The organism is Mucilaginibacter sp., from assembly GCF_965277465.1.
Lineage (GTDB): Bacteria > Bacteroidota > Bacteroidia > Sphingobacteriales > Sphingobacteriaceae > Mucilaginibacter.
In genome coordinates, this window is record NZ_CBDICW010000002.1 from 1,960,832 (window position 1) to 2,076,174 (window position 115,343).

Below are 115,343 nucleotides of genomic sequence, written 5' to 3' on the forward strand. Positions count from 1 at the left end.
AGAATTGTATAACCACTATGAAAGAATTTGAGCACTTGATGTCGGTTTGGCAGGGACAGCCAAAACCCGACAAGCTTTCGGTGGATGAAGCACTAAAGCAGGTAAAGAAAGGGATCCGTGGCATAACCAGTAAGTTATATTACGGTATTGTGGCTATGATTGCGTTAATAGCTTTCTCGTTCATTATCACGTTCTTTTTCTCGTTTCGCTCGCCTGCCACTACCATTGGTATATTGATCATATTAGTTACTATGCTGCTGTACCTTTCACTTATAGTAAGGCATTATCATATTTTAAACAAGCACGATTTAACCCAAAATCCTACAGAATATTTAAATACACTTAAAGAATACCAAAAAAACCGATCAAAAACCATCGGCTGGTTTTACTATGTGTTTATGTTGCTGATAAGCGTTGGCCTGGCACTTTACTTTGTTGAGGTATTGGAAGATGCACCCGTTTATTTTAAGGTTATTACTTATGGCTCCATCATTATCTGGTTTTTATTCATCACGTTTTATTTAAAACCCCGCATGTTTAAAAACGAAGAAGAAAAACTAAACCTGATGATTGACAGGCTGATTCGTTTACAGGAACAATTTGATTAATTTGCGGGCATTATGTCTGCTACTACCATTACCTTACAAAAAGTTAAACCTACCGAGGCTGATGCATTACTCGCCATCAGCAAAAGAACCTTTTTTGATTTTTTTGGCCCGCTAAATAAGCCTGAAAACATGGAGGCCTATGCCGTTACAGCCTTCACACCGCAAAAAATACAATCAGAATTGGATAACCCCGACTCTGAATTTTATTTTGCTTTGATAAATGATCAAATCACAGGTTATTTAAAGTTGAACTTCAAAAACGCCCAAACAGAATTTCAGGATCCTAAAGCGATGGAAGTTGAGCGTATTTATGTTTCTGTAGATCATCATAAAAAAAATATTGGCAAACAGCTTTTACACTTTGCCCTCAATATGGCTCTGCAGAAGCAAATGGATTACATATGGTTGGGCGTATGGGAGCATAACCATAATGCAATAGGCTTTTATCAGCACAATGGCTTTGAAGTATTCAGCAATCATGAGTTTTGGATGGGTGATGACAGGCAGAATGATCTGCTGATGAAGAAGATATTATAGCGATGAGAAACTTCAATAACCCGCGTTCTTATGAGCAATAGCGAAGCAATCCCCATTTAAATAGCGGCTAAGCATAATCGATCTGCATTGTAGGTAATTGCTTCTTCATTCCTCATTAAAATGACTTTAAACAGTGCATCCTTTAAGATACACTCCCCAGATTTACTGCAACGTAAGCAACCTTACCCCCGCATAAACGGGTTAAAATTTCTGGTGCCTATTTCCATACCTGCTGCACGGCAAACGGTTTTCTCCCCGAATTTAAAATTGATCCTATCTAAAGCCTGATAGAGTTTAATCTTTTCTTCATTATCCTCAAATAGATTGATCTGATAGCTGCCGCTGCAAAGGTTACTCAGTCGCACACCTATCAGCCTGATTGGACGGTGCTGGTTCCAGGCACTTTTAAGCAGGTTCTTTATACCAGGTATCAGGATATGTTCAGCCGCGGTAAGCTCAATTTTTTCCTGCTGGGTATGGGTTTCAAAATTAGCATAGCGCACCTTTATAGCCAGGCAAGATGCTACTTTGTTTTCCTTGCGCAGCTTGGCGGCTAATTCCTCCGTCATTGATACCAGGATGGTTTCAATGGTTTGCCTATCTGCAATATTCGTATTAAAAGTATGCTCGGTTGATATGGATTTACGTTCGCTGTGGGGTACTATTTCGCCTTCATCAATACCGTTGGCTTTATCCAAGAAGTACTTACCGGCTTTGCCTAAAATGGTTTCTAAAAACCGCAGATCGGCTTTTTGCAGATCGGCAATTTTCTCAATCCCATATTTATATAACTTCAAACAGCTGCTTTCGCCCAGTCCGGGTATTTTACTGATGGATAAGGGTGCTAAAAAATCTTTTTCCTTACCATGCGGAATATATAATTGCCCGTTTGGCTTTGCCTGGTTGGTAGCCATTTTAGAAACCGTTTTACCGGATGACATGCCAAAGGAAATTGGCAGACCAGTATCGCGGATTATTTTTTGACGCAATTCAGTAGCATGTTTGTAGCTGTTATGAAAACGATCCATCCCTGTATAATCAATATAGAACTCGTCTATTGATGTTTTTTGGTAAAGCGGCACTGCGTTATGGATGATCTCGGTAACCTCGCGTGAGGCATCTCCATACCTGCCATGCGAGCCACGGATAAGGATCGCATGAGGACAGAGTTTTAACGCCTGCCGCGTAGGCATAGCCGAATGTACCCCAAACTTACGTGCCTCATAACTGCAACTCGCCACCACGCCCCTATCAGCAGAGCCGCCGATGATCACTGCTTTGCCAATAAGCGAGGGGTCAAACTTGCGCTCAACCGAAACAAAGAATGAATCGAGATCGATATGCATTATCTGGCGTTTGGTTGTCATCCTACAAAAGTAAAAAAAGATTCGTATTTGCTAAAAATATTAGTAATTTAGATTTAATAAATTTATATAGATATGACTGGTTATCATGATTATTTAATTGTGCTGTCGCCATCACTTAGCGTGGCCAAAAGCGTAGAGAGCGCTAAAAATCTTTGCTTTAAAAAGATTGGCGAGTATAACAGCCATTATGCGAAGGCCCACATTACCATACAACGCTGGCCGCGTAAAAGACAGGAATGGATTGAGCCCATGATCCCCAAGCTGGAACGCGAGCTAAAAAGCCTGCCCCCTGTTTTGCTCGATATTGATGGCTTCGATTTTTTTGATCATCAAACCAATCCAACTATTTATGCAAAGCTTAATTCAACACCACTAACGCAGGTTTGGTTTAAGCATTTACGTAGATTTTTTAGCAAGCCTGATTTTGAACCGCACATTACCATTGCCCGTAGCATACCTAATGAGGATTTTTTTAAGATATGGCCCTACTTCAAGCATTCCGTGTGGAACGAGCCTTTTAAGGTTGATAAGCTTACCATTTTACGGCGTGAAATGATAGGACACGATAAAAGCTATAAATTATTCAAGGAAATTGCCTTTAACAGCCGTTTAAATTTTTATGATTTTGCTAATTCGAGGCTCAAAGCGCCTATATTATCACTTAACAAGGTTAACAGTCAGCAGATTAACCTTTTTTAACAATTTATTAACCAAAAACAAACCTTTTTCTATCTTTGCCCCGGGGTAAGTCTTTTACGGCCAGCTCCTCTTGAACTCCCCCAGGGTGGGAACGCAGCAAGGGTAGAGAGTTGAGCGGCGCGATAAAAGTAGCTTACCCTTTTTTATGCCCTGTTGGCAAGGTTTTGCTTCCAAACAGTGCTTAAAAAACAAATCCCTTGGTCATTCTTATAGCCAACCGGCTTACAGGCTAAATTCAAAATCGCTATCTTCGCAAAAACATCTGCTAAACATAATGCTCGATATTTTAATAATTGGTGGCGGCCCTATAGGTTTAGCCTGCGCACTTGAAGCACAAACCGAAGGATTAAGCTTTTTAATTGTTGAAAAAGGCTGCCTGGTAAACTCGTTATACAACTACCCTTCAACCATGACTTTTTTTTCAACTTCAGAAAAACTGGAGATTGGCGGTATTCCTTTTGTAACCATTAGTAATAAACCAACCCGGTCTGAAGCGTTGGAATATTATCGCCGTGTGGCAACATCCAACAACCTGCCCATTAATTTATTTGAAGAGGTAAAAAGCGTAAAAAAGGAAAATGATATTTTCACCATAATCACCAGCAAGGCCACCTACCAAGCAAAAAAAGTGATTGTATCCACCGGGTTTTATGATATTGCGGTAACGCTCGGTATTCGTGGCGAAGATCTGCCAAAAGTAAAGCATTACTATAAAGATCCGCATTACTATGCTATGCAAAAGATAGTAGTAGTTGGATCAAGCAACTCGGCTATTGATGTAGCATTGGAAACCTACAGAAAGGGTGCTGAGGTAACATTGGTGATCCGCGGGGACGAAGTTAGCGATCGTGTTAAATACTGGGTTAGGCCCGATATTATTAACCGGATAAAAGAAGGCAGCATTAAAGCCTATTTCAATTCGCATTTGAAAACAGTACGGGAGCATGAGGTTGATATTGAAACACCAGCTGGCTTAGTAACTATTCCTAACGATTTTGTAATGGCCATGACAGGCTATAAACCTAATTTTGATTTTTTAAAAAAACTGGGTATCACTTTAACGGAGGACAAATTTATCCCCCAATATAACCCTGAAACTATGGAAACCAATTTACCGGGGCTGTATCTCGCCGGTGTGGTTTGCGGCGGTATGGATACGCATTTATGGTTTATTGAAAACTCAAGGGTACATGCAGAAATGATTATTGAGGATATAATTAAAAAATGAGATGGTTTATAGTAATGATTAATTACTCATATCAATAACATAAATCATTTTTTTCTTGCATAAGTAAAATTTAATGCAATAATTTGCACAAAATTTAAAAACACTGCTAAATGAGCCAGCAAAACTTAAATAAGCCATTGATCAGAGCATTATTTGCTCCGGTTGCTGCTGCTTGGGTTTTTACTGTTGTTTTATTTTCTCCTTCACGACGAAGGCCCTACATGCCCCGGGTTTGATTTAGTTTTTCCTGTACTAAACCCATAGAAGTTTTATGTTAAACTTCTTCCGCAAAAGATCATCTAATTATTAACGCTGCAAGGCAAATAATTTAACGGTAATTTTTCTATTTAATAATGATTAAAGATTTTGATATACAGGTAGCAACCGCCCAGCATGTGGATTACGCACAGGAAATATGCAACGAGATGGCGGAGTCTGCAAAAGCACGCGGTACTGGTATTGCCCAGCGTTCGCCGGAGTATGTTGCTAATAAGATGCTTGAAGGTAAAGCTGTAATTGCTTTTCATAAAGATGGTACATGGGCAGGTTTCTGCTACATTGAAACCTGGAGCCACGGCGATTTTGTGGCTAATTCGGGTTTGATCGTTAGTCCGCAGTTCAGAAAAGAAGGTTTGGCAAAGGCGATCAAGGAAAATATATTTAAGCTTTCCCGTAAAAAATACCCAGATTCAAAAATTTTCGGCCTAACAACCGGCCTGGCTGTAATGAAAATAAATTCAGACTTAGGATACGAACCAGTAACCTATTCAGAACTTACACAGGATGAAGATTTTTGGGCTGGCTGCAAAAGTTGCGTAAACTTTGATATTTTAACCAGTAAGGGCCGTAAAAACTGCATGTGCACCGCCATGTTATTTGACCCTGCCGAAAAACAAAAGGAATACGAAGAAAAGATGAAAAAAATCACGCACAAAGCTACCCTGCTGGAGCGTATCGAAAATGCCATCAAAAAAAGAATCGGCGCAGATCACGATTAAGTTATAGGGTAATAGGCAAAACTTTGTGCTTTATCCTCAAAGAAAATAAATCATATCGACGCAAAGTATTGCGTTGCTACACAAACATAAATAAATGAAAAAGAAAGTTGTATTAGCTTATAGCGGAGGTTTGGATACCTCGTTCTGTTGCATCTACTTAACACAAGACTTAGGTTACGAAGTTCATTCAGTTATTGTAAACACTGGTGGTTTTAGCGAAGAAGAACTTAAGGGCGTTGAAGAACGTGCTTATAAAATGGGAGTTACCTCGCACCACGTGGTTGACGAAACCGAAAACTTCTACAATACCTGCGTGCGCTTTTTGATTTATGGCAATGTTTTAAAAAACAACACCTACCCCCTTTCGGTAAGTGCCGAGCGTGTTAGCCAGGCAACAGCTATAGCTAATTATGCTAAAGAGATTGGTGCCGAGTTTGTAGCACATGGAAGCACAGGTGCCGGTAATGATCAGGTACGTTTTGATATGATATTTAATATCCTTGTACCTGATGTGCAGATCATCACTCCTATCCGTGATTTAAAATTAAGTCGCGAAGCGGAGATTCAGTACCTAAAAGATCATGGTGTTGAAATGAATTTTGAAAAAGCCAAATACTCTATTAATAAAGGTATCTGGGGTACATCAGTTGGTGGTAAAGAAACACTTACTTCAAACTTAGGCTTACCTGAGGAGGCATGGCCTACGCAGGTAACATCGTCTGAAACTAAAAACATTGAGCTTGTTTTTGAAAAAGGTGAGTTAGTAGGTATTGATAACGAAAAGTTTGATCATCCAACAAAAGCTATCCAGGCATTACAAGCCATAGCACAGCCTTACGGCATTGGCCGAGATATTCACGTTGGTGATACAATTATAGGTATTAAGGGCCGTGTAGGCTTCGAGGCTGCTGCTCCTATGGTTATTATAAAGGCACATCATACTTTAGAGAAACATGTATTAACCAAATGGCAGCTATCATGGAAAGATCAGTTATCAGCTTTCTATGGTAACTGGCTACATGAAGGGCAGTTCCATGATCCTATCATGCGTAATATTGAAGCCTTTTTAAGTGATACACAGCAAAATGTTAGCGGTAAAGTATTTGTACAGTTAAACCCTTACCGTTTCCAGGTTGTAGGTATTGAGTCTGATCACGACCTGATGTCGAGCAAATTTGGTACTTACGGCGAAATGAACAACTCATGGAGTGGCGAAGATGTTAAAGGGTTCTCAAAAATATTTGGCAACCAGGTAATGATCTATCATAAGGTTAATTCAACCAACTAATGGAAACACAACACAATGAAAAAGCTGTTAAAATCAGGGCAGGGATAGTTGGCGGTGCAGGTTATACAGGGGGCGAAATGCTGCGCATCCTGATCAATCACCCTAATGTTGACATTGCTTTTATACACAGTACCAGCAATGCAGGTAACCATGTTTATGATGTGCATACCGATTTGTTTGGTGATACCGATCTTAAATTTGCTGCCGAATTAGCTTATAATATTGACGTATTGTTTCTTTGTGTTGGCCACGGCGATGCTAAAAAGTTTTTAGAGGCAAACCCTATCCCCGATAATATAAAGATCATAGACCTTAGCCAGGATTTCAGGTTAACGCAAAACGCGAAATTTAAAAGTAAAAACTTTGTTTATGGCTTGCCCGAATTAAACCGTGATGCTATTAAACAAGCCCACAATATTGCTAACCCCGGTTGTTTTGCAACCTGTTTACAATTAGGCTTACTTCCCATGGCTTCAAAAAACCTACTAAACAGTGAGGTGCATATTACCGCTACTACAGGTTCAACCGGTGCAGGGCAAAGTTTATCGGGTACTACGCATTTTACCTGGCGCAATGATAACCTGTCTGTTTACAAGGCATTTGAGCACCAACATTTAAACGAGATAGGGCAATCATTAAAGCAGTTACAGCCCGGTTTAAACCAGGCGATCAACTTTATTCCGTATCGTGGTGATTATACCCGTGGAATAATTGCTTCCATGTATACAGAAACAGATTTGTCTGATGCTGAAGCATTAAAGCTTTATCACCAATACTATGACGGGCACCCTTTTACCCATGTTACCACTAAAGATATTGACCTGAAACAGATAGTTAATACCAACAAGTGCTTTATACAGGTTAAAAAACATGGTAATAAACTATTAATTATCAGCATAATGGATAATCTACTTAAAGGTGCGTCTGGCCAGGCAGTACAAAACATGAATCTGATGTTCGGCTTAGATGAAAAAGCTGGTTTAAGACTAAAAGCAACAGGATTTTAAGAAAAAGATGATTTATAGGAGAAATTATCCTTGTAATCAGTTATTTATAGTTATATAATTAATACGGTAAAGAGCTAAATATCAAACTTTCGCTCTTTACTTTTTACCTCAAACGAAATGAAGTTATTTGACGTTTATCCTATCAATCCTATAAATATAGTTAAAGGACAAGGTAGTTTAGTATTTGATGACAAAGGTACCGAGTACTTGGATCTTTACGGTGGTCATGCGGTTATATCAATCGGACATACTAATCCTCATTACGTTAAACGACTGGAAGACCAGTTAAACCAGATAGGTTTTTATTCAAACTCAATCGAGATTCCCTTACAAAAGGAACTGGCCGAAAAATTAGGTCATCTTTCGGGTAAGGAAGATTACCAGCTGTTTTTATGTAATTCAGGCGCCGAGGCCAATGAGAATGCTTTAAAGTTAGCATCGTTTTATAACGGTAAAAAAAAGGTTATCGCTTTTACTGGTGCATTTCACGGTCGTACTTCACTGGCGGTAGCGGTAACAGATAATCCTAAAATCGTAGCCCCGGTTAATGAAACCGAAAATGTGGTATTCGTTCCGTGGAAAGATGAAGTTGCATTAGAACAGGCTTTCGCCGATAACGAGATCTCTTCGGTAATTATTGAAGGTATACAGGGCGTGGGTGGTATACAGGTAGCACCGGATAGCTTTTTACAAAAGATAAGATCCTTATGCGATGCCAACAACGCCGTTTTTATTGCTGATTCGGTTCAGTGTGGTTATGGCCGTACCGGTAAATTCTTTTCGCACGATTTTGCAGGCGTAAATGCCGATATTTATACAATGGCCAAAGGCATGGGTAACGGTTTCCCGGTGGGTGGTATCATTATATCGCCAAAAATACAACCTGCTTATGGCATGTTAGGTACTACTTTTGGTGGTAACCATTTAGCCTGTGCTGCAGCATTAGCCGTATTGGAAGTAATGGAGCAGGATAATCTTATGCAAAACGCAGCCGAAGTTGGCGGATACTTAATTGCCGAACTTAAAAAACTTGAACAAGTGAAAGAAGTACGCGGCCGTGGTTTAATGATTGGGATTGAACTCCCTGCCGAACTTGCCCATGTACGTAAGGAATTGCTGTTTAACCACCATATATTTACAGGTGAGGCAAAACCAAATGTAGTAAGGCTTTTACCTGCCCTAAACCTGACCAAAGCACATGCCGACAGGTTTTTAGAAACATTTGTAACTGTATTGAATCAATAAAAAAAAGCACGCCTCCGCAGGAGAAAACTATTGTTAGGCCTTATGAAACTATTTTCGTCCGTAAACGATGTAACTGATATTAAAGCACTTGTTAAAGATGCTTTACATTTAAAGCAAAACCCTTATGCTTATAAGGATTTGGGCGAAAATAAAACAATGGCCCTTGTGTTTTTAAATCCAAGCCTGCGTACCCGTATGAGCACCCAAAGAGCAGCCCTTAATATGGGTATGAATGTTATGGTGCTTAATTTGGATAAAGAAGGCTGGGCATTAGAACTGCGTGATAATGTGATAATGAATGGCACAACCGTTGAGCACATTCGTGAGGCTGCCGCTGTAATGGGTCAATATGCCGATATTATTGGCGTACGTTCTTTCCCCGGGCTAAAAAACCGGGACGAGGATTACAGCGAAATGATATTTAATAAATTTGTACAATTTTGTGGTGTACCGGTTGTTAGCCTTGAATCTGCAACACGCCATCCATTGCAAAGCCTTGCCGATTTGGTAACTATTGAAGAATTAAAAACCCGCAGCAGGCCAAAAGTTGTTTTAACCTGGGCACCGCATATAAAGCCATTACCGCAAGCCGTTCCAAACTCATTTGCTGAGTGGATGTGTAAGGCTGATGTTGACTTTACCATTGCCCACCCCAAAGGATACGAACTTTGTACCGATTTTACACAAGGCGCAACTATCACTAATGATCAGGATGAAGCTTTGGCCGATGCTGACTTTATCTACGTAAAAAACTGGTCGGCTTATGAGCCCTATGGTAAGTTACTACCTGGTAACGAGGATTGGATGCTAACCAATGAAAGACTTAAAATTACCCATGACGCCAAAGTAATGCACTGCCTCCCGGTTAGGCGTAACCTCGAATTATCAGACGAGATATTAGATGGAAAAAACTCAATTGTAGTGCACGAAGCTGCAAACCGAGTTTGGGCAGCACAAGCTGTTTTGAAGAAAATGCTTGAAAGTTTGTAGCAACAACCCTTCAACACAACTAACCCTGGCAAAATGTACATACCCGCTTTAAATAAGTTTACCGATCAGCAGGAAGTGGTCAGCTTTATGCAGCGCTACAGCTTTGCCACCATAATAACGGTTAAGGATAATGTACCAACAGCTACGCATCTCCCCTTTTTAGTACGGGAACGGGATGGACAGCTTATTATTTCTTCGCATTTCGCAAAGGCTAACCCACAGGCTAACGATATAGCAGATAACCGGGCCCTGATCATATTTACAGAGCCGCATGCATACATCTCACCCAAACATTACGAAAAAGAAACCGAGGTACCTACCTGGAACTATTTGGCCGTACATGCTTACGGTAATTGTTTTTTGTTAGATGGGGAAGAAAATAAAGCAGCCCTGTTAAAAGAAACCATTCAATATTACGAAGCCGATTACCTAAAACAATGGGACAGCCTGCCCGATTCCTTCAAACAGGGTATGATGAAAGGCATAGTAGCTTTTGAAATTGTGGTGGATGACCTGCAGGCTAAAAAGAAATTGAGCCAAAACAAAACACCAAAGGAGCGCGAAAATATCATCAATGAATTAAGCGCCTCGAAAAACACCAACGAGAGCGACACTGCTGCATATATGAATACTTCGGGTAAGTAAGCTATCCAGCCCCCTCATTTTTAATTGACGAATTAATTAGTTTATTAAGCGTTAAGCCCTGTATCACAATTGAAAATATTACGATAAAATAACTCCCGCATAAAATAACGTGGCGATATGGGCTGTAAGGCAGGGAGAGTGCCAGTGCAATAGAAACACCTCCCCTAACACCTGCCCAGGTAAGTATATTTATACTTTTGTAATTCACATTCAAGGTGCGGCGCAAAAAGGTTAAAGGGATTAGGATGCTCATCCAGCGGGCTACTAATATAAGCACGATTGCGATACCCCCAGTTAGCCAGTAATTGGTTATATATGGCAGATTTACCATTTGCAAACCTATCATTACAAATAATATAGTATTCAGCATTTCGTCTATCAACTGCCAAAACTTCTCCAGCGACTCATGCGACTTTTCTTTTTCATCAATGTTAATAGTGCGGTTCCCCATAAATAAGCCAGCCGAAACAACAGCCAGGGGAATTGACAAATCAAGGTAAGATGCAATTACGGAAACACTCATTACCAGCGATAAAGAAACCAATACAATAGTTTGAAAATCGGTAATGGATTTCATCAATCTGAAAGCAATAAAACCGGCGATTAAACCTAAAGCTACCCCACCAAAAACTTCCCTTAAAAACAATAGCGCGGTTTTAGCAAAGTTAATATTATCAACACCCGAATTTATGGCCTCAAGAATTGTGATGAACAGCACAAGGCCTACTCCATCGTTAAACAAAGATTCACCGGATATAATTGTAGCTAAGTTTTGAGGTAGCTTTGATGTTTTGATGATTGCACCTACTGCCACAGGATCTGTAGGCGAAATAAGGGCACCAAAAAGCAGGCAATAAATAAATGACATGTGTACGTTAAACAACAACGTTCCATAATAAAACAGCGCACCAAAAATACCCGTGGATAATATTACGCTTAAGGTGCTTAATATAAATACGGGTCTCAGTTCTTTTTTAAGCTTTTTGGTATTTGAATTAAATGATCCGGCAAACAGCAAAAAGCCAAGCATAATATTTAATACCGTACCCGAAAAATTGATGTTTTTAGCTAAAACCGTTAGATGGTTAGCCACTTCAGGATCAAGCTTATCAATAATAATGGTAATAAGCGATACAAAAATGGCTATGGTAATAATGCCAATAGTACCCGGTAACTTTATATAGCGGGCATTTATGTATGAATATACGGTGCTGATTACGACCAGCAATGCAATGATCAGAAATAGCTCCATTAACTTTATTTATTACCTTTTCTAAGTAAATAAAACGAAGTATGTTTTAATTTTTTAAAAATAACGTTATTTGGAGTCGGAGTCTGACATTCGGGTTTGGATATTAAAATACCTGATTACTAACCTATTATCACTATTTTTTGAGAAATAATTTATTGCCCAGCTAATAAAAACAATCCCCTTATTGGCAAAACCGGCTAATGACATAATGTGAACTACACCCCATAACAGCCATGCAAAAAATCCCTGGAAATGAAGTTTCCCCAAATCGGCCACGGCCTGGTTACGTCCAATAGTAGCTAACGATCCCTTATCTTTATATTTAAAAGGCCTGGTAGGCTGACCTTTGATGATGTTCAACAGGTTTTGACCCAATTGCTCACCCTGCTGAATTGCTGTAGGTGCTACACCTGGATGTCCGTTGGGATAATCCGGAGTTATCATGGCTGCAACATCGCCAATAGCATAGATATTCTGATAGCCCTTAACCCTGTTTATCTCATCAACATCGATACGGTTACCTCTTAAAATTTTTTCGGCAGGGATACCTTCGGGCATTTCGCCCTTTACACCAGCGGCCCAAAATACGTTGCGGGTTTTAATTGTTTTACCATCATCAATCTTTAGCTCAAGCCCATCATAACTTTGTACGTGCACACTGTTATAGATCCTTACCCCTGCTTCTTTTAAAAATTGTTTTGCTTTGCCTGATGCACCTGCCGACATAGATGCAAGCAGTTCGGCCTTACCTTCAATCAGGTAAACTTTCATATCGTATTTACTTACGCCATGATAATCCTTGCCTAAAATCAATCGTCTCATTTCGGCTAATGCTCCCGAAAGCTCCACACCCGTAGGGCCGCCTCCCACAACCACAAAAGTCATCAGGGCAAATTTTTCGTCCATATCTTTAGTAACAATTGCTGTTTCCAGGTTTTGAAGAATAAGGCTGCGCAGGTTAAGCGCCTCCGGAATATTCTTCATTGGCATTGCAAAATGCTCTATTTGCTTATTATTAAAAAAGTTGGTGTTTGATCCGGTAGCAATAATCAGGTAATCGAAATAAACCGTACCAATATTGGTGGTAAGGGTGTTATCTTCCGGATTTATCTTTTGAACTTCGGCCATGTTAAAGGTGAAGTTGTTATAATCAGTAAAAATCCTGCGGATTGGAAAACCAATAGAATCAGCTGCTATTGAGCCTATGGCTACCTGGTAAAGTAAAGGTTGAAAAGTATGATAGTTATGCTTATCCAGTAAAATAACATCAACTGGTGCATTTTTTAATTTTTTAGCTAACGCCAGCCCCCCAAATCCTCCGCCTATTATTACTACTCTTGGCCTGGTACTCTTGCTATTTTGATCCTGGGATGTTACAGTAAACATATTTTATATAAATTTCAATATTACACAATCTTTAATAACCGTATTGTAAACTTATTAGCGGTTTCATTTAATCAATTGTAAACTTATTATTATCAAGTTTATAATACAGACAGATTAGTATAAGGTTTTTTAACAATGGCGATTAGTAGCAACCAATCCATTACTTTAAGTGATTTTACTAATGCCTTAATTTTCAAATAGAATTAAACTACAACTAAATATTATTATTAAAAATCAGTCATTTTTCAGCATTAATAATAAAAAACAGGCCATTTATTACTATTTTTAACCGCATCGGGTATACAATAGAAGATATTATACTTCTATTTGTTTAATAATTGGTTAAATATGGATATAATTGGTACAGATTTAAGTCAGGAAGGCAATGTAATGACTGATAGAAACCTGTATATTATAAAAATTGGTGGAAATGTTATTGACAATTCCGAAAACCTGTATAAATTTTTAAAGGATTTTACGGCTCTGCCAGGTTACAAAATATTAGTTCATGGCGGTGGTAAAGTTGCCACGCAACTATCAGAAACTTTAGGCATTGAGCCCAATATGGTTGATGGCCGCAGGATAACTGATATTGAAACATTGCGGGTGGTGACTATGGTTTATGCGGGTTTGATCAATAAAAATATAGTTGCACAATTACAGCGCTTTGGTAACAATGCCATAGGGTTAACCGGAGCCGACGGTAATTTTATAAAAGCAAAAAAAAGACCGGTAAAAACTATTGATTATGGTTTTGTGGGCGATATTGACGAAAATTCAATTAATCCTGAAAACCTGAATAATTTAATAAGCGCAGGCTTTACCCCTGTTTTTTGCGCAATAACGCACGATGGTGATGGCCAGTTGTTAAATACCAATGCCGATACTATTGCATCGGCGCTGGCAGTGGCAATGGCTAAGGTATATATCACTACACTTATTTATTGTTTTGAAAAAAAGGGTGTATTGAAAGATATTAATGATGAGGGGTCACTCATAAGCGATATTAACCCTGAATACTACGAAGAATTAAAAATACAAAAAATTATACACAGCGGAATGTTGCCTAAACTTGATAATGCTTTTACAGCTATATCAAGCGGTGTAAAGGCTGTTATTATTGGTCATTCAGATGATCTGGGGAAATTGAAACATAACAAACCGTTCGGGACACTTTTAAGTAAAAACGCATGAATTCACAACAGCATATAGCAATTTTGGGTAGCGGAAACATTGGGCTATCACTTGCTAAGGGATTGGTTAAGGCCGGCATATGCAAACCACAGCAAATATCGCTTACGCGTAGAAATGCTGGTGCTTTATCGGCTTTATCCGAATTGGGTTATCATACAACTGATAATAACCTTAAGGCTGTTAGAAAAGCCGATTTTGTAGTTTTAGCGGTTTTGCCACACCAGCTAAACAAGCTATTGGACGAAATAAGACCATCTATAAAGCCCGAGAAGCAGTTATTGATCTCTGTAGTATCAGGTGTAAGTTGCGGTGATATTCGCACCCAGCTTGATCTTAATGTACAGATAGTGCGTGCTATGCCCAACACGGCTATTGCAATTGGCCAGTCAATGACCTGTATTGCTACCGATAACGGAACGCCAAAAAACATCAATTTTGTACGGTCATTATTTGAAACTGTTGGAGTTACCATTCAGATCAATGAGGAATTAATGACCTCTGCAACAGCGCTTTGTGCTTGTGGTATTGCTTTCTTTTTAAGGTCGATACGCGCGGCATCACAAGGTGGAACAGAAATTGGTTTCCATGCGCACGATGCCTTAAAAATGGCAGCACAAACAGCTAAAGGGGCAGCCGATCTGCTGCTACAGCTCTCATCGCATCCGGAACAGGAAATTGATAAGGTAACCTCACCAAGCGGTTGTACCATTGCAGGGCTAAATGAAATGGAGCATAATGGCTTCAGTTCGGCCATGATAAAGGGCATTAAGCTTTCTGCTGCTAAAGCAGGCGATCTTTACCACAAAAGCGAACAATCATAAACCCAAGTTTAATCATCGTTTCAATAAAAGCATATCAAAATGATAGCTTTTATTGAGCGGTAATCTATAATAGAATTGAGAATTAGCCCATACTTAACTGAAAACCAATTACAATTGCCACCATCAGCCCATGATGGTATAAATTTGGCATGTAAGCGTTAAGTGATTATTTAAAGACATGTTAACAGTAGAAAAAATTGGCGGTACATCTATGACCGCATTAAGCGATGTTATCAAAAACATCATCCTTTTTGAACGCAGCGGCAAGCAATTATATAACCGCATATTTGTAGTTTCAGCATTTTCAGGGGTTACTAACCTCCTGCTCGAAAATAAAAAAACTGGCGAACCAGGTGTTTACCATCGCCTGGCAACATTTAAGGATTTTCATAAACCTTTAAAAAATCTAACTATCCGCCTAAAGGAGATTAACAAAAGCTATGAAAGCTTAGGCTTAAATATAGCGGAGGCTGATCTTTTCATTGAAACCCGTATAAAAGAGGCACAAACTTACCTGGAGAACCTTTCGAACATCCTGGCATCCGGTTATGTAAGTAATGAGGGGATATTACAGGCAGCCCGCGAAATCCTGGCATCTATTGGTGAAAGCCATTCGGCTTTTAACTTTACCAATATCCTGCAAAATATGGGTATCAACGCTACCCTGATTGATTTGAGTGGATTCCATGATTACCGCTCCTACACAATTGATCAGCGTATAAAACACGATCTGCAAAATATTAAGTTTGAAGATACCATTTGTATAGTAACCGGTTACGCTAAAGGAACCGAAGGTATTATGCGTGAATTTGACCGCGGCTACTCAGAAGTTACCTTCAGTAAAATTGCGGTTGCGGTTAAGCCAGAAGAAGCGATCATCCATAAAGAATATCACTTATGTACGGCCGACCCTGTTTTGGTTGGTGTTGATAATTGTTTCCCGGTTGGAAATACCAACTACGACGTTGCCGATCAACTGGCTGATGTTGGTATGGAAGCTATTCATCCAAAGGCATCAAAGCCACTGGAGATAAATGATATAAACCTGCGTATTAAAAACACTTTTCAGCCCGAGCACCCGGGCACCCTAATTACTAAGGAATACATTTGCGAGCATAAACGCGTTGAAGTGATTACCGGTACCGAAAAGGTAATGATGATTGATATTTATGACCCATCAATGGTTGGCGCACCCGGCAGCGATTTGCAAATAATGCAGATGTTCTATAAATTCAACGTTAGCTATAGCTTTAAGGCAACCAGTGCAAACAGCATATCTATTGTTATTTGGGAAAAAGACTTCAACAAAAAACTCATCAGCGAGTTAGAAGATGACTTTGAAAAGGTAACTGTCGAAAAAATGGCAATGGTTTGCCTGATAGGTTCAAACATGGATCAGCCTGGCTTACTGGCAAAATCAGCAGCAGCATTGGCCGATAATGGTATCAATATTAAAAGCTGCGGCTTTGCATTGCGGAAAGTAAATATCCAGTTTTTAATAGCCCGCGAGGATTTTGATAATGCCATTATTGCATTGAATAAGGCCATGGGATAATAGCTACATTATTCTAAATAATAATGCCTTATCCTGTTTAAACCTTCGTCGAGCTCATAAATTAATGGTGTTCCGGTTGGGATATCAAGTTTTATTACTTCTTCATCGGTAAGATGATCAATATATTGTATAAGTGCGCGCAGGCTGTTGCCATGTGCGCACACAATAACTTTTTGATCTTTACGGATAGCAGGCACAATAATTTCGTTCCAGTAGGGCAATACCCTGTCCATCGTTTCACTTAAGTTTTCTGTAAGCGGCAGCTCCCGCTCGGTAAGATCCTTATACCTAAGGTCTTTACCCGGATAACGTTCATCATCTTTCGTTATGGCAGGCGGCAGCTCGTGCGGGTCGCGGCGCCATTTATGTACCTGCTCATCGCCATATTTTGCAATGGTTTCTTCCTTATTTAGCCCTTGTAGAGCCCCATAAAAACGTTCGTTTAAGCGCCACGACTTTTGCACGGGAATCCACAGGTGGTCAAGTTCGTCCAATACCACATGCAGGGTTTTTATTGATCGCTTTAAAACAGAGGCAAAGCCGGCATCAAAGTTATAACCATTTTTTTTTAACAGCTCGCCTGCTTTTTTTGCCTGATCAAAACCTTCAGGAGCTAAATCAACATCGGTCCAGCCGGTAAAACGGTTTTCCTTATTATAGATACTCTCTCCGTGGCGAAGCAACACTAATTTATACATAACTAAAAGCTTAACGGTAAAGTTAGGCTTCGGTTTGCAAATAAAATTGCCAAATGCATTTTATAAAATTAAATTGCATTGAAAACCAATTTAAAACCTTTTATAAATCATGATCCCAACTATTCCTGTTCAGGCAAAGGATGGCATTGCCAACCCTGCCCCACTCGGCCTGTGCGCCTTTGGTATGACAACCGTTTTATTAAACCTGCACAACGCCGGTTTCTTTGAGCTCAATTCAATGATACTGGCTATGGGTATTTTTTATGGCGGCCTGGCACAAGTTATAGCAGGTATAATTGAAGCTAAAAAGAATAACACATTTGGTTTAACCGCTTTTACATCCTACGGTTTTTTCTGGCTCTCATTGGTGGGCTTAATTGTAATGCCTAAGTTAGGTTGGGCGGTGGCGCCATCTGAAGCTGGAATGTGCGCCTATTTAATCATGTGGGGCGTATTTACCCTCTGCATGTTTTTTGGGACATTAAAACTAAACCGGGCATTACAGTTTGTTTTTGCATCCTTAACCATATTATTCTTTTTATTAGCTGCCGAACATGGTACAGGTAACAGTAGTTTTGGTAAATTTGCAGGCTATGAAGGCATTATCTGCGGCGCATCAGCCATTTACGCAGGTATTGCTAATGTACTTAACGAGGTTTACGGAAAAACTGTATGGCCTTTAGGCTAATGAATAAATGAAAGATCTAAAAAAATATTATCACCTGGCGGCAACGCCCGAAGAAATTTATACCGCATTAACTAACCCGCTTACCATTGAGCTTTGGACAGGAGAAACTGCTATTATGTCGACCGTTGCTGGTTCTGAATTTTCAATGTGGGAAGGTAGCATAGTAGGCAAAAACCTGGAGTTTGAAGAGAACAAAAAAATAGTACAGCAATGGTATTTTGATGGTTTGCCCGAGCCGTCAATAGTAACTATAAAGCTGCATGCTGATAAAGATGCAACCTCTGTAGAGTTGAAGCACACCAATATACCCGATGAAGAATTTGTAGATATGGCTGAGGGCTGGAATAATAGCTATTTTGGCGCTTTGCAGGAGTTTTTTGAAGGCGAATAACCAAAGCTTTTAAAAAGCACTTAAATAACAAAAGCCGCTCAATTGAGCGGCTTTTGTTATTATATATTATCAGTTATAGTTTAGAATAATGTAAACTCTACCCTACGGTTGATTTGACGGCCTGCAGCAGTTTTGTTTGTTGCAATTGGTTGTGTTTTACCATAACCTGTAGCCTCAATACGTGATGCATTTGCACCCTGGCTTACTAAGTAAGTTTTGATTGCTTCTGCACGGTCTTTTGATAATTTTAAGTTTGCATCAGCAGAACCTACGTTATCAGTATGACCCGCTAATTTTAAGCTAAAGTTTTTATCAACCAATAGTTGAGCAACTTTATCTAAACTTGGTTTTGAATGATCGCGGATAGTTGCTTTACCAAAGTCAAATTCAAGATTCTTGATTGCTTCTTTTACAACTTTTCTGTCTTCTTCAGTTACATAAACTTTTACGTTTTTAGTAACCGGAAGCGGACAACCTGAACCATCAACCTGAGTTCCGGCTGGGGTATTAGGACATTTATCGAAAAAGTCAGGAACACCATCACCATCGCTATCAACAGTAAATTTAGCCAGATTAGCATTTGTAGTGTTAAGGTCATTCCTTAACTGATCATTTTTAGCTTTTTCTGCATCTATCTGAGATTGCAATTGGTTTTTAGTATTCTGATTTTGCCATAAATATTCGGTCCTCATTGATGAAACTGGGTTATGCGTAGCTAATTGTGGTTTTGAGCGTTTACCCAAAGCAAACTCTAAACCAATGTGTGCGTATGAAAACTTATCGTTAGTTGATCCGTATGAGTATCCGTCAACGTCATCAGCATAAGTAAAGTTAACCTGGTAACCTAAATCAAGGTTTACACCTGGTGCTACGTCAAATTTCAAACCTAAACCTACCGGTACATAAACAGTATGTGTTTTGTTTGTACCACCGTTTAAGTTTTCTTTGTTACCGGCTGCAGTAGTTAATACTGGTGAATAGTTTAATAAACCAGCACCTGCAGTTATGTACGGCTGAATTGCACCTTTATTATGGCGCCAGTTAATGTTAGCTAAAGTAAAGTTACCGCTTAAAGCAACACCGTAATTTAGTTTGGTATCGTATGAGCTGTAAGGAGAAACACCGGCAGCATCAGGCTGTGAATTATGGCCTGCTACAGTACCACCCAGGAAATCGGCCTGGATACCAAATGATGGCAATATTTGTTTTTTAATGTAACCACTATAGCCAATTTTAGTATTAGGGCCAGTAAAATCTTGTTTGCTGTTTGATCCAAATACAGTAAATGGATTAATTACACCACCACCAATACCTATTGACCACGTGCGGAATGCATCACCGCTTGAAAACGGTTTAACATAATCTTTTGACACCTGGGTAGAATCGCCTGTTTGAGCGAATAGTTTACCGCCTACCAAAATTCCTGTTAACAGAAGGGAGGCTTTTTTTAAATTTGATTTCATATTGTTGTAATTTAAATATGTCCATTTTTGATAACTGAACATACCCGCTTAAGGCAACATTAGTGCCATGCCAAATTCTTAATTCTTAAAAAGAGGTTAAAAGATCATTAAGAAATAATCAAAAAGAAGCGCTTACAACTTGTAAATACTTGATAACTAACAGCTATTTGACTAAATTGGTTTACAAGTCAGTAATAGGTGTTTGCACCGATAAAATCATCAAAATTAGTTTGGTATGCATGCCTACAATTGAGCTAAAAACTATACATTTTTGTAGCTTTTACCTATAAAATGGCTAATATCTTATGGGCAAAAACTGGAAAGAATAATGATAAGACCCCCTATTGATCTCATAGGTGATTCTAAACTTCTGTACTACTGGCTTCCCGTCTACCGTAGCAGGATTTAAACGGGGAAGCATACTTATTTGACGGATTAAACCCGAAGAAATATCATCCCTGATATAACCATGTGTAGTTAAATTTATAATAGTTCCTTCTACCGAAATATCGCCAGAGATAGTAAAAGTATTACCAATACCCTCTAAATCCTTACTTTGCAAAAATCTTGTCGTTATATCACGCAGATCGTCATTAAAGGTATTTAATCCTCTTTTATATTGTGCACTTATAATGTGTTTGCGTGGTACTGCATTACAGGGTAAACCCATATATAACTTTTCGGCATTGATAAAAGGTAAATAAGAACTGCTGATTAGGCTGATACGCGATGCATTGGTATAGTCGCCCATCTGGTTTGATCCTTCGGTAAATACTCCTTTTTTAAAACGTTCCGTTGCTATAGATGTATTGCTGGCATCATCGGTTCTATACATTTTCCAGCTACCGTCTGGTTTGCCGTTAACCAATTTACCTTTCCAGTAATAACCATCCAGATCGGCCTTATAGATCCCGGCACCATTGTCAACTACTTTAGCACCATCTTTAGTCCAGGCGTTAATTATAGTGAAAGATGCATCCGCTGCATCAAAAGTAAGTTCGGGCTTTCCATCGTCGTAAAACATTTCCCAACGGCCATCAAACACGTCATTTTTAAAACTGCCTTTTGCTTGTATATTCCCGTTTAGGTAATGCAAAACAAACAAACCGTTCTTTAAACCATCAGTGGTGTAAGTACCTTCTGAAACTATCACCTCCGGATTAGCTTTACTCACATCCTGAAATTTCCCATAAAACTTCCGTGTTTGAAAATTGAGCCTGGTGTGACGTATAATTTGCGCGCAGCTATCCTCAATTAAATAAAACTTATCGTTTAAGGGAAGGTTTACACTGTCCCTGTCAATATTATGAAAGTCCAAACGTCTGACAACATTTTGGCCATCGGCAATAAAAATACTGATTAAAAAAAATGCGATAAGTAAAACTTGCTTCATGATATTGGTTTGGTATTCAATTTTAATAAATTTATACCAAACAGCCATAAAAATCATAAACTTTCTGGCTATAGCATTATCAAAATTTATGATACAAAAAATGCTCATTAAACATTAGTAAATGTTCAACAAGCATTAGTTAAAATAATAAAAATCAGTTAATTAAGCAGGATGTATTATTACACTCCAATTAATTTTGGCACCGGCTTTTTCTAAAGTAGCAGCTACCGAACAGTATTTACCTAATGATAACTCTGCTGCTTTCACAGCCTTATCCTGGTCTATAATGCCATATAAGTGAAATTCGATAGTAATATTTTGCCATAGTGACGGCTCTTTACCTGTTTCCCTATCGCCGTTAACCACCATTTTATAGTCCTTAATTTCTTGGCGTTGTTTTTTAAGGATAGCTATTACATCAATTGCAGAGCAACCGGCTAATCCCATCAATAACATTTGCATCGGGCGCACACCAAAGTTTTCGCCGCCGCTTTCGGGGCTGCTATCCATTTTTACGGTATGACCATATTCGTCTGTGGCTTCAAAGCCAAAATCGCCCTGTACGCGCGATAGTTCTATTTTAGGCATATTTAAATAACAATAAAGCTAAGTTAGGCTTTTTTATAGAATGATAGTTTAACTTAGATGTAATATTAACAGCCTGAAAAATATGAAAAACCTGTTCTTTGTTATGCTGATGCTTTTCTTATCGGCAAATTGCTTTGCTCAAAAAGGCCTGATCTCGTACGATGATATTAAATACCTGCTGCACAATAACCTGAACCATGCTGATACTTTTTTGGTGGCTAAAGGCTATTTAATTACCCAAAGCAGGAATGATAAAAAGAACAGAAAATACACCCAGACCTTACAGGGAGGCACACATAATAACATTGGTATACGGCTTGATGGTAAAAGGTTATTTATTGAAATTGAAACCAATGAATTATCACAGTACACCATTATCCGCGAATCAATTGCGCAATATCTTATAAAGGATGGAATGGTAGCTGATATTCAATCGTATGCGGTAAAAGATCTTGGCAATATTTATATCACCGTTAATGATACCGCGCCTTACGATCCGATGCGTAAAGATTACGACATACAGGTTGTTGGCGATAAACATATCATTATTTATAATTAGCCATTGTAGTTATCTGTCCTTAACCGGGATTTTTTAGCCAGCGGCGTACCAGAATATCCTTACGGTTGTAAAGAAAACTTACCTGGTGCATCCATTATTCAACTGTAAAGTTGCTTTAAGTGATGTTTTAAATGCGCTACATAATCCTTTGCCAGCCACTCAACGGTATGCAGATGGCGCTCTATTTTACTGTTATCACATTTAATTAAAAGGCGGTCTTTCGGGTAATTATCCAGCACCCTGATAATCTGCATATTTAATAAACGCCACAAGGTTAAAAGCTCAGTAACAGCTGCCTGATTGTAATGCTGGGCAATAACCCATTCCTCCTGTGCATATATCAATTTAAAATTCTCTTCGTAAGTGCAGCGAACAAAGCGCTGCAGGTTTACCTGTGCGCTATCAATCAGATGGCCGATGATCTCTTTCTTCGACCATTTATTAGCCCCGGGCCTGTAATCCCAATCAATAAATGCCTGATCCATATTTAACAGATCATCAATTGCGGTTTTTAATTGGCTGGTAGTTGAGGTCATAAATAAAGTTTTATAAGTAAACAAGGATACATCCTTGTACTAAAATTACTTTTAAAGATGGTTATTCGTAATAAATTATCAAAAAACTTTATCTTCAAAGCCTGAACATTTACTATGGCGCTAAATTATATCTGGATAGCTTTTTTTATAATAGCATTTATCATAGCACTGATAAGGCTGATATTTTTTGGCGATACAGAAATTTTTATGCACCTGGTATCGGGCATGTTCGATTCATCAAAATCGTCTGTAATGGATATCGCCCTGCCGCTTGCAGGTAATATGGCCCTGTGGCTGGGAATTATGAATATAGGCGAAAAGGCCGGTGCTATTAATTTCCTGTCGCGCATAGTTGGTCCATTTTTTAACCGTTTATTTCCTGAGGTTCCTAAAGATCACCCGGCCACCGGGCAAATACTGATGAGCTTTTCGGCCAATCTTTTGGGGCTTGATAATGCTGCTACCCCACTCGGCTTAAAAGCGATAGGGAGTTTACAGGAGCTTAACCCGGATAAGGAAACAGCTTCAAATGCACAGATCATGTACCTGGTTCTGCTAACATCTGGCTTACAGATACTTCCAGTTACTATTATTGCCCAGCGGGCGATTTTACACGCTACTGATCCTACCGATATATTTATTCCATGTATCATCGCTACCTATGTATCAGCAGTGTGCGGAATGTTGTTTGTTGCTGTAAAACAAAAAATAAACCTGTTCGATCGAGTTATTATCAGCTGGTTAGGTGGTATAACCGCATTTATAACCCTGCTGGTTTGGTACTTTACGGTTTGCTTAACAAAAGAGCAGATAGGCCTTGTATCAAAAGTGGCAAGTAACCTGATGCTATTTTCAATCCCTGTAATATTTATTGTGGGTGCTATTTACAAAAAGGTAAATGTGTTTGAAACCTTTATTGAGGGGGCTAAAAAAGGCTTTGAAACCTCAGTAAAAATAATTCCATATTTGGTTGCTATGCTGGTTGGTATCAGTGTTTTTAGGGCCTGTGGCGCTTTGGGTTATATTAATGATGGATTAAGATGGGTGGTTATGCAATTTCACTTAGATACGCGCTTTGTGGATGCCATGCCGGTAGCCTATATGAAGCCTTTAAGTGGCTCCGGATCAAAAGCAATGATGATCAATATCATGACCACCTATAAACCCGATAGCTTTGCCGGGCGCTTAGGTTGTATTTTTAACGGATCTGCCGATACTACTTTTTATATAGTTGCTTTATATTTTGGATCAGTAGGTATAAAAAAATCCCGGTATGCTATTCCGGCTGGTTTATTTGCTGATTTTGCAGGCATTATTGCAGCTATTTTTGTTGCCTATTTATTTTTTGGATAATTACCATAAATTAAGCCATTAATTTAATTAGCAATAAACTATCATTAAAATTAATAAACATAACTATCTAATAAACTGATACTTAAATTAGTTTAAAAAATTATATTCTCTTGTTTTTTTTATCAAAAAAAAGTAAAATTCATAAAACCAGTGGTTTTAAAATACACGTAAGTATTTAAAATTATGGATTATGAAAAGAGATTACTTAACCGAAAAAGAGCTTAATAAAAAATCTACAAAGGAAGGTATCTGGATACTTTTTGTATTTATCCTGCTATTTATTTTCGTAATATTCAGGATAGCTATCAGATCTGGTACTAACGATAGATTGTTTGGTTCGCTGCCTACAAAAAATGATGCTTTTCAAATAGCTAAAGACTACCTAAGGCCAAATTTTAAGACACAGGATATAGAATTTAACGACGATGACTTTCAATGCAGTAAAAACGCCGATTCGATTTATGTTGTAAAATCATACTTTAAAACTCTATTGGCGGGAAGCGCTAATCCACAAACCAAATTTATTATAACTTTAAAATACAATGGGGGTGAAAATAACCGCGACAGGAACTGGACGGTTATGAAGCTGATAGAAAACTAAAAAAGCAGGCAGAAAATAATCCCTGCCCGCTTCAATCACTCTAAAACAATCACCTCTGATTAGAAGTATTTTTAATAATTACTTCTGGCAACAAACTGACTAAAATAATTATTTAGTCAAAGATATTGATAATGTTTGTTTGCAAAGAAAATAGGGAGTCTTTTTACCAATAGGTGACAGTAGTAAAACTGTGCCTAATACATTAAACCTTTGATAAATATATCTGCTAAGAGCAGCCTTTTCGAGCGAATCTCTTCCAAGTGTTCTTTATGAGGAAACATTGGTTTTTTGTGCGACATTGCTTTTACCCTTACACCATGTAAGGCATCCAGCAAAAGAGCAACAACTTCGGTTGGATTTGGAACGGGCTTAATTGCGCCTTTGGTAACCTCTAAATCAATGGCACTAACTAACAGATCAATTTCTGTTTGATGTACTTCTTCAACAATTTCCCAGATCATATCAGGTAAATTCTGTTCATTTAGCCTGAAAAAATCAAAGAAGTTGTAATTGCTTACTATAAAATGGTGCTGGGTATCAATCTGAAAAATAAAGGCTTCTTTCAGATCAGCAAACGTGTTTATTTTATCCTGTAAAATTTTTAAATAATCGGCAGCAACCTTACGCATAACAGCAACATAAAGCTGGCTCTTATCCGGAAAATAATAATAAAGCAAAGCTTTTGACATTGACAGATCACCGGCTATCTCATTCATCGTGGTTTTTGAATAACCAAAATGAAGAAACCGATGATGAGCAGCCTCTAAAATCTTCTCCTTTTTTATATCCTGCTGATCGGTAGCTGAAATCATTTAATAAATAGATTATTTAAAGTATACCTGTTAAATATATAATTAGTTGCTCAACGCTCCTGACTATTTTAACAAATTTATCAATTTTTATAAATATTGTATTGTACTATGGTCATAACCATGTATAATTAAGTGTTTATTATACAGTTTCTACCAAGCCAATCCCTGCCCCTATAACCAGTGCATCCTCAATGGCACCAATTATTGGGTCGAAAATATGGGTGCTGCTTACAATCTCCTTTCGTAAAAAATAGCTGCCATAAGTTGCACCCAAAGCTGCAACCGAGCCTAACAACGCACCTGTAATTGCATTGTTACCACTTACCTTATAAATACTTGCACCTGCAAGCGAACCCGTTAAACATCTGAACGCTACACCTGCCGTTTTTATCCTGTTGGGCGTATTTGGCAGTTTATCACCAATAAATTCGCCAACGGCAAAAACTTTAAGCAACAAGGCCATTTTATCAGATTGCATAAAACTTAATGCTGATCTGGAAAACCGCCCCGAATGATGATGACTTAAAATATGACTGGCTATTGCCGGGGCTGATGCTGAACGCATACCCGCTATTACACCCAAGCCTACAAGCTGCCAAAACGGATTTGATATTTTTAGTTTTCTCATTATACAATCAATTGTGTTTTTTATTGATTACAACAATCATTCCTAATGTTGTGTGTAATTAAAATTTCTGTTAATTAAATTTTGTAAATCAATAATTAAAAACCGTTGTTCATCAAATAAATAAAACATCTGTACCATGAAACTACGTGAAAATAATCCGCTTGGGGAGTTAGGCAGCGCTATTGGAATTGGTTTGCTTGCCGGTTTGGCCGGAACTGCCGCCATCACCCTATCGCAAATGATAGAAATGAAAATAACCAAACGCGAACCAAGCGAAGCCCCTATTAAAGTTGCCACCGAAACTACTGGGATTAAACCGGCTAATGCCGCTGAAAAAGAAAAAGTATCGCAGGAGATCCACTGGGCTTATGGTACTGTTTGGGGTATAGCACGCGGACTAATTGGTTTAACCGGATTAAAAGGCATACCAGCTAATATAGCTCATTTTGGGGCCATCTGGGGCACCTCAATGATTATGCTGCCTGCTTTTAAAGCTGCACCTCCTGTAACAGAAGAAGACCCGAAAAGCATTGCTATTGATGGCTTTCACCATGCTGTTTATGCACTTGCCGCGGGCATTGTTTTTGATACCATAGCTTCAGGATCAAAAAACCAAAAACGTTTAGATAAACTGATTGGTAAACTACAGTTAAAAGGGCTTATTAAATAAATATGAATAGAGAGGGTCATTTAAATAATGGCCTTCTTTATTACGGATTTAAGCTAATACCTAAATCACGCAGATAATCCTCATCAATATCTCTTGAGCTTTGGGCCGCCATAAACTTATCGGCATCGGTTCCAAAAATTTCTTTGATCGCCTTTTTCTTAATTGAGAATGATTGAGGCTGTCCGTTTGGAAGTTTTACATAATAATATTTTACAGCATCGGTATATTCATCATATTTATTGCCCGATGTTATTATTCCATCGGTATGAAAATCAGCCCGCACTAATTTTGTTTCTATCTTTTTGTAAATCTTTATTTTGGGTGTGCTCACTAAAACTTCTATAAAAGGCTCTTTATTGATGGTTGGGGCACTTTCAAACATATGCGAATGGGCTTTATCATCAAACAGCATAAAATACTTTACCTGCTGTTTATCTACAGCCATTGGTGTACCATTATTTTGCTTATAAATTACATTGCCATTAATTTTATCATAATTATATAAGTTACCCGCACTTTGTGCAAGGGCATCAATATTGGTAACGGCAAAGCCATGTACCCAATTGTTAAAAAGATAGGGACTTCCCTTAGTTTCCTCCTGATTAAAACCAGCTTTAATTACTTGCTGCCCGCCAGTTTCAGCAACAATACCCTGCGAAAAAATATTTACCGAGCCATTTGAACCACTGCCTGCTGCCGAAGTACCTGAACCACTACCCGATGTTCCTCCCGTCATTACAATACTCAGCGAGGTTTTATTATCAATTTTGGTTTCAATATCGCTAAAGTTTGGGGCTGTTATAATTAATGATGAAGCAGGATCGGCCCTGAGCTGAAATACACCGCTTGAATCAGAATAGGTTGCATAATTGTGATGGGCGTCCCTTATAAAAGCAAACGGAACCCCCTGCCCCTGCTGGTTGTGAACGGTGCCGCTAATTGAAATAGTTTGGCTAAAGCCCAATGTGCTTAAAAGCATTAATAAAAAAAGGAGGTTAATTATTTTCATGGGACTAAATGATGATTAATGTTTACACTGCATAATATAGCGTATATCTTTCAAATAACATTATTAAAACACAATGCAACAGCTTATTACAACAAAAACGAAGATGTTGCGACAATTATTGCTGCAAACGTAGGTTATAAAAAGCCGATTTATAAAAAAAGCCGTTTCAGCTTAAAACTGAAACGGCTTGTATAGTGGATGTTTTGCTTTATTAAACAGCAGCTACTTCTAACTTCTCTTTAACTTCTTTAGTTTTCTTTTCGCCAAAAAGCTTGTTTTTGATGTTTACCCTGATAATGTACATACATGGTACTAAAATTAAGGTAATGATAGTTGCAAAGCTTAATCCAAATATCATTGTCCAGGCTAACGGGCCCCAGAAAGCTACGTTATCACCTCCAAAATGAATATGTGGTTCAAAATGCGTAAACAAGCCAACAAAGTCGATATTAAAACCAACGGCTAATGGTATTAAACCTAATATGGCTGCAGTTGCTGTCAATAATACAGGTGTCATACGGGTATGCCCGGCTTCTACAACGGCATCATGAAGGCTTCCGCCCTGCTCTATCAGCATATCGGTGAACTCAACCAATAAGATACCGTTTCGCACTACTACCCCCGCTAAAGCGATGATACCTACTCCTGTCATTACTATAGACATCGTCATCCCAAAAATACTTACCCCGAGCAGTACACCAATGATACTAAAGAAGATCTCGGAGATAATGATAAAGGTTTTACCGATTGAATTAAACTGGATCATCAGGATAATCAAGATCAAACCAAATGATGTGGCCAATGCCCCTAACAAAAAGTTCATGGCTTCCATCTGGTCTTCCTGACCACCACCCTGCCTTATCAATATATTATCCGGTTTTTTAAAGTTATTAATAGCCTGTAAAATATTGGCATTAACCTCATTGGCATTAAATGGTTTAATAACGTTTGATCCAAGGGTTAATACGCGGCGTTGTTGTTTACGCTTTATATTACTGTAAGTACTGGTATACCGCACATCGGTAAATGCCGAAATAGGTACCTGGCGTATTGCACCACCAGTTGCAAGATCACGATAGGTGATCTTCATGTTCTTTAATGCATCCAGGTTATTACGCTGGCTTTCTTCGGCACGAACCATGATCTTATAATCATCTTCTTTCGTGTTCCTGAAATCGGCTGCTTTAAAACCAAAAATAGCAGTACCCAATGCCTGGCTTATTTGCCCGGTGCTGATACCCTCACGGTTAGCACGTTCCCTGTCAATATCAAATACAATTTCGGGTTTATCATTTTGCACATCGGCGGTTAAGCCTTCAATACCGGGAATGTTTTGTTTAGCTAAATAGCTTTTTAAACGATCGCCTGTTTTTACCAGCGAATCAAGGTTATCACCAATTAATTCGATGCTTATATCCCTTTGCACCGGCGGACCGCTGCTTTCCTGCGCTACTGCAATTTTCGCTCCGGGGATACCTTGTACAGCACTCCTTATTTTTGCCAAAACCTTTTTGGTATCCTTACCATTACGTTTTCCAAACTCAACAAAAGCAACGGTTACTTTACCTTTGTTTTCATAATCGCCCTGGTCTTCATCCTGCGGGTCGGTTACACCTTTGGTAACGTTTGATATAATTGAAGTAACAATATCCTTATCAGGCTCAACAACCTGTGCAACACGCTGCTCAATCTTTTTGGTAATTTCATTAGTGTAACCCTGATCGGTACCGATTGGCATAGTGATATACACGTAAGCAAAGTTTGGATCGCCCGAAGGGAAAAACTCAACCTTTGGTGAACGGGCCACCATGAACACAATTGTTAAAATAAAAAGCACTATAGTACCCAATAGCATAGTTACCGGCCTGCGGACTGCTTTTTCCAAAAGCCTTGCATACCATTGCTGGAAACGTGGCCATGAATTTTTCTGGAACCTATCGATGATCTTTAACAGCACAAAGTGGTTTAACAGATAAAGCACTATAGCCAGCACCATAAAGTTACCTACACCTACATTAATCCAGTAACCAAGTGCGGTTGCAACTGCCATGTAGATTAAAACACGTTGTACTTTTTTATCAAATTTGGGATGATCGTGCTCGCCTTCATAATGCGGTTTCATAAAATCAACCGCAAATACCGGGTTAATGATATAGGCCACAACTAATGATGCCAGCAAGGTAATGATCAGTGTTATAGGCAGGAAGAACATGAAGTGCCCGATTAAACTATTCCAGAAAGCCAAAGGTACAAAGGGTGCCAAAGTTGTCATGGTACCTGAAAATACAGGTAAAAACACTTCGCCGGCAGCCATTTTAGCCGCCTGTTTAATAGGTACTTTTCCGTTTGCAAATATGCGGTGCGTGTTTTCAATTACCACAATGGCATCATCAACCACAATACCCAGTGCGAGCAGGAACGAGAATAATACGATCATATTCAGCGTGAACCCAATTGCCGGCATTATTAAAAATGCAATAAAACAGGATAACGGAACTGATAAGGCCACAAAAACAGCATTGGTACTACCCATAAAAAACATCAGGATGATAGTTACCAGTAAAAAGCCAATTACTATGGTATTGATCAGATCGTTTAACGTAGTACGCGTTTTGTCTGATTGATCGCCCGTAACTGTAACGTTTAATCCTTTAGGGAAAACCGTTTTTTGCTTTTGCTTGATCAGGTCATTTATTTTATCTGATGCTTCGATAAGGTTTTCGCCAGCCCTTTTACTTACGTTAAGCGTAATTACATTTTTAAAATTGGGGTTGTCGTTAGTTTTTAAACGTGCATAACTCTCCTGTTCTAAAAATGAATCCTTCACCTCGGCAATATCACGCAGGTAAACTGCCTGGCCTTTTGGGTTACGGATAGCCATTGCAGCTACTTCATCAGCACTTTTAAAATCCTGCTTAATATCAACACTGCGGCGCACACCATCAGATTTTATGGGGCCTGCTGTTGTTAAAATATTTTCATACCCAATAGCATCTGTAATATCCTTAAAACTTATTTGTGCTGCAGCCATTTTATTAAGGTCAACATTAACCTGTATTTCAGGTGTTAAGGCACCTACTTCGTCTACCTTTGATATTTCTTTATAGCTTTCAATCTCATCCTTTAATACATCGGCATATTCCTTTAATTTTTTAAGGTCATAATCGCCCGATATATTGATATACAGGATAGGAAGATCGGCTACGTTAATATCTGATATAACCGATTCTTTTAGGTTATTATCATTTTGCGGTAAATCCTGTTTGGCTTTATCCACAGCATCCTTAACATCAATTTTAGCATCCTTAATTAAAATATTAGCATTGAACTCAGCCGTTATTATCGATACGTTTTGAACCGAGTTTGAGGTTACTTTTTTTAACCCTTTAAGCGATTTTAACTGCTTTTCAATTTGCCTTGTTACCAGGTTCTCAATATTTTGAGGTGATTGCCCTGCATACGCAGTGGTAACAAACACTTTTGATTGCGCTATATCCGGAAAGTTTTCTTTAGGCAGCTTGTTATAGCTTATTAGCCCCAGTACGGTAACTAAAAATATAAGCACATAAATGGCCGTTTTATTTTCTATGGCCCAGCTTGAGGGCGAAAATTCTTTGTTCAGATCTTTCATATTAAACAGATCAAATGTTTGATTAATTAATTACCTGATTGTGAAACTTTTATTTTGTCGCCATCTTCAATATCAGATGCACCTTCGGTAACCAGCTGATCACCGCTATTTAAGCCTGATAATATTTCCGACTGGCCACCATAGGTAGTTCCAACCTTTACATTAATTCTTTTTGCTATACCGTCTTTATTGATAAATACGTAATCGCCATCTTCTGATTTTTGGATCGCTTTTACCGGGACAACTATTGCATTTGGTTTTGAATAGTTAGCTATCTGTATAATGGCTGTCATGTTAGGGCGTAACGTTTTACGTACAGGTAGTTTTACCTCTACACCAAAACTGCGCGAAGTTGGGTCAATAACCTTGGCCGCAAAAGTTACTTTGGTAACCAATGAATCATTTGCATCGGGTACTAATATTTTAACTTCATTGCCTTTGTTTACGCTACCTGCGTATGACTCAGGTACATCAGCCTTAACCTTCAGTACATCTGCATTTACAATACGGATACCGGTTGTTCCTGGTTGGGCTACCTGGCCAAGCTTTAGGTCCATCTGATCAATTGAGCCATTGATTGGTGAGGTAATCCGGTACATATCAGCCTGCTGGCGTAATGACGATACTTGCTTTTGTGAGCTTTGCAATGCGGTTTGTGCCTGTAAAAACTGCACTTCGGTACCAATTTTTTGATCCCAAAGATTCTTCTGCCTGTCAAACAAGGTTTTATTTAAACTTACCTGGGTTTCGGCCTGTAAAATATTTTGGTTCAAAACACTGTTATCCAGTTGCACCAATACCTGCCCTTTTTTTACATGATCGCCGGCTTTTACATATATAGCTGTGATTGCACCCGGAGATTGAGGATAAGCCATTACGTTATCCTGGGCATCAATTTTACCCTGTATCTGTACAAAGTTGGTAAAGTTGACCGGCTTTAAGCTAATAACAATAACATCGGTTGATTTTGAAGAATCAGTAGTGCCTACTTCGCTTTGTAATTGCGTTATTTTGGTACTTAATTCAGCCTGTTGCTTTTTCAGGTCGGCAAGCTCTGCTTTTTTATCCTTTGGTTTGTTTGAGCAAGCCGCAAGAATAAGGATAACTGGTATGTATAATATTTTTTTCATGTCTTTTATATATAATATAGTTTTAATTTCTTCTTATTTAATTCTTCCGTATGCTTTATCCAAATCAACCTTGCTTACTAAAGCATCATATAAACCTTGTATGTAGCTGTTATCAGCTTCCTGCACGGCGGTTTGTGCCTGGGTTACTTCAATGCTTGAACCCACCCCCTGCTCATATTTAATTTTTGACACCCGCAATACTTCTTCAGCCAGGGCCATGTTTTTCCGCTGATCGTTAAGGGTTTGTAAACCGTTTATGTAAGCTATGCGCGATTGGCTTACCTGTAGGTTAACCGTGTTCTTCATATCTTCCAGATCATTCTGCGATTTTAATACAGTTATCTTGGATTGCTTAACCTGGTTAAGGTGCTGAAAACCTGTAAATATGGGAAGGCTTAGTGAAAGCCCTACATAACTTGAAGGGAAGTTAACGGTATACAAGTTACTGAAGGCATTATTTTGATAGGATGCAGCATAACTTGCATTTGCAGTAAGTTTTGGTAAAAACTGTCCTTTTTTGCTTTTAAGATCATATTCATTGATCTTTTTTTGCGTTTCTAACAAGTTATACTCAATACGGTTATGGTAAACAGCGGTATCAGAGGTTGCTAAAGCAGCGCTTCCATCAAGTTGAATATCTTCCAGTTTATCTTTTAAGGTTAATACCTTATCAATTGGCATTCCCATTTGGAATTTTAAAAGCTGGTAATTTAATCCTAACAAGCGAACAGTATTTTCCCGGTTAGTTACCAATGAATTGTACTGAACCGTTATACGGTCAACATCAATTTTTTCAACAAAGCCTTGCTTGTTACGGGCTACTGTTTCATCCAACTGTTGTTTTATCTCTTTTATATTAGCTTCCAATAGTTTCAGTTGCTCCACGCTTACCAAAACCTGGTAATAAGCCTTAGTAACATTTACATTGGCATCAATTTCTGAGCGGGTAAAGCTTCGGGCGTATAATTCCCTGTATGTTTTACGCGCCTGTAAACCAACAATGTAGTTAGGATCAAACAAAATTTGATTAGCAGCTATAGTAAAGCTCGACTGGTATTTAACCCCAAATTGTAATTGCTTAAATGTACCTGCCGGTAAGCCTAAAAATTCACCCGGTATTAACGTGGTAGGAATTTTCATGTAATCCTGGAAACTTGCCGAACCATTAATTTGAGGATAACCTTGTCCTACAATTTCCTTTATATGATACTCGGCACTGGTAACATCCAACTGTGCGTTTATTACTGCATGCTGATGGTTATAAGCATAGCTTATACAATCGGCTACCGTAAATTTATAAGTCAGCGTATCGGGTGGTGCCTGCTGCGAAAAGCCCTTTAAGGCAAATGCACATAATAAGGACACCATAAAAAATACTTGTTTCATTATATATTGTTATTTGTTTATGTTTTAATTTATTGTTACTGCAAAGAACATGGATGTTTTGACAACCCTATGTCAGCAGCTTAATTACTCGTCTTTAATATTTTTAAACTGGTTCAATAACTTATAGCCTTTAAGGGTACATATCCCAAAATTAAAATGCTCCTGAAACTGCTGTTGTACCGTCCACGTATTGAACTCGGCCACCGGAAAAATGGAAGTATTAAACCCCATTTCAACCTGGCATACGCGCATACGTGCCATTATTTTCACATCAATATCAGGCCTTATATAGCCCTGTTTTATGCCCTTGGTTAAAAGCTCTTCTAAAGTATGTACCAGTACATCCGATTTAAAATCCTGAAATTGCTTCCAGGCTTCGGGATGATACTTTTGAAGATCGTGGATCACTATCGGATTGATCCTCGAAAAGATCTCTTCCGAACATTTCAGCATGTTGATCATCTCTTCGATCACGTTGTTTGATCTGCTGATAATATCACTCATCTGATCCTCGTCTTCCTTTAGTTTTTTATTAACCAAAGCAATTACCAACTCGTTCTTATCCTTAAAAAACTGGTAGATGGTTTTTTTTGACATACCCAAGTGTTTGGCTATATCATCCATCGTTACGCTCTTTATTCCGGCTGTTAAAAACAGCTCCTCACCACCCTGTATTATTCTCTCTATTTGAACCATTGACTTAATTAGTCAAAACTATGGAAACATTTTTAGATTTCAAAGTTTCCATTTAAAAATAGTTTTCCCGGTAAGTACCAACAGCAGAACACTAAACTGCTCCTGAATTATTACCTTTGCAAAAATTTATTCAAAATGACCCTTACTCCTCTTTCAGCAATTTCTCCTATTGATGGCCGCTATCGAAATACAACTTCAGATTTAGCATTGTATTTTTCAGAATATGCCCTGATTAAGTATAGAGTATTTGTTGAGATCGAATATTTTATTGCCCTGTGCGAGCACCCGTTGCCGCAATTAAATGATTTTGATAAAAATGTAGCAGAAAAGTTACGCAACATTTATAAAAATTTCAGTGAAGCAGATGCCGAAAGCATAAAGCTGATTGAAAAAACCACCAACCATGATGTTAAGGCGGTTGAATATTTTATTAAAAAAGAGTTTGACAAGTTAGGCCTTGAAGCGCAGAAAGAATTTATTCACTTTGGTCTTACCTCGCAGGATATTAATAATACAGCTATCCCTTATTCATTTAAAGAAGCTTTAGCCAACGTATATTACCCGGCGATTAATGAACTGCTTGCTGTATTGAAAAAATATGCAGCAGACTGGGAGCTTGTTCCAATGTTGGCACATACACATGGGCAGCCAGCCTCACCAAGCCGTTTGGGTAAGGAGATCCAGGTATTTGTTGAACGTTTGGAAACCCAGCTTGAGCTTTTGAAGCCAATCCCATACTCTGCAAAGTTTGGCGGCGCTACAGGTAATTTCAATGCACACCATATTGGGTACCCGCAAATTGACTGGAAAGCATTCGGTAATCATTTTGTAAACGATATATTGGGGCTTAAAAGATCGCAATTTACCACCCAGATTGAACACTACGATAATTTTGCTGCGCAATGCGATGCTTTAAAAAGGATCAATAATATTTTAATTGACCTTGACAGGGATATGTGGGCCTATATCTCCATGAACTATTTTAAACAACAAATAAAGGCTGGAGAAATAGGATCATCGGCCATGCCGCATAAAGTAAACCCAATTGATTTTGAAAATTCGGAAGGTAATTTGGGTATTGCCAATGCATTATTTGAGCACATGGCTGCTAAGTTGCCAATTTCAAGGTTACAACGCGATTTAACAGATTCAACCGTATTGAGAAATATTGGGGTACCGGTAGCACATACATTGATCGCCATTAAATCAACCGTTAAAGGGCTGAACAAGCTATTATTAAATACCGATGCCATTAATGCTCACCTTGAAGCTAACTGGGCGGTAGTTGCTGAAGCCATCCAAACTATTTTACGCAGGGAAGCTTATCCAAACCCTTACGAAGCCTTAAAAGAACTAACGCGTACCAACCAACAGGTTAACGCCCATACTATTGCTGAATTTGTTGATGGCCTTAACGTGAGCGATACGATTAAAGAAGAAATAAAACAGATAACACCATCAAATTATACAGGTATTTAAACCTTGTTGGTCAGTAGATTTATAATTGTCCAATGCTTCTAATATAGTTTAAAATAGAAGTTTGCGTGCCACGTATATCAGTCATTAATGGGTCATAACTATATAAGGGTATCATTTAAATCAAAAAGCTGTTTAAATTTGTTAATTCAAGTATTAATTAAAGAATAAAATGAACATCAACGTATATACAGAATCTACTCCAAACCCGGCAACTATGAAGTTCATTGTGAACAAGTTGCTGATTAACGGAAGTGCCGACTTTGCTACCAAGGAAAGTGCTGAAAAATCACCCTTTGCAAAAGAATTATTTAAATTTTCGTTTGTTAACGGTGTTTTCTTTGCCAGTAATTTTGTTACCGTAACAAAGTTTGAGAATGATAACTGGGATGATCTTTTACCGATATTAAAAGAGTTTGTAAAAGGTGCTGTTGAGGCTGAATTAAAGATACAGGAAGAAGAACAGGCTGAAGCAGGTGATTTTGAAGGTACCGATATTGAAGTTAAAATTCAGCAGATATTGCATGATTACGTACGTCCGGCTGTTGAACAGGATGGTGGTGCTATCACCTACAGATCATTTGATACAGGAGTTGTAACTGTTGAACTTCGCGGTTCATGCAGCGGATGCCCGTCATCAACAGTAACTTTAAAATCAGGTATTGAAAACCTTTTGAAAAGAATGGTTCCCGAAGTTACCGAAGTAGTCTCTGAAGCTTTATAAGCATTTCACGAACATACATAACAGTACGAATTTCACAGTTAATGATTGAATCAGCACATGTGGAATTCGTGTTTTTTTATGCCTGAAAATTAGTATTGTATAAAGTATTTCTGAATCTGTGCCAGCATTTCTGCTGTAATTTTACCGTTGGTGGCTAAAAGTTCGCGGGTATTAAGGCATTCATCGCCACCTTTAAAATTCACCACATCGCCACCGGCTTGTCGCACAATAACAATTCCGGCAGCTACATCCCAAGGGTTTAAGTTGTATTCATAAAACCCCTCAAACCTGCCACATGCGGTATAAGCTAAATCAACCGCTGCCGATCCTAAACGCCTTAAGCCGTGGCAGCTTTTCATCAATTCGGTAAATAAGGCTATATAAGCCGGCTGCTTTGCAAAATCATAATATGGAAAACCGGTAGCTAATAAACTCTTATCAATAGTTGGGCTATTGCTTACCCTGATTTCTTTCCCGTTCAGGTAAGCTGGTGCACCTTTCCAGGCGTAAAAGCATTCGTCCTGGTTAATCTCATAAACTACCCCTAATACTAACTCATCATTTTCCTGCAAGGCTATGCTAACCGAATAAACCGGCAAACCATGAATAAAATTGGTAGTACCATCAAGCGGATCAATTATCCAGTTATATTTTTCACCAACCTTGTTTATAGTTTTTTCTTCGGTAATAAAACCAGCACCGGGCACTACATTGGTTAATGCAGCAACAATCATTTCCTCAGCCGTTTTATCAACGTAGGATACAAGGTCATTCAAACCTTTGATCTCGATCTGATCGGGGCTAAAGGTTTTGCGCTGCTCACGGATGAACGCTCCGGCTTCTTTGGCTACCTCAATTACTTGCTTTACTACTTGATCCAGTTGCATGATGTCTTAATGATAGGCTGAATGAAAAAAACTTATGTACAAAGTAACTTGCAAAAAACAAGCTTAAAGCTGCTAAAGGCCTTGCTACGGGAGGGTACATGTGCATATCCTGTATAAAAAACTTAAGCACGGCTAGGTTAGCAAAAAAACCTACAATAGCAACGACCATAAACCTAAAGAATTGCTTATACGCTGATGATTTTGACTCTGAAAATACAAAGTACCGGGTAATTATAAAATTAACCATCACCCCTAAAAAAAAGGATAAGGCTAAAGATAGGGTTGAATTACGAACCACAAAGCCATTAAAGCTATAAGTTTTTTGAACCAGTAAATTATGGTAAAACAAATAATAAGCGCATATATCAACTATAAATCCCATTCCGGCCGAAAGCACAAACCTTACTACCTGGTTATCTAAAAACTTACTTTTCCAGGATTTTTTAGTCATGTGCTGTTAAAGGCGCTTTTTTATTAGTCGAGATATAAATTAAATATAATCCCCCTATTATCATTAACAGCGAAATCATTTCTGCTTGTGTAAAGCTTATGCCTGCAACATGGTATTTGGTATTTACACGTATATGCTCAATAAAAAAGCGCTCAACACCGTTTAATATCATGTAGATACCGAACATCATACCCGGTAGTTTTATCCTGTCGCGAATGCTCCATAAAAAAAAGAACAATAAAATACAGATCACTGATTCGTAAAAGGATGTAGGGAACACGCCTATTGGCAACTCGTGATTAAACTTACCGATATAGCCGGGAATAACCACGCCTTCGTTATTAACATTATGCGGAAACTGGAAAGACCATGTCCAGTTGGGTGCCCAGCTTAACCAGCCTGGCTTTTGAGCTATGTTTTCGATTCCCCAATCACCATCGCCAGACATTTGGCAGCCAATACGGCCAACACCATAAGCAAGCATCATACCGGGGCCACCAATATCAAGCATGTCCAAATACCTGATCCCATTTTTATGGGCAATGTATAGTACAGCGGCACCGCCGCATATTAAACCACCATAAAAGGTAAGTCCGCTAAAACCTATCAGCATGCCAACAGGGTCTTTCATAAATTCGCCCCAGTTTTCAAGGGCATTGAATAATTTAGCTCCAGCAAAACCACACAGAGCCGCCCAAAATAGCATGGTGCCCATCAAATCAGCCGGATGAACAATTACCCTTTGTTTTTTAGGTTCAGGTAAGCGTTGTTTTTTATTTTCGGCATAAGCCCAGTAGGTAAAAGCCGCGGCACCTATAATTCCGCCTATCCAGTTTCCCCTTAACGATAATATAAATTCCTGCGGATCATCTAAAAGTGCATGGTAATTAAGGATAGAATCAAGCACCTTAAAACCCAATATAAAACCGAAAATGCCATTACCAACTAATTCGGCAGTGGTGGCAGGTGCGCCGATGGTGATTGTTTTTTCGAACGAATGTACATAGCCTAATTTTTCCTTCCGGTTAAATTCCTGAACAAAAGCCCAGTAACCAGCCATAAAAGCAATAGCCACAAAAAAGCCAAATGTTTGTATTGGAAGCGGTATATAAAGCCCTGTAAGGTATTGTATAAGGAAGGATATAGTTGGGAACATTCTTAGTAATTTGGGCGCAAGATAATGTTAATGAACAAATATTTCTTCGCTTTCAGTAATTTCAACATCACCATCGGTTGAAACTTGTGTTAAATGAACCGTACGTAATTCATTCACCAGAACAGGATCATATTTGGTTTTAACCTTAACATAGTTACGGGTAAAACCGTGCATATAGCCGTCTTTAATATCGCGTTCAAATAATACCTCGTAAGTTTTATTTAGCTGGCTATCATAAAAGGCACGGCGTTTTTTGTCTGATAAAATATGCAGCATTTTATTCCGCTCAAAACGTGTTGAACCAGGTACAACGCCCGTCATTTCATTTGCAGGTGTATTTTCCCGTTCAGAATAAGTGAACACATGCAGATACGAAACGTTCAGTTCATTTAAAAAATTATAGGTATCAATAAAATCTTCGCGTGTTTCGCCGGGGAAGCCAACAATCACATCAACACCAATACAGCAATCAGGCATCACCTGCTTTATTTTAGCAACTCTATCAGCATATAACTGCCTTTTGTAGCGGCGGCGCATTAAACCCAGTATCTTATCCGATCCTGATTGTAGCGGGATATGAAAATGCGGTACAAAACGTTTGGATTGGGCTACAAATTCAATAATCTCGTCGCTTAATAAATTAGGCTCAATGGATGAGATCCGGATTCGGTTAATTCCTTCCACATTATCCAGTGCTTTAACCAGGTCAAAGAATTTATCTTCGCGTTCACCGTTCCTGATACCGAAATCACCCAAGTTAACCCCGGTCAATACAATTTCCTTAACGCCCGATGCTGCTACCTCTTTAGCCTGCTCAATTACATTGGCAATGGTATCGCTGCGGCTTTTGCCGCGCGCCAAAGGTATGGTACAAAACGTACATGAATAATCACAACCATCCTGAACCTTTAAAAAAGTACGGGTACGATCACCACCTATAGAAAATCCTGAAACAAAATCTTTAGCTTCTGATACCGGCTGATTATAAACCAGGGCTTTAGGATTTTTAGTAAGATCGGTAATGTAATCAACGATCAAAAACTTTTCGGCAGCGCCTAAAACCATATCAACACCAGGTATTTCTGATATTTCTTTTGGCTTTAGCTGTGCGTAACAACCAACTATAGTAACGTATGCGTTTGGCGATATTTTAAGGGCTTCTTTAACTACCTTTCTGCATTTTTTATCGGCATGGTCGGTAACTGAGCAAGTGTTAATCACATATACATCAGGGGTATCGGTAAAATCAACCGTACTAAAGCCTGCCTGTTTAAACAAACGGCCAATAGATGACGTTTCCGAATAGTTAAGCTTACAGCCTAATGTATAAAATGCTACTTTCTTGTTCATTTTTAAAGCGTGCAAAGATATTGAATTTTTGCGGCTATCTCAACCCCAATAATTTATACCTGAAACTTAAACAACTTTTAAGAATGCCTTTAAGCTGAACATTTTTTTAAAGATGGTGTTAAAATAAAATGTTTTAGCAGGGCACTATTAACTTAATAACAAATTAATTAACAATCAATTATTTCATGATTGCCACTTCCAAAAAAATCCCTGTACTAAGATATTGCCTTATTATACTTCTTTTCAGTATCCTTTTTATGGGGGTATTATATTTATTGCTGCATTATAAAAAAGCACAAAAACTACAAAGCAATATTGAAAACCTGATTACCGCACGCGAAAACAGTGCATTGATTGATAGTTGCATAATTGATTTATACAGCGCCGATAACAACAGCAGGCTTTACACCACTACCGGGAACAAGGCTTATCTAAAAAAATTCTCGAAAGATATTGTCAGGATCACCGGTATAGTTGACCAGATAAATTTTAACAGTAAAAACATTGCAGATAAGGATACTTTAAAGTTTAAAAAACTAATTGACCAGAAAACTCAAAAAACAAGCAGCTATATTAAACTCCGTATACTTACCGACAGCCTGATCAAATACTCCATAAAAATAAACAGGTCGTTAAAAAGTTTTAATCAGCAAACATCTAAACCTGTAGTAAAGGTTGAACATGTTGTTACTATTGACACTTTAAAAAACAATATCGCCAAACCCAGAAAAAAACTATTAGGCCGTATCGTTGAAGCTTTTTCGAAAAAAGGTGTCGAAGCCAACTCACAACCCGTAGTAATTAAAAAAGATACGGTAATTACCTCTGTTTTAACCTCGAAGGATACTGTTTATAATAACAAGCACGAATATAAAACCTATTATAAAAAGCTTAATGTAGTAAACAACAAGCTGATAAGTAATGAACGGCAGATTTTATTTATAAACGATAACCTGCTAAAAGAAATTATTATAAGCTTAAAGCATTACAAAACAGTTGAACAATTATACATAGATGATAGCCGGAATGGCCTAAAGGAAAGCATGACGGATGTTTTTGTGGAGTTTAAACAACTATCGGCCATTAGTGCTTTGTTTTTGTTGACTTTATTGGTGTTAGTTTTTTATAATATCTGGAAGATTTTTAGAAATGACCAGGAGATTATTGAGCATAGCGAAAAAACAGAGCAATATGCCAATTCAAAAAGTATGTTTTTAGCTGGCATGAGTCATGAGATCCGCACACCGCTAAACTCAGTGATCGGCTTTTCTGAACAATTGAGCCATTCAAATCTTTCTGAACAGCAAAAAGAACAGGTAGATGCGATCAGGAGTTCGTCTGAAATGCTTTTGGAGCTGGTTAATGAGATCCTTGATTTTTCGAAATACGAAACAGGCAAAATGAACTTTGAAAGCTCATCATTTATGCTTAACCAGGCAATTGAAGAGATCTTTAACGGGATGAATATACAGGCCATCAAAAAACATATTCTGTTAGAGAATCAGATAGCTATTGATAGAAACATTTGCTGCCAGGGCGATAAGATGCGCCTTAAACAGGTGATCATGAACCTGATTGGTAATGCCATTAAATTTACAGTTAAAGGTAAGGTTACATTAATAGCCTATGTTGATGAAAGAGATGACCAAAGCGTATTAAAAGTGACCGTAAAGGACACAGGCCTGGGCATCCATAAAAATGACCTGCCTCATATTTTTGAAGAGTTTTCGCAGGTTGCAAATGCACAAAAATCTACTCGGCATAAAGGTACCGGCTTAGGGTTAGCTATTTGCAAAAAGATAATTGAATTACAGGGTGGCCGCATCAGTGTGAAAAGCGAACCGGGGCAAGGTTCAGAGTTTAGCTTTGAGCTGCCATTTAATACATGTGCTAATAAGGATGTTGCCATTACCCAAACCATGAGTGATGAGCTAATGGCTGAGATGGTTGATGAAAAATATATTTTGTTTACCGAGGATAATCAGCTTAATGTTTTGCTTGGCACAACAATTTTAAAAAAGTGGAAGATAAAGTACGATGTAGCCTATAACGGTAAGGAAGCTTTTGAACTATTCAAAAAAAACAATTACGATATTATTTTGACAGACATACAGATGCCTGAAATGAACGGACTCGAGCTAACGCAACAGATCAGAAATTATCCCGATCAAACGAAAGCGACTGTTACCATTATGGCTTTAACAGCAAATGTTATGAAAGAAGACCGGGATGTTTATTTCAAATCAGGTATAAATGATGTTATTCTGAAACCATTTTTAGAGAAAAACCTGGTCGAAAAAATAGCTTTAGCAGTTCAGGATATGGATAATGCTACTCGTTTTGTATAATTCAGCTTAATGAGCACCCCAGCGATAGCTTTCATTCTCTAACCCTATCAGGTCAATAATCCTGTTTACAACGGTCATAGCCACCTCCTCAACAGTCTTAGGCCTGCTGTAATATGATGGAACTGCCGGGCATATAATTCCGCCTGCTTCTGTCACTGTTTGCATATTGCGGATATGGATAAGGTTAAATGGGGTATCCCGGGCTACTAAAATAAGTCTGCGGCGTTCTTTGAGCATTACGTCAGCAGCACGGCTGATAAGATCGTCAGAGATCCCGGAAGCTATACGGCCTAATGTACCCATTGAGCATGGTACGATTACCATGGTATCAAACCTTGCCGAGCCGGAAGCAAAGGGGGCCATAAAATCTGTTTTAGAATAAATTTTATAGGGGAAGTTATTGTAATCTTCGTTATCAAGCTCAAAGCGCCAAACATCCTTGGCATTGTCTGACATTACAACGGCTACTTCATCAATCTGCGTGCTCAGCTTTTGTAATTGCTCAATAAGTAATTTGGCATATATGGAACCACTGGCACCGGTAATAGCTACAACAATCTTCTTCTTCATAATCATATTAACAAACCAGGTAAATTTGAGGAACAAAAAAGGGTCGAATATAAATACTCGACCCTACATCTACCTATGAAAAACATGCCCTTGAGGGGGCACTACAAATGTAATAACAGTTTTTCAATTTTTAAACAATTTCTTTAAATAAATTTAACTCGATTTTGGGTGATTTTTTTCGATAAGCGTTTGAATTATACCATCAACCAAACCAACAGTAGGCACATAAATACTTTTAATATTTGCCCATTTCATTACCGTCATATAAATCTCGCAGGCAGGTATAATCACGTCTGCCCTATCCTGATTTAAGCCTAAAACATTGATCCTGTCCTTAAGCGAAAATGAGCTTAAGTAAGTATAAAGTGCCTTAAGTTTACCAAAGGTTAAGGGTGCTTTATCTTTTTCTTCGGACAGTTTATAAAGTTTATTGATATTGCCACCAGTACCAATGCCCAAAATAACTTTAAATTGCTTGGTGTTTTCGCGGATAAAATCGCGCATTTCGTTCCAGGTTTCTTCTGTATCCTGGTTATCCAGCATCCGGATGGTACCAATATTAAATGATCGGGATGCCCACATCTCCCCTGCCGAAAACAAGGAAAGCTCGGTACTGCCGCCACCTACATCAATATACAGGTAGTTTTTACTTTTATCAATATTGAGCTCTGCATGGCTTGCATAAATTATCCCGGCTTCCTTTTGCCCGTGTATAATTTCAAGATCAATATTAGCTTCTGTTTTAACCAATTTCACCACCTCATCGCCATTCTTGGCTTCGCGCATGGCCGATGTGGCATAAGCCTTATAATCCGTAACCTTGTAAACTTCCATTAGCTTACTAAAAGCCTGCATGGTTTTTACCAGGTCTGCTGATTTTTTTCCTGAAAGATGATGATCTAAAAAAGCATCATCACCCAAACGGAGCGGAACCCTTATTAACGTATTTTTTTTGAATGAAACTGAACCATTGTTTTCAATAATATCAGCTATAAGCAGCCTTACGGCATTTGAACCTATATCTATTGCTCCGTATCTCAACTTTGTTTGGATTTATCTTTAAGGTAATTGTATATATCAACCTGCGCCCTGTGCGGCACAGCTGAATTAGTTTTGTGGTATTTATTGGTATTGTGGCTGTTAATCTCGCGGGATTTGGTATTATCGGTCAATTGCAGGTTAATTATATCCCTTACCTCTTTCTTTAAATTTTCATCATAAATGGGGAAGCCAACCTCCACCCTTGTATCAATATTACGGGTCATAAAATCGGCAGAGGTGAGGTAGATCAGTTCATCGCCGCCGTTACAGTAAATATGTACTCGGGCATGTTCAAGGTATTTATCTACAATGCTCAATACCTCAATATTTTCGCTGTAGCCTTTTACCCCTGCAATAAGGCAGCACATCCCCCTTATTATCATTTTTATTTTAACCCCTGCATTACTTGCCTGGTATAATTTATTGATCAGCTGTTCATCGGCCAGGCTGTTCATCTTCAATATCATATAAGCCTTTTTACCGGCCTTGGCATTCTTTATCTCGTTATCAATCAGCTTATAAATTGCAGGCCGGGCATCAATGGGCGATACTATTAAACTTTTTAAACCCTTAGGTAATGTACTTTTACTCAGAGCCTTAAAAACATTCACTAAATCGGCGGTTATCTTTTTATTTGCAGTTAGCAGGGTATGATCCGCATACATCCTTGCCGTTTTCTCGTTAAAGTTTCCGGTTGATAAGCAGGCATAATAAGCTGGTTTATCTTTCTCCAACCGGGTTACAAGGCATATCTTTGAGTGTACTTTATACCCCTCAATACCATACAGAACGGTAACACCTTCTTCCTCAAGCCTGCGGCTCCATGCTATGTTATTTTGCTCATCAAAACGTGCGCGCAACTCTACCAAACAGGTAACTTTTTTACCATTTTTGGCCGCACTCATCAAGGCGTGCATAATTCTTGAATTTTCGGCAAGCCTGTAAACTGCGATACTGATCTCTTTTGTTTTTGGATCTATGGCGGCTTCTCTTAAAAAATGGATCACATAATCGTACGATTGGTATGGTGTACTGATCAGGTAATCTTTTTTAGCGATCATCCCCATTAAACTTTTGCCAAAAGACAAACCATCAACAGGTAGCGGGATGGTTTTTTCATACTCTAACCCGGCCCTGCCAACGTTTGGAAAAGCTATAAAAGTTTTAAAGTTGTGGTAACGGTTACCCGGGATAAGGCTTTCGCCATGTAAGCCCATTTTGGTAACCAAATATTTTAACATATCTAGGGGCATTTCAGAATCATAGAGCAAACGCATAGGCTTGCCCTTTTTGCGTTTCTGTAAGCTTTTTGAAAGCGAATCAATAAACTTTTCGCTTACCTCTTTATCCAGGTCAAGCTCAGCGTCCCGGGTAAGCTGCAGGGAATATGCTTCGATAGAATCGTGCTCAAAAATGAAGAAGATATCCTCAAGGCTGTAGCGGATAATATCATCCAGTAAAATAATAAACTTAAGGTTATTGGTTTCGGGCAGTACCACAAACCTTGATAAAGTATCTGGAAACTCAATTAATGCAAGGCGTGATTTTTTATTTTTAGTAAGCTTTACAAAAAAGTAAATAGCACGGTCCCTTAATTCAGGTAATGGCAGGCTGTCATCCAGCATTATGGGAACTAACGTGGCAAGTAGCTTTTCTCTGAAATAGTGCTTTACAAACTCGCCCCTGCTTACGTTAAGCTGTTTATCATTAAGGATAAAAATCTTTTCCTCAGCAAGTTGCTTTACAATAATGTTTTCATAAAGATTATTGAACTTGCGCTCCTGCCTTACAACGATGTTCTTGATCTGGTTCAGTACTTTTTTAGGATTGTATCCCAAAATTTCCTTTGCTTTTTCGTTGAGGTTTGCCAAACGGCTCAGGGTAGCTACCCTTACACGGTAAAACTCATCTAAATTCGATGAAAAAATAGCTAAAAACTTAATCCGGTCAATTAATGGAACTGTTGGGTCAGCGGCTTCCTGTAAAACCCTGTCATTAAAATAAAGCCAGCTAATTTCACGATTAATTAAGGGTACGTGTTTAATATCCATATAAAAAGGCTTACCATTTGGCCTCGTTTACAAATCTGCTTATTTAATTGTTAACTTAATATTAAGTCATCGGTATTTAAATAGCATTTTATTGTTAATTCATACGCCAAAGCAATAGAACAAGAGGCATTCAATGGTAAGTACAGCAATAAATGCTTAATGTTTTTAATCGTTAAAAAATTAAGCAAATAGTTAAGAATGATATTTTTACGCTACTCTTTTTATTGAATTTTTACAAATTTAGCATCACCTACAAAATCGCCACTGGTATTTTTAATTTTTATTACATAAGCGCCTGGCTTAAGCTTGCTTACATCCTGGGTCCAGCTGTTACTTTTTTGAGTTTGATTAACGACAAGCACACCCAACATATCATAAATAAAGGTATTGTATGAAGTTGCAACAACCGATGAAGAACTATTCATGTTAACAGTAATTGATTTAACACATGGATTTGGGAAAACGGTTAACTGCCCAGCTATTGCCGCCGGATTATAAAATATACTTACAGGGCTTGAATAACTTATAACGTCGCTTATATTATTCTGCGTAAGCCGGTAGGTATTAGCCCCGCTAACCGGATTATGATCAAGATAAGTGTAGTTGCCGCTACCATTACTTTGCACTTGGTACTGTATATCGTATTGCTTACCATTGATAGCCTGTTTTTCTATACCGAAACCTGTGTAATTACTTTCATTGTTGGTTTTCCAGCTAAGCAAAATGCCGCTGCTTACCTTTGTTGCAATAAAAGACATGAGCTGATAAGGTATTACCGCTTTTCTTTCAACCGCTAATTCAAAACGGTTTGCCCCATAAGTAGTGGTATCACTGGTGATGATGGTAAAAACATAACTTTTATACCTTCCTACATCTAAGGAATCCTTATACAGGTGATCAAGAATAAATATATTAAATAAGGAGGTATCAATATTGGCTACATCCTCAAGTGTTAATAAGTAATTGCCTGTTTTATTAGCCTTTACAAAAAGCTTTACATTTTTGCCGCCTGTATATTGCGCCATTGAGTTAATTGATGTACGTACATTGTCAGAAGTATAGCTTGAAAGGAAAACTGAAGGAGATACCCCGTCCAGGTCGCGCCCGTCGGCAACATCAAATTTATCCGACCAATCGCTCCTGAAATAAATTCCACACTCATCAAATGTTACACTATCCTGCTGTAGCCTTAAATGCAGGCCGGTAAGTGGCCCCGAAGCAGTATTTATTAGTGATACGTAGTTTTTAGCCGGTAAGCCCACTACTGCGGTATTTAAAGCCAATACGTGGCCCGAAGGAGAAACTAATAACAACTGCCCTGGAAATACACCGGCTGCTGCTTTTTCCGTTTCCTGAAAGGTTAAGGTAGAGTTTGTTGCGCTTGTGGCCGTAACTAAAAAGCCTTGCCCGCTGGCAATGTATTGAGAAACAGCTGTAGCAGGGCTACCTGATGTTGCTCCTGATGCGCCGTTATAACTTACATAGTTATTATTGGGTTTAAGATTATCAAGCTCATAAAAAACCTGGCCAATATTGTTACTGCTGTTATCTGCCCACACCTTTTTCAGATCAATTGTACTGGCATAAGGATTACCAACCATGTTAAATCCCGGAAAATCGGTTGCAGATAGAGAGCTGGTATAAGACAAATGCGATTGCCCACCCGAGCCTGGATACCACAGATTAACGGTAACAGCCTGCTGGTTGAGATAGCCAACGTTAGTAATAGTTGCATCAGTTATAGCAATACTTGTTGAACCGCTGGTTCGGTTGTTATTACTACCTATAAAAAACAACAAAAATCCATTGCCGGCCGGTATACTGGCTGTTGAAGGAACAATACTGCTTGATGCCGAAGTACTTGCTGTGCCTATGGTATAATCAGTACTTACGGTTCCTATTGATTTAATACCCACATTTTTACCCGAAGTAAACCCCGAATTACTATTAGGCAACTGCTCATCAAGCAAATACATTGATGGATTAACAAAAACAATAGTGAACCCTGCACCCGGCCCCGCAGTAAATGGTGCTGTTGAGTTTGTACTTTTATTAAAATAATATAAGTTAAGATAGTTATTAGGACCGGAAGTTGGACTTGTACTATTAACCGGAGAGGTTAACAACCTGTAACCACGATAATTTGAATTTGTGCCTGTTAAAAATCGTTCAACATTTACAATACCTGTAATTGAGGGGCCCGGTAATATGGCTGCTATGGTTGCCGATTGCGAAGCGCCTGAACGTAATGTTAAAAAGCCGCCTGTTGCTAAAGTGGTATTGGTATTACTGCCAACCATCGTTAATATACCCGAATTGGCCACGTAAAAATTCCCGCTGACCATAGTTTTTGTACCTGCCCCGCTAAAGTTAACGTTGTAAAGTACAGTACCGTTCCCCGCCCCACCTGCCAAACTTTGTGTAGTTCCGTTAAAATTTACCGCAGGGCCTGATAAGTTAACGTAATCAGCAGCGTCGTTAGCCAGGGTTGTGGTGTAATCGCCTGCATTATTTAAGTTTCCAGTTGATGCTGTTTTTATACCGATACCTGAAAACTTTATATTTTGATAACTTACACCACTGCTTAAACCCATAATACCCGCGTCGGTATAAACAATTTGAGATGCGCCGGAATATTCAACTGTTGAGCCCGTGTTGTTAAAAGTAACTATGTTTGCCCCCAGGTTTGATAAACCGGATAAGGCTGCCGTATCAATAAGCTGTAATGTTGCTGATGTTGATGGTATAATTATAAAACTGGATGTACTGCTGGATGTATTGGTTGTTTGGATCAACCCGGTAAGCGCAGCTATCCCCCCGGTTAAATTAAATTTAACATTATACAATGTAGTGCCATTGTTTGACGATGTTAAGGCAATATTTGTAGTTATATTTAAATTATTAACCGATGATGCAAATACATCAGTATTTGACGTTGCCAAACTATTACCTGCTATAACATTTAAACTGTTTGCATTTAATATACCCATCCCTGAAAGCGTACTGACATAGCCAAGGTTGGAGTTTGAATCGCCCTGATAGGTTATTGCACCAATTACGGTTAAAGTGCTGCCGCTGTTAACAACCACACCTGCTGCCTGCCCACCCATATTTCCAAAGGCTATTGAACCAACATTGGTAGTACCGGATGAGGCCAAAACATTTGGAAAATAAGTAAAAGCTCTGCTGACACCTATCAACGCATTATCAATACTTGTGGGTACTATGCCATTAAGCCAGTTTGAAGCGGTATTCCAGTCTGTACTTGTAACACCAACCCACGAGAAGCCACTTACAGGTATATAAATATTATCACCATAAGTAGAAACAGCACCTGTAGTTGAAAGCATCCTCCCTTCAAGCGAACCGCCATCACCCATAGAAATGGCTCCATTATTTGATATCAAAGTCCCTTTCATGGTAGTTGCAGCAGCCATTGCAACAGCACCCTCAGCCACCCAAAAAATATTACTTGCCAAAGCGCCATTTGTTAAAACAACTGTAGTTGCAGCGCCTGTAGTAAATGCTCCACCAACCTTAAAAATAAATACAGCGTTTGCATTTCCCTGCGCATCCAGTGTTAAAGTTCCCGCAGCCGAACCGGCGCCTGCTATTGAATATACACCCGCATAAATGGTTTCTCCATTGCCTAAAACTGCGCCATGTGCAGCAGTTACTGTTGCAGCGGTTAATTGATTATAAGCATTGGTAAGATCCTGAGTAGCCTGGGTTGTCTGGCTATCATTAATATAAGTGGGACCTGATGATGATGGTGCACCATATCCACTTACTGCACCGGTACCGGTACCAATACTACCTGTAATATTTGATACTCCTGTATTACCCACGGCACCCACTGTAGTAAAAAGAGCAAAACCAGCAATAGATCCTAAATTAGGAGCAGTAGCGCCATACCATGCAACTTTTGGCTTGATCTTTTTAGCAAAAGAAGCAAAAGCACTTAAATTAAAGCTAACAAACAGGCATATATTAAATATTACAGCTGTTTTGAATTTATTATTTTTAAAAAAGGATGGGCCGTATGTGTTTATAGCGTTTATTGTATAATTACGAAATAAGAGTTTACTTCGAAGGATATTACAAGTCCCGGAGAGTGCGGGCTCAAACATTTTTTTTCATATAAAATCAATTTCACTTATTCTTTCCTCTGCAATGTAACCCTAATTTTACAAAACAAATATCATTATTGATTGTACACGCTTAAATAAACATAAATAAATACTTGATAAATAGTGATTTAAATCACTATTTAATAGCTTTCATGTTTAGAGCTTTCAGCTATATTCATTCATTTACAAACGATATTTTTAAATAATTATTAAATGCCTTAGTAGCTTTTATTAGTTTTGTTAACCGACCAATTATTAAAAAAAATCACCTAATCAGTTATTTACACAACCATTAGCACTATGTATTTAATACATTTGCTATTAAAGTTCTATCAACTAATAAATATTAACATGCCAACTTTCGATATAGTAAGTAAAATAGATGGCCAAACGCTTGATAACGCCATTAACATTGCAAAAAAAGAAATACTGAACCGTTATGATTTTAACGATTCAAAAAGCACCATCGACCTGGATAAAAAAACCAATACCTTAACGGTTGTAACTGAAAACGATATGCGCTTAAAAGCCATTCAGGATTCAATCATCGGCCGTATGGTAAAGCAGCAGCTTGATCCTAAAGCGCTTGATTTTGGAAAAGAACAATACGCATCAGGTAATATGATCCGTAAAGAAATAAAGATCAAAGAGGGTATTGATAAAGAAGCTGCAAAAAAAATAGTTAAAAAGATAAAAGACAGCGGATTAAAAGTACAAGCCTCTGTTATGGACGATCAGGTTCGCGTTCAGGGTAAAAAGATTGACGATCTGCAAGCAGTGATCAGCCTTTGCCGTAAAGATGATTTTGGCCAGCCCCTGCAGTTTATCAACATGAGGGATTAGTTTGGCTTAAAGATAATAGAAAAGCCGCTTCTTAACGAAGCGGCCTTTCAAACTAAACCAACTATTATGAAAACACTCTTTTTATTGCTGGGGTAATGATATTTGATTTCAGATTAGGAAAACCCTTAATCACATCAGGCTTATTTTACAGCTATCTCTCTCGACTGAAATTTAGCTTCTTCCCTTTTAGCAACCTTTAACTTCAAAATACCATCGGTATATTCAGCTTCAATTTTTGTATGATCAGCAGTTTCAGGTAAGGTAAATGACCTGGTGAATGAGTTGTAACTATATTCACGTTTGCTGAATTTTTTACCTTCTTCAATATTCTCAACTTTTTTATCAGCCGATACTGTTAAAATATTTTTATCAAGGCTAATTTTAAAATCTTCTTTTTTCAAACCTGGTACAGCCAATTCAATATGAAATTCGCTTTCACTTTCTGCAATATTAACTGCAGGTACGCGGGTTGCTAACTTATCGCTCAAAAACGATTCATTTAATATTGAATCAAATACATCACTGAAAAATGGATTAACTGCATGATTTTTTTGTCCGTTTGCAAATTTTACTAAAGTCATTTTTATATCCTCCTAAGATTTTCTTTTATTTATCTTCGCTGAGTGTTTATCAAGTGTTATACCAACCCCTTAAAAGCATAATATGGCTGGCATTTTGTCCGTTATATTTATTTCAAACAGACAAATTGACACTCAATGGCTGAAAAATTATCCGATTATAGGTTTAAAACCCCAATAGCTATCCGGTTTTCGGATATTGATGCAGTAGGACACGTTAATAACGCGATCTACTTAACCTACTTTGAGTTTGCAAGATTTACCTACTGGAAAGAAATAATTAACTGGAACCTGCCCGAAAATGGCATAATTGTAGGCCGGTCAGAAGTTAATTACCTAAAACCGATAACGCTTAATGACGAGATTGCCTGCTATGTTCGCACCACGCGCATTGGTAACAGCAGTTTTGATATGATGTATGTTTTGGTGCGGATAACTCCCGATGGCGAAGAGATTTGTACTACTGGCAAAACTGTTTGTATCAGCTATGATTATTCAGCCAATAAATCAGTGCCCATACCTGTTAGTGAACGCCACAGGATGATAGAATTTGATGAACCAGGTATGATAACCAATACCCACTAAAATTAAAAAGCTTTTATCTGCGGCATTTGCAATAGCTGCTCGTCCAATACGCTGATATTATCCCGGTGGCCGGTTACTAATAAAGCAATTTGTAAACAGCCATCCTTTTTAGTTAACTGAACAAGCCTTGATTTAAGCTGGTTAGCCACAATCAATTGCTCAACCATATCCTTGTTTTCGTATACTGCGTTGGTAAATACAATAACAAATAGTTTATCGTGATGAACTTTATCAATATACCGCTCAATCATACTGAACAAAAGCAGCACAAGTATGGTAAGGATGGTTGAAAATATACCTAACATATAATTTCCTGATCCTACCGCCATACCTATAGCAGCCGACATCCATATTACGGCAGCCGTTGTAAGCCCGCTAACGGTAATATTATCTTTAAAAATAACGCCTGCACCAATAAAACCAATACCAGTTACTATATTGATATTAACCCCGGCCCCGGCACGCTGTGCCACCATTGTATAGATAGTGGCACCAAGGCATATCAGTATAACTGTACGAAAACCTGCTGTTTTGTTTTTATACTGGCGCTCTAATCCTAAAATGCCACCGCATAAAACTGCGAGCAAAATTTTTATAATGTCGCTACCTGCAATACCAAACTCCAGCGATTGTATTTGATTAACCATTCATTAATAATTAAAATATTTTTCCGGGATTTAAGATACCATTTTTATCAAACACCTGCTTTATGCCCCGCCACAAAGCAAAATGAACCTCTGAATATTTTATGGGCATAAAATCTTTTTGTACCAGGCCAATTCCATGCTCGCCAGATAAAGTACCACCTAATGAAACCGTCAGCTCAAATATTTCGCGGATGCCATCTTTTAAACGGTTGTTCCAGTCAACATCGCTCATGGTTCCTTTTATGATATTTACGTGCAGGTTACCATCACCGGCATGGCCATAACACACTGATTCAAAGCCATATTTAAGCCCTGTTTGTTTTATTCCTTTAATTAGTTCGGGCAGGCTGGCGCGAGGTACTACTGTATCCTCTTCCTTATAAACCGAATTTGATTTTACCGATACAGCCATTGTTCTGCGTAAACGCCAAAGCTCTTCTTTCTGGGCAGCGCTATCGGCAAACAGCACATCCTTACAATCAAACTCTTCTAAAACCTGGTTTATTTTTTCGCAGTCGGTAAATATCACATCCTGGTTGGTGCCATCAACCTCTATCAATAAAAATGCCTCGATGTCATCTTTAAGGTCAAATGCTATTCCGTCGTTCTCCTTTACCCACTCCACCCCTCTGCGCTCCATAAACTCTACTGCCGAAGGGATAATCCCAGCCCTGAAAATAGCAGAAACCGTAGCACAAGCTGCTTCATTTGAGCTGAATGAGGCCAGCATTAATGCATCCAAAGTTGGCCGCGGAATAAGCTTAACCACAATTTTTGTAACAATGGCCAAAGTACCCTCCGACCCTATGATCAACTGCGTAAGGTTATAACCAGATGCATATTTCAGGGTATTTGCCCCTGTCCAGATAATCTCGCCCGATGGTAACACCACTTCCAGGTTTAAAATATATTCGCGGATAGTGCCATACTTAACCACCCTTGGCCCGCCTGAACCATGTGAAACATTACCCCCTATAAAACAGCTCCCCTTACTTGCAGGGTCAACCGGGTATAGTAAACCTTTAGCAGCTACCTGGTTCATAAATTCCTCGGTAATAACACCGGGTTCAACAGTAGCCTGCAGATTTTGCTCATCAATAGCCAAAACCTTATTAAAACGCTCCATTGCTATTACCAGGCCACCCATTACAGCCAGGGCACCACCGCTTAATCCTGTACCTGCGCCCCGTGGCGTTACAGGTATTAAATGCGCATTACAAAGCTGCATCAGCGCAGCAACCTCCTGGGGCGATTTTGGCCTGGCAACTACTTCCGGATAAAACCGAAGATCTTCAGTTTCATCATGGCTGTATTTTTCTAATTCATCATGGCCCGTTATAACAGCTTCACTGCCAACTATTGCCTTAATAGCGGCAAGCACATCCCCTGTTATTTTATTGTAGTTCATATTATCAGCTGCTAATTACAATGCCCGAATATTCAACCTTACCCTTAAGTGGCGGGTTTAGCTTTTTTATACTTACGGTAATACCCTTCACAAACGGAAACTGTTCCTTAATATCAGTTAAAATAGCCTGCGCCACAGTTTCAATCAACTTACGGGTTTGTTTCATCTGGGAATCTATTATACTGTAAAGCTGTTCGTAATCAACCGTATTAGCTATCTTATCAATTTTAAGATCATCTAAGGGCACAAAATCAACCTCAACATCAACAATAAATTTTGTACCTAATTTTTGCTCTTCGGGATAAAAACCGTGAAAGGCAAAAAACTCGGCACCATGAAGGGATATATTGATCATGTTTCAAAAGTAGTTCTTGATTTTGGATTTCGGATATTTGATTTCGGATTTGTTTGGATTTGGATTTTGCTTTGTTGAAATAATGCAAAAATATAAGGCTGTAATTCCACCACCTCACATTCGGAATCCGGGAAGCAAACCACTATCTTTGGCAACCAATTGTATATTATATGTCTAAAAAAGATGTTTTTGAATCACCTGATTATTACCAGATAGATGAATTACTTACTGACGAGCATAAATTAATACGTGCAACAGTAAGGGACTGGGTTAAAAAAGAAGTAAGCCCTATAATTGAAGATTTTGCACAGCGTGCCGAGTTTCCAAAACAACTAATAAAGGGCATGGGCGAAATAGGTGCCTTTGGCCCTACCATCCCGGTTGAGTATGGTGGCGCGGGGCTTGATTACATGTCGTACGGGATCATTATGCAGGAAATTGAGCGTGGAGATTCAGGCATACGGTCAGCCGCTTCGGTACAGGGATCATTAGTAATGTATCCTATTTATGCCTACGGATCAGAAGAACAAAAGAAAAAATATTTACCCAAGCTGGCTACCGGCGAAATGATGGGTTGTTTTGGCCTTACCGAACCTGATCATGGTTCGGATCCGGGTGGTATGACCACTAATTTTAAGGATGCCGGCGATCATTATATATTAAACGGTGCAAAAATGTGGATCTCAAACGCCCCTTTTGCTGATATAGCCGTTGTTTGGGCAAAAGACGAAAGTGGTAAAATAAGAGGATTAATAGTTGAGCGCGGCATGGAGGGTTTCACTACTCCCGAAACCCATAATAAATGGTCGTTGAGAGCATCTGCCACCGGCGAGCTTGTTTTTGATAATGTAAAAATCCCTAAGGAAAATTTACTCCCTAATGTAGCAGGTTTAAAAGGCCCTTTAGGATGCCTTAACCAGGCTCGTTACGGTATTGCCTGGGGAGCAATGGGCGCTGCTATGGATTGCTATGATACTGCTTTAAGGTATGCAAAAGAGCGCAAGCAGTTTGGTAAACCAATAGCTGCATTTCAGCTTCAGCAAAAAAAACTGGCCGAAATGATAACCGAAATAACCAAAGGCCAGTTATTGGTTTGGCGCCTTGGTACCTTAAAAAATGAAAACAGGGCTACCCCTGCCCAAATATCCATGAGTAAGCGCAACAGCGTTGAAACAGCGATAAATATAGCCAGAGAAGCACGCCAGATACTTGGCGGTATGGGAATTACAGGAGAATACCCAATAATGCGCCATATGATGAACCTTGAATCGGTAATTACGTATGAAGGAACACACGACATACACTTACTGATAACCGGGTTAGATATAACAGGTGAAGAAGCCTTTAAATAAGGTTTGTAAATTGTAGTCGGGTTTTGTTGAGTTGGATACGGGTGATCACTGATAGTATTATTTGTATCTAACTTAATGGTTAAATATCTTTTAAACAGAATTTAAAAATTCATTTATCAGATATTAAATTTATTATTAAGCAAATTTGTAAACCCTGATTAACAAATGCTTTACCTAAAAAAAATCGGCACAATCAAATATTTTACCGTGGCTAAAACGGTATCTGTATGTTTGGTATTGCTTATATTTTCAGGTATCCTATTTATATCCTGCAATCAGTTTTCAAGTAATAATTCCACAAGCAAAAGTTATCAGAAAGTAATTGACTCGGCCGAGCATATTTATGACAGCGGTAAATTATTAACAGCAGTTAATTATCTGTCGTCTGAAACTGCAAAATACACCAACCTTGACCTTTTGCAAAAGTTTGAATATTTCAATTTCAACTGCAACTACTATTTCCATGCGGTAAAAGACAATAATGAGTCTATGGCTTATGCCGATAGCATGTTGAACCTGTTTAACACTCCTGAAAAAAAACTAAAATATATGTCCAAGTATAGTTCAGCTTTTTTTTATAAGGGGGATATACTTTTTGAAGAGAAAAAATACAACGAAGCCTATCATTACTATTACCAGGGAATGCTGATGGCCAGCAAAAGCCTTAATGATTGCACCATAAGTGATTACAGCTACAGAATGGGTATGATAACCTATAAACAGGAACATTACCGCCTTGCTGCTTCAAATTTTCAAAATAGTTCAAAAGAAACAGAATCATGTGATTTTACCTTTCGTTCATTTTACCGCAGGCAGGAGCTTTTAAATAATACAGGTTTAAGCTATAGCAAAATAAATGAAGCAGATAGCGCTATGATGTTTTATGATAAAGCGCTTGCATATATTAATACCAACGCTTTTAGATTTAAGGTGCGGCAGGATCTGATTGATGTAGCCCGGGGTGTGGTTTATGGCAATAAAGCAGACCTGTATATAAAGCAAAACAATTTTTCAATAGCCAAGCGGCTGCTTAAAAAAAGCAGTGAAATAAACCTGAGAAAAGGGAATGATAACCTGGATGCGCAACTATCTGAAATGAAGCTTGCGCATATTTATTTCCAAACCTATGAACTTGACTCGCTTTATAATTTGCTCAATGTGGTAAAAAAACAGCTGGATACGGTAAAGAACCAGGCTGCCGAAGCCGATTGGAATTTCATGATGGCCAGCTACTTAATTAAAAAGAACAAACCCGAAACAGCCCTTGATTTTTATATCAAATACGATGCATTAAAAGATTCCGTCGATCTTAAAAACAAGGCCCTTAAAGATGCCGATATAACACAGCAGATAAGGCAGTTAGAAAAAGATCATGAAGTTGTTAACCTAAAAAAAGATAACCAGGTGCAGGACCTTTACCTGCGGGTTGCAGCAATTTTTGGAGTAATGCTGCTGATAATTATTTTTCTGATCTTTTTTACCTGGCAAAGGTCAAGGAAAAACATCAAGATATTGGGTGGCCTTAACCATCAAATAAATAATCAAAATGCCAGCCTTGAGAAAGCTTTAAACGAATTAAAATTAAGCAGCCATGAAAAAGACCGCATCCTCAGAACGGTTGCCCATGATTTAAGGAACCCCATTGGCGGGATTGCTTCATTAACACTGGCCATGGCCGATGATGATTATAATGATGAGCAAAAGGAGATGATAAACCTGATCAGGGAAACATCCAATAACTCACTGGAGCTGATTAACGAGATATTAGAGATTACCAATACGGGCATCAGCCAATCTAACAAAGAACTCATCGAAATTAACTCATTGTTGGCTAAGAGCGTTGAGTTATTACGTTTTAAGGCGGCAGAAAAACGACAGGAAATTAAATTGGAGTTACTTAGCGCGCCTAAAGAGCTTTTGATAAGCCGCGAAAAAATATGGCGCGTTATCAGTAACCTCATCAGCAATGCTATCAAATTCAGCCCGGCAGGTGCCGTTATTTTTGTGGCTATTACTGATTTTGAAAAAGATGTTCAGATATCTGTTAAAGATAATGGGATAGGTATCCCCGAGAATATCAGGAACAAAGTTTTCAATACATTTACTGAAGCCAAACGCCCCGGCACTGCGGGCGAAAAATCATTTGGCTTAGGCCTCTCCATAAGCAAACAGATCATTGAAAACCATAACGGTAAAATATGGTTTGAGAATAACGAGAACGCCAACGGTACAACTTTTTATGTAAGGCTGCCTAAGTTACTGATGGACAGATAGCTATTTCAAAAAATCGGCATACCAATACCCCGACGATTTGATGGTACGCTTTTGTGTTTCAAAATCAACGTGTATCAGCCCAAAACGCGGATGATAACCTTCTGCCCACTCAAAATTATCGGTTAACGTCCAAACAAAATAACCATTAACATTATAGCCCTCGTTTTTAGCTTTTAGTACCTGTTGCAGGTAAGTTTGCAGGTAGGCCACCCTTTTGTGATCATTAACCTGCCCATCGGCTACATTATCCGGAAACGCAGCGCCGTTTTCGGTGATATATAAATTTTTTATTTGAGGATAGCTGCTGAACTTCTTGATCATCTGATAAATAGATTCGGGATAAACCTCCCATTTCATATCAGTTAATGGCACACCCCTGTTTTCGGCTTTTACAAGGCTTGCGCTTATATAAGGAGTAAAAAACGAGTACTTCACAATTTCGCGGGTATAATTCTGAATCCCGATAAAATCAAAATCAAATTTCAGGTTTTCATCATCGCCGGGCTGATAATATTTTTCAAGCCCTTTCAATACCGGCACGTCCTCAACCGGGTAGCCAAGTCCTAAAATAGGTTCAATAAATAGCCGGTTCACCAACGCATCAACCCGTACAGCAGCTTTAATATCTTTTGGCTTATCGCTGTAGGGCTCAATATAGGAACATGAAAACGTGGTACCTATCTGTGCATCAGGCAAAATTTCCCTTAATAATTTTGCACCCGCAACAATGCTGAGCACTGCGTGGTGTATGGCGGGTAAAAAATTCTTTAGCCCGGTTCTGCCCGGTGCATGGATCCCCAAAAAATAGCCTGCGCCGGTAAATACAGCGGGCTCGTTCATCACCATCCAGTTCTTAACCCTATCACCAAAAGCTTCGGCACAAACCCGGGTAAAGCCTTTAAACCATTCTACTACCTCCCTGTTTACCCATCCGCCCCTTAGCTCAAGCGCTTGGGGCAAATCCCAATGATAAATAGTTACCCAAGGCTCCACACCCTTAACAAGGCAATAGTCAATTACCCGGTTATAATACGCAATACCGGCCTGGTTAACCGTACCGGTACCGTCGGGAAAAATCCGTGTCCATGATATAGAGAACCTGAAGTTGGGAATATTAAGCTGACTGATCAGGTCAATATCAGCCTCGTATTGATTGTAAAAATCGCAGGCTATGGTAGGCTTATCACCATTAAGGATCTTTCCTTTTTTAGCCGAAAACACATCCCATACGGATTCACCCTTGCCGTCATCGGCACAGGCACCTTCTATCTGTAGGGCAGCCACAGAAACGCCCCAGATAAAATCCTTGCCGAAAAGTTGTTTGTTAATATGAGTGTCCAGAACAGTAGAATCCATCAAAATGAGCTATTGTAAAGCCCAAATGTACATTACAATTATATAATAAAAATGATCTTAATGAATAAACGACGATCTCATACTTTTAAGGATCATCCACTCACGAAAACTTGCTATTAGCTTTGGAAGATTTAAAATGAATTTCATAACTAAGCGTTTTTATTTATATCTAAGGTATAGTTCTATTATAACCTCATCCTACGTATAATATTATATAATTGTTAACAAGCACTTTATGAGCTATGCTGATTATTTTATTGTTTTTAATTTTGCTTTATGAAAGCCCACTTTACTAAACTGATAAATTTTGACCATTACGCCAATAAAAGAATAATTGACACCATAATAAAAGCCGGTGAACCCATTAAAGCTTTACGATTAATGGGGCATTTATTAGCAGCACAACAAATTTGGCTCAGCAGGTGTAAAAGCCAACCGCCAACCGGTACTGTTTTATGGCCTGACTTGCCCGTTAGCGTATTAACAGACCTCGCAGATCAAAATCATCAAAACTGGAGCACTTATTTAGATGGCCTTCAACCTGCTGATTTTTATAAGGTAATCAGCTATAAAAACATGAAGGGTGATAATTTTGAAAACAAGCTGAGCGATATATTAACGCATGTTATTAATCATGGTACTCACCACCGTGCGCAGGCCGGGCAACAGTTAAAACTTAACGGCTTTGAAGATTTACCAAATACTGATTATATTTTTTATTTAAGATAAGCCGTTACCAGCCATTATTGCAATATTTGCTATCTATTTATATATAAATGAAAAGACTATTATTAATAGCAATAACCGGCTTTGTATTATCCGGTTGTACAGATAAAAAAGCACAGCAAAAAGCAATTTTAGATGAAGTTATAAAAGTGCACGATAAAGTTATGGGTGCCGATGAAGACCTAATGAAAAATAAAATGCTGTTGGATAGCATGGTAAAACACAATTCTACAGCTGATATTAAGGATTCTGTTTATGCTTATTTAACTAAAGTGAACCTTGCCGACAGCGCCATGAGCAACTGGATGCACAAGTTTGATCCGGATCATTCATCAAAATCTGATGATGAAACGATCGCCTATTTTTATGATCAAAAAAAACAAATAATGGCTATTGACTCGCAGATCACAACTGTTGTTGAGCGCTCAAATAAATACCTCATCAAAATGAAAATGAAATGAAGAAACTGATTGGTGCAATTGCAATTATTTTTTTATACAGTGCCTGCAAGTTTAACAGTAGCGAAACTAAAACATTACCCATTTACGGCACACGCCAGGCAGTTACAAAAACTGTTAACGGGCAAACGGTAACCGATACCGTTTATCAAACTATTCCCGCTTTTAAATACATTAACCAGTATGGCGATAGCATAAGCAGTAAAAATACTGATGGTAAAATATATGTAGCTGATTTCTTTTTTACCAGCTGCCCTTCTATTTGCCCGGTTATGCAGCGCAATATGCTAACCGTATATAATACATTTAAAGCTAATAACGATGTTAAGATCCTGTCGTTCAGTATCGATCCTAAATACGATAGTGTTAAGGTATTGAAAAAATATGCGGATAAGCTTGGTATTGAAGGCAATATGTGGTGGCTATTACAAGGTAAAAAGGATGACACTTACAAACTTGCTGAAAAAAGCTATTTAGTAGCCGTTAACCAGGACAGTACCGTACCGGGTGGATATGTTCACCAGGGATATTTTGTATTGATCGATAAGCAAAAGCGAATCCGCGGATCGTATGATGGTACAAGCCCGCAACAGGTTGCCCAATTGGTTGAGGATATTAAAACCTTGCAAACAGAGGCCGTTAAATGAAATTAAAGATTATTGGCATTATTGGGGTTATTATAATATTCATCGTTTCCTGTCAAAGTGAAGATCAGGTGGAGTTTGCCCGTTATTACAGTAACGGCAGCACTATTTATCAAAGCCATTGTCAAAATTGCCACGGGGTAAAAGGCGAAGGATTGCAGGGGCTTATTCCACCATTAACTGATACTGCCTATCTAAAAAACAATAAAACTACATTAGCTTGTTCTGTTAACTATGGCCTTAAGGGCAAGATAACGATCCTTAACAGGGCCTTTGAAGGCGAAATGCCTGCTAATGACCTTGCTCCTATTGATATTGCCAAGGTATTAACCTACGTAACCAATTCATTCGGCAATAAAATGGGCATCATTACCTTAACACAGGTTAATGAAAACCTGGCTAAATGCAAGTAATAAAGTACCTGCGAAAGCCTGGTTATGTTAAGGATTGAACTCAATTACGCAGTTTCCCGACTAAAAGGCTATCTTTACCACGCAAAGCGTTCTATCGCTTCCGGCTTGTTCGGGAGAGGAAAGTCCGGGCAACACAGAGCATCCTGCTTCCTAACGGGAAGGCGCCGGCAGCCGGCGACAGCAAGTGCCACAGAAAATATACCGCCGCAATTTATTGGGGTAAGGGTGAAAATGTGAGGTAAGAGCTCACGGCTTTTCCGGGTAACCGGGATTGCGGTAAACCTCAGGAGTTGAAAAACCAAATAGGTCCTGAAAGCGAAGCTGCTCGTTTCCGTATTACGTTTATTCGTGATCGTCAGGATGGGTAGGTTGATTGAACTTGCCAGCGATGGCAAGGCCAGATTAATGATAGAAACCATGCTGATAAAACAGCATGGAACAGAACCCGGCTTACAGATTTGCTGCTGATATACCCCTTTCGGTTAAACGGAAGGGGTTATTTTTTGATTGTTTAATAATCTGGCATCTTTTTCAATAAAAAACCTATTTGCTTAAAACATTTATAACACTTTTACTATTTACAAGTCGTCGGTAAGTAGATAAAAAATGTGTTTGTTTTTCTATACAATTCTATATATTAGCAACATCATAACTACCGTGTGAAATAAAATAAAAATAATGGCTAAAATTTTAATAATTGACGATGAACGCGCAATACGTAATACTTTACGCGAAATATTAGAATACGAAGACTACGTTGTTGAGGATATTGATAATGGAATTGATGGTTTAGAATTAATAAGAAAGAACGATTACGACCTGGTTCTGTGCGATATTAAAATGAACCGGATGGATGGCATGGAGGTATTAACCGAAGGCCTAAACATCAGGCCTGATCTGCCTTTCATCATGATCTCTGGTCATGGTACAGTTGAAACAGCTGTGGAAGCAAGTAAAAAGGGTGCATTTGACTTTATATCAAAACCACCGGATCTTAACCGTTTACTAATCACTGTACGTAACGCACTAGACAGGGGAAGCCTGGTTACAGAAGCTAAGGTATTAAAACGCCGTGTTTCAAAAGTGCGCCCTATATTAGGCGAATCGCAGGCTATCTTAAAGATCAAAGAAACTATTGACCGTGTTGCTCCTACAGATGCAAGGGTATTGGTTACCGGTGCCAACGGTAGTGGTAAAGAGTTAGTTGCACGCTGGTTGCACGAAAAATCAAACCGCTCAAATGCGCCTTTAATTGAGGTTAACTGCGCGGCAATACCATCAGAGCTTATTGAAAGCGAATTGTTCGGGCACGAAAAAGGTTCATTTACCTCAGCCATCAAACAGCGTATAGGTAAATTTGAATCAGCCAACGGAGGTACCTTATTTTTGGATGAGATTGGCGATATGAGCCCCTCAACCCAGGCCAAGGTTCTACGCGCCCTGCAAGAAAATAAAATTACCCGCGTAGGGGGCGAAAAAGAAATTGAAGTTGACGTACGTGTAGTGGCGGCAACCAATAAGGATTTGTTGAAAGAGATTGAAGCCGGTAATTTCCGTATGGACCTTTACCACCGCTTAAGTGTTATTTTAATCCACGTACCCCCGCTTACCGACCGTAAGGATGATATAGGGCTGATAACCCAAAGCTTTTTGGATGAGATCTGTAATGATTACGGCATGCCTGTAAAAAAGATCTCGGATGCGGCACTCGAAGCCTTAAAGGCTTTACCATGGACGGGTAACATCCGTGAGTTAAGAAACATGGTTGAGCGTTTGATCATCCTGAGTGATAAAACTATAACTGATGGCGATGTACGGGCCTTTGCTAATCCATCTTCTCCAGCTGTTGTAACCGCAGGCGCACCGGCTCCACAAACAGATTTTGATCAGTTTACAAACTTCCAGGAGTATAAAGATTTTGCTGAACGCGAATACATCAAATTCAAGCTTGAAAAAAACAACTGGAATGTTTCAAAAACTGCCGATGATATTGATATTCAACGCAGCCACCTATACAGTAAGATAGAAAAATTCGGATTAAAGAGAGGAGAGTAATTATACACTCTCCTTTTTTGCAGAATCTATTTTATTAATTACCTTTCCTGTACACATAACCAATAATAAACAGGAATGGTTTTATCAGCAAAAAAGCAACAACCGGCAGATGATTTTGATTCTGCTCCTACCCGTCTGTACTCATTAGATGCCCTTCGCGGGTTTGATATGTTTTGGATAATGGGGGCAGATGAAATACTTTACAGCATGGCGCATGCCAGTAAATCGCCTTTCTGGAATACGCTTGCACAGCAATTTACCCACCCCGACTGGAACGGCTTTCATGTATATGATCTCATCTTCCCGCTATTTTTGTTTATGGCGGGAGTATCAACCCCGTTTTCGGTAGGCCGCGAACTGGAAAAAGGAAAAAGCCGCGAGCAATTACTTTTAAGGGTTATTAAACGAACCATTATCCTTATTGTTTTAGGCTTAGTAGTAAACAATGGCCTTAAAATTCAGCCATTTGCAGATATACGTTTCCCCAGCGTATTGGGTCGAATTGGTATAGCCTATATGTTGGCCAATATCATTTATTTGTATGCTAAGGAATGGGCGCTGATATTTTGGTTCTGCTTTTTTATTGTGGGATACTACCTGCTTTTAAAATTCACATCGGCACCTGGCTTTGCACATGGCGATTTAACACCGCAAGGTAATTTCGCATCTTACGTTGACCGTACCATATTGCCGGGTAAACTATATGTTCCCTTCCCTAACACAAAGATCAGCATGCATGATCCGGAAGGATTGTTTTCAACTATCCCGGCTATCAGCACCGGGATATTAGGGATCTTAGCAGGCCTTACCTTAAAAAAGAAAACGCTGTCGCAAAACGCAAAAGCTGTAAGACTGGCTGTAGCAGGTATCGTCTTACTAATATTAGCACAAATATGGAACCTTGATTTCCCTATCAATAAAAACCTTTGGTCAAGTTCGTTTGTACTGCATGTAGGTGGTTTAAGCCTGTTACTAATGTCGTTGTTTTATTATGTGATAGATGTAATGGGTTATAAAAAATGGGCCTTCTTTTTTAAGGTCATTGGGATGAATTCTATCCTGATTTATATCTCAGGCCATTTTATAAAATGGAACTATACCAATAATAGCTTTTTTGGTTGGATAGGTCAATTAGCCGGTGATCCTTACAATGCTGTTATTATGGCTATAACTTTTGTATTGATAAAATGGGTATTCCTTTATTACCTGTACCAAAAGAAAACGTTTTTGCGGGTATAAAAACAAAAAGGGGATCAATTACTTGATCCCCTTTTCTATAAAATATTATCTTGATTGAATTATTTAACCAGTATGGTATTAATATCAGCAGGCGAATAATTAATTGATTTAAGTGTTTTATTATCTGCGGTGCGGTAAACTAAAAATAAACCGTCAATTTCTTTATGGTATGAATCGGTACCGGTCGTTTGCTTGTAATGCGCAATCGTTTTTTCTGCCTCTTCAACAGTTTTACAGGCTTTGCTCATATTTGAGCGGTGTACTTCGTCAAATAACTCCTTAAACTTTTCGGCCATACCAAATTCCAGTATAGCGCCTGATAGTACATATTGCAGATCGCACAGGGCATCGGCAATTTCAACAATATCATCATTATCAACAGCTTCTTGTAATTCTTTTAGTTCTTCAGCCAAAAGTGAGATCCTTAATGCACTTCTTTCTTTCGACGGTATAGCCGGGTCTTTAACTATAGGATGTTTAAATGTGGTATGAAATTCTGCTACCTGGTTTAATGAATTAGTATCTTTTATCATGTTATTTTAATGGATATAGTTTGCTTTATATCATAGCGCGCAAACACTGCTAATATATAAATTACCGTTTATTAATAAGAAAGCCTTGGCAAATTTCCTTTTGCGGCACAACATTTGTCATTAATAAGCAAGGTTAAATTAATTATTAAGGGTGCGTTAAACCGTTTATACTTTTATACGTCTATATAAGAAACAGCAGCGAAAAACTGTTTAATTACAATCAACATGAAAAAGGCATTTAAATACTTATTATTCACAAGCTTAAGCGGACTATTATGTTTGTTTTTAGCTTTTCCTGCTAACGCTCAACACAGAGGTGGTGGTGGCGGAGGAGGCGGTCGTTCTGGTGGTGGCGGTGGTGGTCATTCAAGTGGCTTTTCCGGTGGCCGTTCAGGCGGTGGTTTTTCTGGTGGTCGCCCAAGCGGTGGTTTTTCCGGCCGTTCTGCGGTATCATCATCTTCACGTTCATATGGTGGCCAGCATTTCTCATCTCCACAACGTAGCTCAACTACTATAAGAGGTGGTTATTCAGGCGGTCGTCCGGCTATAGGTGGTAACCGTGGCTACAATGGCCGTGTTGGTGTTGGAGGCGGTTACAGAGGTGGCTATGCGGCAGGCCGTGGTTATGCGGGCGGCAGAGGATATGCCCGTGGTGGTTATTATGGCCGCGGATATAACCTTGGTCACGGATACACTCATGGTTATTATGGCCCTCGTTATTGGGGTGGTCGTGGTTACTGGGGTTATCATGGCGGTTATTTTTATAGTGGTGGCTTTTATGCCAGCTTATACTACCCGCACCTTGGTTTTAGCTTAGGTATTTTACCATACGGATATTATCCATTTTATTGGGGTGGTGCACAATTCTACTATAGCGATGGTTATTATTATCAATACGATAACAATCAATACACTGTAGTTGAACCACCACTGGGTGCCGAAATAACAACACTTCCGGCTCATGCCAAGCCAATAACTATAAATGGCGAATCGTATTACGAACAGAATGGAGTTTATTACCAGTTAGTTACTAAAGACGATGGTACTACCACTTATGTAATTGCAGGTAAAGACGGGCAGTTAAATACAGGAACAGGTGCTCAGGGAGGCCAGGTTGGCAACGGTGATAATAACCAGGCCCAGGCCCCAATGGTTGGCGATATATATGATGAACTTCCACAGGGAACACGTACTATACATATTAACGGACAAACCTTATATGTATCACAGGATGATGTATATTACCAGGACACCGTTGATACCAGTGGTAAAAAAGTTTATAAGGTTGTAAGTACTCCGCAAGATCAACCTTCTAACTAAAAATTAAGAAGATAAAATATTACATGGGGTGAAAGTTAAACTTTCACCCTTTTTATTTGAAGTAATTTATTTCAACCTTAATTAGCTTTACGTATTTTTCACAATAATTTAATGTTATTTAAAACCATTTTTAATATTAATCCTTTCAATATAGCTCCACCTGAATTACATGAAGTTGCCTATTCAATTTAAGTGCCTAATTGTCACCGTTTTTTTTGCTTTGATAGTTCCATTATCAACTAAAGCTTATTCTGTTCTTACCCACGAGGCACTTATTGATGCCAGCTGGCAAAAACACATCCTGCCCCTGCTTAAACAAAAATATCCTGATGCAACAGATGATGAGCTTAAAAAAGCACATGCTTATGCTTACGGGGGCTGCCTCATAGCTGACATGGGTTACTTTCCATTCGGCAGCGTTTATTTTACTAACCTTGCGCATTATGTACGCAGTGGAGATTTTGTAGAAAACCTTCTTTCTGAAGCACAAAACCTGAACGAATATGCTTTTGCCGTAGGTGCCCTATGCCATTACATGGCTGATAAATACGGGCATTCAATAGCTACCAATGTGGTTGTACCCATTGTTTATCCTGAGATTGAAAAAAAATTCGGGCATGTTGCTACTTACGAAGATGACCATACCTCGCATAGCCGCGTTGAGATCTCCTTTGATGTATTGGAAACTGCAAGGGGCAATTATGCAACCCAGGCTTATCATGATTTTATTGGTTTTGAAGTAGCCAAACCTGTTTTGGAAAGGGCATTTTTAAAAACTTATGGCGAGGATATTAACACGGTTTTTGGCGATCTTGATCTTGCTATAGGTTCTTACAGATGGGCTGTTAAAAGCCTTTTGCCAACTATAACCCGCACCGCATGGGTACTTAGAAAAAATGACATTAAAAAACAGGATCCAAGTGTAAACAGCCACAAGTTTCATTACCACATGAAGCGAAAGGATTATAATAAAGAGTTTGGTGCATCATACAGAAAACCTGGATTGAAAGCAGAGATTTTAGCATTTTTTGTAAGGATTCTTCCAAAAATAGGTCCGCTAAAAGCATTGAAGTTTAAAGACCCCGGGCCAGAAGGTGAAAAACTTTTTATCCGGAGCTTTGATACCGTTTTAGTACATTACCATACCGTGCTTGCCAGCCTGCAGCATGAAAATATTGAATTACCGGATGTTGATTATGATACCGGGCATCCTACCGCAATTGGCGAATATAAATTAGCTGATAAAACTTATTACGACCTGATGAACAGGCTCCAGGAATCTAAATTCAATGACCTTACTTTGCCGCTAAAACAAAATATTTTAAACTTTTATAGTAAAGCTGATACTGTAACCATGGCAAAAAATGATCCTAAGGAATGGAAAAAGACATACACCGCCCTGCAGCAGGTTAAAATGGCACAGCCAATCACAATTGATAGTTTAAAAACAGCAAAAGGCATTAATTATAAGCTTAATGAACCTGCGGTGAAACCATCGGGTACTAAATAATAAAACTTACCTGCTAATAAAAATTATTTTCCTGCAGCCCAAAAGATGGCATTGTTGAATAGTGTTGTATAATCTTTACTTTGAAAAAGTATGGGCGAGTGTCCCATAAATATATAAATGTTGCGTGCCTTGTAGTGCAGGTTTGTCCATACCACCGGGTGATCTCCCATTTTAATAGAAGAATTTGGCTGATAGGTTTTTTCATCAACTGATGCCAGCACATGCACCTCATCGCGCGGGCTTTTCTGGTAAGTATAAAACTCCTCTTTTTGCACAATAAATGAGGGCAATACACCTTTCATTACCGGGTGCGAGCGGTCTTCAACATTTACTTTAGCTTTTACAAATGTCGCTATGTAATCTTTATAGCGGGCATTACCCATAAACTGGCTAAACCACTGCCACATTGGGTAGCCGTCAAACTCGCCTAATAAAGTAGCATGATGAAACCCTATCCAGCCGCCTCTCCCCTGTTCAATATAGCTTTCAAAGGCTTTTTCTGCCGTTTTTGTCCATGCGTAAGGTGCGTAATCAAGCTGAATAAATAACTGGTAATTAGACAGAAATGAAGAGTCGATCTTATCTGTATTTTGAATATAATCAATGGTAAAATTGCTATCAGCGGCAAGTTTATCCAACCATACTATTGCAGCCTTGGAGTATGCTATATGATGGCCTCCATTTTCGTAAAGGGCAATTACTTTAAACCTTGGGTGGGTTTGTGCCAATGCCGCGTAAAAACTAAAAAGGCATATAATAAGTGATGTTATTCTTTTCATATTCAGTGGATACCGTACTGGTAAAAGTATAAAGATATTGTTAATTAAAGGCTGATCTAAATAAAGTCATTTCTTTGCTGCTAATACTTTTATCAATAACAAACCATATTTTTTGCCTTTTTCACATCTAATTCATCCTGTACTCTAAAAAGTCGTACTTTTAAGACATCTTATCAGGTAATGCTACTGGCAACAGTAAACAATAAATAACTAAGTGTATGAACATCATTCATAATACAGATATTGGAACAAAACAAAAAGCGCTTGCCATAAATCTCGACCCTAAAATATATGGCTCATTTGCTGAAATTGGTGCTGGGCAGGATGTAGCAGCTAATTTTTTTAAAGCAGGAGCTTCATCAGGTACCATTGCTAAAACCATGTCGGCTTATGACATGATCTTCTCTGATGCCATATACGGTGTGCAGCAAGTTCGCAGGTATGTAAGCGAGCCCAGGCTTATATCCATGTTAGACCATGAATACGACCTGTTGATTGAACGTTTGGCGGTACAACGTGGCGATACAACAACTTTCTTTGCTTTCTCCGACTCTGTATCCGCACTAAATTACCATAAAACAAACGAAGGACATGGCTGGATGGGTGTGCGTTTTCAATTGGAGCCTAACGGCGCATTTAATGATGTGGTGCTGCATGTAAAACTATTGGATAACGATACAAATTTACAGCAACAGGCTGTAGGTATATTGGGTGTAAACCTGATGTATGCCTGTTTTTATTACCACGAGAATCCACCTGTATTTTTACTCTCATTGCTCGACAATTTATCGAAAGACCGTATTCAGATAGATATGATCCGATTTGAGGGCCCTAATTTTACTAAGGTTGATAACAGGCTGATGAGTCTGCATTTGGTAAAATATGGTTTTTCGGACGCAGCAGTATTTGGGCCTGATGGCAAGAACATGCAGCCTTCGGAAGTTTTATATAAGAAACATATTGTTGTGATCCGTGGCCGTTTCCGCCCAATTATCAACGTGCATTTGGATATGCTGAATACCGGTGTTAAGCAATTTATGCAGGAGCCCGATGTTGATGAAACCAACGTGATGGTGATCACTGAGCTTACGCTGCAATCATTAAAAGAAAGAAATGCCGACGAAACTGCTGAAATTGATGAGAAGGACTTTTTAGACCGGGTAGATATTCTTTGCTCGCTGGGGCAAACGGTTTTGATATCCAATTTTCATGAGTATTATAAATTGGTGGCCTATCTGTCAAAAATCACCAAACTAAAAATGGGTGTGGTTTTAGGTTTCCCTAACTTAGAGTATATTTTTTCGGAAGAGCATTATAAAGATCTGCCGGGTGGTATTTTAGAATCCTTTGCTACACTGTTTAGCCGTAAGGTAAAACTATTTATTTATCCAACACTGCGCGATGGCGTGATCTGGAACTGTTTACGTTTTTATCCTCCTCCACACCTTATTGACCTATACCGCTACCTGATAGCCAATAATAAAATAGAGGATATAAGGCATTATAAAGAGAGTAACCTGCACGTACAAACTGATATAGTACTACAGCTTATAAAACAAGGCGCTGATGGCTGGGAACAGTTTGTTCCGCCGGAGGTGGCTACCATGATAAAAGACCGTTGCCTGTTTGGCTATCACTGCGCAATTGAACCTGCAAAGGAAGACGTAGCCACAGCAACTAACGGCGAAGACGCAACACCAAGCACCGTTTAATCGCAAATAAAATTAAGGGTAAATTAAAGATTCTTCAAAAAAGCAAAAATTGCGTGAGGACACAAAAAAAGCGTCTATATTTGGAATCAAAATTTACAAGTACATTTTCATGGCAAAGGCATCTGAAATTAAAGTAGGAAATATTTTACGATTTAACGGCGAACTGGTAACAGTTACCGAAGTTTTACACCGCACACCAGGTAAAGGCGGCGCATTTTATTTAGACAAATTCCGCAATATTAAAACCGGAAAAATTGTTGAGGCTCGTTTAGCAACTGACGAACAGGTTGAAATTTGCCGTGTAGAAACCAATGATTACCAGTATTTATACGAAGAAGGTGATTACCTGGTGATAATGGATAACACCAGCTATGATCAGTTCAATATTCCAAAATCATTGTTTGGCCCGTCTGCAAAGTTTCTGAAAGAAGGGATGAACGTAATCGTATCATTTGAAAGCGAAGAGCCTATTATGGCGCAGGCACCCAATTTTGTTGAATTAGAAGTAACCTATGCCGAACCAGCTGTTAAAGGTGATACCTCATCAGGTGCATTAAAATATGCAACAACAGAAAATGGTGTTGAAATAAAAGTTCCCTTATTTGTAAACCAGGGAGATAAAGTAAAAGTAGATACCCGTACAGGAGAGTACGTTGAACGTGTGAAATAATTTTAGATAATTATTCAGGCGGTTCTTATTTATAAAACAAAAGCCTTCAGTAAAATTACTGAAGGCTTTTGTTTTTAGCAGCAATTTTAAAATCACCTGCATTAAATTATAATACATAAGTGCCAACTGCATTGGCATTTAAGGTAGATGAAAACTCTTTGTTATTATATTTAATATTGAATTTCTGGCTTTTAGTACCGTTATTAAAAACTATCAGTACAATTTTACCTGCCGGGGTTATATAGGCTACATTTGGCAGTTCGCTTGTTTCGTTCGATTCAATACGTTTTGAACCCGGCTTTACAAACTTTGAGGCATGGGCAACAATATAATAGGCCGGGTTACGGATAACATGATCGGCTATGATAGTTATAGCACCAAGGCAGCGATCGCAGCCACCCGGCGTATGCGGATCCTGGTTCTGATCTGCTGCTAAGTTCCATTCAATAACGTTTCGGCACCAGTTTCTTGGCGCACCAATAATAATTTCAGGGATATGAAAACGAAGTTCGTTTTTCAAATTGCCGGGTGCCCCTACCCATTCTTCAGTAAAATATAGATTTTTATCTGGGTAAGCATCATGAACCTGGCTCAGCGCCTCAATTTTACCACCATACAGGTGAAATGCCGAACCATCGGTATACTTCCTGGCTTCAGGGTTGTTCAAAACAGTAATGGGGTAATCGGGCCTGTCTGCATTATGATCGTACAGTATTATTTTGGTCTTTATTCCTGCTGATTTAAACTCCGGGCCTAAGTTTTTAGCAATAAAAGCAGCCTGTTCCGTTGCTTCCATAACCATACTTGGGTTATTTTTAGGGTTCAAAGGCTCATTCTGAATTGTGATGGCTTCAATATTAATTCCGAGCGCTTTCATACCTTTTATATATTTAATTAAGTATTGCGCATAGGTATGGTAGTATTCGGGTTTTAAATGGCCTCCTTTAGTGCTGTCGTTGGTTTTCATCCATATTGGCGGGCTCCAGGGCGATGCCATGATCTTTATGGATGGATTTAAAATCAGGATCTTTTTTAATACCGGTATCAGCGCCTTTTCATCATTAACCAAACTAAACTTTTTAAGTTCGGCATCTGTTTTTCCGGGTTCCAAATCATCATAAGTAAAAACATGATCATCTAGATCAGATGATCCAATGCTGATCCTTAAGTAAGTAACACCAATGTTGTTTTTATCAGCAACAAATAATTCCTTTAACAATTTGGCTTGTTCAGACTGGTGCATCTGGTTAATGAGCGCGGCGCTGCCACCTGTTAAGGCAAATCCAAAACCATCCATTTGCTGGTAGGTTTTGTTTTTATTAATAGTGATGGTAAAGATATTGGGATTAGTATCAGCCTTCCGTATGTTTTTATCCTGTAATTTAAACAGGATAGAATCGGTTGGGTCTGTAAGCCATAATTGCGGCTTTGTTATTTGCGCTCTGGCATTAAATACCTGGGCACAGGCAGTGATTAATAAGCAAATAAGCAGGCTTTTATTTTTAATCATGTTTTAAAAAGCTAAACTGATAAATATAAACAAACAAAAAGCTGCAATTAAAGATTGCAGCTTTTTGTTAAAGGTTAGTAACCAGCGTTTTGGGTTAAGTTACCATCGAGCTGAATTTCATTGTAGGGAACAGGTAATATTAACCTGCTTTGCGTTATTGGATAGTTAAATGCTTTGCCGTAAGGATCAACCTGGCTTTTTATCAGGGAGATGGTGTATTGCGCACCAAACCTTAATAAATCATTCCAGCGGTTACCTTCAAAGGCAAGCTCCATTCTTCTTTCTGTTAATATAGCTAAAGCAACATCAGCCTGAGCGGTTACTGTTATTGGGGCTAACTTAACACGGGCCCTAATCTGGTTAACCAAAGGCACAGCCTCTGCTGATTGACCTAACTGGTTCAAGGCCTCTGCCTTTAAAAGGATAATATCAGCTAAGCGTAATAGTACCGTGTTATCAGTACCTCCACCAAATTGAGAAATGTTGGTTTTCCATTTGTAAAGGAAAGGCACAGTAGCTGATGCTGTAGTATAAGGCGCCGGGATAGGATCGCCGCCTGCAAGCCCGTCGGATGTTACAGTTGCCTGGTAAACAGATGAATTTAAACGGATATTATCACCCTGTGCATTGTAAAGGGCAATAAGGTTACTTGTTGGCAGATCGAATTTTTTGAAAGAGTATGTTCCAAAAACAGCCGGTAAAAACAAAGAGGTATTGTAAGTAGTAAAACCACTTGCTGCCGAATGCTGAATTTCAAATATTGATTCAGTTGTATTTTTGGTACCATCAAACAAATTAGCAAAGTTGGCTACCAGCGAATACTGGCCGCTATTGATCACTTTATTGCAATAATCTAAACACTGCTGGTATTTGCCTTCCTGTGCGTAAACTTTAGCTAACAGGGCCTGTACAGAGCCTTTAGTGGCATGCCCAACGTTAGGGAATGAAACAGGTAATACAGCTTCAGCTGTTGTTAAATCATTTTCAATTTGAGCATATACTGCGGTTGCAGCTGTACGTGCCGGTTTAGGGGCTACATTTACAGTTGACAAAATCAAAGGAACATCACCAAATGTAGTTACTAACTGAAAGTAAGAGATAGCCCTGATAAATTTAGCTTCACCTAAGATCTGAGCTTGCCTGCCGGCTGCAAATCCGGCAGCAGGAATTTTGGGTACATAATCAAGTACGGTATTTGCAGCAAAAATATCTTGGTAAAGGCCTTGCCAATCGCGGGTTGAGTTACCGTTAAGCGGAGTAGCTGTAAAGTTGGCAATACCAAAGTTATCCGGATTATCTCCACCTGCGTAGCAGTTGTCGGCACGGGCATCTCCATTGCTTATGTAATCCCATACCCAATACTGGTCACTTAAAAACGCTTGTGAGTATGCACCTACCAATCCGCCTTCGGCATCACTGGCAGTTTTGTAGTAATTACCTGCCGTACCCTGCGATATAGGTTGTTTATTTAAAAAGTCCTTTTTACAGGCTGATGAAAGACCCATTGCAACAATAATCGCAAGGGTTAATATTTTATGATTATTCATTTTGTTTGAATTTAGGATAGATTAAAAGCTTACGTTAAGGCCCGCAGTATATGTTTTTGTTTGCGGATAAGTTCCGTAATCAACACCAATAGCTGTTGAGCTTGGTGAGCCCAATGAGCCACCGCTTTGTGAGTTTCCGCTAAATGAATTAACTTCCGGGTAGTAGCCTTTGTATTTGGTAATAGTGAACAGGTTTTCAGCAGTTGCAAAAACGCGTATTTTCACGCCATTTTTCTCCAGCAGGCCGCTTTTTATCTGGTAGCTTAATGATAAGTTTTTAAGTCTTACAAAAGCACCATTTTCAATAAAGCGCGATGATGGTAAAATGGTTGATACACCTGCACTGTTAGTACCACCATACACGGCAGCAGGTACATTGGTTATATCGCCTGGTTTTTTCCAGCGGTCTAAAACAGCTGTGCTTGCGTTTCCAATCAGGTACATCCCTTCCGTTTCAACCCTTGTAGCATCAAATACTTTGTTACCAGCTACTGCATCAAACAAAAAGTCTAAACTGAAATTTTTGTAGGTCACTGTATTTGCAAAGCCATACACTGCTTTTGGTAAGCCGCTACCTAAATAGCCTTCGTCGGCAGTGGTTGGTGTTGCTGTTTTTTTACCGTTGGCAGCATAGTATAAGGCATTACCTGTAGCCGGGTCAACGCCTGCATATTTGTAACCATAAAATGCGCCTAAAGGCAATCCGTTTTTAACAATAGTTAAATCGGTTGCGTTGCCGCTTCCACCAAATGCAATTCCGCCGAAAGGGAAAGTCTGGTCAACTAAATTTCCATTGGTATCCAATATCTGCGGGATACCGCTAACATTGTTTTTGTTGAAAGATGCATTAAATGTTGACGTCCAGGTAAAGTCTTTTTCAACGATGATCCTTCCGGTTAATGAAAACTCAATACCCTGGTTCAATATATGTCCTGGCAGGTTAGTATTCTTCAGGTTGGCAGCACCACCTTCGGCAGCAGAAATCACAACCGGGAAAATAAAGTTGGTGGTTTTTTTATTGTAGTAATCGGCAGTTAATGATAACCTGTCGTTCAATATTGATAGATCAAACCCAATATTTAAACCTTTAGTTGATTCCCATTTCAGATCAGGATTACCAGCCGGGTTTGTTGGATAATAGCCAGAAGCACTGTTACCGCCAAATAAATAACCTGTAGGGCTTAATGTACTGTAGCTGTTATAAATGGTTTGTGGCAAATTACCTACTTCGCCATAACCAACTCTCAATTTCAAATCGCTGATAAAGGTATTGTCCTTCAAGAAATCTTCGCTCGAAATTCTCCATGCTGCTGATAAGGCAGGAAAATAACCCCATTGGTTATTAATACCTGCTCTTGAAGAACCATCGGCCCTTATAGATGCCGTTAAAAGGTATTTGTTTTCAAAACCATAATTGATACGTCCAAAATATGAGTTGGTAGTCCAATCGGTTTTATAAGTAGAAATTTGTTTATTGGCGCTTGCAGCATTTAAAGTGGTTATACCAGCTGGGAAGCCAGTACCGTATAGGTAGCTGTCGGTATATTTTTCTTCAATGGCTGATGTTCCAACAACTGCTGTAATGCTATGCTTTTTATTGATGATAGTGTTATAGGTTAACGTGTTATCCCATGTATAGCGGAACGTTTCGTTATTTTCACTACTGCCAATACCGTTTACCTGGCTTGCACCCTGGTTGGTTAATGGGTTTGTGAACGAATCATTATCATAGTTATTTAATGATATACCTAACTGCGAACGGTATTTAATATTAAAAGGCAGTGTGATCTCTGCGTGCACGTTTCCTAATAAATTGTTTTTTATGTAATGGTTCTCATTACTGTAAATATCATCCAAAGGGTTAGTGGTATTGTCAGAGTTTGACTGGTACATCCCGTTTGCACCAAAGATCGGCACAATTGGCGGCGTTGAAATAGCGGCTAAAACGGTACCGCCGTGGTTAGCAGAGTTATTATCATTCACAGTGCGGCCATCGGTACGGTTATATGATACATTGGTACCAACGCTTAACCAGTTTTTCATTTTTTGTTCAAGGCTCAGGTTGATAGAGTAACGTTTGTAATTGGTTCCGTTGATTATACCATCCTGGCTCAGATCGCCTAAACCTAAATAGAAATTACCTTTATCTGTACCGCCTGATAAACCTACGTTTACGCCGCTTTGGTTAGCAGTGCGGTAAACCAAATCCTGCCAGTTATTATTTGCAGTAAAGTTTGAAGGAAAGGCTGGTACGCTTTGGCCGGCATTTGTATACTCGTCACTGATCAGGCTTTTGTACTGATCGGCATTTAGCAGGTCAAGTTTTTTTACGATCTGCTGTTTACCGGTATACATATTGATCTCAACCTTGGTTTGGCCTTTAACACCCTTTTTTGAGGTAATTAAAACCACACCGTTTGTAGCACCTAACGAACCGTAAATTCCGGCAGCTGATGCATCTTTTAATACACTGATAGATTCAATATTATTAGGATCAATACTTGCAGTATTGTTTACCACAACACCATCAACCACATAAAGTGGTTCAGAACCATTTGGAGATGATGCACCACGCACCCTGATGCTGAAATTACCACCACCCGGCGCGCCTGATGCATTAAACACTTGCACACCGGCTGCTTTACCATCAAGTATCTCTGATGTATTAACTATAGGCCTTGAGCTTACATCTTTAGTGCTAACCGTAGCTATTGCTGATGTAATATCCTTTTTCTTTTGTGAGCCATAACCAACAATTACAACCTCATTAAGCTGCTTGTCATTAGCCACAAAAGTTACATTGATCTCTGTTTGATTATTTACCGGGATCTCCTGCGTGGTAAACCCTATAAATGAAAACACTAATGTTGCTGTAGCCGGTGCACTGATGGAGTACTTTCCGCTTCCGTCGGTTATAGCAGCAGTAGTTGTTCCTTTAACCAACACAGTGGCTCCGGGTAAAGTTAGCCCTTGGTCATCCTTGACCACCCCCTTAACAGTGCCTGTTTGCGCAAAGGCAAAAGCACAGCTTGTTAAAAGAAGGACTACAAATAAAGTAAGTCTTTTTTTCATACGTTTTAAAATAGATAAGTAAAAATTGGTGCATGTATTAGCATGCTAATTGAATGGACAAAGTTATATGCATTGTACAGAAAAACGAAGTAAAACATCAATTATTTTTACGTAAATAATTGATATATAGGTAATTATGAAACTATTGATACGCTTTAACACCTTATTTACAAAAACATAATCAACTGATTATAAGCTATAAATATGAGCACAAAAAGAGCACAATGACATCCATTGATACGGATAAACCCCTTTTTAAAGCAGCTGACAGGCAGGTGTTTAAAAATTGACCGAACAGGTTTAAAAGATATTATTCAGGTTGATTTTCTAATACAAGCTTGCTCCAGCCTTCGTTATTACCGTTTTTTATTCCGGCTTTCCTGCTCGAAAGGAGTTTCTTTATGCGGTTACTATAGGCCCAGCAAGTACCCTGCCTGATGGAGAGTATCTCTGATAATTTGTGTGATGATATTTTACCATTGGTTGAGTAAACCAAAAATATCATGTAAAAGGCTTTTGTTATGGGGATCCTTGTATTTTGAAACAAAGTGTACGACGTAACAGACTCTTCATAGCTGCATTTATTGCAACGCCTGCTGTAAGGCAAGTGGCCGTTAAAAAAATGAGTATTATCGCATTTGTGGCATTTGTAACCATCCTGCCATTTAAGGTCGGCGAGAAATTTATAACAGCTATCAGCATCAGGATATATTCTGCTGAACTCTTCAAAATCAACCCCGGCAGACATGATGCGATCGCGGCTTACTTTATCAAAGTTGGTATGTAATTCCTGGTTATCTTTTTCCAGTAATACATTCATCCGCGAAATATCAGCAGCCTGTTGCTGCAATATTTGATTCACCCGGTTCAGATCTTCATTTTGCTTTTCAATAGTCCGGGCATTTTTAACCAGCTCATGCGTCCGCTCCTTTATCTGCTCCTCCAGTTTTACATTTATTGATTCTTTGAGCTGTTGGTTCGCCATCAGCTGCTCTATAATTTCCTGCTGCGCTTTTTCTTTATCGCTTTTTAACAAGCGCACCTTATCGCCATTTGCAAAAGCCAAAAAAACCATCTCTAATATAAAACAAAGACTAAGGCTATAATAGCTTAATGCACCAAAGTTAAGCCACCACACATCCAGCATTATTAATAACTTAAGGGTAAAGCCAACAAATAAAAAGCTATATCCAACTACAAAGAACCGGGCTGGCCTATACCCTTTTCGTAAAATATATATACCCGTAAAAAAGGCAATACACAAGGGCACAGCTTCAATAAACTTATAGTTGAACCATTGCTTGTTTAAAATAAAGGCCGCCAAAAAAAACGCAATCCTTGCCGCTATTACCAGGTTAATTAACTTATATAGTACCGGGGCCCTGGTTTTTACAAATAACAATTTGCTGGTAAACAGTAAGGCAAATACACTAACACAGCACAAGGCAACGCCGTAGGCATACTGGTTCCAGCCGGGCAGGTTGGGCCATAAATACTGATAGCCTATGCCATCGCTGCATAACTCATAAAAACCTACACTCAGGCTATATAATACATAATATAAATACTGCGTTTGCTTAATTACAGCATACATTATCAGGTTATAAAAGGCGAAGATCAATATCATGCCGTAAAAGATTCCGAACAGCAGGTATTCGTTTAGGGCATACTGAATAAACCAGTTAACAGAGCGTAAAACAATAATTACATCGGCAGTTTGGTGTGATTTTATCCGGAAATAATAGGTACAGGTTTTACCAGGAAAAGCTTCAAGGTTTAATTCAAAATTTTTATGTTTAAACTGCCTGTTATTAAATTTATTGAGCGCACCAAATTTCTCAAACTGGTAAGTATCACTTTCGGTTGGCGAATAAATAGTTATATCATCAATTGTTTGGTCAAAGAACTCCAGCATCCAGTTCTTTTTTGTTTTTAGCGGATAGCTAATGGTTATCTTGTACCAGTAAACAGATTTTAGGTTATAGTTTTGAGGGGTACTTGACCAGCTTGCATCAAACTTAGCCGACAAGGTTGGGGATTGTATATCGTTAAAAGTTAATTTGCCTGTGGCATCCTCTAAGCAATAAATTTCTTTGTAGCTAAATATATGCTGACTAAGCTGATCATTAACAGCAACCTGTTGCTGGGCCTGCAAAAACCCTGATGACAGCAGGCAGCCGATTAAAATGAAGGTTATCCTGAAAAACTTTGGCCTCGCAACTATTATCCCCGGCATCTTAAATTTATTAGTAAAAAGGCAAATTATCGTATTGTTCAATTAATAGTTAGTTTGCATACCAACTACTTTTCCAATACTAAATATTATTGCTTTATTAATTATAAATTAAAGGTAACAATTAGAATAGAGAGGTCTGATTTTACATTAAAATTATTAATGAGTTAAGAAAAATGGATTTTTATAATCATACTCTTTTACTCACCTTGTTAAAACTGATCTGTTTTTGCCTGCTGCATTTAAATCTGAAAGCAGCTTGCCCGCTCAATTTTTCATGCTTGGTAAGCCGTCCCTGTACACGCTCGCGCCATAATTTAAAACTGGATAGTTTCATTTCGCGACGCATCAGGGCAATAACCTGTTGTTCGGTAATCCCGAACTGGAATTTGATGGCATCAAAAGGAGTACGATCTTCCCAGGCCATTTCTATGATACGATCTGTATCAATAGCATTTAAAATAATTGATTCGCTCATTCAGCCGGGATATTTTCTGCTACAAAGTTTCTTAGGTCGGCTTTGCTCAAAATGGTTTTCTTTTCATAGTGCTCCAGATGAAAAATCTCCAGTTTTTGCAGAAGATATTGTAAAGTAAATTTTTCGGCAATTGTCAATTTACCTGTGATCATTTTACCTACATTATTCATATCCACAAATACCTGGTACAGCAATTCTTTACCTTCATTAGTAATAGCAACGTGCTTACTCCTTTTATCTTTTTTGTCATCCCATTGCCTTACCAGCCCAGCGGCAATCAAGCGCCTGATAACTTCGGTGCCTGATGTTTTTTCCTGTAAATTATGGCTTATCAGTTCACTTTTAGATAAATGATCATGGGTAAGCAGAATAGCAAGTGCGGTAAAATCTTCGGCAGTTTGTAAAGGAGTACCTTCTAAAGCCCGTTTAATATATGATTTTGCATACCGGCTCATAAAAACAAACAAGCGGCCGATATTATTGTCCAGCTGATAGGCAGTCACTAATGCGGTGTTATCATTGTTTCCAAACCGTACTTCGTTGTTAACTAAATTACCACTGTGGTTTCCAACTTTATTCAACAGAAAACCTGTAAAATCCTGAATAGAAACTTTCCTTCCACTGTTTTCCTCTTCCAGTTGCTCTACAAGGACTATTAACTGATGAATGAGTTGGTATGATTTCATGTTTTAATTATTAGTATAAGCTAATGTCTTCAAATTTAGTTTCTTTTATTGAGTTCAGGGTTTTGCATTTTAAAAGTGTTGTATGCAGCCCGGTAAACCAACCTGCTATCACCCGTGGGCATAAAGCCTTTCAAAAAGTTGGTTGTTTTTATAAGTGTAAGTTTATAACCGGGCAATTCAGGAGCATTTATAGCAAGCATATCTGCTATTTCCTTGCCAAGAAGGTAACGCATCAGGCCCAGTATATCATTCGCCGTGGCTTTACTTTTATTAACTGAAAGAATATGGGCTGTCAGCGATGCGGTAAGTTCTTTTCCATGTGTTGATACTTTGAACTGGCGCTGTTTAATAACACTATCTAACTGCTGGGCCATTTTAGGATTTTCAGGGATCAAGTCTTCACTTAAACCGGTAAGATAACCTATTACTGCCCAGATATGCATAAACGCTGCCTGATCCGCAGGGCTAACACTATAGCCAAGCATCCGCAACCCGCGGATTACTATTAATGAAAAAGAAAGATTGGTACCGGCCATATCTTCCTGGTTAACAGGCAGCCCCCATGAATCGTCCCATTTGCCGCTTTGTAAGGTATAATAACGCACTGCAGCATGCATCATACGTATTTTCAAAATCTCCTCGTAAGCATTCCCATCCTTAGCAAAGGCATCCGGCCCCATCACCTCCCATACAAAAATGGCTGTGTCAAAAAGCCGTTTGGTAGTTTGCTTTCTGATCAACTCAGATAAATACAAAACCATTGCGCCGTTGGCAGCATTGTAGCAGTAAGGCAAGGACAATAAACCAAGCAAACTCATGATGATCTCTGAATGCCTGGCAAAAAATTCAGATCCAGCTTTCATTTGCTTAGCATCTGCCCAAAGCGGTAAATCGCTGGCAGTATTGATAAAAGCAATATCAGGGTAAGCATCTTTTAACGCCTTTAAATGAGCATCACCAACCTTACCGCCAAGCCATTGTTGCAGGTGCAGTTTCTTTTCAGGATCTGCAAATACCAGCTTTATAAACTCATCTGCCGGTAAATCTCCTGATAATCTCTTAGCGTTTAAAAAGTCGTCGGTATAAATTTTTTGATCATTCATTACCGCATGGTATTAATTATGGCTTCTGCAGCCAATCTTCCGCTTTTCATAGCTGCATTAATAGAGCCATTCATCAAATAATCACCGCAAACAAAACATTCGGCATTCAATCTCATGGCTTTATAATCAGGTTCGTTTCTAACGTGGTCATCATCAGGTAAGGCATAATTAATATGATAGGTTTTAAGGTGTTTCCAGTTAACTGCTTCCGGGTACCAGTATTTCATTTCGGCAATAACACTTGCCTGAAGCTCGGCCTGATTCACCTTTGAATAATCATCTACGAGTGATAATGATATTAAAGAATCAGCATTATTAGAATAATCCGAAGCAATGCGATCCATAACAGCAATATTATTGACCAGTTTTCCGGCTAAGGTATTTAAAGCAATTAAAGGCTGTGTAAATGGCTCTTTTTCCGCAGTAAAGTACATATTGGTAACTGAATGGTATGCAGACGGTAACTTTTTATTTGGAATTGGTGAATTGAGCTCATCAGTTGCTATCAGGATAAAATTGGCCTGATATATTGAACCACTGCTTGTTATTACGTTGTTATTTTCAATAGCTGATACGCGTTCATTAAACAAGATCTCATCAGGCGCAAGACATTGAGCTAATTGTAATGGAATCATTCCCATTCCTTTTGCTGGAATTGCAGCATCGCCCTCACTAAACATTTTAAATACAAACTCAAACATACGGCTTGAGGTAATTAATTGATCCTCCAAAAAAATGCCTGTCATAAAGGGTTTAAAAAACTGGTTCATGATGGTTTCGCTAAACCCCTCATTTTTTAAATAAGCAACAGTTGTAATTTCTTTATCTAAAAATATAGCATCAATACTTTTACGGGCAAGCTTCAATTTTAACCTCAGCATGCGGAATTTATCAGCAATGGTGGCTGCAGGAGATAAAAGCGTACTCATTAATGACCCCGGCTGCCTTAGGGGATCTCCAATTTTTGTAATACCTTTTTTATTTAGAATAAGCGCACCAGGATCAAATGCACAAAGTTCAAGCGCCTCATAATCTAAAAATCGTTTGGTCTCCGGATAGGCAGTTAGTAAAACCTGGAAACCACGGTCGAGCAGAAAACCATCTACTTCATCTGTTCTAACTCTCCCGCCTACCGCGTCAGAAGCTTCAATGATCATAACTGATTTACCTGCTTCCTTCAATACTTTAGCCGCCGTTAAACCTGCTAAACCTGCTCCAATAATAATTACATCTGCATTTTTTTCCATAGCTTCAGGGCTTTAGCAGCTGTTCGTTTAATTGATGTGGCTCAACGCCCGGCTTTGCATACGCCAAACGCCCCACAGGCTGCGGAAGAAAATAAGCATCTAACCCAGCCACCGCCATTGTTTCGGCCTTGATATGATCAATGGTCCCATCCTCGCCGATAATTGCATCGTCAGTTAATATTTGAACAATTTCGCCAATCACAATGGTGGTACCATTAATTTCCATATCCATCATTTCCTTTAACTCTAAACCTATACTTACGCTTGATTGCCCTACAAATGGTGCTTTAAAGCCTTTAACATATTGCTTTTTAAAACCACAAACATCAAATTCAGAAACACCAGACGGATAGCTGGCACTGGTTTGATGCGCCTGCATATACCACGCGGGCAAAACGTTATTTAAAGTATACTGGCCTGTTTCTCTAATATTTTTTAGCGTGTCATTATGTTCGCGTTCCGGTCTTATCACCATTCCTAAAAGTGGTGGGTTTGAACCTAAGTGAAAAGCCGAGCTGATTATACACAAGTTGGAAATACCATCAATACTGGTGGTTCCCAGCAGATTTAAAGGCCTGTAACCCACTACGCTATTAATCAAAGCAATACGGTAGTGCTTCTCCATTTTAGCGATCTGGTCACTTTTTATATTTACCATTTAACTTGTTTTTAGTTTACCCAAACCACCATCAATGCCAATAACCTGCCCGGTAATCCAGCTACTTTCGTTTGCTAATAAAAATGCTACCGCCTGGCTTATATCCTCAGGTTGCCCATACTTTGCCAAAGGGTGTCGTTTTGCTGATGCTTCCCGTTTTTCGGGAGAGCTGAGCAGGTTTTGTGCCAATGGGGTATCAGTAAGTGATGGTGCTACTACATTTACCCTTATTTGCTGCATAGCTAACTCGGCAGCTAATGATAATGCCATACCTTCAACAGCACCCTTTGCAGCCGCAATACTGGCATGATAAGGCATCCCGGTTTTAGCCGCAACCGAACTGATTAAAACTACGGATGCACTTCCTGCATTTTTTAATTGCTTAAGCGCTTGTTGGATTATACGGGCTGCACCTAAAACGTTAATTCGATAATCGTTTAAAAAATCATCCTCTGTTAGCCTGTTAAAAGGTTTGAGGTTAATGCTGCCTACAGAATATACCAAGCCATGTAACTGATCAGGCAAAAAAGAAGCTACAGCATCAAGGTTCCCTGTAATATCGGCTTGCAGATGGGCAACGCCTTCGGGCAAGTCAGCCGGCTTTGATCTTGAAATCACGTATACAGCAGCATTGTTACTTTTCAACAATTTAACCAATGAAAGCCCTATGCCTGAGCTGCCGCCGACTACCAGGATATTTTTTCCTTGAAAATTCATGACCCGATATATTTTAAAAATTCGTTTTTTGTTTCTGCATTTAAAAACTGCCCGCAGTATTCGGCAGTTAAGGTTGTACTGCCACTATCCCTGATGCCACGGCTTGATACACAGTGATGATGGGCATCTATAATAACAGCCACGTCATCAGTTCCCAATGCTTCTTTCAGCATGTTGGCAATCTGCATGGTTAGCCGTTCCTGCACCTGCGGCCTTTGTGAGCAATATTGAACTATCCTGTTCAACTTTGATAAGCCTATCACCTGCCCGTTGCTAATATAGGCAACGTGTGCTTTACCTACAATTGGTACAAAATGATGTTCACAATTGCTGAATACGGCAATGTTTCTTTCAACCAGCATTTGGTTGTATTTAAAAGGATTGCTAAATAAAGTTGGCTCCGGTTTATTGGCCGGGTTAAGGCCGCTAAAGATCTCCTTTACATACATTTTAGCTACCCTTTTGGGGGTATCTTTTAAGCTGTCATCATCCAGATCCATTCCCAGCACCTGCATAATACCCTTAAAATGTTTAGCAATCAGTTCCATTTTGGTATCGTCGTCCATTTCAAAAGCGTCAGCCCGCAGCGGCGTATCAAACGCCGAACTGTGGTGTTCTTCCTCATGGTCTGTCACGCCCCTTTCAATCATTAAATTATTTATTCTGTTGTTATTTATCATGAATTTATATTGGATTGTGAATAAGCTGATGATGTATAATTATATACCCTATTAAGGTTTTTACGTTTTTGATCTATTTTGAGGCATAACCACGAATAGATCATGATGTTGAGTAAAATTAAATCCATGCCATAAAATATGTCTTCGACAGGGATGGTTAGTATCCGCAGATTTAAATTGTGTGCCGGGTTATACCAAACTACCGGCGCTTCGAGCCCTGTACCCGTCAGTAATCCGTTTACAATTAAAAATGGCAGCAAGAGCCACAGGTAAGCGATATAGAATTTGGGTAGCCACGATACTTTTATAATATACTGCGCTGTAAACAACAAAACGGCCAATACAGCAAAAGCAGAACTGGTATATGCATTACTCATAAAGCGCAAAGCCATAAAAGCCGATATAGCTATCAGTAATAAGCTGATGATGATTTCAATTCGTTTTGAAAAACTTTTCTTGATCATCACATTAAGACACATGTACGTAAACAGGCATGAATACGGAATGCATAAAAAGAACAGCACCTCTTCGACAGGTAAATTGCCGATATAAGCACCTATTAAATATTGCGAATTAAATCCCCATATTTTTAGCCGGGTGAAATACATATCCCAGCCAATAAAAATCAAGCCGGTTAAAATAATGGCCGGAAAAAGCGCAGACCAGTTTTTATAAAACCTGATTCGCGGATGAAAGGAAAAAATGAGCGGTATAATTACCGTGAAAAAATCGATCAGTAGATAGGTAAACTTCATGCCGGATTACCTTTTTTATTGTTACGAAAATATTTCATTGAAACCCATAACATCCCGAAGCTTTCACCATCATATTTGCCGGTATGCTTATGGTGCATTTTGTGTGCACGCCTGATGGCCTTTAAATACCAGTTTTCAGAATTGCGAAGCACTTTTATACGTTGATGTATAAACAGATCATGGACAAAAAAGTAACAGGCGCCATAAAGGGTGATGCCTATCCCGATACAAGTACAAACAGGTAAATGGTAGGCAGCCCCTGCAGCCAGGCATGCAATACCCGGCAGGGCAAATATCAGGAAGAAAAAATCGTTCCTCTCTAAAAAGCCATAATGCTCTTTGTGATGATGATCACTGTGCAGAAACCAAAATACACCGTGCATAATGTATTTATGTGTTAACCAGGCCACGCCTTCCATCCCAATAAAAGTGACTAAAACAATAGCAATGTTAATAAGCAAATTCATATTTAATTCATTTGATAATAGCCCTCTAATACCCGGTCAAAGCAGATTTTTAACCATGCAGTATATTCATCAGGCTGTTCTATTAATTCAAAAACCAGCAGATCGGTATCCATATATTTAAACCCGGCCACTTCAGCCGGATCAGGATCAGGAAGCTGATCGCTTGTTCCTATAAATACATGATCATATTCATGTTCAATTAACCCGTTCTCAAATTCGTGCCGGTAACTAAATTGAAACAGCTCTGTTAATTCAGTTTTTAAACCCATTTCTTCTTTTAAACGGCGATGGGCTGCGTCGGTTGTTATTTCACCCAAACGGGGATGGCTACAGCAGGTATTAGTCCACAACCCGCCCGAATGATATTTATCAAGGGCCCTTTGCTGCAACAGTAATTGCCCTTTGCTGTTAAATATAAATACAGAGAAAGCACGATGCAACGCCCCTTTTCTGTGAGCAGCCATTTTATCCATTGTGCCAATTCCCTGGCCGTTGGTGTTTACAAGCAATACACTTTCTTTCAATTTTTTAGTTGTTTTAACTCCTCCGGTTTAATAATAGGAAGAGAAGATAAATAGTTATAAATTATTTCTTTCAGTTCAGGGTCTTTATTGTCTTTGGTTTTATCCAGCAAAAAACGTTTATCAGTTTCTAACTCATCATGATAACCTAAAAAAGCCGGCAGATTACTTTGGATAGAGAACCGGATAAACCGCATCTCCAAATCAAGTGTATCGCGACTTATTGCCTTTTTTAACAGCGCTTTACCTTTATTAAATTTATCAAGCTTTGCAATTGGGTTCAATGCGTATTTAGCCTGTATCATTTCACTTGCTCCTTTATAGCAAATTAGTACAGGTGCAGCGGCACTGCTATCAACCCCGAGCATTAACTGGTAAAACTGCCGGGCATCCTGCTTAACTACAGGAGCGCTATGGTACAGCCCGCGTATTTTGCTTATATCAACATTTTGTGGAACTTGTATAAAGCCGGGAAGTATGCATAGCATTAATAAAAACCTCATAAAACGTTCAGTTTATATCTTACCAATGAATCAAACATTAGCCAAAACTTATGCCCGTTAGAAACACGGATCCTTTCAGACATTACCCTTTCAGCAGGTACCCGTGAAATTTTCCGGAATAGCTGCCTGTAATAAACATAAGCCAGGTAAACCCCCTTGCGGCATGACCGCGGCAGTTGCCGTATCCCGTTTAAGGCCTCATTTAGTTCCTTAAGAATATCCTGCTCAATAGCTTTTTTATTTTCATCAGAAAAAGCGGATAAGTTAACATCCGGAAAATAAGTCCGGTTTAAATCCTGGTAGTCGGCGTTTATATCCCGTAAAAAATTAACCTTTTGAAAAGCTGAGCCTAATTTCATGGCGGGCAATTTTAACCGCTCAAATTCTTCCCGGTTGCCATTGGTAAACACATGCAGGCACATAAGTCCAATTACCTGGGCCGAACCCATAATGTATTCTTCGTATTTTTCGGTTGTATAAGCCTGCTCGCCCAGATCCATTTCCATACTGTTTAAAAACTGCCGGATAAGGCTATGATCTATCCCGTATTTATTAACAACCTGCTGAAATGAATTGATAACCGGGTTGATACTGATCCCCCGTTCAATAGCTGTAAAACAATCTTCTGATAATTCGGCAAGCATCAATGATTTAGGATATTCGTGGAAACTATCCACAATTTCATCAGCTAACCTTGCAAAGCCATAAATGGCATGAATAGGGTGACGAACTTCCTTTTTGAAAAAAAATATCCCAAGGGAAAAACTGGTACTGTACAACCGGGTTGTTTCCCTGCAACAAGTTGCAGATAAGGTGTCAAATCTTTCTTTCATTTATTATTGAGGTATTTAGTAAGCAATTGGGCAGAAACCTTGCCTGATATAATAGAGGGAGGAACCCCCGGCCCGGGAACGGTAAGTTGCCCGGCATAAAATAAGTTATTGATCTTTTTATTTTTGATAGATGGCTTTAAATGTGCCGTTTGCATTAATGTATTAGCTAAACCATAAGCGTTGCCTTTAAAAGAATTATAATCTGCTTTAAAATCTTTAACACAGTAACTTTTCTTATAGTCGAGCGCATTTCTGATAGCCACACCGGTATAATCTTCAAGTCGCTCCATTATTAAATCAAAATATTCCTCACGCAGCGCTTCGCTATCATCAACGCCTGGTGCCAGCGGCATCAGTATAAATATATTTTCATGGCCTGCTGGCGCAACGGTATCGTCAGACTTTGAAGGACAGCAGACATAAAATAATGGTTTGGTAGGCCATTTAGGATCTTTATAGATCTCCTGCGCATGAAGCTTTAAATCGGCATCAAAAAATAAAGTATGATGCTCCAACTTGTCAATTTTACAGGTTACCCCAAGATAAAAGATCAGGCTTGAAGGAGCCATAACCCTTTTTTCCCAATAATTAACATCATAGTTCCTATAGGCCGTATCCAGTAATTTTTCTTCTACGTGGTGATAATCAGCTGCTGCAATAACACCATCATAAGCAATTTCCTCATGCTTTGTGCTTATTTCAGTAATAATCTTATTATTAACTTTTAAATGAGTAACTGCCGAGTCGGGATGAAAAACAACACCTTGTGCTTCACAAACCTGCTGCATTCCCTCAATCACTTTACCAAAACCATCTTTGGGGTACCAAGTGCCAAGTTTAAGGCCTGCATAATTCATTAAGCTATATAAAGCAGGGGTTTCCTCGGGCATTGCGCCTAAAAAAAGCACTGGAAATTCCATTAGGGTAATCAGCCTTTGATCTTTAAAAAAACGCCTCACATGCTTGCTGAAGGAGGTGAATACCTGGAGTTTAAATGCCCCTTTAATCAAATCCCAATCGGCAAATTCCATTAATGAAAGGCCTGGTTTATGAACCAATTTATTCATACCAGTTTGGTACTTATAAGCAGCTTCATCTAAAAATAGCGCCAATTGCTTTGAGCTTCCGGGTTCAATCGATTCAAACAAATCTTCTAAAGCACTATAATCAGCAGGAATATTTAAAACATCATTTTTACCAAAAACAACGGTAAAGCCAGGATCAAGCTGTTTTAATTCATAAAAATCTGATGTTTTATAACCGAAGTCATTGAAGAAATTCTCAAATACTTCGGGCATCCAATACCAACTGGGGCCCATATCAAATGTATAGCCATTGCCAATCAATTGACGGGCTCGTCCTCCTATTTCAGCATTCTTCTCATAAATATTTACACTGCAACCGGCTTTTGCCAAATACGCTGCTGCACTTAGGCCGGAAAAGCCTGAGCCAATTATTGCTACTGCGTGTTTTTTATTTTCATCAAAGTACTTGGCCATTCAAGAATCTAAGAAATTAAGACATTTTAATTTCTACTTCAAATATAATACAATATTGTATCATATATGGTTTTATAGAACAACATTGTATTGTAAAATTATTTCATGAAAAGACATTTCTTATTTTAACGTAAGAAAAAGCAAAAACTTTTGTGAGCAAATATTAATAATTACTCAACGGTGGTTAAATAAAAAAACAAATGACAACTTTAAACGGACAGCAATTAATAAATTTGCTTTAGAGAAAGATTTAATTTCTAATTTACTAAATCAGCATAAATAATTAAAAATCAATTAGTTATACTAATTTGATTATAGTAAGTAAAAGAATAATTTCAACATCTCTAAATATGAAGGTTTTAGGCAGATGCAGATGCGCAGATCAAAGGTTATTCGAATGCCTCTTTTAAAGGAAGCTCAGTTTTAAGAACTGTTTTTTTTCTCCTTCCCCTTCTACCCCAAACTTGCCCCATGTGAAACACCGGGACTTCATCACCAAGCAATTTGCCCCAGGGTTTAAGGTCATCAATCCTGTCGAATATAATTTTAAGCACAGCAACCATTGGCAAAATCAAAAACATCCCAGCAACACCCCATATGGCATTCCCGAGGAAAACTGCTATCAGCGAGATCAAAGCGTTGATCTGAACTTTAATAGAAACGAAGCGCGGGAAGATGATATTACTATCAATAAACTGAATAAACAGGTAAGAAAGGACGATTGCAAGCTGGGCAGAATAGCCCTCTTTAGTTACTGTGGCTATCAACACAGGGAGCAATATGGAAACAAAACCACCAATGTAAGGTAAGATATTAATGATACCGCCGATAACACCTAATAATAAGGCGTATTTAACACCAATAATGAATAACGCTAAAGAATTTAAACCAGAAACGATGATCATCTCGATCAGCAAACCAACTATATAGCTCTGGATGGCTGATTTGGTTTGTGCCAAAACCTCGCCTACTCTTTTTGAGTGTTCTTCTGAAAAAACTTCATAAAGAAAATTGAGAATGAGATTTTTATAAAGCAATAACATGAAAACATAAATAGGAATAATGAGCATCAGGCTAAGGGTGCCAAAAACGGTTCCTAAAATAGTTCCGATTGCTGCCTGGCTGCTATCCAGTGCATTTTTAACAAAAATGATTTGCTTCTCGATAGAAAGACCGAACTGAAAACTAATCCAATGTTCTAAATTATCAGTTATTTGTGTAAACCTGGTTTTTAGAATTGGGAACGATTGCCCGAATTGTGCTACCTGTGTGCTCAATAAATACCCAAGCAGGGCCATAAATCCGATGCCTACCAATAAGGTACAAAAAACCGCAAGCGCCCTCGGCATTTTGAAACGCAATAACCTGTTGTATAATGGATTTAACAAAATGGCAAAAAGGATGGCAAAGGCAAATGGAACTAAAATCCCAGACAATACATTTAAGATGCTGACCAGGTAAAACAGCCCGATAAGAATAACTGTAGCTTTAATATAAAATGGGTATTGTTTTACTGTCATAACGAGGATATTGATTGTAAATTAACTGAATTTAAACACATTAGCAAGGTTAAACTTACATTTATTGAAACAATGATCATCGAAAGGATAAGGTAGTAAAATCTCCATAAAAATATTTAAGTAACCGCTATAGATTGCAATAAATGGTGTAACATATTTTTTAACCGGTTGTTTTGAAGCGTACTTATTTCTGTTTATTAAGCAGTTGGATAAGTAATATTAAAATTGATATATCATAAAAAATGTGATTAACAGTAAGTGTACTTACGGTTAATCACATTCATTTATTTAAAATCGCATTAAGGTATTTTTAAACGGACATACTTTTCTTAAATTGATGAAAAGCGTTTGTGATAGGCGGCATCCAGTGCTTCGCGGTGATCAGGGTGCGCCAGTTTGATCAGCTCCTGTGCACGCTGCTTGAGGCTTTTACCAAATAAATTGGTTATGCCGTATTCTGTTACTATCCATTGTACGTGCCCGCGGGTAGTTACTACGCCGGCACCTTCTTTTAAAAATGGCACGATGCGCGAGATCCCTTTTGAAGTAACCGACGGAAGCGCAATAATAGCCTTTCCGCCAACGGATAATGATGCGCCACGCATAAAATCCATCTGACCGCCTATGCCAGAATATTGATAAGTGCCGATAGAATCGGCACAAACCTGCCCGGTAAGATCAATTTCAATGGCACTATTGATAGCAACAACCTTAGGATTCTGCCTGATGATGCTGGTATCATTTACATAACTAATATCCATTACCCGTATAGCTTGGTTATCATCCACGAAATCATACAGCTTTCTTGTGCCGCCCATAAATGCCGTAACAGATCGGCCTATATTTAATTTCTTTTGGCTGTTATTAATAACTCCGCTTTGAATTAAAGGAATCACCCCATCAGACAGCATCTCGGTATGTATGCCCAGGTTTTTATGATGAATTAAATTTTTAAGTACCAGGTCGGGTATATTGCCGATACCCATTTGCAGGGTAGCGCCATCCTCAATGAGTGAAGCTACATTAACCGCAATATCGCTGATTGCCTTGCTTCCCCCATCGGCGTAATTTAATACCGGTAGTTCGGCTTCATGCCAAACCATCGCATTAATTTTGCTGATGTGGATAAACCCGTCGCCATGAGTACGCGGCATTTTAGGATTTACCTGTGCAATAATATAATCTGCTACATCAACAGCTGCACGGGCAATATCTACCGATGTACCCAAAGTACAATAGCCATGCTTATCCGGAGGAGATACCTGTATCATCGCCACATTTATAGTCCAGCTATCGCTTTTAAATAACTGCGGTATCTGGCTTAAAAAAATAGGCACATAATCACCGTCTAAACTATTGGCTACTTTTCTTGTAGCGGCAGATACAAATAGGGAGTTGATGTAAAAACTCTTACGGTATTCTGGCAGATCAAAATTAACATCGCCAAGCGTAGTAATGCTTACTAATTCAACCCGGTTCAATTCATCGTGACGGCTCTGTAAGGCTTTTAGCAGATGAATTGGCGTAGCGGCGCTACCATGAATAAATACCCTGTCACAAGATTTAACTTCTTTAACAGCCTCTTCGGCTGTAATATATTTTACGTCGAACACAGTTTATTTTTATTAGATATTTACAAGGTTATAAATAATTTGGATAGGCATTTTATATCAGCCTAAACTTTACATTGGTTCAATAAATAAAGATGAAAAAGCTATTTTAAGTAAGCAAAAAAACAGTTATAGGCCTGCTAACTACAGCCTTGCTTCAGATTAGTTTTTTACTCTTGTATTATATAATAACTGCACTTTAATAATGAAAGTATTTTTTTATACCATAATTGCTTTGGCCACCCTTACTATTATTCTAAATCTATTATTGATTATTGATGTAAAGTTAATTGGTTATTTTATCTGGGTAAATGCTGTTACAGGATTTTCATTAGTAAACATCCTTTTATTAACATGGTTAACAAAACGGGGTATTGAAAAACAAAAAACTGCGCATGTTCATAAAATTTTCAGCAAAAATTAGCTGTTGAAAATACGAAGAGGCTGCGACCAATAGATGTATTCAGGAAGCTTATCTAAACAAATAAATTAATGCACACTAATGATCGAATATACCTTATTAGCTGCGCAGCCTGGTAGCAGGACTAACAACACGCTCTATTATCCGGCTGATCGTTTGTTTTGATCCCGGTATTGAAACATCAATTGCGCCATAATTATTCAATACATCCACAGCCTCCTGTGCTTCCCTTACAGAAAGGGCATGAATAGTAATAATTGTGGCATGAAGCGCCGCAGCAATATGTGCTTCAGCTTCTGCCTTGTCATGAAAAAGATGGTTAAAAAAATTCGCTACGTCATCAGTTTCCTCCACCTCATGAATATCAAGGTTCTCACTTTCAAACTCGTTGCCTAAAAGATAAGTGCTGGCATCCTCTGCCAGGTTATGGTCTTCAAAAATTCCTATTACCGTTATCATCCCTCAATAAGTAAATTAAGATAAAAATGTTTTACTGCTTTATGTGCGGGGGCTCATTGGGCGGTATCTCATCCGGAAAATGTTCCGGGTCTTCCTCAGGTATTTCCTTAATTTGGGGATCCTCCGGTTGTTCAACTTCCTTTTGTTCTTCCCTTAGCGGCATTTCGGGCTGTTCGCCTTCAAAAGTATCATGCTTCTTTCCCATCTGTTTCGTATGTTATTAATCCTTTAACTAACTTTTTCCATTGCGGACCTGACAGGCCTACCCGTGCTATTAGCGCGATAACGGTATTTCTAATCTTGTCATGCAAGTCAACTTCCTCATTATTGGGTGTTTCATTTCTGCCATGCGCACCAGCATATACCTTTAGCCCATTTCGTACAACCACCAATGTATTAGTTGATAAATCATTATAAAAGTGCGCAATTTCAGCTTCGGTCTGTTTAGGAGCCGGAACCGGCCTTATGGTCATCAGTAAATATTCATCTTCAGTTTGATGACTCCCTTCAGTAATTAACTGCTCAATGGTTACCCATTCCAACCCTGCTCCCGCGTCAGAACCCGGAGCAGGCAAGTCAATGTTTAAATATAATCCTGCAGCGGCAAATCCATCAAGCTCCTCGCCCAGGTTATTGCACAACGTAAACTTTGCTGATCCTGCCCCGGCATATATATGCCAGTTATTAATGCTTAATAAACGTTCAGCCGCCTTTCTGAAAGCCAGGTGGGCAGCCTTTGGACTTTCAAATATTTCCTCATGTTTAAAATCGGTTTGTCTGCCGGTTTCCTGCGCAGGTAATAGCTCTTCCCATTTTTCCATAGTTAGTAAACGAAAGGTGCGACACCTTGTTTGTTAACACCTGTTATTTTCAATGAGATTACGCCTTGTGTGGCGTAATGCGTTTTAAAATGTACGACAATGTAAAAGCAAAGATCACATAACCAACAAATATGAAATACCCGGGTTGCAGCGATGTATCATTAACAGTTGTGGTAGTAAGGAAACTGTTATGAATATTTAAATTAGACAGCTGACTTTTTAATATACCGTTCAAGCCAATATAGGTCATTAAAATACCTACCACCATTACATCAGCCATATCCCACTTACCCGATTCAAAGGCTAAATATTTAACAACTTTACTCTCAGCAATTTTCGTTGGGCTTAATATATGAATGCCCCTGGCAATCATCCTAACAATAGGTAAAACAATAACAAAAACTAAAATAAGGCTGCCTACTACCACTGCATCGGGTTTTGATTGCTTTACCAATTCCTCCACTATTCCCCATATACTTTTACTCTGAAAAAATAATACCTGGTTCTCAAAAGCTACCTTTTGCCCCAAAAGCATAAAATTCAATGTCTGGATACGTGCATCAACCTCTATTATGGTAGTAGATATACCCACTGCCAGCAAAACAAAGGCAAACAACAGCGACATAATAAAAAGAATAGTATGTAAGTGCACATACTTTCTCATTAGCAGCCATAAACCAAGGGCAAAGGCAACACAGCCAAGCATAGCATACGCATAGTTATAGGTTACCGTACGAATCGAAGCTAATTTTGCATTAATCTGTTTGTTAAACCCATCAGGATCAGTTACATGATATTTATCATATTCGTGCTTGGTTACAGCATCATTTGCTTCACTGGTATTATCATACGTTTCTTTTTCAAGCTGATCAATTTTGCTGGTGGCAATGCCCTTTAATCTTTTTTGGCTTGCAGGGCTGCTAACCTTATCGACAATTGTTTTTGCGAAACCAGGTACCTGTGCCTGTATCTCATCAGCATTCACCATGGTATTAAAGGCCAGTTTCTTTAACTTACCACCCAGTGTTTTCTGCGGCTTATTAATTTCCGAAACGGTTTTACTCACCAAACTGTGAAGCTGTTGTTCTACCTGCGCCTGCATAGCTTTTTTTTGCGCACGGGTAAGGTTAAAATCACCAACCTGACGATTTACCACGGCAGTTATCTTATCCCTCCATTGATCTACAGAAAACAAACCGAACGTGATATTATTAGACATGCTATAATCTTCTTTGATCTGCTCCTGCTCGCTGGAAAGGGATTGCAGGCGATAGCCAAAATATGCTTCGCCGCAAAGCAATATACTCAAGCCAAGAATAAGAATAATATGAGGCAAACCAAATTTTTTAGCCTGCGGATTTTTTTGTTGAGTTGTCAATTTGGTTATAATTAGATAATTAATTTAAACAATGGATTGTTATGATCTAATGCGAATCATACGGTGTGATGAACTTAAGGATAGTTGATAAAATAAGTCCATACAATACAAAGCTGATAAATATGATATACCCTGGCTGTAAAGCCGTATTGTTAGTGGTAATAATGGTTAAAAAATCACTCTTAATATTCAGGCTGGCAAGCTGGGTTTCTAATAAGCCGTTCAGACCTATATAGGTCATCAGTATGGCTATAACAATCACATCGGCCATGCTCCATTTGCCCGACTGAAACGCGAAGTATTTGATGAATTTATTCTCGGCTATTTTCCGTTTACTCAATAAATGGATACCGGTAGAGCTTAGTTTCATAACCGGGAACAGGATACTAAAAACAAGGATTAAAACACCTACCAATATCGAATCAACCGCAGGCTGCTTTACCAATACTTCTACCACATCCAAAATACTTTTGCTTTGAAAAAACAGCACCTGGTTTTTAAAAACGACATGTTCGCCCAACAGCACAAAATCAAGCGACTTGATCCTTGCGTCAACCTCGATCATGGAGGCGGTTAAACCCACTGCAAGTAAAATAAAGGCAAACAATAAGGACATTATAAAAAGTGTTGCATGCAAATCAACCCGCGCCCTTAATAGCCACCATAACAGTAGCACAACTATTACGCAACCAAGCATACCAAACGAATAATCATAAGTTACCGTCCTGATACTGTCTAACGAAGTTGAGAGCTTATTATTTAACTCATCAGGAGAAGAAACATGGTATTTAACATACATTTTATTCAAAACAGAATCGTTTGCGGTGATGGTGCTATCTAAGTAACCGCTTTGCTGCGCCTGGTTAAATTTGCCCAAAGCCATTGTGCTTAACTTGCTTTTGTTTGACGGGTTATCAATTTTGGCAATAATCATTTTAGCAAAGCCCGGAACTTTTGCCTTGATACTATCTGAATTTACAAAAGTTTTAACGGCCAGTTTTTTTATTTTACCACCTAAAGATTTTGGCTTTTTATTGAGCAGTGCTTCGGCTTTATTAATCAGGGCAAGGATGATCTGCTGAACTTCTACCTGTAAATCTTTTTTCTGTTTAGGCGTCATTTTAAAATGACGAACCTGGTGGTTAATAATACCGGCAACCTTATCGCGCCACTGCTCTACAGAAAACAGCCCGAAAGTAATGTTATTAACGTTTGAGTAATCCTCTTTGAGTTGCTCTTGCTGATCTGAAAGCGTATGCAGCCTGTAACCAAAATAAGCTTCACCGCAAAGTAAAACACCCAAACCAAGGATCAATAATATTTTAGGAAGGTAAGAAGTCTTAACATTTCCTGTTTGCTTTTTAGTGGTCAATTTAGTTCGCTTAAATATTTTGAAATACTAAACGCCAGAAAATATAAAATGTTTAAAAAATAATAAGCTGGTAATATTAATACCTGAAATTGAAAATTTTAAAGCATAGTTACTTAAAGAACAGACGAAACATCGCATTCCTACAGTTTATATGAGGCAGTAATTATTTTTTATTTAAGAAATTGGTTAACATGCTACTCTAACAAACCTGGATAGTTTGAACCCCTAACAATTCACCCAGTTTTTTAATTTTTGAGGCGATATGTCCTTTACCAACTGCGCAATGATGCGCTGGCCCGTGCGAGTTCCAGGCCTCAACAAAGCCCCTTGCTCCTATTGGGAATTTATAACGGCTGTTGGTATTACCAATCTCAAGGATGGGCCCTGCAACTGATTCCGCCTCGGCGACTAAGAATAGCAGCTTACCATCAACCGTTTCAACTACCGATAACAGCGTCACATCACCATGTTTAACAGACATCTCTACAGATAAGCCACTGCCCACTTTACCATGATAAACCTGCAATGGTTTTACTTTTATTTTCCCCTCAGCAATAGCCGGATGGCATGGGCCATCGTGCCCCATTAATATCACATCATTATTGTAATCCATTGCATAATACTCGGTAAAGGAGCCTCCTGCACCAAAGCTGTCCATTATTTTCATGGCCTGCACATTCTTTATTTCATACTCGCCCGCAACAGGGATACCATTACCGGTTAGCAGTGAATTACCTAAAATAATAGAGCTCATGGTATCTTCATTTATTAAATTACCTGTTCCCTTATGGTAATAAGCAAATGAGCCCAGCTGGTGTTTTTCAACCAGTTTATCAAGGGCTAAAGCTGTTGAAGCTGCACGTTTTAACTCATCGGCAGCACAATCATCCTGCACTTCAAAATAGTCATCAAATATTTTTAACTTTTCTTCAATTTCAATGGCCGATACGTCGTTCCGCAAACAAGATAACTCATCAACTTCAATTATTTCAAAATGCCCGCCAAATACGGCACAATGCAGGGTTAAGTTCGAGTAAATATCAAGCATCCCGCTATAATAGTTACCCATTAACCCAAGTCTGTTATGGTACATAACATTTGCAACTTTAGCAGCCGAGATCCACTCTTCTACCTGTTGCCAAACTGCCGGGTCGTTATTTAGCATTCCAGTAACCTGGTAAAACGGAATATTTGACCGTTTAAAAACATTGGCAATTTCCGGTACGGGGCAAGCGGAACAGTGGGCCAGCCACTCGCCGGTCATGGCCGTTCTATTTTTCATTTTATTGAACGAGGCATAATCAATAGCAGCTTCGGGAGATAGATTTAATACAATTACCGGCACTTTAGCTTTTTTAACTACCGGTAATACGGTGGATGACAGCGCATAAGTAGTAACATATAAAAAAATAATATCTACTTCCTCGCGCCGGAAACGGCTGCCTGCCTCAAAGGCTTTTTCGGGAGTATCAATCATACCTAAGTTAATAACGCCGGCACCAAAGCCTTCCATCCTGTTACAAACAATATCAATATAAACGGTTAAACGTTGCTCCAATCCGTCAAATTGTTCCCAATAAGCTTGCAGGCCGATGCCAAAAAGGCCAACTTTAAGTGCAGGTACTGAGGTTTGCTTAGCTGTCATTTTTTATATGTATATTATTATTTGCTGGTATTTATTTGAACAGTAACCGGCCCAATAAGCCCGGATGAATACAACGGCGAATTTATGGTGTAAGGGCTGTAAGAAGTAAACGTATACCGTTTGCTGGTGCGCGGCAAGCCTTTGGTTAGCCAATCCGGCCACTTATCGTCTTTTATACCGTCGTCAGGTAATTTACTATCACCTATAAGTCGGTTTGGCCATAAGTTTACTACTTGTATCTCCAGTTTATTCCCTTTTGCCAGGGCTATACCTGTAATTTCAACTTTATATGGCGCTGTCCAAATTACACCCAGGTCTTTGCCGTTAAGTTTAACCCTTGCCATGTTTTTTATATTGCCCAGGTCAAGATATATCTTCTCCTGCTTATTAAAAGGTTTATCAATATTAAAAGCTTTATGATAAACCGCAGTTCCTGAATAATATTTTATCCCCTCTTCTGGTCTTAAGGTCCAATCTGTCAATTTATCAAAAATAATATGGGCAGGTCCGCCCCATTTAGGATCAAACGCCACCTGCCAGGGGCCCTTTAATGTGGTTAATATTTGATGAGCAGGGAAGTTTTTAGTGCTGGAAGATACTTTACCGGCAGTTTTTTCAAACACAATAAAATAACTTTGGTAAGGTTCAAACTGCAAAGGGATAGCTGTGAGAGATGCCGCGGCAGTAAATTGGGGCAATGGTCTTATTTTATTTGTTATGGCATCCCAAAGCATGGGCGCACCTTTTACACTTCTAAAAACTGCATTTGTTTTTAATGCCCGATCTGTTGTGTTAGATACAAAGTAAATATCCCAATCTTTAGCTGTACGATGGGTATACCGGATAGGTTTATCGGCAGTAAAATCCTGCTCAACCCCCATATCCCTTAAAAGTTTAGCCGTTAGGTCATATTCCGGATACAGGTCATTAATTTGCTGATCAAGTTCGCCGCCCCATATCACCTTACCTTTTCCGTAGGTATGTATAGTTTGCTTTTCAGGACTCTCCATACCACCCCAAACAGCTTGTGCAATTGATTTTATCTGTGCATCACACGCAGGATAACCTGAAAGCCCGGGTGATTGAACCGGCGGCGCCCCAACCACAACAGCACCTGCCTTTATCAGCGACTGAATTTTTTGAAGTAAAGCAGGTGTCATAGTTTTTACGGCTGGCAGCACCATTATCCGGTAGCTTGCGCCACTGGGGAAAACGATATTTCCGTTTTTCACGGTTGCTTTATAAAGCTGACCGGGCGAACAGCCATCAAAATTATAGCCTTTTTTATCAGGCAGAAAAATATCGCCCGCTAATGCCGTGGACGGCGGCCTGAATACATGTGGCGAGCCTTCGGGTGTTAAGTATAGTATATCAGCAACGGTCCTACCCTGCTGTAAAACAAACTGGCTGCTTGCAATGTAATGATGATAATCACCAACCATTGGCCACCAGGTTTGGTTCCTGTCCCAATGCACGCCGTAAGGCCCCATTGTCATTCCTGGGCGCAGGGAGTCAGGCAGCATTTGATTTTGAAAAGTATGATAAACAAAACGGTTAATCCCCATAGCAAATGCCCAATCCCCTTGGTTTTTCATGGAGCCGGGATATTGTTTCCAGCTTTCGTCATTTTGTGCTGTAAAAGCTTCTGAAGGAACCGTTGCCTGCCCGTTAATGTGCGCAATAGAAGTTGCCTCAACACAGCTAAATGTTGAATTATAGCCATAGCCTTTGCTCCAAAACTCGCTCATGGCCAGGTCGGCTACTGCTCCAAGTTCAAGATCGGCAGTTGGGTTCATGTCATAGGGTTCAATTGACAGGCTCAATCCGTTCTTATGTGCAAACTTTTTTACCTGCTCTGCATGATATTCTATAATCAGTTGCTGTGATGTTTGCCGAAGATCCCATAAAAACCGTTCACTAATTTCCGGGCTTTCAACAATATTGCCTGCATAAACCGGGTAAAATGGCAAAGGATCATACCCTCGTCTTTTCATAAACTCCTGGCGGAAACGGCCCGTCCAGTTTTGAGAGCCCATTTCCCAGCTATCCATGTGCAATCTTTTTAAACCACCCTGTAATTTAGGGCTAGGTTTACCTATATTTTTTAAAAGGTTACCCACATAATTATTCAGGTGCGCATTAAGTGCAAGGGTATCAAACTTATCTGATTCAAACCCCAAACCTGTTCTAGGTGCAGGGCGGGTTATTGCTCCGTTACTGCGGCTCACAAAACGCATAATCGTCCAGTTGCCTGTTGGTACAGTCCAGTTCAGCGTACCATCCTTAAGCAGCTTTTCAGTTAGGTCAATGATCTTTGCTTTATCAATAACCTCATCTTTTAGAACAGGGGCATATTGGTATATGTAGGGTAAAAATTGTTTAACCCCTTTTTGCGATGAATATGGTGCGCGGTAGTAAAGGGCCTTTTCGTCAATATCGGCTATCTTTTTTTCTGTTGATGGGCTTGGATAAGCCAGCACGGCAACATCTTCATAAAAATCATCTGATTGCTTTTTTAGTTCGGGGGTAAAAACATCTTCGCCAAAAAATGGTCTTTTGGCCAAAGGTAAGGGTAACTTTATTTTTTCTGATTGTCCGCCAGTCACTGTTATAGAAGTGGAAACCAAATGCTGCATGGATTGGCTGGCAGGCACCCAAGGGCCACCACTGCCCGTCCATCCCGGGCCAATACCTAAAGTTATTTCAATACCGAGCCTTTCGCTTTCGCGCACGGCATAGGTAAACATATCCTGCCATTGCTTACTTAAAAAATTAACCGACCCAACTGGTACCCCTACATTTACCTCTAAAAATATAACATTCCCAATCCCCGCCTTTCTCATCGATTCAAGATCTTTCGTCATGGATGCCTTTGTTATGTTGCCATCCATAAAATACCAGTAAACACCAGGTTTGGCATTATTAGGCGGGTTTAAAAAACCTGCTTTTATTTTACTGATTTGAGCACAGCACAAACTTGAAGAGAGGCACGCAAAGCAAAAAAAAAGCAATCGAACCAGTGGCCTGCTTATTAACATATTGATTTTAGAAAAGACCGTTTAAAATATCAATTGAATAAAATTGAAAAATCAGGCTAATAAATTTTATGATCAGCTGGTTATTGAATTTTAATAAATGCTAAGTTAAGTAAGCGATATTAATTATACCGGTAATGTGAAATAAAACGTGGAGCCTTTTCCCGGTGTACTTTCCACCCAAATTTTACCATTATGGCGGTGTATTACTTCGGCACATACATATAGGCCAATACCAAAACCGGAGATAGTAGTTGGCTGATCTTTAACGCGGTAATAGCGTTCAAATAGTTTTTGCTGATCCTCAGGTCTGATACCCCGACCCTCATCCTTTACAGATACCTGGACTGAATTCCCCACATTTATACAAGCTACGTTAATTGTTGTACCAAGCGGAGAATACTTAACCGCGTTACTGATGAAATTATTGAAAACCTGGCCAATCTTATCACGATCAGCATTTACAAAGGTTTCTTGAACGGGCGCAAAAATTACCTGATGGCTTGTAACCGTAACAACAGTTTCTTCCTCTACTTCCTTAACGAGTGATGCCATATCAAACCGCTGGCTATCGATATGAATTTTTCCTGATTCCAGCCGGGATACATTTAGAAACCCATTGATCATGGTCGTCATTTTCTTCACCTGCTTGTTGGCCTTATCTAATGCGCCGGATATAAAGCTGTCCTCTTCTTTTCTGGCTTTAGTCTGTAACATTTGTATATAAGCGGTGAGCGATGTTAGCGGTGTTTTTAGTTCATGACTTACCATACCGATAAAATCATTTTTGCGAAGTTCGTCTAATTTACGTTCGGTAATATCCATAAACATCCCGGTATATTCGCTGGCATTACCGCTGGTGTCCATTAAAACCTTACCGGTAGCCTTTACCCAACGTTCTTCACCATTAATAAGGTTAGTGATCTCATATTCGTTATCGCTGGGTAATCCATTTTCAATGGCATTCATCAGCGATTTTTGTAAAGACTGGTGATATTCCGGCTTAATGGCCCTTATTACTTCTTCCATTTGGGGGTCCCGATCAAGTGGTAGTCCGATCATGTTTTTCACAAAATCTGACATCGTGATTTTTAATGTAGTTGGATTAATACTCCAGGTTCCCATATTGCCGGCCTCTATTGCAATATTTAGTTTTTGCTCGCTGTCCTGCAATGCATGTATCGCTGTTACCTGCGTAGTTACATCTATGGCTATACCCAAAACCCCGGTAATCCGGTTATCATCATACAACGCACGGTAACTCACATTATAATAGCCAATCTCGTCACCTCCGTTGCGATGCAGCACCACCTGGATGCCTTTTATTTCCATGGCCTCGCCTGTATGGTATACCTGGTAAAGTAACTCAACAATGGGCTGGCCAACAATTTCCGGCACTCCCTCAAATAATGTTTTGCCTATAATACTGGCCGGTTTTCCTAAAAACTCCAGCATGGCTTCATTAACTATCTCAAAGGTCATATCCGGGCCTCTGAAAACCTGCATAGCAACAGGACTTTGTTCAATAAGCTCGCGGAAACGTAGCTCGCTTTGTGCCAAAGCGGCCACTTTAATATTAAGATTTTCCTGTGTTTGGGTCAGTTCCTCGTTAGTTGCGCTTATTTCCTCATTTGATGCGATCAATTCTTCGTTAACGGCGCCAAGCTCTTCATTTAATACGGCCAATTCATGGGCTGCGGTTTCCAACTGTTGCTTGGCTAATATTACATCCGTCACATCTGCCGCGGTATTCATTACGCCATAAACCTCGCCGGCCTCATTGGTTAAGGCTGTAAAATCATAATTAAAATAAAACGTTGTCATTTCGCCATTTACAACCAGGTCTATCCGCTGGTTTCTGGCACTGAATGGTTTTCCAGTAGTAAAAACCTCATCCAGCTGTTTAAACACTTCCTGGTTATCAAGCTCCGGTAAAATTTCTGCATACAGTTGACCAACCACTTCGTCGCCCTTTCCCCAAACATCCATAATGGCTTTGTTGGCGAAGGCGATCCTCATTTCGCGCCCGGTATAAACCCCAATCGGGAATGGCGCTGCCTGTATTATATTTCTGGTTTTATTTTCACTATCTGCCAGTTCAATCACCAATTGTTCAAGACTTTCCCGGCTTATCGATAACTCTTCATTAGTGGTGATCAGTTCTTCATTTGTAGATGCCAGCTCCTCGTTGGCAGCCCTTAACTCCTCGTTCATAGCGCCAACTTCCTGGTACAGGTCGGCCACTGTTTTTGTGCGATCCGCTACACGGGTTTCAAGTTGATTATTTAATAGTAGCAGGCTTTCCTTAGTTTGCAGCAATTCCTCGTTAGTTACGCTTAGTTCTTCCAATGCCGATGCCAGCTCTTCATTAGAGGCACTTAATTCTTCGTTGGTAGCGCCAAGCTCTTCGTTCAGCAATTGTTCTCGTCTCAGCGAATCCTGCTGCTCTTTAGCATGCTTTATAAGGTTACGGCCAAGGTTTAATTCAGTAACATCTGTGGCTGTATGTAATATACAATCCAACTCGCCGGCTGCATTTTTTATAGCACGGTATATAAAATCAAAATAAAACGTTTGTAATTCGCCATTCACCATTAATATAGCTGCTGCATCTTTAGCTTCGTAAGTAATACCGGTTAACCAAACTTGTTTAAGCAGATCCAGAAATGGCTGCCCAATCAGTTCGGGTACAGCCTCTGCCAATGGTTTACCTATTACGCTCTGATCTTTACCCCAAAAGCCAAGCATCACATTATTTGCAGTTTGAATAGTGATCTCCTCACCGGTGTAAATGGCGGTCGCATTTTGAGATAGTGACAATATCTCTATTAATTTTTCATTGGTAAACCGGTGCGGTTGCGATTTCATTGAATATTTTCAAGTTAATGTAGCAAATATAGAAAGGCCCTACCAAAACACAAATCATGCCATAGAAGAGAATTATAGCGCCAATTTCAAGCTTCTATCGCGATTTATATCAACGGTTGGTATAGTGGCGTGTCCATAAATTAGCAGCAAAAACCTTAATGATGGCCAGTTATCAGGAAAGATCAAGGCAGTTTTAGCCTTTAAAATAATTTCACGAACATTTCATACAAGCACTGTAAATTTGCAGCTTATTGGGTTAAGCTATAATAAATAAACAGCTTAAATAGAAACACTATATTTTTTGATGAAATTTAATGATAAAATTGTTTTGATCTTTGATGATGATGAAGACATTCTTTCAATCTGTTCTTATATTTTAGAAGAAAACGGCTTTACAGTACATACCTCCACAAATTGTAAAGACATCGTCAGCAAAGTGGAGCAGATCAACCCTCATGTAATCTTAATGGATAACTGGATACCTGACCAAGGTGGGGTTGTTGCCACGCAGCAATTAAAAAAATCAAACACGCTTCAAAAAATCCCTGTCATTTACTTTTCAGCAAATAATGATATTAAGGCAATTGCCGAAAAGGCAGGTGCCGATAGCTATATATCCAAACCCTTCGATCTGGATCAATTGATATCGGTAATTAACTCTTGTTTAATATAATTAAAGCTTAATTTATATTCGGTTCAAATATTGTGTGATTTTTTCAATCAGCCGATCAAGACCGAATGGCTTGGCCATAAAATCACTCGCAAAAGCTTTAGCAGCAATTTGCTTCGTTCACGGCTTACCGAAATGATGATAACAGGAACAACCGTTCAGTTTATTATCAGGTGAATATTTAAGAATACCCCCTTTATGCAACTATCCGGAAGTTTTGTAGGTATAATATCATCCAACGAAATTTTAAAATTATATTATAGATATATTGATATTTGCACGCGTACAAAGCTTTATAATTATCACTAAATGAAAAATAAAATATGGATAACCATTTGCGCGGTTTTAATTATGGGATTATGCTCTGCTGGAACAATGGCACAGACATCTCCTGTAGCAGCGCCGGCATTATTGACAAACTATCCCTGGATGGAAAGTGAATTAGTGCAACCTTCGGTTTTAGCAGCCACCTTAAAAGAAACTTTTGCCAACTGGCCTGTAATTTTAAATATCGGCGCGGTTGAAGATATTAAGGGTGCTAAACACATTGGTGCGGTAAGCACAGATAAAAATATGAACTTGCTTAAAAATACGGTTGCCGCACTACCTAAAAGCACGGTCATCGTAATTTATTGTGGATGCTGCCCATTTACTAAATGCCCCAATATAAGGCCTGCTTACATTGAACTAAAAAAATTGGGGTTCACTCAAATTAAGTTATTAGATCTGCCAGTTAACTTGCAAACCAATTGGGTTGCCAAAGGTTATCCATTGGCAGAAAAATAATCAGACTAACCAGTCTAATTGATTTCCATTCTTGAGCATTCTTCTACCGTATCAAAGCACAGGGAAACCCCTGCTCAAGATTAGCAGACACTTATGATTTAATAAATTTTTAGGCTGCTATAAGCTGTAAAAAAACAGCGTTTTTAATATTTGGATCTTTAATGTTGCGAATATCTTTTTCCAAAATCGTTTTTAATTGTTGATCAATGGATTTTAACAGTGTGGTGGTTTTTGTTGCTGTTGTTTTCATGGTCAATTTGTTAGTGGTTTACTATTTATCACTAAATATAATGCCAAATACTCCTGCACTATTTATTATGATATTTTAGGTGCATTGCTGTCTGTTTTTCCCTACATATCTTGTTCCAATACACCCATTAATAAGCACACTGGTGTAGTTATTGGTCGTAATGTACCATGATTATATCAATAACATTAGTACATCAAAAACACTAACCATGTTGAGATTTTAAAAATCTCAAAGACTTCTACTTTCAAACCATATCGCTTCATGATAAAAATTTAACGCAATTTAACAATTTGACTATTTTGTTACTAAAGATTTAGTTATTATATTGTGGCTTCCTTAACCTCTTATGAAATTAATAAACCGACTCCTTCTATTTGTCTTTTTTAGTCCCTTAACTCTTTGGGCTCAAAGCAATTTTAGCGTTAAAGGTGTAGTTGCTGATAGTGTGGAAATGGCGAAGCTTGACAACACCTCAATAGCGGTCCTCAATGCGAAGGATTCGACCCTGGTGAGTTTTACCTACGCAACAGGCGATGGCGCTTTCTCTATAAAAGGCTTGCATAAAGGCAAATTTATCCTCTTGGTATCGTACCCGAAATATGCCGATTACGTGGAGCGTTTTAGTTTAGATTCACTGCATCAAATCTACAACTTTGGCCATATCAACATGCAGCTTAAAGAGCGCTTGTTAAAAGAAGTTATAGTAAAAGGCACTGCTGTTGCCATCAAGGTAAAAGGCGATACTACAGAGTTTAATGCCGCCGCCTATACCGTACAACCCAACGCCAAGGTTGAAGATTTACTGCGGCAGTTGCCCGGCATACAGGTAGACAAAGACGGCAAAATCACTGCGCAAGGCGAAACGGTGAGTAAGGTACTGGTTGATGGCGAAGAGTTTTTTGGTGACGACCCAACGCTGGTAACTAAAAATATACGTGCAGATATGGTTGATAAGGTACAGCTATACGATAAAAAAAGTGATCAGGCAGCCTTTACAGGGATTGACGACGGCAAAAAAACTAAAACCATCAACGTAAAGTTGAAAAGCGATAAAAAGAACGGCATGTTTGGTAAAGCCGATGCAGGCGATGGGCCAGGCGGCTATTACCAGGCACAGGGCATATTCAATACTTTTAGCAACAAGCAAAAATTTTCTGTTTATGGTACAGCTGGTAATAACAGCAGAGTTGGTTTGGGTTTTGAAGATAACCAAAAATACGGTTCGGGTCAGGATTTGCAATTTGGCGATGACGGGGGAATAATGATTAGCCTGCAACAGGCAGATGATTTGGATCAGTTTGATGGCCGGTATAACGGGCAGGGCATTCCTACCGCACGCAACGGCGGTATGCATTACGAAAATAAATGGAACAGTGATAAAGAGTCAATTAACTCAAACTACAAGGTCGGATCATTAAATATTGACGGCGTAAACAATAGTCAAACACAAAATAACTTACCCGGCGATATTTTAAACAGCACTTCGGGGCAGGAATTTCATAAATACATGTTCAGGCAAAAGCTTGATGCTACCTACCAGGTAAAGCTTGATACAACATCCAACCTAAAATTAGCTATTGATGGTACCCAGCGCCACAGCACTACCAACGATACCTACACATCAACAGAATTAAATAATGATACATTAATAAATAAAAGTACGCGCAGCGTATTAAATACTATTGATCAAAAAGCACTTAATGCCAGCGCATTTTATACCAAAAAGTTTAGAAAGAAAGGGCGCACCTTATCAGCCACATTAACCGAAGGATACAGCGAGAGTAAAGCCAAAGGCTTTTTAAATTCTGATATTAGTTTTTACAACACAAAGGGTAATCAGGATAGCGCACAGCTAATCAATCAGCGCAAAATAGCCAATCTGATAAATAACACGGTTACTGCAAACGTTGCGTGGTCTGAGCCACTATCAAAAACATTTGCGGTAATTGTAAATTTCGGCATCAACGTAAATAACAGCAGTGCCGATAGGCAATCGTTCAACCAATCATCGCCGGGTACCTACAATGTGCTGGTCGATTCATTAAGCAGCAACTATAGGCTCAATGAATTTGCTAATCAGGCTGGTGCCATATTCAATTATAAAAAGGGCAAGCATAATTTAACTTTTGGTACAAGAATAAGCGATGTTAAATTTCATCAGGTTGATGAAGTTACCGGAAATATTCTCGACAGGCGTTTTATAAACTGGGGACCGCAGGCAAGCTACCAATACCATTTTGCACAACAAGGGGTGTTTATAATAAATTATAACGGTAATACTACACAGCCCACGTTGGATCAAATACAACCGCTGCGCCTTAATACCGATCCGTTAAATATTATACTGGGCAACCCCAATTTAAAACCATCGTTTACCAACACCTTTTTTATAAATTATCGAAATTACAAAGTAGTGTCGGATCAGTTTACAGGCTTTTATGGTAGTTATTCCATTACCGGCAATCCTATAGTAACAGATGTTACTACTGATCCGGTATCGGGCAAAAGTATCAGCAAATACCTCAATCTTCCCGGGCGGGAAACCGTGCGTACCTTTTTTGGTGGTGATTTAACAAAGAAATTGAATAAGCTGGATGTAAACATAGGCCTCACTTTTAACGCTAACGGTAATACCTACTATAACCTGATTAACGATCAACTCAATAAAACCGAAAGCTATACTTTTAACCCCGGCATAGTAATTAACGAATACAAAGCGAAGAAATTTGACTACGGCTTTCGCTTCGGGCCTACGTTTACTATCAGCCAATCGTCGTTACAACCCAATATTAATAATAACGGAACCGGCTTTAAAGCAGATGGAAATTTTACCATTTACCTGCCCGGCAAATTCCAGATTGGCTCGTATAGTGACTATGAATTTGATGGCAAAACCGAATCATTTAATAACACCCTGAGCAAGGTTAACCTGAATGGGTTCATAGCAAAAACCTTTTTGAAAAGCGATAACTTAAAATTGGAACTTTGGGGCAATGATCTGCTGAACCAAAATGTGGGCTTTAGCCGCACGGCTACAGCAAGCACCATTGTACAAAACAATTACACCACTATTAAAAGATATTTTATGTTCACCCTATCGTACGATTTCACTAAAATGGCCGGAGGATCTCCTAAAAAATAACGACATGAAAAATATATTAATACTGTTAATCGCCTTGTTATTAAGCATAAATGTATTTGCCCAGCATGCGCATTTTGCAAAATCAGGTACTATAGAGTTTGAGAAAAAATTAAATGTATACACCCTTATTAGCAAGGCCATTAATAAGGACAACGAAGCTTTTTTAACCCCAGCGTTAGATGCCTACAAAAAAGCAAACCCGCAGTTTAAAACTTTAAAAAGCACGCTTTCTTTTGCAGATAATAAATCTTTGTTTACACCACTTGAAGACGATTCGGCTCCGAATTTTTTCAGCAGCAACCCTGTGATCACCCAAAACAACACCATTTTTGAAGATTTGAGTACGGGTATGTCTGTAGCTCAAAAAAAAGTTTTCGATGCCACATTTTTAATGAAGGATAGTACCCGCAAAATAAAGTGGAAAATCACCGACGAAACCCGTGATATTGCTGGCTACACCTGCAGGCGGGCTAATGCCATTGTGATGGATTCCATTTACGTTGTGGCCTTTTACACTACCGAAATACCGGTTCCTGGTGGCCCCGAATCATTCAGCGGTTTGCCGGGGATGATATTAGGTGTAGCCCTGCCGCATGAAAACATGACCTGGTTTGCCACTAAAGTAACTGTAACGGGCATAGAACCTAACACAATAGCTCCACCCAAAAAAGGTAAGCCGGTTGATTCCAAAAGCTTTATAACTGCACTGAAAGCCACCTTTAAAAATTGGGGCGACGAGGCGCCAATGTATTATAAAACGTTTTCGTTATAGGTAATTGGGTTTTATTATACTGCTCAATTAGCTTTCGAACATTCTTTTAATTGGAAAGGCAAGATTTAATACGCATCAGACTTTATGATTAATTTATTCAACCTGCACTGTTTCTATAGGATAAAAATCAAACCAAGTTTCACGTAGAAGCGCTTGGATCAAATAAAACCATCGTAATTTGATCGGAAATGATATTTGTCGGTTTAATTAAACGAGTGCCTGAACTCCATTGGCGAAAAACTTGTTTTGGTTTTGAAAAGCTTACTGAAAGATTGCAGGTGTTCGAAACCCAACTCATAGGCAATCTCGCTAACGGAGAGATTGGTGGTTGAGAGTTTTTCCTTAGCCATTTCTATTAATTTGTTGTGCAAATGCTGCTGGGTATTTTGCCCGGTGAGCGATTTAAGCAGCCCGCTGAGATAGCCTGGTGAAATATTTAAGGTTTCGGCAATGTAAGTTACACTGGGTAGTCCTTTTTGAGAAAGCGCTCCACTGTTGAAATAATTGGTGAGGAAATCTTCCAGTTTGATGAGAATTTCATGACTGGCAATCTTTCGGGTGATGAACTGTCTCTGGTAAAACCTTTCAGAATAGGTCAGTAAAAGTTCCAGTTGGGCAATGATCACGCTTTGGCTGAAACGGTCAATATTGGCATGATACTCCTGCTCTATATTTTGCACGATGGTGTTCAGCATCGTTTCTTCCTTTTCCGATAAATAAAGTGCCTCGTTAACCGAATAACCAAAGTACTCGTATTGTTTGATACTTTTAGCAAGCGGTGTGCCCCATAAAAAATCGGGATGAACCAAAAGCATCCATCCTTCAGGTCGTTCAATCACAACACCCTTCTCAATTTCCATCCCAAAGACCTGTCCGGGCGAGATAAAAAACAGTACGCCTTCATCAAAATCGCTCGCTTGCTGGCCATATTTGAACTTAGCACTCTTCACCCTTTTCATGGAGATGGAATAGAAATCATAGATCAGGCTGAACGATTCTTCGGCCACTGGCCTGTTCAGGTCCTCCATCCTCACCAGGCTTATCAGCGGGTGTGCTGGGCTGGGCAGGCCCGCAACCCGGTGATATTCATTGATGGTATGAAAATGGAAAAGCTGGTTACTATTCATTGTTATCTAAAGTTCGTTATTTTTGATGATAAACGGCGGCAAACTCTTTGGCGAAATCAGCCAGCTTCACTTTGCCCATTTTTGGTTTGCTCTTGTGAAAATTTTCCAGCGTCTTTCCGCTGTGCATCGCAGCCTGCATTTCTACTAATGTTTCAGCCAGTTTTTCAGGCAATTTTGCCATCTTCAATCCCTGTAGCATTTCCTTGTCTGAGAGTAACACCCATTTTAACCAAGGCTTTCCTACTGCCGCGCCAATTATCTTTGCCGCTTCGTTACAGGTCATTTCTTCGCTGCCCACATAACGGATGGTTTTATCTTTAGGCTGTAACAGTAGTTCCTCGGCTACCGCATCAGCAATATCCTTTGGCGATACAAAAACGATCCGGTCCTCTCCCCCATAGTTCCCCATCAAAAGGCCTGTCTTTCCGGTTAGCAAAGCCCAAAGGCCAGCATAACGCAGGGTCAGGAATTTACCAATGAAGCCCTTTCCTTTTATCAGATCCATAGACTGGTAAAAGTTAGTATAAAACGAACCAGGCCGCATAATGGTAATGGAGGCATCAAGATCATCAAATATGTGTTCTACGTTTTCGCCTTTAACCAGGTCGGCAGCCCAACCACTCATTACTACGATCCGTTTGATACCAGCTTCCTTTAAGGCCTCTGCATAATTTTGCGCCAGCCGGCGCATATAAGCCCCCAGATCCGGCTCCGTAAAACTCAGCGGAATCATCGTATAAACCGCGTCTGCACCTTTAAATGTATTTATCAAAAAACCAACATCAGCTATCGACCCAATAGCTGCTACTGCACCCAAAGCTTCAATAGCCGTTTGTTTTTTAGGATCGCTGCTTATTACAGCTACCTGATGTCCTTTGGCAATTAATGATTTAGTTAGCGGCAGGCTGATGTTTCCTAAAGAACCCGTTACAATAATCTTCATTTTATTGGGTGTAAACTCCGTTTTCAATATCTGTAAGTAAGGTTGAGCGCGTAGGATGCCAGTTCAAAGTTTCCTGTGTCCACTTGCTCGAAGACGGACAATCGATACCAGCCATTTGCGAGAACCAGCCAAAATGCTCTGCCGCGGCTTCGGGTGTAACTGACCTTACCGGGAGATTAAGTTGTTTACCAATAGCTTCGGCAATAGATTTAACTGTGATTGCTTCTTCAGCCGAAGCATGGTAACGTGCACCTGGTGTGGCATTTTCCATAGCCAAACGAAAAAGATGGGCGGCATCCAAACGATGCACCGCGTTCCAGCGATTAAGCCCTTCACCGATATAGCCTGAAAAACCTTTTTCGCGGGCAATATTAACCAGTATCGGCACAAAGCCATGCTTATCGTCATTTCCATGGACTGAAGGCGACAAGCGAACTGATGCGGCGCCAACCGAATCTCCTGTTTGTTCCGAAGCCCGCGGCCATCCCGGGTTAACCGGTGGCTTTATATCTTCGGTGGCCAGTCTTCCCGGGCTAACCAATGCTGTACCCGAGGTTACAATAAAGGGACGATCAGAACCGACCAGTATTTCGCCGATGGTTTCGATAGCCTTTTTATCTACTTCACAAACTTCCGGGAGTCGGGTAAAATCATGTATAAAGCCTGCATGGATCACACCATCGGCATACATGGCGCCGGTGCGCAGACTTTCGAGATCTTCCAGGTCACCCCTGTGAACTTCTGCACCTGCATTTATTAATTTTTGTACTGATGCATCTGAACGGGCCAGCCCCAATACCTGGTGGCCGGCATTTATTAATTCCTGCACAATGGCAGTACCAATGAAGCCTGTGGCTCCGGTAACAAATACGCGCATAATTGTTTTTTTTGTTTCTACAAAGATGGAGGATATTGAAGAGTGGGATTTATCCAAATCTGCGTTTGATTTAGCCAAAACCGCAAAAGAATATAAAAAATGGCTAAAGAAGTGAATGTAGAGCTTGACAAAGGAGGTAATTGATTTGATTTGATTTATTACTCTTGTTCTAAAATAACAAAGCAGTATGGAAAATAATAAAGCTTGATTTTATTACGCCACGGTAGGTGCCTTGCCGAATTTTTTCCTGAATGAATGCGAAAAGTGCGATAGGGTTTCAAAACCCAGTTCGAGATAAATTGCCGAGGGTTTTTGATGCTTGGTTTCGATAAGATATTTGGCGGTATCCAACCGCTTTTCCTGGAGCCAGTGACGCGGCGGCTTGCTGAAAGCCTTTTGGAAATCACGTTTGAAACCTGCCAGGCTGCGGCCGGTTAACTGTGCA

The 115,343-nt window shown here is 39.1% G+C and carries 103 protein-coding genes and 2 other RNA genes (2 of these 105 running past the window's edge); 43 read left to right on the plus strand and 62 right to left on the minus strand.

The features are described from left to right. The 3 genes in view from ACQY4U_RS20900 to ACQY4U_RS20910 are tightly spaced (at most 12 nt apart) and all read left to right on the plus strand, a layout consistent with a single transcriptional unit that may run on beyond the window. Window positions 1-31, plus strand: partial view of an RNA polymerase sigma factor gene (locus ACQY4U_RS20900; RefSeq protein WP_428331404.1) — the 3' end only. It extends 467 nt beyond the left edge of the window; 31 of the gene's 498 nt are visible here — the last part of the coding sequence; its start codon lies beyond the left edge, outside the window; its stop codon occupies window positions 29-31. Further along, window positions 18-608 carry a hypothetical protein gene (locus ACQY4U_RS20905; protein ID WP_428331405.1) on the plus strand — a complete coding sequence of 197 codons (591 nt, stop codon included), beginning with the start codon at window positions 18-20 and terminating at the stop codon, window positions 606-608. The genes ACQY4U_RS20900 and ACQY4U_RS20905 overlap by 14 nt, the downstream gene beginning before the upstream one ends. Window positions 609-620: 12 nt before the next feature. Beyond that, window positions 621-1,145 carry a GNAT family N-acetyltransferase gene (locus ACQY4U_RS20910; protein WP_428331406.1) on the plus strand — a complete coding sequence of 175 codons (525 nt, stop codon included), beginning with the start codon at window positions 621-623 and terminating at the stop codon, window positions 1,143-1,145. 182 nt (window positions 1,146-1,327) lie between these two features. On the opposite strand, the gene dinB is transcribed toward ACQY4U_RS20910, so the two are convergent. Beyond that, complete coding sequence (gene dinB / locus ACQY4U_RS20915; RefSeq protein WP_428331407.1) at window positions 1,328-2,512, minus strand: DNA polymerase IV; 1,185 nt, start codon at window positions 2,510-2,512, stop codon at window positions 1,328-1,330. 72 nt (window positions 2,513-2,584) lie between these two features. On the opposite strand from dinB, the gene ACQY4U_RS20920 reads away from it, so the two are divergent. The 9 genes from ACQY4U_RS20920 (at window position 2,585) to ACQY4U_RS20960 (ending at window position 10,612) form a co-directional block, all read left to right on the plus strand. Further along, complete coding sequence (locus tag ACQY4U_RS20920) at window positions 2,585-3,211, plus strand: 2'-5' RNA ligase family protein (protein ID WP_428331408.1); 627 nt, start codon at window positions 2,585-2,587, stop codon at window positions 3,209-3,211. A 43-nt stretch (window positions 3,212-3,254) separates the two neighbouring features. Beyond that, an RNA gene (gene ffs, locus ACQY4U_RS20925) (signal recognition particle sRNA small type) lies at window positions 3,255-3,353 on the plus strand. A 132-nt stretch (window positions 3,354-3,485) separates the two neighbouring features. Then, a complete protein-coding gene (locus tag ACQY4U_RS20930) occupies window positions 3,486-4,439 on the plus strand; it encodes a YpdA family putative bacillithiol disulfide reductase (RefSeq protein WP_428331409.1) in 954 nt (317 codons plus the stop codon). Between the two features lie 350 nt (window positions 4,440-4,789). Then, window positions 4,790-5,437, plus strand: a complete 648-nt coding sequence (locus ACQY4U_RS20935) for a GNAT family N-acetyltransferase (RefSeq protein ID WP_428331765.1) — start codon at window positions 4,790-4,792, stop codon at window positions 5,435-5,437. A gap of 94 nt (window positions 5,438-5,531) precedes the next feature. Beyond that, entirely contained in the window at window positions 5,532-6,725 is a 1,194-nt protein-coding gene (gene argG, locus ACQY4U_RS20940; RefSeq protein WP_428331410.1) for an argininosuccinate synthase, read from the plus strand. Next, a complete protein-coding gene (argC, locus tag ACQY4U_RS20945; protein WP_428331411.1) occupies window positions 6,725-7,732 on the plus strand; it encodes an N-acetyl-gamma-glutamyl-phosphate reductase in 1,008 nt (335 codons plus the stop codon). Before argG ends, argC begins: the two co-directional genes overlap by 1 nt. 117 nt (window positions 7,733-7,849) lie before the next feature. After that, window positions 7,850-8,977, plus strand: a complete 1,128-nt coding sequence (locus tag ACQY4U_RS20950; RefSeq protein WP_428331412.1) for an aspartate aminotransferase family protein — start codon at window positions 7,850-7,852, stop codon at window positions 8,975-8,977. Window positions 8,978-9,019: 42 nt separating this feature from the next. Beyond that, entirely contained in the window at window positions 9,020-9,967 is a 948-nt protein-coding gene (locus tag ACQY4U_RS20955; RefSeq protein ID WP_428331413.1) for an acetylornithine carbamoyltransferase, read from the plus strand. Between the two features lie 33 nt (window positions 9,968-10,000). Then, window positions 10,001-10,612, plus strand: coding sequence for an FMN-binding negative transcriptional regulator (locus tag ACQY4U_RS20960; RefSeq protein WP_428331414.1), 612 nt, complete (start codon window positions 10,001-10,003; stop codon window positions 10,610-10,612). 1 nt (window position 10,613) lies between these two features. Here ACQY4U_RS20960 and ACQY4U_RS20965 read toward each other — a convergent pair whose 3' ends face one another. Next, window positions 10,614-11,864: a cation:proton antiporter gene (locus tag ACQY4U_RS20965; RefSeq protein WP_428331415.1), complete on the minus strand. Its 1,251-nt coding sequence runs from the start codon at window positions 11,862-11,864 to the stop codon at window positions 10,614-10,616. Window positions 11,865-11,930: 66 nt separating this feature from the next. After that, complete coding sequence (locus tag ACQY4U_RS20970; protein ID WP_428331416.1) at window positions 11,931-13,250, minus strand: NAD(P)/FAD-dependent oxidoreductase; 1,320 nt, start codon at window positions 13,248-13,250, stop codon at window positions 11,931-11,933. 348 nt (window positions 13,251-13,598) lie between these two features. Here ACQY4U_RS20970 and argB point away from each other — a divergent pair, with 348 nt between their 5' ends. From argB to ACQY4U_RS20985, 3 genes are all read left to right on the plus strand, one after another. After that, the gene (gene argB, locus ACQY4U_RS20975) at window positions 13,599-14,444 is read left to right on the plus strand and encodes an acetylglutamate kinase (protein WP_428331417.1); all 846 of its coding nucleotides are present in this window, start codon (window positions 13,599-13,601) and stop codon (window positions 14,442-14,444) included. Continuing rightward, a complete protein-coding gene (proC, locus tag ACQY4U_RS20980) occupies window positions 14,441-15,265 on the plus strand; it encodes a pyrroline-5-carboxylate reductase (RefSeq protein WP_428331418.1) in 825 nt (274 codons plus the stop codon). Before argB ends, proC begins: the two co-directional genes overlap by 4 nt. A gap of 178 nt (window positions 15,266-15,443) precedes the next feature. After that, complete coding sequence (locus tag ACQY4U_RS20985) at window positions 15,444-16,820, plus strand: aspartate kinase (RefSeq protein WP_428331419.1); 1,377 nt, start codon at window positions 15,444-15,446, stop codon at window positions 16,818-16,820. Between the two features lie 8 nt (window positions 16,821-16,828). Here ACQY4U_RS20985 and gpmA read toward each other — a convergent pair whose 3' ends face one another. Continuing rightward, entirely contained in the window at window positions 16,829-17,518 is a 690-nt protein-coding gene (gene gpmA / locus ACQY4U_RS20990) for a 2,3-diphosphoglycerate-dependent phosphoglycerate mutase (protein WP_428331420.1), read from the minus strand. Between the two features lie 109 nt (window positions 17,519-17,627). Here gpmA and ACQY4U_RS20995 point away from each other — a divergent pair, with 109 nt between their 5' ends. Both ACQY4U_RS20995 and ACQY4U_RS21000 read left to right on the plus strand, forming a co-directional pair. Beyond that, entirely contained in the window at window positions 17,628-18,206 is a 579-nt protein-coding gene (locus ACQY4U_RS20995) for an acetate uptake transporter (protein ID WP_428331421.1), read from the plus strand. Between the two features lie 7 nt (window positions 18,207-18,213). Next, window positions 18,214-18,597 (plus strand): SRPBCC domain-containing protein, encoded by a 384-nt coding sequence (locus ACQY4U_RS21000; protein ID WP_428331422.1) that lies wholly within the window; start codon window positions 18,214-18,216, stop codon window positions 18,595-18,597. An 80-nt stretch (window positions 18,598-18,677) separates the two neighbouring features. Here the strand turns inward: ACQY4U_RS21000 and ACQY4U_RS21005 are convergent, their stop codons facing one another. The 3 genes from ACQY4U_RS21005 to ACQY4U_RS21015 form a co-directional block, all read right to left on the minus strand. Next, complete coding sequence (locus ACQY4U_RS21005) at window positions 18,678-20,060, minus strand: OmpA family protein (protein WP_428331423.1); 1,383 nt, start codon at window positions 20,058-20,060, stop codon at window positions 18,678-18,680. A gap of 295 nt (window positions 20,061-20,355) precedes the next feature. Then, window positions 20,356-21,453: a toxin-antitoxin system YwqK family antitoxin gene (locus ACQY4U_RS21010; protein WP_428331424.1), complete on the minus strand. Its 1,098-nt coding sequence runs from the start codon at window positions 21,451-21,453 to the stop codon at window positions 20,356-20,358. A 162-nt stretch (window positions 21,454-21,615) separates the two neighbouring features. After that, window positions 21,616-22,041 carry an OsmC family protein gene (locus ACQY4U_RS21015; protein WP_428331425.1) on the minus strand — a complete coding sequence of 142 codons (426 nt, stop codon included), beginning with the start codon at window positions 22,039-22,041 and terminating at the stop codon, window positions 21,616-21,618. 82 nt (window positions 22,042-22,123) lie between these two features. Here ACQY4U_RS21015 and ACQY4U_RS21020 point away from each other — a divergent pair, with 82 nt between their 5' ends. Next, window positions 22,124-22,600, plus strand: a complete 477-nt coding sequence (locus tag ACQY4U_RS21020; RefSeq protein ID WP_428331426.1) for a hypothetical protein — start codon at window positions 22,124-22,126, stop codon at window positions 22,598-22,600. Window positions 22,601-22,698: 98 nt separating this feature from the next. On the opposite strand, the gene ACQY4U_RS21025 is transcribed toward ACQY4U_RS21020, so the two are convergent. Next, complete coding sequence (locus ACQY4U_RS21025) at window positions 22,699-23,136, minus strand: DinB family protein (protein ID WP_428331427.1); 438 nt, start codon at window positions 23,134-23,136, stop codon at window positions 22,699-22,701. A gap of 114 nt (window positions 23,137-23,250) precedes the next feature. Between ACQY4U_RS21025 and ACQY4U_RS21030 the strand changes: the two genes are divergently transcribed. Further along, a complete protein-coding gene (locus tag ACQY4U_RS21030; protein WP_428331428.1) occupies window positions 23,251-24,489 on the plus strand; it encodes a nucleoside recognition domain-containing protein in 1,239 nt (412 codons plus the stop codon). A gap of 190 nt (window positions 24,490-24,679) precedes the next feature. Continuing rightward, window positions 24,680-25,090, plus strand: a complete 411-nt coding sequence (locus ACQY4U_RS21035) for a hypothetical protein (protein WP_428331429.1) — start codon at window positions 24,680-24,682, stop codon at window positions 25,088-25,090. 194 nt (window positions 25,091-25,284) lie between these two features. On the opposite strand, the gene ACQY4U_RS21040 is transcribed toward ACQY4U_RS21035, so the two are convergent. Together ACQY4U_RS21040 and ACQY4U_RS21045 are read right to left on the minus strand one after the other, a co-directional pair. Then, window positions 25,285-25,902, minus strand: coding sequence for a TetR/AcrR family transcriptional regulator (locus ACQY4U_RS21040; RefSeq protein WP_428331430.1), 618 nt, complete (start codon window positions 25,900-25,902; stop codon window positions 25,285-25,287). 139 nt (window positions 25,903-26,041) lie between these two features. Next, window positions 26,042-26,530, minus strand: coding sequence for a DUF4126 family protein (locus ACQY4U_RS21045; RefSeq protein WP_428331431.1), 489 nt, complete (start codon window positions 26,528-26,530; stop codon window positions 26,042-26,044). 136 nt (window positions 26,531-26,666) lie between these two features. Here ACQY4U_RS21045 and ACQY4U_RS21050 point away from each other — a divergent pair, with 136 nt between their 5' ends. After that, window positions 26,667-27,200 (plus strand): hypothetical protein, encoded by a 534-nt coding sequence (locus ACQY4U_RS21050; protein WP_428331432.1) that lies wholly within the window; start codon window positions 26,667-26,669, stop codon window positions 27,198-27,200. Between the two features lie 40 nt (window positions 27,201-27,240). Here the strand turns inward: ACQY4U_RS21050 and ACQY4U_RS21055 are convergent, their stop codons facing one another. The 5 genes from ACQY4U_RS21055 to ACQY4U_RS21075 all read right to left on the minus strand — a co-directional run bounded on the left by ACQY4U_RS21055 (window position 27,241) and on the right by ACQY4U_RS21075 (window position 35,052). Continuing rightward, window positions 27,241-28,209, minus strand: coding sequence for a carboxypeptidase-like regulatory domain-containing protein (locus tag ACQY4U_RS21055; RefSeq protein ID WP_428331433.1), 969 nt, complete (start codon window positions 28,207-28,209; stop codon window positions 27,241-27,243). Between the two features lie 211 nt (window positions 28,210-28,420). Beyond that, window positions 28,421-31,840: an efflux RND transporter permease subunit gene (locus tag ACQY4U_RS21060; protein ID WP_428331434.1), complete on the minus strand. Its 3,420-nt coding sequence runs from the start codon at window positions 31,838-31,840 to the stop codon at window positions 28,421-28,423. Between the two features lie 26 nt (window positions 31,841-31,866). Then, a complete protein-coding gene (locus tag ACQY4U_RS21065) occupies window positions 31,867-32,970 on the minus strand; it encodes an efflux RND transporter periplasmic adaptor subunit (protein ID WP_428331435.1) in 1,104 nt (367 codons plus the stop codon). 33 nt (window positions 32,971-33,003) lie between these two features. Continuing rightward, window positions 33,004-34,356, minus strand: coding sequence for a TolC family protein (locus ACQY4U_RS21070; RefSeq protein ID WP_428331436.1), 1,353 nt, complete (start codon window positions 34,354-34,356; stop codon window positions 33,004-33,006). Between the two features lie 84 nt (window positions 34,357-34,440). Then, a complete protein-coding gene (locus ACQY4U_RS21075; protein WP_428331437.1) occupies window positions 34,441-35,052 on the minus strand; it encodes a TetR/AcrR family transcriptional regulator in 612 nt (203 codons plus the stop codon). A gap of 135 nt (window positions 35,053-35,187) precedes the next feature. Here ACQY4U_RS21075 and purB point away from each other — a divergent pair, with 135 nt between their 5' ends. Beyond that, window positions 35,188-36,531: an adenylosuccinate lyase gene (gene purB, locus ACQY4U_RS21080; RefSeq protein ID WP_428331438.1), complete on the plus strand. Its 1,344-nt coding sequence runs from the start codon at window positions 35,188-35,190 to the stop codon at window positions 36,529-36,531. A gap of 169 nt (window positions 36,532-36,700) precedes the next feature. Then, window positions 36,701-37,252, plus strand: a complete 552-nt coding sequence (locus tag ACQY4U_RS21085) for a NifU family protein (protein ID WP_428331439.1) — start codon at window positions 36,701-36,703, stop codon at window positions 37,250-37,252. Window positions 37,253-37,341: 89 nt separating this feature from the next. On the opposite strand, the gene ACQY4U_RS21090 is transcribed toward ACQY4U_RS21085, so the two are convergent. Genes ACQY4U_RS21090 through mtaB form a run of 4 tightly spaced genes read right to left on the minus strand, consistent with a single transcriptional unit; the run spans window position 37,342 to window position 41,096 of the window. After that, window positions 37,342-38,139, minus strand: coding sequence for an inositol monophosphatase family protein (locus tag ACQY4U_RS21090; protein WP_428331440.1), 798 nt, complete (start codon window positions 38,137-38,139; stop codon window positions 37,342-37,344). Beyond that, window positions 38,105-38,590: a GtrA family protein gene (locus ACQY4U_RS21095; protein ID WP_428331441.1), complete on the minus strand. Its 486-nt coding sequence runs from the start codon at window positions 38,588-38,590 to the stop codon at window positions 38,105-38,107. The genes ACQY4U_RS21090 and ACQY4U_RS21095 overlap by 35 nt, the downstream gene beginning before the upstream one ends. Then, the gene (locus tag ACQY4U_RS21100; protein ID WP_428331442.1) at window positions 38,583-39,746 is read right to left on the minus strand and encodes a prolipoprotein diacylglyceryl transferase; all 1,164 of its coding nucleotides are present in this window, start codon (window positions 39,744-39,746) and stop codon (window positions 38,583-38,585) included. The genes ACQY4U_RS21095 and ACQY4U_RS21100 overlap by 8 nt, the downstream gene beginning before the upstream one ends. Before the next feature lie 27 nt (window positions 39,747-39,773). Then, window positions 39,774-41,096 (minus strand): tRNA (N(6)-L-threonylcarbamoyladenosine(37)-C(2))-methylthiotransferase MtaB, encoded by a 1,323-nt coding sequence (gene mtaB, locus ACQY4U_RS21105; protein WP_428331443.1) that lies wholly within the window; start codon window positions 41,094-41,096, stop codon window positions 39,774-39,776. Window positions 41,097-41,353: 257 nt separating this feature from the next. Between mtaB and ACQY4U_RS21110 the strand changes: the two genes are divergently transcribed. Continuing rightward, on the plus strand, window positions 41,354-43,444 hold the full coding sequence (locus tag ACQY4U_RS21110) for an ATP-binding protein (RefSeq protein WP_428331444.1): 2,091 nt from the start codon (window positions 41,354-41,356) through the stop codon (window positions 43,442-43,444). A 6-nt stretch (window positions 43,445-43,450) separates the two neighbouring features. On the opposite strand, the gene ACQY4U_RS21115 is transcribed toward ACQY4U_RS21110, so the two are convergent. The 4 genes from ACQY4U_RS21115 to ACQY4U_RS21130 form a co-directional block, all read right to left on the minus strand. Further along, the gene (locus tag ACQY4U_RS21115) at window positions 43,451-44,014 is read right to left on the minus strand and encodes a UbiX family flavin prenyltransferase (protein ID WP_428331445.1); all 564 of its coding nucleotides are present in this window, start codon (window positions 44,012-44,014) and stop codon (window positions 43,451-43,453) included. Window positions 44,015-44,167: 153 nt separating this feature from the next. Continuing rightward, window positions 44,168-45,055: an exopolyphosphatase gene (locus ACQY4U_RS21120; protein ID WP_428331446.1), complete on the minus strand. Its 888-nt coding sequence runs from the start codon at window positions 45,053-45,055 to the stop codon at window positions 44,168-44,170. Next, window positions 45,052-47,106, minus strand: coding sequence for a polyphosphate kinase 1 (gene ppk1 / locus ACQY4U_RS21125; protein WP_428331447.1), 2,055 nt, complete (start codon window positions 47,104-47,106; stop codon window positions 45,052-45,054). The genes ACQY4U_RS21120 and ppk1 overlap by 4 nt, the downstream gene beginning before the upstream one ends. Before the next feature lie 221 nt (window positions 47,107-47,327). After that, the gene (locus tag ACQY4U_RS21130) at window positions 47,328-51,236 is read right to left on the minus strand and encodes an ice-binding family protein (RefSeq protein ID WP_428331448.1); all 3,909 of its coding nucleotides are present in this window, start codon (window positions 51,234-51,236) and stop codon (window positions 47,328-47,330) included. A 351-nt stretch (window positions 51,237-51,587) separates the two neighbouring features. Between ACQY4U_RS21130 and ACQY4U_RS21135 the strand changes: the two genes are divergently transcribed. Beyond that, window positions 51,588-52,079: a YajQ family cyclic di-GMP-binding protein gene (locus ACQY4U_RS21135; protein WP_428331449.1), complete on the plus strand. Its 492-nt coding sequence runs from the start codon at window positions 51,588-51,590 to the stop codon at window positions 52,077-52,079. Window positions 52,080-52,219: 140 nt separating this feature from the next. Here the strand turns inward: ACQY4U_RS21135 and ACQY4U_RS21140 are convergent, their stop codons facing one another. Further along, window positions 52,220-52,660, minus strand: a complete 441-nt coding sequence (locus tag ACQY4U_RS21140; RefSeq protein ID WP_428331450.1) for an Hsp20/alpha crystallin family protein — start codon at window positions 52,658-52,660, stop codon at window positions 52,220-52,222. Between the two features lie 135 nt (window positions 52,661-52,795). Here ACQY4U_RS21140 and ACQY4U_RS21145 point away from each other — a divergent pair, with 135 nt between their 5' ends. After that, window positions 52,796-53,242 (plus strand): acyl-CoA thioesterase, encoded by a 447-nt coding sequence (locus tag ACQY4U_RS21145; RefSeq protein WP_428331451.1) that lies wholly within the window; start codon window positions 52,796-52,798, stop codon window positions 53,240-53,242. A gap of 2 nt (window positions 53,243-53,244) precedes the next feature. Here ACQY4U_RS21145 and ACQY4U_RS21150 read toward each other — a convergent pair whose 3' ends face one another. The 3 genes from ACQY4U_RS21150 to folB are packed head-to-tail and all read right to left on the minus strand — an operon-like array spanning window position 53,245 to window position 55,652. Then, window positions 53,245-53,889: an MgtC/SapB family protein gene (locus ACQY4U_RS21150; protein ID WP_428331452.1), complete on the minus strand. Its 645-nt coding sequence runs from the start codon at window positions 53,887-53,889 to the stop codon at window positions 53,245-53,247. A 10-nt stretch (window positions 53,890-53,899) separates the two neighbouring features. Continuing rightward, window positions 53,900-55,297 carry an FAD-binding oxidoreductase gene (locus tag ACQY4U_RS21155; protein ID WP_428331453.1) on the minus strand — a complete coding sequence of 466 codons (1,398 nt, stop codon included), beginning with the start codon at window positions 55,295-55,297 and terminating at the stop codon, window positions 53,900-53,902. A gap of 4 nt (window positions 55,298-55,301) precedes the next feature. Continuing rightward, window positions 55,302-55,652 (minus strand): dihydroneopterin aldolase, encoded by a 351-nt coding sequence (folB, locus tag ACQY4U_RS21160; RefSeq protein ID WP_428331454.1) that lies wholly within the window; start codon window positions 55,650-55,652, stop codon window positions 55,302-55,304. 170 nt (window positions 55,653-55,822) lie between these two features. Here folB and ACQY4U_RS21165 point away from each other — a divergent pair, with 170 nt between their 5' ends. Both ACQY4U_RS21165 and ACQY4U_RS21170 read left to right on the plus strand, forming a co-directional pair. Next, window positions 55,823-57,004 carry an acyl-CoA dehydrogenase family protein gene (locus tag ACQY4U_RS21165; RefSeq protein ID WP_428331455.1) on the plus strand — a complete coding sequence of 394 codons (1,182 nt, stop codon included), beginning with the start codon at window positions 55,823-55,825 and terminating at the stop codon, window positions 57,002-57,004. A gap of 165 nt (window positions 57,005-57,169) precedes the next feature. Then, window positions 57,170-59,278 carry an ATP-binding protein gene (locus ACQY4U_RS21170; RefSeq protein ID WP_428331456.1) on the plus strand — a complete coding sequence of 703 codons (2,109 nt, stop codon included), beginning with the start codon at window positions 57,170-57,172 and terminating at the stop codon, window positions 59,276-59,278. Here the strand turns inward: ACQY4U_RS21170 and ACQY4U_RS21175 are convergent, their stop codons facing one another. Beyond that, the gene (locus ACQY4U_RS21175; RefSeq protein WP_428331457.1) at window positions 59,279-60,634 is read right to left on the minus strand and encodes a GH1 family beta-glucosidase; all 1,356 of its coding nucleotides are present in this window, start codon (window positions 60,632-60,634) and stop codon (window positions 59,279-59,281) included. Between the two features lie 276 nt (window positions 60,635-60,910). Here ACQY4U_RS21175 and ACQY4U_RS21180 point away from each other — a divergent pair, with 276 nt between their 5' ends. The 7 genes from ACQY4U_RS21180 to ACQY4U_RS21210 all read left to right on the plus strand — a co-directional run bounded on the left by ACQY4U_RS21180 (window position 60,911) and on the right by ACQY4U_RS21210 (window position 66,169). Continuing rightward, window positions 60,911-61,363: a DinB family protein gene (locus tag ACQY4U_RS21180; RefSeq protein ID WP_428331458.1), complete on the plus strand. Its 453-nt coding sequence runs from the start codon at window positions 60,911-60,913 to the stop codon at window positions 61,361-61,363. Window positions 61,364-61,410: 47 nt separating this feature from the next. Further along, complete coding sequence (locus tag ACQY4U_RS21185) at window positions 61,411-61,821, plus strand: hypothetical protein (RefSeq protein WP_428331459.1); 411 nt, start codon at window positions 61,411-61,413, stop codon at window positions 61,819-61,821. After that, the gene (locus ACQY4U_RS21190) at window positions 61,818-62,465 is read left to right on the plus strand and encodes an SCO family protein (RefSeq protein ID WP_428331460.1); all 648 of its coding nucleotides are present in this window, start codon (window positions 61,818-61,820) and stop codon (window positions 62,463-62,465) included. Before ACQY4U_RS21185 ends, ACQY4U_RS21190 begins: the two co-directional genes overlap by 4 nt. Further along, the gene (locus ACQY4U_RS21195; RefSeq protein ID WP_428331461.1) at window positions 62,462-62,875 is read left to right on the plus strand and encodes a c-type cytochrome; all 414 of its coding nucleotides are present in this window, start codon (window positions 62,462-62,464) and stop codon (window positions 62,873-62,875) included. The genes ACQY4U_RS21190 and ACQY4U_RS21195 overlap by 4 nt, the downstream gene beginning before the upstream one ends. 78 nt (window positions 62,876-62,953) lie before the next feature. Then, an RNA gene (rnpB, locus tag ACQY4U_RS21200) (RNase P RNA component class A) lies at window positions 62,954-63,343 on the plus strand. Window positions 63,344-63,553: 210 nt separating this feature from the next. Further along, window positions 63,554-64,930 carry a sigma-54-dependent transcriptional regulator gene (locus ACQY4U_RS21205; RefSeq protein ID WP_428331462.1) on the plus strand — a complete coding sequence of 459 codons (1,377 nt, stop codon included), beginning with the start codon at window positions 63,554-63,556 and terminating at the stop codon, window positions 64,928-64,930. Window positions 64,931-65,005: 75 nt separating this feature from the next. Beyond that, window positions 65,006-66,169: an acyltransferase family protein gene (locus ACQY4U_RS21210; RefSeq protein ID WP_428331463.1), complete on the plus strand. Its 1,164-nt coding sequence runs from the start codon at window positions 65,006-65,008 to the stop codon at window positions 66,167-66,169. Between the two features lie 59 nt (window positions 66,170-66,228). Here the strand turns inward: ACQY4U_RS21210 and ACQY4U_RS21215 are convergent, their stop codons facing one another. Further along, window positions 66,229-66,702 (minus strand): hypothetical protein, encoded by a 474-nt coding sequence (locus ACQY4U_RS21215; RefSeq protein WP_428331464.1) that lies wholly within the window; start codon window positions 66,700-66,702, stop codon window positions 66,229-66,231. A 225-nt stretch (window positions 66,703-66,927) separates the two neighbouring features. Between ACQY4U_RS21215 and ACQY4U_RS21220 the strand changes: the two genes are divergently transcribed. Both ACQY4U_RS21220 and ACQY4U_RS21225 read left to right on the plus strand, forming a co-directional pair. After that, on the plus strand, window positions 66,928-68,022 hold the full coding sequence (locus ACQY4U_RS21220; protein ID WP_428331465.1) for a DUF6515 family protein: 1,095 nt from the start codon (window positions 66,928-66,930) through the stop codon (window positions 68,020-68,022). Between the two features lie 220 nt (window positions 68,023-68,242). Continuing rightward, the gene (locus ACQY4U_RS21225; protein ID WP_428331466.1) at window positions 68,243-69,532 is read left to right on the plus strand and encodes a zinc dependent phospholipase C family protein; all 1,290 of its coding nucleotides are present in this window, start codon (window positions 68,243-68,245) and stop codon (window positions 69,530-69,532) included. A gap of 23 nt (window positions 69,533-69,555) precedes the next feature. On the opposite strand, the gene ACQY4U_RS21230 is transcribed toward ACQY4U_RS21225, so the two are convergent. Next, entirely contained in the window at window positions 69,556-70,311 is a 756-nt protein-coding gene (locus ACQY4U_RS21230; RefSeq protein WP_428331467.1) for a ThuA domain-containing protein, read from the minus strand. Between the two features lie 218 nt (window positions 70,312-70,529). Between ACQY4U_RS21230 and ACQY4U_RS21235 the strand changes: the two genes are divergently transcribed. Together ACQY4U_RS21235 and efp are read left to right on the plus strand one after the other, a co-directional pair. Further along, window positions 70,530-72,023, plus strand: a complete 1,494-nt coding sequence (locus ACQY4U_RS21235) for a TonB-dependent receptor (RefSeq protein WP_428331468.1) — start codon at window positions 70,530-70,532, stop codon at window positions 72,021-72,023. A gap of 109 nt (window positions 72,024-72,132) precedes the next feature. Then, complete coding sequence (gene efp, locus ACQY4U_RS21240; RefSeq protein WP_428331469.1) at window positions 72,133-72,693, plus strand: elongation factor P; 561 nt, start codon at window positions 72,133-72,135, stop codon at window positions 72,691-72,693. A 106-nt stretch (window positions 72,694-72,799) separates the two neighbouring features. Here the strand turns inward: efp and ACQY4U_RS21245 are convergent, their stop codons facing one another. From ACQY4U_RS21245 to ACQY4U_RS21375, 27 genes are all read right to left on the minus strand, one after another. Beyond that, window positions 72,800-74,203, minus strand: a complete 1,404-nt coding sequence (locus ACQY4U_RS21245; RefSeq protein WP_428331470.1) for a glycoside hydrolase family 30 protein — start codon at window positions 74,201-74,203, stop codon at window positions 72,800-72,802. Between the two features lie 74 nt (window positions 74,204-74,277). Beyond that, window positions 74,278-75,750: a RagB/SusD family nutrient uptake outer membrane protein gene (locus ACQY4U_RS21250; protein ID WP_428331471.1), complete on the minus strand. Its 1,473-nt coding sequence runs from the start codon at window positions 75,748-75,750 to the stop codon at window positions 74,278-74,280. A 21-nt stretch (window positions 75,751-75,771) separates the two neighbouring features. Next, a complete protein-coding gene (locus ACQY4U_RS21255) occupies window positions 75,772-78,822 on the minus strand; it encodes a SusC/RagA family TonB-linked outer membrane protein (protein WP_428331472.1) in 3,051 nt (1,016 codons plus the stop codon). A 310-nt stretch (window positions 78,823-79,132) separates the two neighbouring features. After that, window positions 79,133-81,058, minus strand: coding sequence for a 7TM diverse intracellular signaling domain-containing protein (locus ACQY4U_RS21260; protein ID WP_428331473.1), 1,926 nt, complete (start codon window positions 81,056-81,058; stop codon window positions 79,133-79,135). Window positions 81,059-81,245: 187 nt separating this feature from the next. Continuing rightward, window positions 81,246-81,533 carry a TIGR03643 family protein gene (locus ACQY4U_RS21265; RefSeq protein ID WP_428331474.1) on the minus strand — a complete coding sequence of 96 codons (288 nt, stop codon included), beginning with the start codon at window positions 81,531-81,533 and terminating at the stop codon, window positions 81,246-81,248. Continuing rightward, the gene (locus ACQY4U_RS21270; RefSeq protein WP_428331475.1) at window positions 81,530-82,219 is read right to left on the minus strand and encodes a MarR family winged helix-turn-helix transcriptional regulator; all 690 of its coding nucleotides are present in this window, start codon (window positions 82,217-82,219) and stop codon (window positions 81,530-81,532) included. The genes ACQY4U_RS21265 and ACQY4U_RS21270 overlap by 4 nt, the downstream gene beginning before the upstream one ends. A 35-nt stretch (window positions 82,220-82,254) precedes the next feature. Continuing rightward, entirely contained in the window at window positions 82,255-83,322 is a 1,068-nt protein-coding gene (locus ACQY4U_RS21275) for an oxygenase MpaB family protein (protein WP_428331476.1), read from the minus strand. Then, entirely contained in the window at window positions 83,322-84,569 is a 1,248-nt protein-coding gene (locus tag ACQY4U_RS21280) for an NAD(P)/FAD-dependent oxidoreductase (RefSeq protein ID WP_428331477.1), read from the minus strand. Before ACQY4U_RS21280 ends, ACQY4U_RS21275 begins: the two co-directional genes overlap by 1 nt. 4 nt (window positions 84,570-84,573) lie before the next feature. Beyond that, on the minus strand, window positions 84,574-85,227 hold the full coding sequence (locus ACQY4U_RS21285) for a flavin reductase family protein (RefSeq protein ID WP_428331478.1): 654 nt from the start codon (window positions 85,225-85,227) through the stop codon (window positions 84,574-84,576). Beyond that, window positions 85,228-85,944 carry an SDR family NAD(P)-dependent oxidoreductase gene (locus ACQY4U_RS21290; RefSeq protein WP_428331479.1) on the minus strand — a complete coding sequence of 239 codons (717 nt, stop codon included), beginning with the start codon at window positions 85,942-85,944 and terminating at the stop codon, window positions 85,228-85,230. Next, window positions 85,941-86,594, minus strand: coding sequence for a GTP cyclohydrolase I FolE (folE, locus tag ACQY4U_RS21295; RefSeq protein ID WP_428331480.1), 654 nt, complete (start codon window positions 86,592-86,594; stop codon window positions 85,941-85,943). The genes ACQY4U_RS21290 and folE overlap by 4 nt, the downstream gene beginning before the upstream one ends. A 26-nt stretch (window positions 86,595-86,620) precedes the next feature. After that, on the minus strand, window positions 86,621-87,379 hold the full coding sequence (locus tag ACQY4U_RS21300; RefSeq protein ID WP_428331481.1) for a lycopene cyclase domain-containing protein: 759 nt from the start codon (window positions 87,377-87,379) through the stop codon (window positions 86,621-86,623). Further along, on the minus strand, window positions 87,376-87,846 hold the full coding sequence (locus ACQY4U_RS21305) for a beta-carotene hydroxylase (protein WP_428331482.1): 471 nt from the start codon (window positions 87,844-87,846) through the stop codon (window positions 87,376-87,378). The genes ACQY4U_RS21300 and ACQY4U_RS21305 overlap by 4 nt, the downstream gene beginning before the upstream one ends. Before the next feature lie 2 nt (window positions 87,847-87,848). Then, on the minus strand, window positions 87,849-88,370 hold the full coding sequence (idi, locus tag ACQY4U_RS21310; protein WP_428331483.1) for an isopentenyl-diphosphate Delta-isomerase: 522 nt from the start codon (window positions 88,368-88,370) through the stop codon (window positions 87,849-87,851). Then, window positions 88,367-88,870, minus strand: coding sequence for a hypothetical protein (locus tag ACQY4U_RS21315; RefSeq protein WP_428331484.1), 504 nt, complete (start codon window positions 88,868-88,870; stop codon window positions 88,367-88,369). Before ACQY4U_RS21315 ends, idi begins: the two co-directional genes overlap by 4 nt. Next, entirely contained in the window at window positions 88,867-89,703 is an 837-nt protein-coding gene (locus tag ACQY4U_RS21320) for a phytoene/squalene synthase family protein (RefSeq protein WP_428331485.1), read from the minus strand. The genes ACQY4U_RS21315 and ACQY4U_RS21320 overlap by 4 nt, the downstream gene beginning before the upstream one ends. Continuing rightward, on the minus strand, window positions 89,700-91,202 hold the full coding sequence (locus ACQY4U_RS21325) for a phytoene desaturase family protein (protein ID WP_428331486.1): 1,503 nt from the start codon (window positions 91,200-91,202) through the stop codon (window positions 89,700-89,702). Before ACQY4U_RS21325 ends, ACQY4U_RS21320 begins: the two co-directional genes overlap by 4 nt. A gap of 389 nt (window positions 91,203-91,591) precedes the next feature. Next, the gene (locus ACQY4U_RS21330; RefSeq protein WP_428331487.1) at window positions 91,592-92,722 is read right to left on the minus strand and encodes an AI-2E family transporter; all 1,131 of its coding nucleotides are present in this window, start codon (window positions 92,720-92,722) and stop codon (window positions 91,592-91,594) included. A gap of 329 nt (window positions 92,723-93,051) precedes the next feature. Beyond that, complete coding sequence (locus ACQY4U_RS21335; protein WP_428331488.1) at window positions 93,052-94,335, minus strand: acetyl-CoA hydrolase/transferase family protein; 1,284 nt, start codon at window positions 94,333-94,335, stop codon at window positions 93,052-93,054. 517 nt (window positions 94,336-94,852) lie between these two features. Next, the gene (locus ACQY4U_RS21340; protein ID WP_428331489.1) at window positions 94,853-95,212 is read right to left on the minus strand and encodes a hypothetical protein; all 360 of its coding nucleotides are present in this window, start codon (window positions 95,210-95,212) and stop codon (window positions 94,853-94,855) included. 31 nt (window positions 95,213-95,243) lie between these two features. Next, the gene (locus tag ACQY4U_RS21345) at window positions 95,244-95,417 is read right to left on the minus strand and encodes a hypothetical protein (protein ID WP_428331490.1); all 174 of its coding nucleotides are present in this window, start codon (window positions 95,415-95,417) and stop codon (window positions 95,244-95,246) included. Further along, entirely contained in the window at window positions 95,401-96,033 is a 633-nt protein-coding gene (locus ACQY4U_RS21350) for a hypothetical protein (RefSeq protein ID WP_428331491.1), read from the minus strand. Before ACQY4U_RS21350 ends, ACQY4U_RS21345 begins: the two co-directional genes overlap by 17 nt. 58 nt (window positions 96,034-96,091) lie before the next feature. Further along, window positions 96,092-97,411 (minus strand): paraquat-inducible protein A, encoded by a 1,320-nt coding sequence (locus ACQY4U_RS21355; RefSeq protein ID WP_428331492.1) that lies wholly within the window; start codon window positions 97,409-97,411, stop codon window positions 96,092-96,094. A gap of 46 nt (window positions 97,412-97,457) precedes the next feature. Then, window positions 97,458-98,783, minus strand: a complete 1,326-nt coding sequence (locus ACQY4U_RS21360) for a paraquat-inducible protein A (RefSeq protein ID WP_428331493.1) — start codon at window positions 98,781-98,783, stop codon at window positions 97,458-97,460. Between the two features lie 199 nt (window positions 98,784-98,982). After that, window positions 98,983-100,428, minus strand: coding sequence for an arabinose isomerase (locus tag ACQY4U_RS21365; protein WP_428331494.1), 1,446 nt, complete (start codon window positions 100,426-100,428; stop codon window positions 98,983-98,985). A gap of 17 nt (window positions 100,429-100,445) precedes the next feature. Continuing rightward, window positions 100,446-103,466 carry a glycosyl hydrolase gene (locus ACQY4U_RS21370; protein WP_428331495.1) on the minus strand — a complete coding sequence of 1,007 codons (3,021 nt, stop codon included), beginning with the start codon at window positions 103,464-103,466 and terminating at the stop codon, window positions 100,446-100,448. A gap of 123 nt (window positions 103,467-103,589) precedes the next feature. Further along, the gene (locus ACQY4U_RS21375; protein ID WP_428331496.1) at window positions 103,590-106,331 is read right to left on the minus strand and encodes a PAS domain-containing protein; all 2,742 of its coding nucleotides are present in this window, start codon (window positions 106,329-106,331) and stop codon (window positions 103,590-103,592) included. A 304-nt stretch (window positions 106,332-106,635) separates the two neighbouring features. Here ACQY4U_RS21375 and ACQY4U_RS21380 point away from each other — a divergent pair, with 304 nt between their 5' ends. Continuing rightward, window positions 106,636-107,004 carry a response regulator gene (locus ACQY4U_RS21380; protein WP_428331497.1) on the plus strand — a complete coding sequence of 123 codons (369 nt, stop codon included), beginning with the start codon at window positions 106,636-106,638 and terminating at the stop codon, window positions 107,002-107,004. A 306-nt stretch (window positions 107,005-107,310) separates the two neighbouring features. Beyond that, the gene (locus ACQY4U_RS21385) at window positions 107,311-107,787 is read left to right on the plus strand and encodes a rhodanese-like domain-containing protein (protein WP_428331498.1); all 477 of its coding nucleotides are present in this window, start codon (window positions 107,311-107,313) and stop codon (window positions 107,785-107,787) included. 109 nt (window positions 107,788-107,896) lie between these two features. On the opposite strand, the gene ACQY4U_RS21390 is transcribed toward ACQY4U_RS21385, so the two are convergent. Then, on the minus strand, window positions 107,897-108,037 hold the full coding sequence (locus ACQY4U_RS21390; RefSeq protein ID WP_428331499.1) for a hypothetical protein: 141 nt from the start codon (window positions 108,035-108,037) through the stop codon (window positions 107,897-107,899). 346 nt (window positions 108,038-108,383) lie between these two features. Between ACQY4U_RS21390 and ACQY4U_RS21395 the strand changes: the two genes are divergently transcribed. Both ACQY4U_RS21395 and ACQY4U_RS21400 read left to right on the plus strand, forming a co-directional pair. Beyond that, window positions 108,384-111,179, plus strand: coding sequence for an outer membrane beta-barrel protein (locus ACQY4U_RS21395; RefSeq protein ID WP_428331500.1), 2,796 nt, complete (start codon window positions 108,384-108,386; stop codon window positions 111,177-111,179). A gap of 4 nt (window positions 111,180-111,183) precedes the next feature. Continuing rightward, window positions 111,184-111,951 (plus strand): GLPGLI family protein, encoded by a 768-nt coding sequence (locus tag ACQY4U_RS21400; protein ID WP_428331501.1) that lies wholly within the window; start codon window positions 111,184-111,186, stop codon window positions 111,949-111,951. A gap of 203 nt (window positions 111,952-112,154) precedes the next feature. Here the strand turns inward: ACQY4U_RS21400 and ACQY4U_RS21405 are convergent, their stop codons facing one another. From ACQY4U_RS21405 to ACQY4U_RS21420, 4 genes are all read right to left on the minus strand, one after another. Next, window positions 112,155-113,078 carry a helix-turn-helix domain-containing protein gene (locus ACQY4U_RS21405; RefSeq protein WP_428331502.1) on the minus strand — a complete coding sequence of 308 codons (924 nt, stop codon included), beginning with the start codon at window positions 113,076-113,078 and terminating at the stop codon, window positions 112,155-112,157. Window positions 113,079-113,094: 16 nt separating this feature from the next. Next, window positions 113,095-114,021 (minus strand): NAD(P)H-binding protein, encoded by a 927-nt coding sequence (locus tag ACQY4U_RS21410; RefSeq protein ID WP_428331503.1) that lies wholly within the window; start codon window positions 114,019-114,021, stop codon window positions 113,095-113,097. A gap of 1 nt (window position 114,022) precedes the next feature. Next, window positions 114,023-114,898: an SDR family oxidoreductase gene (locus ACQY4U_RS21415; protein WP_428331504.1), complete on the minus strand. Its 876-nt coding sequence runs from the start codon at window positions 114,896-114,898 to the stop codon at window positions 114,023-114,025. A gap of 213 nt (window positions 114,899-115,111) precedes the next feature. Beyond that, window positions 115,112-115,343 carry the final stretch of a helix-turn-helix domain-containing protein gene (locus ACQY4U_RS21420; RefSeq protein ID WP_428331505.1) on the minus strand. 575 nt of this gene lie beyond the right edge of the window, so 232 of the gene's 807 nt are visible here — the last part of the coding sequence; the start codon falls outside the window, past its right edge; its stop codon occupies window positions 115,112-115,114.

Coding starts and splice junctions, on each gene's coding strand:
- ACQY4U_RS21205 (WP_428331462.1), top strand. CDS start 63,554: ATGGCTAAAATTTTAATAATTGACGATGAACGCGCAATACGTAATACT.
- ACQY4U_RS21110 (WP_428331444.1), top strand. CDS start 41,354: ATGGGGGTATTATATTTATTGCTGCATTATAAAAAAGCACAAAAACTA.
- ACQY4U_RS20970 (WP_428331416.1), bottom strand. CDS start 13,250: ATGTTTACTGTAACATCCCAGGATCAAAATAGCAAGAGTACCAGGCCA.
- ACQY4U_RS20995 (WP_428331421.1), top strand. CDS start 17,628: ATGATCCCAACTATTCCTGTTCAGGCAAAGGATGGCATTGCCAACCCT.
- efp (WP_428331469.1), top strand. CDS start 72,133: ATGGCAAAGGCATCTGAAATTAAAGTAGGAAATATTTTACGATTTAAC.
- ACQY4U_RS21265 (WP_428331474.1), bottom strand. CDS start 81,533: ATGAGCGAATCAATTATTTTAAATGCTATTGATACAGATCGTATCATA.
- ACQY4U_RS21305 (WP_428331482.1), bottom strand. CDS start 87,846: ATGAATTTGCTTATTAACATTGCTATTGTTTTAGTCACTTTTATTGGG.
- ACQY4U_RS21285 (WP_428331478.1), bottom strand. CDS start 85,227: ATGGTAAATATAAAAAGTGACCAGATCGCTAAAATGGAGAAGCACTAC.
- ACQY4U_RS21010 (WP_428331424.1), bottom strand. CDS start 21,453: ATGAAGCAAGTTTTACTTATCGCATTTTTTTTAATCAGTATTTTTATT.
- ACQY4U_RS21380 (WP_428331497.1), top strand. CDS start 106,636: ATGAAATTTAATGATAAAATTGTTTTGATCTTTGATGATGATGAAGAC.
- ACQY4U_RS21020 (WP_428331426.1), top strand. CDS start 22,124: ATGAAAAACCTGTTCTTTGTTATGCTGATGCTTTTCTTATCGGCAAAT.
- ACQY4U_RS21030 (WP_428331428.1), top strand. CDS start 23,251: ATGGCGCTAAATTATATCTGGATAGCTTTTTTTATAATAGCATTTATC.
- ACQY4U_RS21410 (WP_428331503.1), bottom strand. CDS start 114,021: ATGAAGATTATTGTAACGGGTTCTTTAGGAAACATCAGCCTGCCGCTA.
- ACQY4U_RS21395 (WP_428331500.1), top strand. CDS start 108,384: ATGAAATTAATAAACCGACTCCTTCTATTTGTCTTTTTTAGTCCCTTA.
- ACQY4U_RS21035 (WP_428331429.1), top strand. CDS start 24,680: ATGAAAAGAGATTACTTAACCGAAAAAGAGCTTAATAAAAAATCTACA.
- ACQY4U_RS21340 (WP_428331489.1), bottom strand. CDS start 95,212: ATGATAACGGTAATAGGAATTTTTGAAGACCATAACCTGGCAGAGGAT.
- ACQY4U_RS20955 (WP_428331413.1), top strand. CDS start 9,020: ATGAAACTATTTTCGTCCGTAAACGATGTAACTGATATTAAAGCACTT.
- ACQY4U_RS20930 (WP_428331409.1), top strand. CDS start 3,486: ATGCTCGATATTTTAATAATTGGTGGCGGCCCTATAGGTTTAGCCTGC.
- ACQY4U_RS21415 (WP_428331504.1), bottom strand. CDS start 114,898: ATGCGCGTATTTGTTACCGGAGCCACAGGCTTCATTGGTACTGCCATT.
- ACQY4U_RS21290 (WP_428331479.1), bottom strand. CDS start 85,944: ATGAATTTTCAAGGAAAAAATATCCTGGTAGTCGGCGGCAGCTCAGGC.
- ACQY4U_RS21385 (WP_428331498.1), top strand. CDS start 107,311: ATGAAAAATAAAATATGGATAACCATTTGCGCGGTTTTAATTATGGGA.
- ACQY4U_RS21220 (WP_428331465.1), top strand. CDS start 66,928: ATGAAAAAGGCATTTAAATACTTATTATTCACAAGCTTAAGCGGACTA.
- ACQY4U_RS21090 (WP_428331440.1), bottom strand. CDS start 38,139: ATGCAACTGGATCAAGTAGTAAAGCAAGTAATTGAGGTAGCCAAAGAA.
- ACQY4U_RS21245 (WP_428331470.1), bottom strand. CDS start 74,203: ATGATTAAAAATAAAAGCCTGCTTATTTGCTTATTAATCACTGCCTGT.
- folE (WP_428331480.1), bottom strand. CDS start 86,594: ATGATTGAAAGGGGCGTGACAGACCATGAGGAAGAACACCACAGTTCG.
- ACQY4U_RS20910 (WP_428331406.1), top strand. CDS start 621: ATGTCTGCTACTACCATTACCTTACAAAAAGTTAAACCTACCGAGGCT.
- ACQY4U_RS21365 (WP_428331494.1), bottom strand. CDS start 100,428: ATGACAGCTAAGCAAACCTCAGTACCTGCACTTAAAGTTGGCCTTTTT.
- ACQY4U_RS21370 (WP_428331495.1), bottom strand. CDS start 103,466: ATGTTAATAAGCAGGCCACTGGTTCGATTGCTTTTTTTTTGCTTTGCG.
- ppk1 (WP_428331447.1), bottom strand. CDS start 47,106: ATGGATATTAAACACGTACCCTTAATTAATCGTGAAATTAGCTGGCTT.
- ACQY4U_RS21330 (WP_428331487.1), bottom strand. CDS start 92,722: ATGACAGTAAAACAATACCCATTTTATATTAAAGCTACAGTTATTCTT.
- ACQY4U_RS21060 (WP_428331434.1), bottom strand. CDS start 31,840: ATGAAAGATCTGAACAAAGAATTTTCGCCCTCAAGCTGGGCCATAGAA.
- ACQY4U_RS21250 (WP_428331471.1), bottom strand. CDS start 75,750: ATGAATAATCATAAAATATTAACCCTTGCGATTATTGTTGCAATGGGT.
- ACQY4U_RS21040 (WP_428331430.1), bottom strand. CDS start 25,902: ATGATTTCAGCTACCGATCAGCAGGATATAAAAAAGGAGAAGATTTTA.
- gpmA (WP_428331420.1), bottom strand. CDS start 17,518: ATGTATAAATTAGTGTTGCTTCGCCACGGAGAGAGTATCTATAATAAG.
- ACQY4U_RS20905 (WP_428331405.1), top strand. CDS start 18: ATGAAAGAATTTGAGCACTTGATGTCGGTTTGGCAGGGACAGCCAAAA.
- ACQY4U_RS21275 (WP_428331476.1), bottom strand. CDS start 83,322: ATGAATGATCAAAAAATTTATACCGACGACTTTTTAAACGCTAAGAGA.
- ACQY4U_RS20950 (WP_428331412.1), top strand. CDS start 7,850: ATGAAGTTATTTGACGTTTATCCTATCAATCCTATAAATATAGTTAAA.
- ACQY4U_RS21145 (WP_428331451.1), top strand. CDS start 52,796: ATGGCTGAAAAATTATCCGATTATAGGTTTAAAACCCCAATAGCTATC.
- ACQY4U_RS21190 (WP_428331460.1), top strand. CDS start 61,818: ATGAAGAAACTGATTGGTGCAATTGCAATTATTTTTTTATACAGTGCC.
- argG (WP_428331410.1), top strand. CDS start 5,532: ATGAAAAAGAAAGTTGTATTAGCTTATAGCGGAGGTTTGGATACCTCG.
- ACQY4U_RS21405 (WP_428331502.1), bottom strand. CDS start 113,078: ATGAATAGTAACCAGCTTTTCCATTTTCATACCATCAATGAATATCAC.
- purB (WP_428331438.1), top strand. CDS start 35,188: ATGACCCTTACTCCTCTTTCAGCAATTTCTCCTATTGATGGCCGCTAT.
- ACQY4U_RS21045 (WP_428331431.1), bottom strand. CDS start 26,530: ATGAGAAAACTAAAAATATCAAATCCGTTTTGGCAGCTTGTAGGCTTG.
- ACQY4U_RS20920 (WP_428331408.1), top strand. CDS start 2,585: ATGACTGGTTATCATGATTATTTAATTGTGCTGTCGCCATCACTTAGC.
- ACQY4U_RS20960 (WP_428331414.1), top strand. CDS start 10,001: ATGTACATACCCGCTTTAAATAAGTTTACCGATCAGCAGGAAGTGGTC.
- ACQY4U_RS21270 (WP_428331475.1), bottom strand. CDS start 82,219: ATGAAATCATACCAACTCATTCATCAGTTAATAGTCCTTGTAGAGCAA.
- ACQY4U_RS21140 (WP_428331450.1), bottom strand. CDS start 52,660: ATGACTTTAGTAAAATTTGCAAACGGACAAAAAAATCATGCAGTTAAT.
- ACQY4U_RS21260 (WP_428331473.1), bottom strand. CDS start 81,058: ATGCCGGGGATAATAGTTGCGAGGCCAAAGTTTTTCAGGATAACCTTC.
- ACQY4U_RS21095 (WP_428331441.1), bottom strand. CDS start 38,590: ATGACTAAAAAATCCTGGAAAAGTAAGTTTTTAGATAACCAGGTAGTA.
- ACQY4U_RS21255 (WP_428331472.1), bottom strand. CDS start 78,822: ATGAAAAAAAGACTTACTTTATTTGTAGTCCTTCTTTTAACAAGCTGT.
- ACQY4U_RS21070 (WP_428331436.1), bottom strand. CDS start 34,356: ATGAAACAAGTATTTTTTATGGTGTCCTTATTATGTGCATTTGCCTTA.
- ACQY4U_RS21320 (WP_428331485.1), bottom strand. CDS start 89,703: ATGAAAGAAAGATTTGACACCTTATCTGCAACTTGTTGCAGGGAAACA.
- ACQY4U_RS21315 (WP_428331484.1), bottom strand. CDS start 88,870: ATGAGGTTTTTATTAATGCTATGCATACTTCCCGGCTTTATACAAGTT.
- ACQY4U_RS21075 (WP_428331437.1), bottom strand. CDS start 35,052: ATGGTTCAAATAGAGAGAATAATACAGGGTGGTGAGGAGCTGTTTTTA.
- folB (WP_428331454.1), bottom strand. CDS start 55,652: ATGATCAATATATCCCTTCATGGTGCCGAGTTTTTTGCCTTTCACGGT.
- ACQY4U_RS21050 (WP_428331432.1), top strand. CDS start 26,667: ATGAAACTACGTGAAAATAATCCGCTTGGGGAGTTAGGCAGCGCTATT.
- ACQY4U_RS21390 (WP_428331499.1), bottom strand. CDS start 108,037: ATGAAAACAACAGCAACAAAAACCACCACACTGTTAAAATCCATTGAT.
- ACQY4U_RS21375 (WP_428331496.1), bottom strand. CDS start 106,331: ATGAAATCGCAACCGCACCGGTTTACCAATGAAAAATTAATAGAGATA.
- ACQY4U_RS21015 (WP_428331425.1), bottom strand. CDS start 22,041: ATGCCTAAAATAGAACTATCGCGCGTACAGGGCGATTTTGGCTTTGAA.
- argC (WP_428331411.1), top strand. CDS start 6,725: ATGGAAACACAACACAATGAAAAAGCTGTTAAAATCAGGGCAGGGATA.
- ACQY4U_RS21345 (WP_428331490.1), bottom strand. CDS start 95,417: ATGGGAAAGAAGCATGATACTTTTGAAGGCGAACAGCCCGAAATGCCG.
- ACQY4U_RS21195 (WP_428331461.1), top strand. CDS start 62,462: ATGAAATTAAAGATTATTGGCATTATTGGGGTTATTATAATATTCATC.
- ACQY4U_RS21115 (WP_428331445.1), bottom strand. CDS start 44,014: ATGAAGAAGAAGATTGTTGTAGCTATTACCGGTGCCAGTGGTTCCATA.
- ACQY4U_RS21210 (WP_428331463.1), top strand. CDS start 65,006: ATGGTTTTATCAGCAAAAAAGCAACAACCGGCAGATGATTTTGATTCT.
- ACQY4U_RS21280 (WP_428331477.1), bottom strand. CDS start 84,569: ATGGAAAAAAATGCAGATGTAATTATTATTGGAGCAGGTTTAGCAGGT.
- ACQY4U_RS21325 (WP_428331486.1), bottom strand. CDS start 91,202: ATGGCCAAGTACTTTGATGAAAATAAAAAACACGCAGTAGCAATAATT.
- proC (WP_428331418.1), top strand. CDS start 14,441: ATGAATTCACAACAGCATATAGCAATTTTGGGTAGCGGAAACATTGGG.
- ACQY4U_RS20965 (WP_428331415.1), bottom strand. CDS start 11,864: ATGGAGCTATTTCTGATCATTGCATTGCTGGTCGTAATCAGCACCGTA.
- ACQY4U_RS21065 (WP_428331435.1), bottom strand. CDS start 32,970: ATGAAAAAAATATTATACATACCAGTTATCCTTATTCTTGCGGCTTGC.
- ACQY4U_RS21130 (WP_428331448.1), bottom strand. CDS start 51,236: ATGTTTGAGCCCGCACTCTCCGGGACTTGTAATATCCTTCGAAGTAAA.
- ACQY4U_RS21300 (WP_428331481.1), bottom strand. CDS start 87,379: ATGAAGTTTACCTATCTACTGATCGATTTTTTCACGGTAATTATACCG.
- ACQY4U_RS21000 (WP_428331422.1), top strand. CDS start 18,214: ATGAAAGATCTAAAAAAATATTATCACCTGGCGGCAACGCCCGAAGAA.
- ACQY4U_RS21400 (WP_428331501.1), top strand. CDS start 111,184: ATGAAAAATATATTAATACTGTTAATCGCCTTGTTATTAAGCATAAAT.
- ACQY4U_RS21185 (WP_428331459.1), top strand. CDS start 61,411: ATGAAAAGACTATTATTAATAGCAATAACCGGCTTTGTATTATCCGGT.
- ACQY4U_RS21230 (WP_428331467.1), bottom strand. CDS start 70,311: ATGAAAAGAATAACATCACTTATTATATGCCTTTTTAGTTTTTACGCG.
- ACQY4U_RS21150 (WP_428331452.1), bottom strand. CDS start 53,889: ATGGTTAATCAAATACAATCGCTGGAGTTTGGTATTGCAGGTAGCGAC.
- mtaB (WP_428331443.1), bottom strand. CDS start 41,096: ATGAACAAGAAAGTAGCATTTTATACATTAGGCTGTAAGCTTAACTAT.
- ACQY4U_RS21165 (WP_428331455.1), top strand. CDS start 55,823: ATGTCTAAAAAAGATGTTTTTGAATCACCTGATTATTACCAGATAGAT.
- ACQY4U_RS21180 (WP_428331458.1), top strand. CDS start 60,911: ATGAAAGCCCACTTTACTAAACTGATAAATTTTGACCATTACGCCAAT.
- ACQY4U_RS21235 (WP_428331468.1), top strand. CDS start 70,530: ATGAACATCATTCATAATACAGATATTGGAACAAAACAAAAAGCGCTT.
- ACQY4U_RS21100 (WP_428331442.1), bottom strand. CDS start 39,746: ATGTTCCCAACTATATCCTTCCTTATACAATACCTTACAGGGCTTTAT.
- ACQY4U_RS21135 (WP_428331449.1), top strand. CDS start 51,588: ATGCCAACTTTCGATATAGTAAGTAAAATAGATGGCCAAACGCTTGAT.
- ACQY4U_RS21155 (WP_428331453.1), bottom strand. CDS start 55,297: ATGAACTACAATAAAATAACAGGGGATGTGCTTGCCGCTATTAAGGCA.
- ACQY4U_RS21005 (WP_428331423.1), bottom strand. CDS start 20,060: ATGAAATCAAATTTAAAAAAAGCCTCCCTTCTGTTAACAGGAATTTTG.
- argB (WP_428331417.1), top strand. CDS start 13,599: ATGGATATAATTGGTACAGATTTAAGTCAGGAAGGCAATGTAATGACT.
- ACQY4U_RS21215 (WP_428331464.1), bottom strand. CDS start 66,702: ATGATAAAAGATACTAATTCATTAAACCAGGTAGCAGAATTTCATACC.
- ACQY4U_RS20985 (WP_428331419.1), top strand. CDS start 15,444: ATGTTAACAGTAGAAAAAATTGGCGGTACATCTATGACCGCATTAAGC.
- dinB (WP_428331407.1), bottom strand. CDS start 2,512: ATGACAACCAAACGCCAGATAATGCATATCGATCTCGATTCATTCTTT.
- ACQY4U_RS21350 (WP_428331491.1), bottom strand. CDS start 96,033: ATGGAAAAATGGGAAGAGCTATTACCTGCGCAGGAAACCGGCAGACAA.
- ACQY4U_RS21170 (WP_428331456.1), top strand. CDS start 57,170: ATGCTTTACCTAAAAAAAATCGGCACAATCAAATATTTTACCGTGGCT.
- ACQY4U_RS21085 (WP_428331439.1), top strand. CDS start 36,701: ATGAACATCAACGTATATACAGAATCTACTCCAAACCCGGCAACTATG.
- ACQY4U_RS21025 (WP_428331427.1), bottom strand. CDS start 23,136: ATGACCTCAACTACCAGCCAATTAAAAACCGCAATTGATGATCTGTTA.
- ACQY4U_RS21175 (WP_428331457.1), bottom strand. CDS start 60,634: ATGGATTCTACTGTTCTGGACACTCATATTAACAAACAACTTTTCGGC.
- ACQY4U_RS21055 (WP_428331433.1), bottom strand. CDS start 28,209: ATGAAAATAATTAACCTCCTTTTTTTATTAATGCTTTTAAGCACATTG.